This is a genomic window from Geodermatophilus sp. SYSU D00867 (assembly GCF_054050315.1).
This window is the reverse complement of sequence record NZ_JBJGZC010000013.1, coordinates 56,442-159,052: the sequence shown is the minus strand read 5'-3', so window position 1 is coordinate 159,052 and position 102,611 is coordinate 56,442. Positions and strand designations below refer to the sequence as shown.

Below are 102,611 nucleotides of genomic sequence, written 5' to 3'. Positions count from 1 at the left end.
CCCCCCCCCCCCCGCCCCCCCCCCCCCCCCCCCCCCCCCCCCCCCCCCCCCCCCCCCCCCCCCCCCCCCCCCCCCCCCCCCCCCCCCCGCCCCCCCCCCCCCCCCCCCCCCCCCGCCCGCCCCCCCCCCCCCCCCCCCCCCCCCCCCCCCCCCGGCCCGGGCGGCGGAGGTCGCCAGGAGCGCGGGTTAGTGTGCCGGGCACCACACCCGCTCGGAGGGAGCAGACATGCGTGACGCGGTGATCGTCGAGGCGGTGCGCACGCCCGTGGGCAAGCGCAACGGCGGGCTGTCCGGGGTGCACCCGGTCGACCTGTCCGCGCACGTCCTCACCTCGCTGGCCGAGCGGGCCGGCGTCGACCCGGCCGAGATCGAGGACGTCATCTGGGGCTGCGTGTCCCAGGTCGGCGAGCAGACCTTCGACATCGCCCGGACGGCGGCGCTCGCCGCGGGCTGGCCGGAGACGGTCACCGGCGTGACCGTCGACCGGCAGTGCGGCTCCTCGCAGCAGTCGGTGCACTTCGCCGCCGCGGGCCTGGTGTCGGGTCAGTACGACGTCGTCGTGGCCGGCGGCGTCGAGTCCATGTCGCGGGTGCCGATGGGCAGCGCGCGGCAGGACGCCGACCCGTTCGGGACGAGGTTCTCCGAGCGCTACGGCGGCGCGAAGATCAACCAGGGCCTGGGTGCGGAGACGATCGCCGAGCGGTGGGGCCTGTCGCGCCAGCGCTGCGACGAGTTCTCCGTCGCCTCCCACGAGAAGGCCGCCGCCGCCCGCGCCGAGGGCCGCTTCGACGCCCAGATCGCGCCGGTGACCACCCCCGACGGCACCGTCGTCGGCCAGGACGAGGGCATCCGCGAGTCGACGGTGGAGAAGCTCGCCGGCCTGAGGACGGCGTTCAGGGAGGACGGCGTCATCACCGCCGGCAACTCCTCGCAGATCTCCGACGGCTCGGCCGCGCTGCTCATGACCACCAGCGAGAAGGCCGCCGAGCTCGGTCTGCGGCCGATCGCCCGGGTGCACACCGCGGTGCTGGCCGGCGCCGACCCGGTGGTCATGCTCACCGCGCCGATCCCGGCCACGCAGAAGGCGCTGGCGCGGTCGGGGCTGTCGATCGACGAGATCGGCGTGTTCGAGGTCAACGAGGCCTTCGCGCCGGTGCCGCTGGCCTGGCTGGCCGACCTCGGCGCCGACGAGAAGTCGCTCAACCCCAACGGCGGCGCCATCGCCCTGGGCCACCCGCTCGGCGGCTCGGGCGCGCGGATCATGACGACGCTGGTGCACCACATGCGCGACAACGGCATCCGCTACGGCCTGCAGACGATGTGCGAGGGCGGCGGCCAGGCCAACGCCACCATCCTCGAGCTGCTGTAACCGCACTGCTCCCTCGGGCCCGGGGCCGCCTCGCACGGCGGCTCCGGGCCCGGTTAGTTTCGCCGGTCGTGACCACGACCGCGGGAGAGCCGACCCTGCTCGACGTCCTGACGCTCGAGGAGATCGACCGGGACCTCTACCGCAGCGCGCTGGTGTTCACCGACCCGTTCCCGCTCTACGGCGGGCAGGTCGCGGCGCAGGCGCTGCTCGCCGCCGGCCGCACGGTGGCGTCCGACCGGCTGCCGCACTCGCTGCACGGCTACTTCCTCCGCAGCGGCGACGCCGCCCGGCCGACCGTCTTCCGCGTCGACCGCGACCGCGACGGCGGGTCGTTCTCCGCGCGCCGGGTGGTCGCGGTGCAGGGCGGCGAGGTGGTGCTGTCGATGTCGGCGTCGTTCCAGGCGCCCACCGCCGGGCCCGACGTCCAGGTGGCCGCGGCGCCGGCGGCCGAGGACCCCGCGGAGTGCGAGCCGTTCGCGCTGCCCCGGCTGTTCACCATGGACGGCCGCCGGCCCTCCCAGCCGCACCCGGCCGCCTCCTGGCCGACCCGGTTCTGGTCGCGGTCCACCGTGGCGCTGCCCGACGACCCACTGGTGCACGCCTGCGCGCTCACCTACCTGTCCGACATCGGCACCGGGCTGTCCGCGCTGCCCGAGGACGAGGCGGCGCCCGGCCCGACGCTGGACCACGCGGTGTGGTTCCACCGGACGGCCCGGCTCGACGACTGGGTGCTCGTGGACCTGGTCCCGCACACCGTGTCCGGCGGGCGCGGCTGGTACACCGGCTCGGTGACCACCCGCGACGGCGTCCTGGCCGCGAGCCTGACCCAGGAGACGCTGTTCCGGCCGGGCCGCAACCCGTTCCGCCCGGGTCGCTGAGGCCGTCCGCCGCCCGTTCCCGGAGCCCGGCGGTGGCACCGTCGGCGGGATCGGCGAGGATGGTGTGTCAGCGAGGGGGAAGGACGGGACACGTGGCGAAGCACCGGGCAGCAGAGAGCGACCCCACCGACTTCGACGCGGCGACGGCCGCGCTGGCCGACGTCACGGGCGACTACACCATCGACGTGGCGCACACCCGGATCGGCATCCGGGCACGGCACGCGATGGTGACGACCGTCCGCGGCGCGTTCACCGACTTCGCCGGCGAGGCGCACCTCGACGTGCAGAAGCCCGGGGCCAGCAGCGTGACGATCCGGATCAGGACCGCGAGCATCGACACCGGCCAGGCCGACCGGGACGCGCACCTGCGCTCGCCGGACTTCCTCGACGTCGAGCGTTTCCCGGAGATGGTGTTCACCTCCACCGACGTCGAGCAGACCGACGACGACACCTACCAGGTGACCGGCGACCTCACCATCCGCGACGTCACCCGCCCGGTGACCGTGGAGTTCGCGATGACCGGCTCGGCGAAGGACCCGTTCGGCAACACCCGGGTCGGCTTCGAGGGGGCGCTGGCGATCAAGCGCAGCGAGTGGGGCCTGACCTGGAACACCGCACTGGAGACGGGCGGGTGGCTCGTCAGCGACCGCATCCAGGTCGAGTTCGACGTCTCGGTGATCCGCGCCGCCTGACCCTCCCGTCGACCCGTCGGCAGGTCGCCACGTCGCCGGATCGGCACGGAGGCATGTCGGCACGGAGGCTTGTCGGCACGGAGGCATGTCGGCACGGAGGCTTGTCGCCGCGTCGAGGTGTCGACACGGGATCGCGGTCCTGGCCGGAGCGGCGTACCCCGGCGGCCCGATCCGCCCCCTCGGACCGGCCGCCCGGGTGCGGCGCTCAGCCGGGACGGACGACGTCGTACCGCACGACGACGAACTCGCCGTTCTGCGCGACCTCCCGGGTGACCAGCTCGACGTGCGCCGGCAGCAGCGGCATCCCGGCGCCCAGCGTGACCGGCGCGATGGAGACGACCACCTCGTCCAGCAGTCCCGCCCGGGCGAACTGCGCGGCCACCGGGCCGCCGCCGACGATCCACACGTCCAGGTCGCCGGCCGCCGCGGTCATCTCCGCGTGCAGCGCGCGCAGGTCGTCGGGGGTGTCCGCGCTGGTGAAGCGGACGTCCGCGCCCTCGTACGGCGTCAGCTGCCGGTGGGTGAGCACCCAGGCGGGCTGGTCGTAGCTCCAGGTGTCCGCGCCGCCGTGCTCGCGCACCCACTCGTACGTGGAGGCGCCCATGACCAGCGAGCCGACGGTCTTCTCGAACGCCTGGTAGCCCATCGCCCCCTCGGCGTCGGCCTCGCGGGTGAGCAGCCAGTCCAGCGAGTGGCCGGGGCCGGCGATGAAGCCGTCGAGGGTCGTGGCGGTGTAGTAGACGGTGCGGGTCATCGGTCCCTCCTGGAGAGCCACTCGATGGGGTCGCCGGCGTCGACCGCGACGCCGGCGTCGCGCAGCCAGTGCCGGGCGAGCAGCCGGCGGTGCGCGGAGAAGGTGAGGACGTGCGCGACGACGCTGCCGAGGACGAAGCTCTCCGGCGGCTCGCACAGCGCGTCGACCAGCCGGTCGCCCCAGGCGCCGCGGCGGGCGATCTCGCGGACGGCGGCGAGCCAGCGCGGCGCGACGGCGTCGTGCCGGTCGATCAGCGCGGCCGGGTCGTCGGCGCCGCGGACGGGGTGCTCCCCGCCCTCGATCGAGGCGACCCACACCTCGAGCGACCAGACGAGGGCGTCGAGGACGGCCGCGAGCGTCTCCTCGGCGCCGTCCCAGGCGAGGACCGTCAGGCCCGGCGCCCGCACCCGCCGGTACTCCTCCTCGGGCAGGCCCTTGGCCAGCTCCAGCAGGGCGCGGGTGTCCTCGACGCCGTGGTGCACCAGCAGCGCGGTCACCTGGTCGCCGCCGCGGCGCGCGGGCTCGTCGGCGACCCACAGCGACGCCGGCGGGTGGAAGTGGATGCCGTTGGGCGCGGGCAGCCAGTGCCCGTCCCGCGCGGCGCTGCCGGTGTCGGCCGAGCCCGGGCTGCGGCCGTAGGCCCGCGCGAACGCCCGGCTGAAGCCCTCGACCGACTCGTAGCCCGCGGCGAACGCGGCGTCGGTGACGCTCGCGCCCTGCCGCAGCTGCCAGGCCGCCCGCTCGAGCACCACCCGGCGGCGCAGCGCGACCGGTGACTCCCCGGCGCCGCCGGACACCTGCCGGCTGAAGTGGAACGGCGAGGCGTACGCGTCGCCGGCCATGTCCGAGAGCGTGCGGTTGTCCTCGTCGAGCACGGCGTCGAGCAGTTCGCGGAGGCGGTCGCGGCCGGGCGGGGTCACGCGTCGAGTCTGGCGACCCGGGCCGCCGTGTGGCCCGACCGTTCTTGCGCTGTCAGCCGGCGGACCAGGCGCGCCGCACCGAGGCCCGGCAGCGGGCGGGGTCGTCGCCAGCGGCGGTGAGCAGGGCGACGGCGGTCTCGACGGCCTGCGGCTCCAGGACCCCGGCGGGCAGCACGCCCTGCACGACCAGCGACACCAGGCCGTGCCCGGCGGCCCAGTACCGCGTGGCCAGGGCGAGCGGGTCGGTGCCCGGGGCCAGCCGGCCGTCGTCGCGGGCGCGGGCGGCGGCGTCCACCAGGCGCTGGAAGGTCGCGTCGGCGGCCCGTGCGTCGGCGAGGTCGGCGCGGGCGTCGAACATCGCCCGGTACAGCTCCGGGGCGTCCAGCGCGTTGCGTGCGTAGGCGACGCCGAGCGCGGCGAGGTCGTGGACCGGGTCGGCGGTGCGGGCGACGGCGTCCAGCCGGGCCGCGAGCCGGGTGAAGCCCTCCTGCCGCACCGCCCTCCACAGCCCCGGCATGCCGCCGAAGTGCGTGTACACGGCCATCGTCGAGGCGCCGGTGCCCTCGACCAGCGCGCGCAGGGTCACCGGCTCCCGGCCGGCGAGCATCCGCGCCGCCCGCTCGACCAGCAGCCGGCGGACGGCGGGGTCGGGACGTCGCGGCATCCCGGAACTGTCGCATAGCACCTTTATGTTCTGGCCCCCACCACCCCCGAGGAGGAGCCGTGACCGTCCGGCTGATCGACCCGCCCGGCCTGCCCGTCCCCGGCGTCTACCGCCAGGTGGCGGTCGCCACCGGCAGCCGCACCGTGTACCTGGCCGGCCAGGTCGCCCGCACCGCCGAGGGGGAGCCCGTCGGCCCCGGCGACCTCGCCGCGCAGACCGAGCAGGCGTTCCTCAACGTGGCCACCGCGCTGGAGGCCGCCGGCGGCACCTTCGACGACGTCGCCAAGCTCGTCCTCTACGTCGTCGGCTGGTCCCCGGAGGCGCTGCCGGCGCTGGGCGAGGGCGTGGCCCGGGCGTCGGCCCGGCTCGGCCGCGACCTGACCCGGCCGGTCACCCTGCTCCCCGTGGCCGCGCTCGCCGAGCCGGACCTGCTGGTCGAGGTGGACGCCACCGCCGTCCTCGACTGACCGTGCCCCACCGGCACCCCCGGGTGTCGGTGGGGCACGACCGGGTAGGGCAGCACGGCGCGGCCGGCCGGACGGCGGCCGCGCCTCCCGCTGCACCACCGGAAGAGGCCTCCCCGTGCCGCCACGCGCATCCACCGACGCCCCGTCGCAGGCCGTCGCCGGGGAGGAGGGGTACCGCCCGGACCCGAAGCGGTGGACCGCGCTGTCGGTGACCCTCGTCGTCGGGTTCATGAGCCTGCTCGACGTCAGCATCGTGTCGGTGGCGCTGCCCTCGCTGCAGTCCGACCTCGGGGCGACGCCCGCGACCGTGCAGTGGGTGGTGTCCGGCTACGCGCTGACCTTCGGGCTGATGCTGGTCCCCGCCGGCCGGCTGGGCGACGCGTTCGGCCGCCGGCGGCTGTTCCTGCTCGGGCTGGCCGGGTTCGTGCTCTCCAGCGCCGCGGCCGGGGCGGCGCCGTCGGTGGGCTGGCTGGTCGCCGCCCGGCTGGTGCAGGGGCTGGCGGCCGGGTGCCTGGCGCCGCAGAACTCCGCGCTCATCCAGCAGCTGTTCCGCGGCGCCGAGCGCGGGCGGGCCTTCGGCCTGTTCGGCGCCACGGTCGGGATCTCGACCGCCGTCGGCCCGGTCGTCGGCGGCGCGATCCTCGGCCTGGCCGACGGGCCCGGCGGCTGGCGCTGGCTGTTCTACGTCAACGTGCCGATCGGCGTCGTCGCGTTCGCGCTCGCCCTGCGGCTGCTGCCCCGCGGCGGCGGCGGCGGCGGGCGCGGGCGGATCGACGTCGTCGGGGTGCTGCTGCTCGGCGCCGGGGCGCTCGCCGTGCTGTTCCCGCTGGTGCAGGCCGAGTCCGGCGGGCTCGCGCGGCTGTGGTGGCTGTTCCTCGTCGGGGCGGCGCTGCTCGCGGTCTTCGTCGCGTGGGAGCGGCGGGTGGTGGCCCGCGACGGGCAGCCGGTGTTCGACCCCCGTCTGGTCACCCGGACCCGCGGCTACGGCATCGGCGCGGCGCTGGGCACCGTCTACTTCGTCGGGTTCAGCGGCATCTGGCTGGTGTTCGCGCTCTTCTTCCAGACCGGGCTGGACTACACGCCGCTGCAGTCGGGGCTCGCGGTGACGCCGTTCGCGCTCGGGTCGGCGTCGGCGGCGGTCGTGGCCGGGCGGCTGGTGGAGCGGCACGGCCGGAGGCTGACGGTGTTCGGGCTGTCGGGCGTCATGGTCGGCCTCGCGGCGGCCGCGGTGGTCCTGCTGCTGGTCCCGCCGTCGGCGGCCGGGTGGGCGATCGCGCCGGCGCTGCTGGTCGGCGGCATCGGCGGCGGGTTCGTCATCTCGCCCAACATCACGATGACCCTGCGCGACGTCCCGGTGTCCATGGCCGGGTCGGCCGGCGGGGGTCTGCAGACGGCGCAGCGCTTCGGCGCGGCCGTCGGCACCGCGGCGCTGCCGGGCCTGTTCTACCTCGTGCTGTCGGCGTCCGGGGACTACCCGACGGCGGCCGCGGCCGGGCTGGCCGTGTCCGTCCTCGGCGCCGCCGCCGCGCTCGCGCTCGGCGTGGTCGACCTCCGGCGCAACCGCGGCCGCGACGACGACGGGGCCGGCCGGGCCGCGGACGACGGCGGCCCGGTGCCCGACGAGCGGCACGGTCCCGACGGCGTGCACAGCCACGGCCACGCCTGGCACGGATAGGGCACGGCCACGCCCGGCGAGGAGGACCGCACGACGGACGTGGAGCGGGTGCCGATCCCGGTCACCGACGTCGACCGGGCGGAGGAGGTCCGCGTCGTGTGCACGCAGCGCGGGCGGGGGGCGGGTCCGGGCGCGCTGCGTGCACACGGGGCCGGGGCTGCGGGGCCGGGGCTGCGGGGCCGGGCCGCCGGCCGCAGGATCGGCTGCATGGCGCGACCGACGGTGGCGGTGCTCGGCACCGGGACGATGGGCGCGGGGATGGTCACCTCGCTGCGGCGGGCCGGGCTGCCCGTCCGCACCTGGAACCGGGACCCCGCCAAGGCGCAGGCGCTCACCGGCACCGGCGCGGAGGCGTTCGACTCCCCGGCGGAGGCGGCCGACGGCGCCGACGTCGTCCTGACGATGCTGCTGGACGCCGACGCGGTGCTCGACGTCGTCCGGCGGGCCGCCCCCGCCGCCGGGACCACGTGGCTGCAGTGCTCCACGGTCGGTGTCGAGGGCGCCGACCGCACCGTCGAGGCGGCCCGGGAACTCGACCTCGTGCTCGTCGACTGCCCGGTGCTCGGCACGAAGGAGCCGGCCGCGAAGGGCGCGCTGACCCTGCTGGCCAGCGGCCCGGAGGAGGCGCGCGAGCGGCTGGCGCCGGTGTTCGACGCGCTGGGCTCGAAGACGGTGTGGCTGGGGGAGGCGGGCGCGGGCAGCCGGCTCAAGCTGGCGTGCAACTCGTGGCTGTTCATGCTCACCGCCGGCACCGCGCAGGCGGTCGCGCTGACCCGCGCCCTCGGCCAGGACCCGCAGCGGTTCCTCGACGCCATCGAGGGCGGGCCGGTCGACTCCGCCTACGCCCACGTCAAGGGCGCGCTGATGATGGCCGGCGACTACCCGCCGAGCTTCGGCCTGACCGGCGCGGCCAAGGACGCCCGGCTCATCCGCGCGGCGCTGCGGGCCGGCGGGGTCTCCGACCGGCTCACCGCCGCGGTGCTCGAGACGATGGAGGCCGCCGCCGGCCGGCTCGGCGACCCGGGCGCGGTGGACATGGCCGCGGTCGTCGAGGGCCTCACCCCGGCCGACCGCGGCTGAGCCGGGCCACCCGGCGGGCCGCGCGCAGCGGCTCGGGCGTGCGGACGCCGGCCGTCGTCGCCAGGACGACGGCGGCCGCGGTCGCCGGGCCGGTGCGCCAGCCGGCCGAGGCCACCACCGGGCGCGCGCCGGGCACCACGCGCACCGCCCGCGCCACCTCCTCGCCGCCGAGCAGCAGGGGAGCGGTGTCCCCGCGCGCCGGCCCGGGCGGGTCGCCGCGGGCGGCCAGCGGCCGGTCGGTGACGCCGACGCTCGGCAGGTCCAGCACGGCGCCGAGGTGCAGCGCGAGCCCGGCCCGCCGCGGGTGGTCCCGTCCGGCCGCCGCGACCAGCAGGACGTCCGGCCGGGCGGGCAGCGCGGCCACCGCGGCGGCCAGCAGCGGCCCCTCGCGCAGCGCCAGCAGCGCCGGTGCGTAGGGGCCCGCCGCCGGTCCCCGCACGACGGCGGCCGCGTTCCCCAGCACCGCGGCCGCGACCAGCCCTCCGGCGTCCTCGACCGCGGCCACCGCGCCGGCGAGCGGCCGCACGTCCGGCCCGGCGGGCGGGGACCACGGCGGCGGGCGCAGTGCGGCCAGCCGGTCCTGCTCGGCGGCCAGCGCCGCGGCGTCGCCCGGCCAGGCCGCCGCGGCTACCGCTTCGAGCTCTCGGCCAGCCGGCGCAGCCCGGCGTCGGCGTCCCGGTCGCCGGGGCCGGCGCTGGTGGCGTCGTCGGGCAGCGCGGACCCGCCGTGGTCGTCGAGCATGCGGGCCTCGTCGAAGGGCGAGGCACCCGACAGCGCCGCCTCGAGCCGCTCGCGGTCCAGCTGCCGGGTCCAGGTGGCCACCAGCACGGTGGCGACCGCGTTGCCGGCGAAGTTGGTCAGCGCGCGGGCCTCGGACATGAACCGGTCGATGCCGACGATCAGCCCCACGCCGTCGAGCAGCTCGGGCCGGTGCGCCGACAGGCCGCCGGCGAGGGTGGCCAGCCCGGCCCCGGTGACCCCGGCGGCGCCCTTCGACGCGATGATCATGAACAGCAGCAGGCCGATCTGCTCGCCGATCGACAGCGGGTCGCCGAGCGCCTCGGCGATGAACAGCGAGGCCATCGTCAGGTAGATGGCGGTGCCGTCGAGGTTGAACGAGTAGCCGGTCGGCACGACGATGCCGGCCACCGGCTGGCTGACCCCGGCGTGCTCCATCTTCGCGATCAGCCGCGGCAGCGCCGTCTCCGACGACGACGTCGACAGGATGAGCAGGAACTCCCGGCCCAGGTACCTCAGCAGCCGGAACACGTTGAGCCCCGCCACCAGCCGCAGGAGCAGCCCGAGGACGACGAAGACGAACACCGCGCAGGTGGCGTAGAAGCCCAGCATGATCACGGCGAGGCTCTTGAGCGCGTCGACGCCGGTCTCGCCGACCACCGCCGCGATCGCGCCGAACGCGCCGACCGGGGCCAGCCACATGACCATCGCCAGGATCCGGAAGACCAGCTTCTGCAGGTGCCCGATGCCGCGCAGCAGCGGCTCCCCGGACGCGCCCATCGCCTGGATGGCGAACCCGACGAGCAGCGCGACCAGCAGCGCCTGCAGCACCGACCCGTCGGTGAGCGAGGAGAGCAGCGTCGTCGGGATCAGGCCGAGCAGGAAGTCGACGGTGCCGCCGCTCTCCTCGGCGGTCTCGGCGAGCTCCGAGCCGCGGCCGCGCAGCTCCTCGGACAGCGCGAGCCCGTCGCCGGGGTGCAGCAGGTTGCCGACGACGAGCCCGATCGCCAGCGCGACCGTGGACATCAGCAGGAAGTAGCCCAGCGCCAGGCCGCCGATCCGGCCCACCGCGGCGGCCTTCCGGATCGCGCCGATGCCCAGCACGATCGTGCAGAAGATGACCGGCGCGATGAGCATCTTGATCAGCCCGACGAACGCCGTCCCCAGCCACTCCAGCGAGGTGGCGAAGCCGGGGAGGACCAGCCCGACGACGATCCCGAGGACCACCGCCGCGATCACCGCGATGTAGAGCCAGTGCGTGCGGTCGCGTCGCTGTCGAGGGGTCGGGCGGTCGCCGTCGGCCGGGGCGGCACCCGGGTCCTTCGACAGGGAGGCCATGGCAGCTCCTGGGCTGGGGAGGGGCGGTCGACCCACGGTGGGCTGCCGGGTCGGGGCCCGCAACACGGACGGCGTGCACCGGAACCGGAGGGGGTGGGCACCCGCGGTGGCAGACACCCAGGACGGCCCCTCGCTGCACCCGGTCACCCGTGAGCCCGCGGAGGGCCCCAACTACGCGGCGATCAGCACGCTGCTGCCGAGCGGGCGCCTCCAGACGCAGTACATCTGGGTCGGCACCGACGGGGAGCGGCTGTTCGTCAACACCGAGACCGGACGGCGCAAGTTCGAGAACCTGCAGCGCGACGCCCGGGTGACGCTGGCCATCCGCGACGAGTCGGACCCCTACCGCTTCGCCGAGGTGCGCGGGCGGGTGGCCGAGACGACGACCGGTCCGGAGGCGCGGGCGCACATCGACGAGCTCTCGCAGAAGTACGACGGCCGGCCCCGCCCGCCGGAGAACATCACGACCGAGCGGGTCACCGTCTGGATCGAGCCGGAGCGGCAGGTCGTCTCCGGCTGATCAGGTCGCGTACCGCGCGGCGAACTCGCCCGGCGTCATCCCGGTGACCCGGGCGAAGTCGCGGGTCAGGTGCGGCTGGTCGGCGTAGCCCAGGTCGGCGGCGACCCCGGCGAGCGTCGCCGTCCGGTCGCGCAGCCGGCCGGCGGCCTCCTGCAGCCGCCGCCGCTGCACCAGCCACTTGGGCGTCAGCCCCAGCCGGCGGGACACCAGCCGTTGCAGCGCCCGCTCGGACAGCCCCGTCTCGGCACACAGCTGGTCGACGCGGGTGAGGTCCGGCCGCGACTCGACCAGCGCCACCAGCCGGTCGACCAGCGCGCCCTCCTCGTCGACCGGCAGGAACCGGCGCAGCGCGTCGTCGTAGGCGGCCCGCGCCTCCGCGTGCGCCGCGGGGGAGTGCGGGTCGGCCGCCATCGCCGCGCGCACCCGCGCGGCCAGCCGGGCGCCGTCGTCGCCGAGCACCCCGCCGACGTCGACGTGCCGGTCGGTGTACGCCGCCACCGGCCCGCCGGCCACCAGCGCGCCGGCGGCCGGGGTGAGCATGACGCCGACCGCCCAGCCGTCACCGGTGAGCGTCGTCGTCGACAGCCCCGACACGACGCCGTAGAAGCGGGCGTAGCCGGGCGCGACGACGACCAGGCAGACCGGGTACTGCAGCACCCGCTGCACCGCCTCCTCGCCGGGCGGCACCGACCACACCGGGATCCAGAACCGCTGCACCAGCGCCGCCAGGGGGCCGGTGACCTCGTAGCGGTACATGACGTGCGAGGCGTCGCGCGGGTCGCGCAGGTGCGCCCGCTCGACGGCGTCGCGAGGGTGGACGGCGGCGCTGTCGGGTTCCATCAAGACGCAGGCTGCCGCACGCGGCCAGGCTCGGGCCATGGACACGACGACCACCACCCCGATCGCCGCCGACTACGCCGCCGTCCTCGAGCCGCTGCTCGCCGTCGCCGTCGCCGTGCCCGCCGCCGGGTGGGACGCCGCCTCGCCGTGCGAGGACTGGACCGCCCGCGACCTGGTGGCGCACCTCGTCGACACCCAGCGCGAGTTCCTCACCGGCCGCGGGGTCGACCTCGGTCCCGCGCCCGACGTCGCCGCCGACCCCGCCGCGGCGCTGCGCGAGCACGCCGCCCGGGTGCTCGCCGTCGTGGCCGACCCGGCCGTCGCCGACGCCGGCTACGACGGCTTCTTCGGCCCGACGACGGTGGGGGAGACCCTGGCGCAGTTCTACGTGTGGGACATGGTCGTCCACCGCTGGGACCTCGCCCGGGCCAGCGGCCAGGACGCGACGCTGACCGCCGCCGAGCTCGACCGGGTCGAGTCCGGCGCCCGCGGCTGGGGCGACGCCCTCTACACGGACGGCATCTGCCGGCGGGTGGACGCACCGGAGGGCGCCGACCGGCAGGCGCGGGTCCTGGCGCTGCTCGGCCGCCGCGCCTGACCCGCCCGCCGGCCGGGTAGCCCCCGGGCATGCACCCCGGGAGCACCGACCTCGCCGACGGGCCCCGCGAGGGCCGGCTGCAGCTGCGCGACGGCCGCACGATGGCCTACGCCGAGTGGGGCGACCCCGACGGCCGGCCGGTGCTCGGCTGCCACGGCTCGCCCAGCTCCCGTCTCGAGCGGCACGTCGAGGACCCCGCCGCCTACCGCCGGTGGGGCGTGCGGTTCGTCGTCCCCGACCGGCCCGGCTTCGGCGCCTCCGACCCGCAGCCGGGCCGGCGGGTGACCGACTGGCCGGGCGACGTCGTCCAGCTGCTCGACGCCCTCGGCATCGACCGGTTCGCCGCCCTCTCGCTGTCCGGCGGCGCCGCGTACGCGCTGGCCTGCGCGCACGCCCTGCCCGACCGGGTGGACGCCGTCGGGATCCTCGGCGGCGCCCCGCCGCCGGACGTCCCGTGGCCGTGGCCGGGCTGGCTGCCGACGTCGGTCCGCGCGGCCGCGCACCGCCCGTCCCCGGCGACGGCGGCGCTGCTGCGGCCGGTGTTCGCGCCGCTGACCGTCCGCCCGCAGCTGCTGCCCCGCTACCTGCAGCTGCGGCTCAACCCGGCCGACCGGCGGGTGATCGGCCGGCCGGCGGTGCGGCGGGTGCTGGCGCGCACGTTCACCGAGGGGCTGCGCCAGGGCGCCGGGGTGCTGGCCGAGGACCGGGCGCTGCTGTTCCGGCCCTGGGGCTTCCCGGTGGGGGAGGTCCGCCAGCACGTCCACCTCTGGCACGGCACCCAGGACTGGCAGGTGCCGGTCGCGCTGGGCCGGGTGCTGGCCGGGATGCTGCCGTCGGTCACCGCGCACTGGCACGCCGGCGAGGGGCACTTCCTCGTCTTCGACCACGCCCGTGACGTCTACGGTGCGCTCGCCCGCGGAGTGGGTAGCCGCCCGGCATGACCGCCCCGCACGGGAGCCGCACCGTGCCTCCCACCTACGTCGACGCCAACCGCCTGTGGGTCGACTCCCGCCTCCGCTACGAGATCGGCCTGCGGGTCGAGGGGCGCATCCTGCGCCGCCTGGGCGCCCGCGGCGAGCGCGTCGTCGAGATCGGCACCGGCCGCCGCGGCCTGGGCGCGCGGGTCGCCGTCGAGCGGCTCGGCGCCACGCAGGTGACCGCGTTCGACCTCCACCCGGCCACCGTCGGGCGCGCCCGGATCGCCTGCGCCGACCTCGCCGACCGGGTCACCTTCCGCGTCGGGGACGCCACCGCGCTGCCGGTCGACGACGCGAGCACCGACCTCGTCGTCGACTTCCACGCCCTGCACCACATCGCCGACTGGCGGGCCGCCGTCGCGGAGGTCGCGCGGGTGCTGCGCCCGGGCGGCCAGCTGGCGCTGACCGAGATGACCGCGCGCTTCGTCGACGCGCCGTGGCTGCGCGCGGTCTCCCGCCACCCGGCCGACCGGTTCTCTCCCGAGCAGCTGCTGGCGGAGCTCCGCGCGCACGGGCTGGAGGTGCCGCCGGGGCGGCTGCGGCGGGCGGCCGGCGACCGCTGGGTCCAGGCCGTCGCGACGAGGGCATGACGACGGCAGGCGTGAGCGCCGCCGCGGTCGTCCGGGAGGCCCTGGCGCTGCTGCGCCGGCACGCCGGGCGGGTCTACGCCCTCTCGCTCGCGGTCACGCTGGTCAACACCGTCCCCGACGTGCTGCGCCAGCTGCTCGTGTACCGGGACCCGAGCGTCGGGCACGCGCTGCTGGTCGACGTCGTCGGCTTCACCACCGGCCTGCTCGCCCAGCTGTGGCTGACCGGCGCGCTCACCGGCCTGCCCGGTGACGGCCGGCTGCGGCCCGGCGGCGCGCTCGGGCGGGGGACGGCGACCGCGCTGCGGGCGGTGCGCACCTCGCCGGCCGCGGTGCTCGCCGGGGTGGTGCTCGGCGGCGCGGTGTCGGCGCTGCTGACCGTGCCCGCGTCGGTGGCCGCGCTCGGCCTCGAGCGCGTGGTCGGCCCGCTGGACGCCCCGCCGGCGGCGGCGTTCACCGTGGCGACGGTCAGCGACGTGGTGGCCAGCTGGGCGACGCTGCCGTTCCTCGCCGTCGTGCTCGTGCTCACCGCCGGTTCGAGCAGGGCGTCCGCGGGCAAGGGCCGCTCGTGAGCAGCCACGACTGGGACGTCACCCGCAGGGCCGTCGGGTCGCTGTCGGTGTGGATCGGGACGGTGGCGCTGTTCGCGCCCCGGTGGACCGCCCGGACGCTCGGGGTGCGGACCGACGCCGCGCAGGGCGACGTCGCGCTGCCGCTGCTGGTGCGCCTGGGCGCGGCCCGCAACATCGCGATGGGCGCCGCGCTGCTGGTCACCCCGGCGCCGCAGGCGCGGCGCACCACCGAGGTGACGCTGCTGCTCACCGCGCTGGACGCCGCCGCGGTGTGGACCTCCCGCGCCGAGGGCGACGTGGCCCGGCGCAGCGCCGTCCTGTCGGGGGTCGTGCTGGGGCTCGCCTCCTACGGCGCCGCCCGCTGGCACCGCCGCTGACGCCGGGCCCCTGCACGGCTAGCGCCAGGCGAAGACCGGCTGCTCGAGGTGCGCGACGCGGGTGTGCAGCCCGCGGCACACCACCTGGCAGAACTGGTACACGACCGCGGCGGTCGGGGCGTGCACCCAGCCGCCGAGCAGCGGCAGCCGGATGACCGGCGCGTCGGACTCGGGGATCGACAGCAGCACCGGCTCGACGTCGAGGTCGGCCAGCGGCACCTGGTACGCCGCGGCCACCTCGGCCTCGGCCGGGCGCAGCTCCCCGGCGTCGCCGGCCCACACGACCACCGGCGTCATGACGTAGCCGGAGCGGGTCACGTAGTCGTCGAGCAGGCCGAGGACGTCGTCCTCCCCGCGGACCAGCCCGACCTCCTCCTCCAGCTCGCGCAGCGCGGCCCGCACCGGGGTCTCACCCGGGTCCAGCCGGCCGCCGGGCAGCGCCCACTGCCCGGCGTGCGCCCGCAGCCCGGCCGCGCGGCGGGTGACCAGCAGGGCGGGGACGTCGCCGGTGCAGGTGACGCAGACGGCGACGGCGGCCTGGCGCAGGTCGGGGCGGCCGGCCGCGCGCCGCGGGAGGTCCCGCAGGCGCGCGGCCGCCCCGTCCCGTGTCAGGGCCCGGTCCGGGGTGCTCAGAGCCAGCCGCGCCGGGCGCCGAGCTGCCGGACGGCGGCGTCGAGCTGCGCGGCCACCGCGGAGACGTCGGTGTCGGAGTGGCCGAACCGCAGCCGGCCGCCGACGTCGCGGCCCTCGGTGAGCAGCCCGCCGCGCCGGTCCACCTCGAGCACGACCTCGACGCCGTGCGGGCCGGCGAGGAAGGTCACCTCGAGCTCGTTGACGCGCCCGCGCAGCGACGACGGCGGCGCGAACTCGACCTCCTGGTAGAAGGGCAGGTCGCTGCCGGCCAGCCGGCCCTTCTCGACGTCGGCGCCGCGGAAGCGGAAGCCGAGGCCGGTGAGCGCCTGGACGACGGTGCGCTGCACGGGCAGCGGCTCGACGGCGACCGCGTCGAGGTCGCCGGGGTCGACGGCGCCGGGGATGTCCACCTTGGTGCGCAGGCCGATCTTCACGCCGCGCAGCGTCCAGCCGTCGAGCGTCGTGAAGGGGCACTGCCAGGGCACCGGGAAGCTGAACGGGATCGCCGCCTTCGCGCCCGCCTCGATCCGGCCGGCGCCGGCGATCGGCGCGGTGCCGAAGGTGACGTTCTCCCGCCACTCGTTGTCGCCGCTCTCCACCTCCACGGTGGCCTGCAGCGACACCCGGATCTCGTTGATCTCCTGGGCGACCTGCCCGCCGGTGAGGTGCACGGTGCCGGTCACGGTGCCGCCGGGGGTGGTCACCGGGCGGTCGAGGACGGCGTCGACGCTCGCGTTGCCGGCGCCGAGCTTCGCCATCAGGTTGCGGAAGGCCATGGGGGTGCTGCTCCGTTCGGTTCGGGGACGGCGGGCACCCTGACACGACGGCCGGGACCTGACGAGGGGTTCCCGCGCGTGCCGCTCAGCCTCCCACCGGGGCACCGCCGCCGGGCCGGTCCGCGACGCCCCGTACGGACACGCCGAGATGGTTGGACGTCCTACTAAATCGGGCCTACCGTGCAGCCATGGCGTCTGCGGAGCTGCACGTGCCCGTCCACCCCGTCCGCTTCGTCACCGCGGCCAGCCTGTTCGACGGGCACGACGCGGCGATCAACGTGATGCGGCGGCTGCTGCAGAGCCAGGGCGCGGAGGTGGTGCACCTCGGCCACGACCGCGGCGTCGACGAGGTGGTGCGCGCCGCCGTCGAGGAGGACGTGCAGGGCGTCGCGATCTCCAGCTACCAGGGCGGGCACGTCGAGTACTTCAGCTACCTCAAGGAGCGGCTGGCCGCCGCCGGGGCGGGACACGTGCAGGTGTTCGGCGGCGGCGGGGGCGTGATCGTGCCGCACGAGATCGCGCTGCTCGCCGAACGCGGGGTGCGGGTGTTCAGCCCCGAGGACGGCGCCCGCCTGGGCCTGCCCGGGATGGTCAACGAGCTGGTCCGCGCCTGCGACGTCGACCTCACCGCCGAGGGCCCCGACGTCGACGCGCTGCTGACCGGCGACCCGCGGGCGCTGGCGCGGGCGATCAGCGTGCTGGAGGCCGGCGCCGACGAGGCGCTCGCCGCCCGCGTGCGCGAGGCCGCCGCGGCCCGCACCGTGCCGGTGCTGGGCATCACCGGCACCGGTGGGTCGGGCAAGTCCTCGCTCACCGACGAGCTGCTGCGCCGGCTGCGCCGCGACCAGGAGGACAAGCTGCGGGTCGCCGTCGTCGCGGTCGACCCGACCCGCCGCCGCGGCGGCGGCGCGCTGCTCGGCGACCGGATCCGGATGAACGCCCTGGAGTCCGGCGACGGGTCGCACACCTTCTTCCGCTCGATGGCCACCCGCGCCGCCGGTGCGCAGGTGCCCGAGCACCTCGACGACGTCCTCGCGGCGGTGAAGGCCGCCGGGTTCGACCTGGTGATCGTGGAGACGCCGGGCATCGGGCAGGGCGACGCGGCGATCGTGCCGTTCAGCGACGTCTCGCTCTACGTCATGACGCCGGAGTTCGGCGCCGCGTCGCAGCTCGAGAAGATCGACATGCTCGACCTCGCCGACGTCGTCGCGATCAACAAGTTCGAGCGCCGCGGCGCCGAGGACGCCCGCCGCGACGTCGCCCGGCAGATGGTGCGCAACCGCGAGGCGTTCGGCGTCCCGTGGGAGCAGATGCCGGTGTTCGGCACCAGCGCCGCCCGCTTCGACGACGACGGCGTCACCGCGCTCTACCAGCACCTGCTCGGCCTGCTGGTGGAGAAGGGCCTGCCCGCGGGCGCCGGCGTGCTGCCGCGGGTGGACGTGCGCGCCTCGACGGGGCTGGCCAGCGTGGTGCCGTCGTCGCGGTCGCGGTACCTGGCCGAGGTGGCCGAGGCGGTGCGGGCGCACCACCGGGTGACCGGGGAGCAGGCCGCGGTCGTCCGGCGGCGCGAGCACCTGACCACCGCGGCCGAGGTGCTGGACGGCGCCGCGGCGCAGGCCGCGCGCGAGGCCGCGGAGGCCGCCGACCGGGAGCTGCTGCCCGAGGTGCGCACGCTGCTGGAGGAGTGGCCGGCGCGGGTGGAGCAGTACTCCGGCGACGAGTTCGTCTACACGGTGCGCGGCAGGGAGGTCCGCACGCCGCTGACCAGGGAGACGCTGTCCGGGACGAGGGTGCCGCGGGTGGCGCTGCCCCGGACCTCCGACGCCGCCGGGCTGCTGCGCTTCCTGCGGCGGGAGAACCTGCCCGGCTCCTTCCCGTACACGGCCGGCGTCTTCCCGTTCAAGCGCTCCGGGGAGGCCCCGGCGCGGATGTTCGCCGGCGAGGGCGACGCGTTCCGCACCAACCGGCGGTTCCGGGTGCTGTCGGCCGGCAACGAGGCCACCCGGCTGTCCACGGCGTTCGACTCGGTGACCCTCTACGGCCGCGACCCGCAGCCGCGGCCCGACGTCTACGGCAAGGTCGGCACCTCCGGCGTCTCGATCGCCACGCTCGACGACATGCGCGTGCTCTACGACGGGTTCGACCTGTGCGCGCCCACGACGTCGGTGTCGATGACGATCAACGGTCCCGCGCCGGCGATCCTCGCGATGTTCATGAACACCGCGATCGAGCAGCGGCTGGACCGGTTCCGCGAGGAGGAGGGCCGCGAGCCCGACGCCGCCGAGACCGAGGAGATCCGCGCCTGGGTGCTGGCGAACGTCCGCGGCACGGTGCAGGCCGACATCCTCAAGGAGGACCAGGGCCAGAACACCTGCATCTTCTCGACCGAGTTCGCGCTGCGCTGCATGGCCGACATCCAGGAGTGGTTCATCCAGCACCGGGTGCGCAACTTCTACTCGGTCTCGATCTCCGGCTACCACATCGCCGAGGCCGGGGCGAACCCCATCAGCCAGCTCGCCTTCACCCTCGCCAACGGCTTCACCTACGTCGAGGCCTACCTCGCCCGCGGCATGGCGATCGACGACTTCGCGCCCAACCTGAGCTTCTTCTTCTCCAACGGGATGGACGCCGAGTACACGGTGATCGGCCGGGTGGCGCGGCGGATCTGGGCGGTCGCGATGCGGGACCGCTACGGCGCCGGCGCGCGGTCCCAGCAGCTCAAGTACCACGTGCAGACGTCGGGCCGGTCGCTGCACGCGCAGGAGATGGACTTCAACGACATCCGCACGACCCTGCAGGCGCTGTGCGCGATCTACGACAACGCCAACTCGCTGCACACCAACGCCTACGACGAGGCGGTCACGACGCCGTCGGAGCACTCGGTCCGCCGGGCGCTGGCCATCCAGATGATCATCGACAAGGAGTGGGGACTGGCTGGCAACGAGAACCCGCTGCAGGGGTCGGCGATCGTCGAGGAGCTCACCGACCTCGTCGAGGAGGCGGTGCTGGCCGAGTTCGACCGCATCGCCGAGCGCGGCGGCGTGCTGGGCGCGATGGAGACCGGCTACCAGCGCGGCAGGATCCAGGACGAGTCGATGCTCTACGAGCACCGCAAGCACGACGGCTCGCTGCCGATCGTCGGCGTCAACACCTTCCTCGACCCGCACCGGGACGAGGCCCCGCCGGAGGAGCTGGAGCTGGCCCGGGCCACCGAGGCGGAGAAGCGGTCGCAGCTGGACCGGCTGGCCGACTTCCACGCCCGGCACGCCGAGGAGGCGCCGGCCGCGCTCGCCCGGCTGCAGGAGGCGGCGACGTCGGGCGGCAACGTCTTCGACGCGCTGATGGACGCCGTCCGGGTGTGCTCTCTCGGCCAGATCTCCGATGCGTTCTTCGAGGTGGGCGGCCAGTACCGGCGCAGTGTGTGAGGACGACCTCGGTGCGCCGGTCCCGCTGGTGGGGCCGGCGCGCCGGGTCGTGTCACTGGTGCCCTCGCTGACCGAGGCGCTGGCGGTCACCGTCCCCGACCGGCTGGTGGGCGCCACCGACTGGTGCACCCACCCGGCCGGCCTCGACGTCGCGCGGGTGCGGGGCACGAAGAACCCCGACCGGGCGGCGATCGCGGCGCTGGCGCCCGACCTCGTCGTCTGCAACCGGGAGGAGAACCGGCGCCTGGACGTCGACCGGCTGCGGGCGGCGGGCATCGCGGTGTGGGTGACCGTGATCGAGTCGGTGGACGAGGCGCTGACCTCGATGCGGCGGCTGTTCGCCGAGGCGCTGGAGGTCCCCGAGCCGCCGTGGCTGACGGACGCGGCGCGCGCGTGGGCGGAGCCGGCGCCGGAGCCGCCGCTGCGCTGCGCCGTCCCGGTCTGGCGGGACCCGTGGATGGTGGTCGGCCCGCGCACCTTCACCGGCGACGTGCTGGCCCGCCTCGGCCTGGTCAACGTCTTCGGGGAGGGGGAGGACCGCTACCCGCACGTGTCGGTCGACGACGTCCTCGCCGCGCGGCCCGACGTCGTCCTGCTGCCCGACGAGCCGTACCCGTTCACCGCCGGCGACGGCCCCGAGGCGTTCCCGCAGGTCCGGTCGGTGCTGGTGTCCGGGCGGGCGCTGACGTGGTACGGCCCGTCGCTGGCCGGCGCCCGCGCCGGCCTGCGGACCGCGATCCGGCGCTGACGGACTCCCGCTCCCGGGCGTCCTCCGATACGGTCCGGTACCTCGGTGTGACCCCCGTCACCTGCCCGGATGCCCGCAAGGAGCCGTCGTGAAGACCCGTAGTGCCGTCCTCCACACCCAGCCCGGCCGGTACGAGGTCACCGAGGTCGACCTCGACGAGCCGCGCGAGGGCGAGTTGCTCGTGCGGATGGCCGCCGTCGGGCTGTGCCACACCGACGACCACGACGTCCCGCCCGGGAGCGCCCCACCCCTGCGGCTGCCCCTCGCCGGTGGCCACGAGGGCGCCGGCGTCGTCGTGGGTGTCGGCCCCCACACCCCGGGGTGGGCCGAGGGGGACCACGTGGTGCTCAGCTTCGTCGCGGTCTGCGGACGGTGCCGGATGTGCTCGACCGGCCGGCAGAACCTCTGCGACCTCGGCGCCCGGCTGTTCAGCGGCGCCCGGATCGAGGACCCCACCAGCTTCCGGATGTCCTACCGGGGCAAGCCGGTGGGTCAGGCCTACGGCCTCGCCGCGCTGAGCGAGCACACCGTCGTCGACGCCCGGTCGGCGGTGAAGATCGACCCCGACGTGCCGCTGGACAAGGCCGCGCTCGTCGGCTGCGGCGTCCCCACCGGATGGGGGTCGGTCACCAACCTGTCCGACGCCCGGGACGGCGACGTGGTCATCGTCATGGGCGTCGGCGGGATCGGGATCAACAGCGTGCAGGCCGCCCGGGCCATCGGCGCCCGGGCGGTCATCGCCGTCGACCCGGTCGAGTTCAAGCGCGAGACCGCCAAGCAGCTCGGCGCGACGCACACGGCCGAGACCATGGCCGAGGCCACCGAGCTCGCCCGGTCCATGACGAACGGCCAGGGCGCCGACGCGACCGTCGTGGCGGTCGGTGTCGTCACCGGCGACCACATCGCCGAGGCGGTGGCCTCCATCCGCAAGGCCGGCACGGTCGTCCTCACCGGCACCGGGAGCATGCGCCAGGCGGGCGGCATCCCGATCAACCACACGATGTTCACGGTGTTCCAGAAGCGGCTGCAGGGCGCGCTCTTCGGCGGTTGCAACCCCCGGTGGGACATCCCCAGCCTGCTGGCCCAGTACGTGGCCGGGACGCTGAAGCTCGACGAGCTCGTCACCCGGACCTACTCGCTGGAGCAGGTCGCCGAGGGGTTCGACGACATGAAGGCCGGCAAGAACATCCGCGGACTCGTGCTCTTCGACTGAGCGGCCGGCCGCCCTCGGCCGCGCCGACGGTGCTCAGCCGCGGGGGGCCACCGCGTCCCGCAACAGCGCCAGGACCGGGGCGTACAGGCGGGACTTGATGGTCCCCAGGGTCGGGCCGGCCTTCCCGGTGTGCGCGGCGGCGATCTCGACGGCGGCCGGGCGGACGTCCTCCTCGGCGACGGCGCGGTCGACGATCGCCGCGGCGAGGGCGTCGGTGCCGCCGTAGCGGCGGCCGGTGGTCATCGCCACGTGCGCCGTCTGCGGGGTCAGCCGCGCCTGGACCAGGGCGGACATGCCGGGGCTGAACGGGAGGTCGATGTCTATCTCCGGCAGGCACCAGAAGCCGCGGTCGGCGCGCATGACCCGCTGGTCGTGCGCGAGGGCGAGCATCGCCCCCGCGGCGAAGGCGTGACCCTGCACCGCCGCCACGGTCACGACCGGCAGTGCCAGCACGCGGGCGAACAGCCGCTGGACCCTGGCGACGTAGGCGTCGCGCTGGTCGGCGTGGTCGGCCAGCCACGCGAGGTCCAGGCCGTTGGAGAAGAACCTGCCCGTGGCCGTGGTGACCAGGGCGCGGGGCCCGGAGGCGCCCTCGACCTCGTCCAGGGCGGCGTCGACGGCGGTGAGCCAGTCGGGGGAGAAGCGGTTCTCGTCGGCGCCGAGGTCGAGCACGAGGACGTCGTCGTGGCGGTCGAGCGTGGGCACGGGAGGCTCCTGGTCCGTGGTCGGGAGGTGGGGGTGGGCGGCTCAGGCCGGCGGGCCGCAGTCGACGACCGCGCCGACGGCGGCGGCGAGCTGCGCGCGGGTGTGCGGGTGCACCCGTCCGGCGCGGATGCCGGGGAACAGCAGCGCGGCGGGCAGGCGCACGACGCAGGTGGTGACGACCCCGACGGCGGCCGCGTCGTCGCGGTCCCAGAGCGAGCGGGCGAGCCGGCGCAGCGTGTCGAGCAGCGCGGCGTCCAGGGCGCGCAGGTCGTCGGCGACGTCCGGGGCGACGGCGTCGGTGAGCACGTCGTCGCGCTGCAGCCCGACCAGCAGCCGCGCCGCCCGCAGGTCCTGCTCGGCGAGCCGGGCCGGGGCGTCGGCGGCGGCCTGCACCGCCCGGCGGGCGTCCCCGCCGGCCTGCGCGACGACGGCCCGCTGCAGGTCGAGGAACTGCCGCGCGCGGCGCAGCCAGGCGGCCCCGACGACGGTCTCCAGCGAGCCGAAGGCGTGGTAGATGCTGCCGTTCGAGGCCCCCGACCGGGCGGCCAGCGCGCGGACGGTCAGCCGTGCGCGGCCGCGGTCGACGAGCAGCTCCTCGGCGGCGTCGAGGACCGCGTCGGGCGCGTGGACCCGGGGCCGGGGCATCGGTGCCTCCTCCGTGGACGGACGAGGCCACCCTAGTAGAGCACCCGCTCCAGTACCAGGCCGGGCGCGTCAGCCCGAGGTACGAGCCTGCTCGGCGGGCTCCGTCCTCGGGGTGGGAGCCACCCCGGTGACCACCGCCCGCAGGTCCGGGTCGCGGCCGGTCACCACCTCCCCGAGGCGCAGGAACAGCGACGGGGACAGGCGCATCAGGCGCCACGCGACGCGGGCCCTCCTGGGCACGACGATGACCGCCCGGTCGCGGTCCACCCCGCGGAGCACGTCGGCGGCCAGGGCCTCGGCGCTGTACAGACGGCCACCGTTCAGCGTGGTGATCACCCTGCGCGGGTCGATCGCCTCCACGGTGGGCACCCGCGGGAGACCGGGCGGGATGCCCTTGTCCAGCATGGGGGTGTCCACGCCGCCGGGACAGACGACGCTGACCCGCACGCCCCGGGGCGCGGCCTCGCCGCGCAGGGACAGCGAGAGCCCCACCACCGCCCACTTCGTCGCGGCGTAGGGCGTGAACCCGGGGTTGGGCAGCAACCCGGCGAGGGATGCGGTGTTCACGATGTGCCCGGAGCCCTGGCGCACCATCAGCGGGTAGGCGGCCTGCACGCCGTGCACCACTCCGCGCAGGTTCACGTCGATGGCCCGGTCCCAGTGGGCGAGGGACAGCTCCTCGACGGGGCCGCCCATGCCCACCCCCGCGTTGTTGACGAGCAGGTCCAGCCGGCCGTACCGCCCGGTGGTCCCCGTCACCAGGGCCTCGACCGCTGCCGCGTCCCGGACGTCCACGGCCGCCCCCGTGGCCGTTCCGGGCCCGTCCGCGGTGAGCCGCTCCGCGGCCTGCACCGCGGCCGCGCCGTCGGGACCCGCGAGGACGACCTGGTCACCCCGGCGGACCAGGGCCGCACCCAGCGCCCGTCCGATCCCCGAGGCGCCTCCCGTCACGATCGCCACCCTGGTCATGCCCACCCCTGACAGCCGAGTGCGTGGCCCCTGCTCGGATCGAGACTCGCGGCCCCGTCACCGCTGGACCACGCCTCTCGCGACGTCGTCGGCGTGGGCCGCCCGCTCGTCGACGGGCCGTGACGACCGGTGACGTCCCGGCTCAGGGGAGGGCGCGGCGCACGAGGACGCGGGGGAAGCCGCCGGCGACGGCGTCGGTGTCGGCGGCCTTGGTGAACCCCGCCTCCTCGAACATCCGCCGCGTGCCGACGTAGGCCATCGTCGTGTCGACCCGCTCGTCCCCGCTGTCGGCGGGATAGCCCTCGACGGCGGGGGCGCCGTTCGCCGCCGCGTACGCGACCGCCCCCTGGATGAGCGCGAGCGCGATGCCCTTCCCGCGGTGGCCCGGGCGCACGCGCACGCACCACAGCGACCACACGGGCAGGTCGTCGACGTGCGGGATCCGCCGCGACCGTTCGAAGGGCAGCTCGGCCCGGGGCGCGACCGCGGCCCAGCCGGCGACCTCGCCGTCGTCGTAGGCGAGCACCCCCGGCGCGACCGGGCGACCGGTGAGCTCGCGGACGTACTCGCGTCGCGCGGGCCCGACGAGCTCGCGGTTGGTCCGCGAGTCGAGCCGGTGGCTCAGGCACCAGCAGACGTTCGCGTCCGGGTTCCGCGGGCCGAGCACCGTCGCGACGTCGTCGAACCGCTCCCGCGTCGCCGGCTGGACCTCGATGGCCATCGCGCCACGCTAGTGACGGCGGCGGCGTCCGGCCACACCCGGATGCCGCCTCCTCGGGTCAGCGTCCCGGCTGCGCACCCGCCAGGAACCGCTCGGCGATCCCCGTCCACCGCGTGCGGGCCGCCTCGTTGGCCTCGGGCGTGGGCAGGCCCATCTGCGTCGCCACGAGCGACGCCGTCCCGTTCCTCTTCGGCTCGCTGGTGACGACGACGGAGGTGCCGTCGGCCGCCCTCGTCCGCCAGGTGATGCGCCGGTCGGTGCCGCTGACCCGCACGTCGGACCCGGCGACGATCTCCTGCACGGCCGCGTCGCCGTCGGCAAACGACCGCCAGCGCTCCATCAGCTCGGTCATGCCGAGCGGCGTGGCCCGGCTCACGCTGGTCTGGAAGGTGCCGTCGGAGCGCTGGCCCGGGACGCGGCGGCCGATGTGGTGCTCGTAGGCGACCGTCACCGACTGGGTCCACCAGCCGCGCTGCTCGAAGCCGTCGCCGAGCTCCTCGTGGACGTGCAGCGCGATCGCCTGGTGGTCCAGGTCCTTCGCGCCGACGGAGTCCAGGAAGCGGAGCCACTCGTCCCACGACCGCTTCGTGGTCCGCTCGATCGGCCCGATCCGGGGGTTGTCCGCCATGGCCGCGATCCTGCCGGACCGGCGTCAGCCGCGGGGCGGCCCGCCCACGCAGCGGCGGTGTGGCCGACGCCGGCACTGTCGCGCGTCCGCGCCGACCCCCCGGTCACGGCGGTCACGGACGCGCCGGATGTCGACCTGCTGCGGTCTCGGGCCGCCGGAGACCGCAGCAGGTCGACATCCGGCGGTGCGGTCAGGCGGCGGTCTGCAGGAACTCCAGGGGGTCGCGTGGACCAGCCGGAAGCCGGGAGGCCGCCCGGGTGTCGGGCGTGGTGACGCCGAGGACGAGCCCCCCGGCACGCCCTGGCGAGCACCGCGCATCCCCCTCCCACCGGCGCAGACCGTGGAGCAGGCGGACGCGGCGGGCACCTCGACGACAGCGGGCCGCCGTGTCGGGTCCGGAGGTGCCGCCAGTCAGGGCGACCGCGTCACGAGGGTCGTCGAGAGGTCACCCGCCGGCCGGACGGCGTTCACGCACCCACGTCTCGGAGGTGATGGCCCACAGGTCGTGCGGCCGGCGCCGCCCCCCGACGTCGAGATAGCTCTCCATCGTCCCCTCCCGGCGCATGCCGAGGCTCGACACGGCGAGCGCGGCCGCGACGTTGTCCACGCACACGGGAGCGGTGACCCGACACAGGCCCATCCGGCCGAAGGCGTGCTCCGCCATGAGCTCGCCCACGGCACGGATCACGCAGTGGCCGGCCAGCGTCGAGTCGAGCCAGGCGCCGATCTCCGCGCTCTGCGCGCACCTGTCGATGCCCTCGAGCTTGAACTGGCCGGCGAACCGTCCGTCGACCTCGATGACGAGCGACAGTCCTCGGCCCGTACGGGCGTTCCTCCGGGCGTGGAGGACCTCCTCGACCCAGGCCAGCTCGGTGTGGCGCTCCTCCCAGGACCGTGCGGACGACAGCCAGAAGGGCTCGATCCGGTCCCGGTCGCGCAGCCGCAGGGACCGCCACTCGGGCGCGTCCGCGAACCTCGGCGGACGGAGGAGCACCTGGTGTCTGCCCTGCGTCACCGGACCGAGGAACACGCCCCGGGTGCCGTGGGCACGGCGGTGACGGAACCCCACCCGTCGGCGCAGCGGCCCGGCGTAGAACCTCGCGGCAGCGAGGAGGACGGGGAGCGACGGGCGGAGGCCGATGGCGCTGCCGCGCTGCGCCGAAGCCGTCCCGGTGCCGGGGAGTCGTGGCCGCTGCGGTGGGGGCACCGCGGGGCCACCGTCCGGCCGATCGGCGGTGTGGTCGAACGTCACCCCGCCCTCCGGCCGGTCGGGCATGCGCGTCCCGCCGCGGGGGACCGTGGGCCGCCCGTCATGGCCGGTCCACGGGACCGGCACTGAGACGTCCGACCGTCGTCACCACGACGACCACCTCCGTCACGGCGGGATCCGGAGGTTACAACGCACCGTGTGCACTGTGGGCAGGATGGCGGCATGCCGCGGCTGCTCGTCGTCCACCACACGCCCTCGCCCAACCTGCAGGCGGTGCTCGAGGCGGCCCGCGAGGGCGTGGCGATGGTCGAGGAGACCGAGCTGGTCGAGCGGCCGGCGCTGTCGGCCGGGCCCGCGGACCTGCTCGCCGCCGACGGCGTCCTGCTCGGCACCCCGGCCAACATCGGCTACATGAGCGGGGCGCTCAAGCACTTCTTCGACACCGTCTACTACCCGTGCCTGGACGCCACCGTCGGCCTGCCCTTCGGCGTCTGGGTGCACGGCGGCGACGACACCGCCGGCGCGCTCAGGGCGATCGGCACGATCACCGGCGCGCTCCGGTGGAAGCAGGTCGCGGCACCCCTGTCGCTCACCGGCGCCCCCACGAAGGACGACCTCGAGGCGGTCCGCGAACTCGCCGCCACCGTCGCGGTGAGCCTGGAGGGCCGCTGAGTCCTAGCCTGCCGGGGTGAGCACCCGTCGTCTCGTCGTCATCGGAGGGGACGCCGCCGGCGGCAGCGCGGCGTCCCAGGCCCGGAAGCGGCAGCCCGACCTCGAGGTCGTGATGTTCGAGCGCGGCCGCGCGACCTCCTACTCCGCCTGCGGCATCCCGTACTGGATCTCCGGCACCGTCGACAGCGAGGCCCGGCTGGTCGCCCGCACGCCCGAGCAGCACCGGGCGGCCGGCATCGACGTCCGCATGCGCACGGAGGTCGTCGGCATCGACACCGACAAGGGCGTCGTCCACTGGCGCGACCTCGACGCCGGCACCGAGGGCACCGAGCCCTACGACGACCTCGTTTACGCCACCGGCAGCGTGCCGATGCGCCCGCCGGTCGAGGGCATCGACGCCGAGGGCGTCTACGGCGTCCAGGTCCTCGACGACGGCGTCGCGCTGCGCGCCGAGCTCGACAGCGGCCGCGTGCGGAAGGTGGTCGTCGTCGGCGGCGGCTACATCGGCCTGGAGATCGCCGAGGCGTGCCGGATGCGCGGGCTCGAGGTCACCGTCGTCGACAAGTCGGCCACCCCGGTGGGCACCTTCGACCCCGACGTCGGCCGGTTCATCGCCGACGGCGTCCGCAGCGAGGGCGTCGAGCTGGTCCTGTGCGACGGCGTCGCGGGCATCGACGTCGACCGCGGCGGGCGGGCGCGCGCGGTGGTCACCGAGAGCGGCCGCGAGCTGCCCGCCGACCTCGTCGTCCTCGGCCTCGGGGTGCGGCCGAACGTGCGGCTGGCGAAGGAGGCGGGCATCCCGCTCGGCACCTCCGGCGGCGTCGCCGTCGACCAGCGGATGCGGACCCAGGTGCCCGGCGTGTGGGCGGCCGGCGACTGCGTGGAGTCGGTGCACCGGCTGTCGAAACAGCGGGTCGTCGTCGCGCTCGGCACGCACGCCAACAAGCAGGGCCGGGTGGCCGGGATCAACGTCGGCGGCGGCTACGCCACCTTCCCCGGCGTCATCGGGACGGCGATCACCAAGATCTGCACGGTGGAGGCCGCGCGCACCGGGCTGTCGGAGAGGGAGGCCGAGGACGCCGGCTACTCCTTCGTCACCGCCGCCGTCGACTCCACCACCACCGCCGGCTACATGCCCAACGCGTCCCCGATCCGGGTCAAGATGATCGCCGAGCGGCGCAGCGGCCGGCTGCTCGGCGCCCAGGTGGTCGGCGAGGAGGGCGCGGCCAAGCGGGTCGACGCGCTGGCCATCTGCATCTGGAACGAGATGACCGTCGACGAGGTCCTGTCGCTGGACCTGTCCTACGCGCCGCCGTTCGCGCCGGTGTGGGACCCGGTGCTCATCGCCGCCCGCAAGGCGTTCGAGGCCGTGGAGGCCGACACCCGCGGCTGACCGGTCAGCGCAGCACGCCCGCCATCCGCTCGACGATCGCGGTGAGCACCGGCTCGGGCGTGGCCAGGTTCAGCCGCACCGCGCCGCGGCCGGCCTCGCCGCAGCGGGCGCCGTCGACCACCGCCACCCCGGCCCGCTCGAGCAGCAGGTCGCCCGGGGCGTCGGCCGGGAGGCCCTCCAGCCAGGCCAGGTAGGTGCCCTCCGGCGGGCGGTACCGGACCCCGGGCAGGTGCGAGGCGACCAGGTCGGCGAGCAGCCGGCGGTGCCGGTCGAGGACGGCGATCGTCTCCTCCAGCCAGCCGACGCCGTCCCGGTAGGCGGCGGTGTTGGCGACCGCGCCGAGCGTCGAGCAGCCGTGCTCCACCCCGTGCCCGACCCGCGCCCACAGCTCGGCGTCGGCGTCGTTCGAGAGCAGCAGCTGCGCGCACTTGAGGCCGGCGAGGTCCCACGCCTTGGACGCGCTGGTGGCGGTGAGGGTGTGCGCGGCGGTGGTGTCCGACAGCGACGCGTAGGGCACGTGCCGGGAGCCGGGGAAGACCAGCGGCGCGTGCACCTCGTCGGAGAACACCCGGCCGCCGTGCCGGTCGACCACCTCGGCGACGGCGAGCATCTCCGCGGGCTCGAGCACCCGGCCGATCGGGTTGTGCGGGTTGCACAGCACCAGTAGGTGCCCGCCGGCGCGGAAGGCGGCGTCGAGCGCGTCGAGGTCGTAGACGAACCGGTCGCCGTCGCGGGCCATCGGCACCTCGAGCACCTCCCGGCCCAGCGCCGGCGGCACCTCCAGGAAGGGCATGTAGGCCGGGGTGGGCAGGACCACCGGCGAGCCGGGCCGGGACAGGTGGGTGATGGCCGCGGACAGCCCGGCCAGGACGTCGGCCATCGGCCGGACCCGCTCCGGCGGCACCTCCCAGCCGTGCCGGTCGCGCAGGAAGCCGGCGGTCGCCCGCGCCACGTCGTCGGCGAGCCAGTCGGGCAGGTAGCCGAACAGGCCGCGGGCGACGGCGTCCTGCAGCGCGGCGGTCACCGCGGGCGCGGTGCCCAGGTCGGACTCGGCCACCCAGGCGCCGAGCGCGTCGGGGTAGCGGGTCCACTTCAGACTGCCGCGCGAGCGCAGGCCCGCGACCACGGCGTCGGCGTCACTCGTCACGGTGCCGATCCTGCCCGCGGGCGGCCGGGGCGCGCGCGGGCTGGGAGGGTGCTCCCCGTGCGGCTGCTGCTGGTGGTGAACGGATCGGCCGGGAGCGCCGACGCGCTGGACCCGGCGCTGGAGGTGCTGCGCGCCGGCGCCGACGTGGAGGTCGCGGCGACCGCGGACGCGGGCGACCTCGACCGGGTGCTCGCCGGGCGGGACGGGCGCCGGCTGGTCGTCGCCGGCGGCGACGGCTCGGTGCACGCGGTCGTCGCCGCGCTGGACCGCGCCGGCGCCCTCGATCCCGCCGACCCGCTCGGCGTCGTGCCACTCGGCACCGGCAACGACCTGGCCGGCGCGCTCGGGCTGCCCGACGACCCGGCCGCCGCCGCCCACTGCGTCCTCGACGGCGCCCCGCGCCCGCTGGACCTGCTGCGCGACGACGCCGGGGGCGTGGTCGTCAACGCGGTGCACGCCGGGATCGGCGTCCGCGCCGCGGACGAGGCCGCAGGGCTCAAGGACCGGCTCGGCGCGCTCGCCTACCCCGTCGGCGCGGCCGTGGCCGGGATCGCCGGCGCGGAGCACCGGCTGCGGGTGACCGTCGACGGCGCCGTCGTCACCGCGCCTGCCGGGTGGGCGGCCGACGGGGGGACGCCGCTGCTCGTGGTCGGCGTGTGCAACGGGCCCACCATCGGCGGCGGGACGGCGCTCGCGCCGGGCGCCGACCCCGGCGACGGCCTGGCCGACGTCGTGGCCAGCGCGGCCACCGGTCCCGCCGCGCGGGCCGCGTTCGCCGTCGCGCTGCTCGCCGGGCGGCACCCCGCCCGCGACGACGTCGTCCTCGTCCGCGGGCGGGAGGTCACCGTGACCGGCGGGCCGGCCGGGCTGGACGCCGACGGCGACCTGCTGCCGCCGGTGGGCGCGCGCACCTGGCGGGTGGTCCCGGCCGCGTGGTCGGTGTCCGTGCCGCGCTGACCGCTCAGGCCGCCGGGGACCAGCCGAGCAGCGGGCCGAGGCGCTCGGCGGTGTCGGTGAGGATCTGCTCGTAGTCGGCCTCGGCGAAGCTGAACGGCAGCGCGAACACCACCTCGGTGACCTCGCGGAAGCCGGCGTGCGCGTACAGGGCCTCGGCGATCTGCTCCGAGGTGCCGAGCAGGTCGCGGGCGAACAGCAGCCTCCCCGGGCCCTGGGGGACCCCCACCCGCGGGCTGCGGGCCTCGACGTAGGCGGCGTACCGCTCCCGCTGCTCGGCCGTGGCACCGTCGGTCGGGATGACGACCAGCCCCTGCGACACCCGCCCGGCCGGGTTCGCCTCGCGGAAGGCACGCACCTGGTCCGCCTGGATCTGCGCGAAGTCGGTGGAGCCGCCCTCGGCGCGGACCACGCTGCTGGTCAGGAAGTGCACGCCCGCCTGCCCGGCCCACTGCGCCGAGCGGGTGCTCGCCCCGCCGTACCAGAGCCGGTCGCGCAGGCCGGGGGAGTGCGGCTGCACCCGGTCCGACCACTCCTCGACGACGCCCTCGCGGCCCGCGAACGACGCCGCGGGCTCCCCGGCGACCAGCCGCAGCAGCCGCTCCACCCGGGTGTAGGAGAAGTCCTCGACGTCGGCGGTGTCGGGGTAGAGCGCAGCCCTGACGTCGTCCCAGTGCATCGGCGGGCCGACGCTGACCCCGGGGTTGAGCCGGCCGCCGGAGAGGACGTCGACGGTGGCGAGGTCCTCGGCCAGCCGCAGCGGGTTCTCCCAGCCGAGCGGGGTGACCGCGGTGCCGAGCTCGATCCGCGACGTCCGCTGCGTGGCCGCGGCGAGGACGGCGACCGGCGAGGAGATGCCGTACTGCAGGTGCCGGTGGCGCAGCCAGGCGCTGTCGAAGCCCAGCCGCTCGCCGAGCTCGACCGTCCGCAGCGTCGTCTCGTGACCCGCGGCAGGGTCGGCGGGGTCGAACAGGCCGATGGTGAGGAAGCCGAGCCGTGCGAGGGGGGTACCGGGGGTGGGCACGGCGTCGATCCTGCCCGCCCCGGTCGGGCCGGTCCGGCGCGGGCCCGCCGGCGTTCCGGTCACCCGGCGGCACGGCGGGGTCGCGGACGCCCGTCCGCGGTCACCGCACGCGGACGGCGAGCAGCGCGACGTCGTCGTCGGTGGAGCCCCGGACGCCCTCCAGCAGCCGGTCGAGCAGGTCGTCCAGCGAGCCGGCGCCGTCCGCCGCGACGGCGGCGGTGAGCTGGGCGATGCCGTCGTCGAGGTCGGTGCGGCGGCGCTCGACCAGGCCGTCGGTGTAGAGCAGCACCGTGCTGCCCGGCTCCAGGGCGATGCGGTGGGTGCCCCGCGCCCGGGTGGCGTCCAGGCCCACGAGCAGGTCGGGGGGAGAGGCGAGCACCTCGACGCGGCCGTCGGCGTGCCGCAGCAGCGGCGGCGGGTGCCCGGCGTTGCTCCAGGACAGCACCCGGCCGCCGTCGTCGCCGAGGTCGACCCGGCTGACCAGCGCGGTGGCCAGGGCGCCGGTGCGCAGGCCGGCGACGGCGGCGTCGAGCCGGTCCAGCGCCCGGGCCGGCGGCTCGCCGCCCTCGAAGGCGAAGCCGCGCAGCATCGCCCGCAGCTGGCCCATGGTGGCCGCGGCGGCGACGTCGTGGCCGTTGACGTCGCCGATGACCAGCACCGTGGCGCCGTCGGAGTCGTCGAAGGCGTCCCACCAGTCCCCGCCGACCTGCGCGCCGGCGCTGCTGGGCAGGTAGCGGGCGGCCAGCTCCAGCCCGTCCGGGGCGGGCAGCTCGCCGAGCAGCGCGCGCTGCAGCGTGGTGGCCACCGACTCCTGCCGGGCGAGCAGCACCGCGCGGCCGACGGCCTGGGCGGTGTACTGGGCGAGGGCGAGGACCAGGCCCTGCTCGACCGGGCCGAACGCGTGCGGCTCGTCCCAGGCCAGGCTCAGCGTGCCGGGCAGCGCGCCGGCGACCGGCAGCGGCAGGTGCGCCGACGCCCCGGCCGGCCGCGGGGGCCGCGCGTGCGGGAAGCGTTCGGCGGTGGTGGCGGGGTCGGGGAGGAACACCGCGCGCCCGGTGGCCAGCGCGACCGCCGGCGGGACCTCGGCGCCCAGCGCGACGGAGGCGGAGTCGTCCTCGGGGGAGCCGTCCGCGGAGCCGGGCACCGGCCGCAGCCGGCGGGTCGCGGGGTCGACGAGCGCCAGGCAGGTCCGCGAGGTGCCCAGCGCCTCGGCGGCGGCGCCGGTCACGGCCGCGGCGACGTCGTCGAGGGTGACCGCGTCGGCCAGCGTCTCGGCGAACCGCAGCAGCAGCCGGGTCTGCTCGCTGATCCGCTCCGCGGCGCGCCGGGCGGTCTCGGCGTCGCGGGTCAGCGCGCGCAGCCGCAGTTCGGAGGCGGCCAGCCCCGCGACCTGGGTGAGCACCGCGACGTCGGTGTCGGTCCAGTCGCGGGGGCGGGAGTCGATGGCGCAGACCGCGCCCACGACGTCGCCGTCCGGGCCGACCAGCGGCACCCCGCAGTAGGCGACCACCCCGAGGTCGTCGATCGCCCGGTTGCCGGCCAGGACCTCCACCTCGCGGGCGTCGCGGACCACCAGCGGCTGTGCGGTGACCCGCACGTACTGGCAGAACGAGTGGCTCAGCGGGGTGCTGCGGCGGGCCTGCCACTCGGGCGGGAGGCCGACCGCGCCGGGGAACACCTGGCGGTCGGGCTCCACGAGGGTCACCAGCGCGGTGGGGACGTCGAGCAGCGTGCGGACCAGGACGACCAGCCGGTCGAAGTCGGCGTCGGCGATGCCCGACGGGTCGTCGGTCCCGCTGTCCGCGCTGGTCACGGGCCCACGGTAGTCGGCCCGCGCGCGGTCACCGGGGGAGCCGGCCCATGAGGTGGAACTCGGGGTTGGGCGGGATCGCGGCGAAGTGCGCGAGCCGGTTGGACAGCGCGAAGAAGGCGGTGATCGCGCCCACGTCCCAGACGTCGTCCTCGGTCAGGCCGTGCGCGCGCAGCCGGTCGAGGTCGGCGGCGGTGACGGCGGCGGGGTCGGTGGCCAGCCGGACGGCGACGTCGAGGACGGCGCGCACCCGGTCGTCGAGCGGGGCCTTGCGCCAGTCGACGGCGACCAGGTCGGCCAGGTACGGGTCGCGGGTGCGGATGCGCGCGATCGCGCCGTGCGCCACCACGCAGTACGCGCAGTCGTTGGCCGCGCTGGTGGCGACCACGACCAGCTCGCGCTCGCCGGTCGACAGGCCCGGGGTGTCCTTGTCCATCAGCGCGTCGTGCATGGCGAGGAACGCCCGCTCCTCGGCCGGCCGCCAGGCCAGCGCCGCGAAGACGTTGGGCAGGAACCCCGACTTCTCCGCCACCTCCGCGTGGCGCCCGGCCAGGTCCGGCGGCAGGTCGGCGGGGTCGGCGACGGGGAAGCGGCTGATCGGCGTCGGGTCGGTCGTCACCCCGTCAGCGTGCCCCGCGGCCGGTCCGGCGTCGACCGTGTGCGCCGGCGCCGCGACACGGGCGCCGGAGTGCGGCGTGGGGCGCACACCGTCCCGCGGATCCGCCCGGGCGTCAGTCGCCGACGACGACGCGGTCGCGGCCCTCGCGCTTGGCGCGGTAGAGGCGGGCGTCGGCGCGGCCGAGCAGCTGCGCGGGCGTCCGGTCGGGCACCTCGCTGGTGCTGGCGGCGCCGATGCTCACGGTCACCGGCAGGTCCCCGGTGAGCGGGCCCCACGCGTGGGCGGCCACGGCGCTGCGGACGTCCTCCAGGTACCGGGCCGCGGCCGCGGCGTCGGCGCCCGCGAGGACGACGAGGAACTCCTCGCCGCCCAGGCGGGCGACCAGCGAGGCGGTGCCCGGGGCCGGGAGGTCCTGCACGATGCCCGCGACGGTGCGCAGCACCTCGTCGCCGACGGCGTGCGAGCAGGTGTCGTTGACCCGCTTGAAGTGGTCCAGGTCCAGCAGCGCCACCCACACCAGCGCGCCGTCGGCCAGCATCCGCGGCAGCTCGTCGTCGACGTGCCGGCGGTTGTGCAGGCCGGTGAGCGGGTCGCGCAGGGACAGCTCGCGCCAGCGGCGGCTCTGCCGGCGGGCCTCGGTGGTCTCGTACATGGCCTGCAGCGCGCGGGCGCGGGACTCGCGCTGGGCGGACTGCTGCTCCATCAGCTCGGCGCAGTAGCGCTTGTGCTCCTCGAAGGCGGCGCGGTGGTCGCCGGCGGCCGCGTGCAGCTCGGCCTGCTCGGCCCGGGCACGCACCCGGATGGAGGTCAGCCCGTGCTGCCGGCAGCGGCGCACGCACTCGTCGAGGGTGCGCTGGGCGGCGTCGACGGCGCCGCGGCGGCGCTGCACCTCGGCGAGGGTGAGCAGGTAGTCGGCCCCCGCGTCGCCGTCGTGGGAGCTGTCGAGCACCTCCGGCGCCAGGCCCGGCAGCAGCGCCTCCTCGGCCTCGTCCAGCCGGTCCAGGCCCATGAGGGCGCGGGCGACGGTGTCCAGGCGGCCGACGTCGAGCGGGACGCCGTGCGCGGCGGCCAGCTCCTGCAGCCGGCTGCTGAACCGCAGCGCGTCGGCGAACCGGCCGGCGAGGGTGTCGGTGTAGGCGCGGTTGTTGAGGATGCGCAGTTGGCGGTCGACGTCGCCGAGGTCCTCGGCCAGCCGGAGGACGGTGGCGTAGCGCTCGGGCGCGGCGGGGTCGCGGGACAGGCCCAGGACGTCGGCCAGCCGGACCAGGTGGTCGATGCGCAGGGCCGGGAGCGCGTCGTCGTCGAGCAGGTCGACGCCCTGCACGGCGTGCTCGAGCGCGCCGGCGAGGTCGCCGAGCTCCTGGAACACCGCGGTGAGGACGAAGGAGCTGCGGGCGAGCAGGTGCCGGGACCGGGCCTCGGTGGCCCAGCGGTGCACCTCCTGCGCGATCCGCCCGCCCTCGGCCACCGAGCCGCGCCGCCGCAGCAGGTCGGCGGCCACCAGCCGCGCCCGCTGCTCGAGGTCGGGGCGGCCGAGCTCGCGGGCGGTCCCCGCGGCGGCGCCGGCGCGCTCCGCGGCGGCCTCGGAGTCGAAGCGGGCGAGGGTCTCCAGCTCGTCGAGCGTCGTGAGCAGGACCGCGAGCGGGTCCGGCGGCCGCGGGGAGCCACCGGGCACGGCGCCGGCGTCCGGACGGACGGCGAGACTGGTCACGACTCCCCATCGGCAGCGGGGCCCCGCCGCGACAGGGCGGACACGGGATCCCCACCCGGTCGGGTGAGCGCGGGGGCGCTCGCCGGGCAGCCGGCCATCGGCACCTCCGCGGGGCGTGCGAACCGCTGTGCCACCCATCACAGCAGATGCCACCCCGGGACGGGGGGACGCGCGCCCGGGCGCCTGCCGCTGGGGGCCGCTCAGGCCCGGCGGCGGCGGAGCACGCCCTCCTGGACGACGGTGAGCACCAGCCGCCCCTCGCGGTCGAACACCCGCCCGGAGCAGAGCGCCCGGCCGCCCGCGGACCAGGCGCTCTCCTGCTCGAAGCACAGCCAGGTGTCGGCGCGGGCCGGGCCGTGGAACCAGACGGCGTGGTCGAGGCTCGCCGTCACGAGGCCGGGGTCGCCGATGACCGCCGCGTGCGGGGCGACCGCGACGGCGAGCAGCAGCATGTCGGTGGCGTAGGCGAGCGCGCAGGCGTGCAGCCGCGGGTCGTCCGGGAGCGCCTCGCGGGAGCGGAACCAGAAGCGCTGCCGCGGCGACGCGGGCTCGCCCCGGCCCGCGGCGATCCGGGGCGGCCCGCCGTCGAACCGGAAGTCGAACGGGTGCCGCGCGTCCAGCCAGGCCAGCCAGGCGAGGACGGAGGCGGGGGCGCCGGCCGCCGCGTCGGCCGGCGCGGCCAGGGACTCCGGCGGCGGGGCGTCCAGGGTGGGCACCTGGTGCTCGGGGCCGGTCTCGGGCCGGGCGAAGGACGCCGTCAGCACCAGGACCGTCTCCCCGTGCTGGACGGCGGCGACCTCCCGGGTGGTGTAGCTGCCGCCGTCGCGCACCCGGGTGACCTGCAGGTCGGTGGGCGCGGCCGGGTCGCCGGCGCGGACGAAGTAGGCGTGCAGCGAGTGCACCGCCCGGTCGTCCGGGACGGTCGCCGTGGCCGCGAGCAGCGCCTGGGCGACCACCGCGCCGCCGAACGCCCGGTCGGCCGGCACGCCGCGCGCCGCGCCGCGGAACCGGCCGGGTGCGGCCTCCGCGACGTCGAGCAGGGCGACCAGCCCACCGGGGACCGGACCCCCGCCGACCGGCTGTGCCACGCCCGCCCCCGTTCCGCCCGCCCGACCGACCGCGAGCAGTGAACCACCCGGGCGGGAGCGGGCTCAGCCGCCGGCGAGCAGGGCGCGCACCGCGTCGAGGTCGTCGGCCTGGCCCGGGGTCTTGTCCGGCCGGTAGCGGAGCACCCGGGCGAAGCGCAGCGCCAGCCCGCCGGGGTAGCGCGGGCTGCGCTGGGCGCCGTCGAGCGCGACCTCGACGACGAGCTCGGGCCGCAGCTCCACGCCCCACGGGTGCTCGGCGCGGGCGAGCGCGGGGAAGGTGCGGGTCTGCCAGTCCAGCAGCTCGTCGGTCATGCCCTTGAACGTCTTGCCGACCATCACCGGCTCACCGCCGTCGGGGTCGCGGGCGCCGAGCCAGATGTTGGACAGCGTGCCGGTGCGCCGGCCGTACCCCCACTCGGCGGCGAGGACGACGAGGTCGAGGGTGTGCACCGGCTTGACCTTCTGCCACGCGCGGCCACGCCGGCCGGCGGCGTACGGGGCGTCCAGCGCCTTGACCACCACGCCCTCGTGCCCGGCGGACAGCGCGTCGTCGAGCACCGCGGCCGCCTGCTCCGGTGTCGGCCGGCGGACCCCGGGCATGCGCAGCGGGGCGTGCGCGTCGTCGGCGAGCAGGCCGGCCAGCGCGTCGAGGCGGACGTCGAGCGGCTCGTCGAGCAGGTCGCGGCCGTCGAGGTGCAGCACGTCGAACAGGAACGGGCTCAGCAGCACGGCTGCGTCCTCGGAGGTGTCGACGCCGTCGCTGCCGAAGCGGCTCATCGTGTCCTGGAAGGCGCGCGGGCGGCCGTCGTCGTCGAGGGCGAGGGTCTCGCCGTCGAGGACGGCGGTGCGGCAGGGCAGCGCGCGGACCCGCTCGACCAGCTCCGGCACGCCGCCGGTGACCTCGCGCAGCGTGCGGGTCCACACCCGGACGTCGTCGCCGTCGCGGTGCACCTGGATGCGGGCGCCGTCGAGCTTGTGCTCCACGGTGACCGCGGGGCCGAGGTCGGCGAGCGCGGCGTCGAGGGAGGAGCCGGGGCTGGCCAGCATCGGCCGCACCGGGCGGCCCACCCGCAGCCCGACCGCGGCGAGGGCGTCCTCCCCGCCGCCGAGGGCGAGGACGGCGGTCTCGTCGAGCCGGCCGGCCAGCATCATCGCCCGCCGGACCGCCGGTGCCGGGACGCCGGCCGCGGCGGCGATCGCGTCCAGCACCACGCCCTCCAGCGCGCCCTGCCGCAGCTCGCCGGCCAGCAGCCGGACGAGGAGGTGCTGCTCGTCGGCGGTGGCGGCGGTGAGCAGCTCGGTCAGCAGCGCCTCGCGGCGGGCGGCCGAGCCGCTGCCGGCCGTGCCGGCCAGCGCGGTGAGCGCGCGGTCGACCGCCGCGACGGTCAGCGACGGCGCGGCCGCGGCCGGCGGGGCGGTCCGCGCCAGCGTGCGCCAGCCGACGCCGACCCGGCCCTGCGGCAGCTCGCCGGCCAGCCACGCGGCCACCGGCCCGGCCTCGTCCGGCCCGGCCGCGCGCAGCGCCCCGGCGATGGCCTGCGCCTTGGCGGTGCGCGAGCGGGTGGCGGCCACGGCCGCGGAGGCGGCGACGACGTCGGCGAGCAGCACGCGGCGATGGTGACAGTGCGGTACGACTCCGGGAGGTGCGCGTGCCGTGATCCCGTTAGCGTCGTCCGCGCGCCGAGAGGAGGTGCTCCCGCGTGAACCTCGAGAAGGTCGTCTTCGGGTTCTTCGTGCTGCTCGCCGCCACGCTCAACTTCGGGTTCTTCCTGGGCGACATCGACGACCCGGCGGTGCACAACGTCTACGAGCTGTTCGCCGCGCTCGTGGTCAGCCTCGTCGCCACGGTGCTCAAGTTCGGCGACCGCACCCAGATCGGCGCGGTGCACCTGGCCACCAGCCTGGTCGCCGACCTGCAGCTGGTCGCGGCGACGATCACCTGGGCCTGGGCGGTGCACGTCTCCGCCGAGGGGCTGACCGACGTGACGACGGCCAGCATGGTGTCGCTGTCGGGCGGGGCGCTGCTGGCCAACGTGGTCTCGGTGGTGCTGCTCGTCGTCGAGACCGTGTCCTTCCAGCGGCACTGAGGCGGGCCGCCGTGGAGACCGCGCCGCCGCCCCCCGTCACCACCCGCGGACGGCGCATCCGCCGCCGGGCGCCGGTGGTGCCGCGCGCGGAGGGCTCGGCGACGGTGTTCACCGTCCTCCGGCGGATGCGCGCGCCGCTGATCACGCTGATCGTCATCTTCGCCGTCAGCGTGCTCGGGCTGTCGCTGGTCCCGGGCGTGGACGCGGACGGGCAGCCGGCCCGGCTGAGCCCGTTCGACGCCTTCTACGTCATGAGCTACACCGCGACCACGATCGGCTTCGGGGAGATCCCGTACGCGTTCAGCTACGCGCAGCGCATGTGGGTGACCGGCGCGATCTACCTGACCGTGGTCGGCTGGGCGTACGCGATCGGCTCGCTGCTGGCGCTGCTGCAGGACCGCGCGTTCCGCCAGGCGATGGCGCTGCGGCACGTGTCGCGCAAGGTGACCCGGCTGCGCGAGCCGTTCCTGCTCATCTGCGGCTACGGGCAGGCCGGGGAGACGCTCGGGCTGTCGCTGGACGCGCTCGGCCGCCGGTTCACCGTCGTCGACATCGCCGAGAGCCGCATCGACGCCCTCGAGATCGCGCCGCACCGGGGCGACGTCCCCGGCGTGGTGGGCGACGCGCGCGACCCGCACGTGCTCGGCGTCGCCGGCCTCGGCCACCCGTGGTGCGAGGGGGTGCTGGCCGTGACCGGCGACGACGAGGCCAACCTCGCCGTCGCCATGGCCGCCGCCCTGCTGCGCCCGGAGCTCACGGTGGTCACCCGCACGACGTCGGCCGCGGTCGCCGAGCGGATGAGCCGGTTCGGCTCGCCGACGGTCATCAACCCCTTCGACCGGTTCGGCGACCACCTGCGGCTGGCGCTGCGGACGCCCGCGTCCTACCAGCTCACGACCTGGCTGGAGAGCGGGCCGGGCGCCGAGCTGCCGCCGCGGGGCACGGCGCCCGCGCCGGGCCGGTGGGTGGTGTGCGGCTACGGCCGGTTCGGCCGGCACTTCGCCGCCGACCTGGGCGCCGAGGGCCTGGAGGTCACCGTCGTCGACACGACGCCCGGCGACGGCGTCGTGGAGGGCGACGCCGCCGATCCCGACGTCATCCGGCGGACGGACCTGGCCACGGCGGTCGGGCTGGTGGCCGGCACCGACAACGACACCACCAACCTCTCGCTGGTGGCCGAGGCGCGGCGGGTCAACCCCTCGCTGTTCGTCGCCGCCCGCCAGAACCAGCCCGCCGACGCCGCCCTGTTCGCCGCCATGGAGGTCGACGCGCTGCTCGTGCCCACCGAGGTGGTCGCGCACGACGCCTACGCCCGGCTGAGCACGCCGCTGCTGTGGCGGTTCCTGCGCGAGCTGCCCGGGCAGAGCGACGAGTGGTCGGCGGGCGTCGTCGAGCGGCTGCTGGACGCGTGCGGTGCGCACCTGGAGGCGCTGTGGAAGGTGCGCCTGACCCCGGAGGACGCGCCGGCGCTGCACCCGCGGCTGGCCGGAGGGTGCTTCCGGCTCGGCGACCTGCTGCGCGACCCGGCCGACCGGGACCAGACCCTGCTGGCCGTGCCGCTGCTCCTGCTGCGCGGCGAGGAGGCGGTGCTGACCCCCGACCCCGGGACGGTGCTCGAGCCCGGCGACGAACTGCTGTTCGCCGGCCGGGCCGCGGTGCACCGGGAGGTGGAGGCGACCCTGTTCATCGACGGGGTCGCCGACTACCTGGTCACCGGCCAGCGGGTGCCGCAGAGCTGGATCTGGCGCAAGCTGAGCCGGTCGGCGCCGGTCGAGGACGCGGCCCCCGCGCCCTGACCCCGTCGGGGGGACACGTGCCCGACCAGGCCCCGGCCCGCCGGCTGCTCGGCGCCCTCACCGGCCGGGACGCCGTCCGGCCGCCGTCGCTGCGCACGGACGACGACCGGTCCGCCTCGCGGCTGGAGCTGTTCTTCGACCTGGCCTTCGTCCTGGTCGTCGCCGAGCTCGCGATCGCGCTGCGCGAGGACGTGACCCTGCACGGGTTCCTCGTCTTCGCCGGCCTGTTCACGACCGTCTGGTGGTCCTGGGTCAGCTCGACCCTCTACGCCAACCGCTTCGACCACGACGACGTCGTCTACCGCCTGTACAAGCTCGGGAGCATGGCCGCCGTCGTCGGGCTGGCGGCCTCGGCGTCGGAGGCGACCGGCGAGCGGTTCGCCGTCTTCGTCGTCTGCCAGCTCCTGCTGCGCGCGATGCTGCTCCTGCAGTACCACCGCGCCCACCGGCACGTGCCGGACGCGCGGCCGATCACCCGGCTCTACCTGGCCGGGACCGCCGCGGGCGCCGTGCTCTGGGCGGTGTCGCTCGCGGTGCCCCGCCCGGCCGCGTTCGCCCTGTGGGCCGCCGCGGTGCTGGCCGAGGCGCTGGTCCCGCTGCTGGCGACGCGGTCCTCGGCCGACCTGCCGCTGCACGTCGAGCACCTGCCCGAGCGGTTCGCGCTGTTCGTCATCCTCGTGCTCGGCGAGCCGGTCGCCGCGGTCGCGCACGGCCTGTACGACGCCGGCTGGTCGGGCTCGGCGCTGCCGGTGGCGGTGCTGGCCTTCGTCCTCGCCGCGGCGCTGTGGTGGAGCTACTTCGACCTCGCCGGCGCCCGCGCCAAGCGGCTGCTGGGCGAGGCGGGGGAGCACAACGGCGCCCACGCCCACGACGCGTACGTCTTCGGGCACCTGCCCCTGACGCTCGCGCTGGCCACGGTCGGCGCGGGTCTCGAGCTCGCGGTCGTGGAGGCCGCCGCCGGCGAGGTGCCGGCGGGGACCCGGTCGCTGGTGGCCGGCGGGGTGGCGGTCTACCTGGTCGCCGCGAGCGTCACCGCCTCGGCGATGACGGGGAAGGCCCGGCGCGGCTGGTGGTGGCCGCTGCTCGCCGCGGCCGTCGCCCTGCTCGACGCGCTGCTGGAGTTCCCGGCGTCCGTGGTCGTCGGCGCCCTGGCCGCGCTGGTCGTGACGGTCGTCGTGGTGGGCTGGGCGCAGCGCGCGGCGGGGGACCTGGAGACCGAGGAGGTCTGACCTCGGGAGGTCCGGGGCCGGCCGCCGGCCGGGACCTCCGACCGGGACCTCCGGCCGGGACCTCCGGCCGGGACCTCCGACCCTGCCGCCCGGCCGCGGTGCGGCGTGTCATGGGTGCGCGCCGGTTTCCGGTGACCGGCGTGGAGGGGGTCTGTGCCGTGACCTCGGGAGCCGTGCCCGGCGGCGTCGTCGTCGGTGTGGACGGCTCGGCGTGCGCCCGGGCCGCCCTCGCCTGGGCGGGCCGGATGGCCGCCCGCACCGGCATGCCGCTGACCGCGGTGCGCGCGTGGAGCGTGCCGACCGCACCCCGCCCGGACACCTGGGAGCCGGCCTACGTGCCGCCGCTGGCCGACTGGGAGCGGGCGGTGGAGCAGGCGCTCGCCGACGACGTCGCCGCGGCCGGCGTGCCCTCCGCCGTCGCGGTGACCTGCCGCGCGGTGCACCGGGCGCCGGTCGACGCGCTGCTGGCCGCGGCCGAGGGCGCGGAGCTGGTGGTGCTCGGCGCGCGGGGGAGGGGCGGCGCCCGCGGGCGGCTGCTCGGCTCGGTGGCGTCCTCGGTGCTGCGCGCGGCGCCCTGCCCGGTGACCGTCGTGCGGCCCGACGCGGTGCGCCCCGGCCGGGCCGAGGCCGTGGGGTCCGCCGTCGCGCGGCCCTGACGACGTGCGTCCCCCGGGACGGCCCCGGGGGTGGAGAGGGGGAGCCATGGACCCGTCGGCGCCGGAGCGCCGCGAGATGTCGCTCGAGGAGAAGCTCATCGCGCAGTGGGAGGCGCAGCACGACGTCGCCGCGCGCGGCCACCGCTGCGACCCGCTCGGCCTGCAGCACCAGCTCAGCCGCGAGCGGCTGGCCGACAGCACCCGGCCGCCCACCCCGCGCCGGCCCTCCGCCGCCGGCGCGGCCGCGGAGCCCGCCGGTCCGCCGCCGGGCGCCGCGCCGCACCCCGAGCCCCCGACGGCCCGCCGGCACCCGTGGCGGCGGTTCCACCACCACGCCTCCGAGAGCTGACCCCGCGCCGGCCGGGCAGCGCCGGACCGCGGCGTCCCACCGGGGACGGGAACGGGCCGCCCGGGTCCACCGGTCCGGACCGTGGGAGTGGTGTGGGGGCGCTGTGGGTGGGACGCGCGCAGCGGCGCCGACAGGCTCGCCGTCATGACGAACACCGCCTCCACCGCACCCGGCCGCACCGCCGTCCCGATGGCCGACGTCCGCGACATGTACGTCGTCCACCGCGCCTTCCGTCGCGAGTTCGGACTGCTCCCCGGGCTCGTGCGCGCGGTCGAGCCGGGCGACACCGCCCGCGCCGCCGTCCTCGCCCGGCACGCCCGGATGGTGCTGCTCGGCCTCCACCTGCACCACACCGCCGAGGACGACCTGCTGTGGCCGAGGCTGCTCGAGCGCTGCCCGCCCGACGCCGCCGTCGTCCACCGCATGGAGGCCCAGCACTCCGAGGTGGAGCGGCTGATCGGCGCCCTCGGCCCGGCGCTGGACCGCTGGGAGGTGGAGGCCCGGCCGGCGGTGGCCGAGGAGGTGGCGTCCACCGTCGAGGCGCTGGGCGCCGTCCTGGCCGAGCACCTGGCCGAGGAGGAGCGCGAGATCCTGCCGCTGGCGCAGCGGCACGTCACGCAGGCGGAGTGGGCGCAGCTCGGCGAGCACGGCAAGGGCGAGATGTCGGTGCGGGACCTGCCGCTGCTGTTCGGCGCGCTGCTGGAGGAGTGCGACCCCGACGAGCGGGCGATGATGCTGCAGGTCGTCCCGTTCCCGGTCCGGGTGCTGCTGCGCACGGTCTTCGCGCGCCGGTACCGCCGCTACGTCAGCGCGGTCCGCGGGCCCGCCTGATCGCCCCCACCAGGGCCGGGACGTCCTCCGGGCGCAGCAGCCGGCCGGCGTCCCAGGCCCGGGCGAACGCCTCCTCGCCGAGCGCCGCCCGCACCGCCGGCAGCTCCTGGGCGGCCAGCGCGACGTCGGGCGGGAACGCCACCGCCACCGCCGCCGCCTCCGCCGTCGCCGACCCCGCCGCGAACAGCTGCGCCGCGAGCTCGGGCAGCCCGCGGGAGGCGGCGACGGCGGCCAGCCCGGGCAGCGTGTAGGCCAGCGTCCACGAGGTGCGGACCTCCGCGGCGAGGCCGGCCGCCTCCGCCCACCGGTCGAGGGCGCCGTCCTCGTCGCCGGCGAGCGCGGCCAGGGAGGCCTGCACGTTGAGCAGCGTCGCCAGGCTGAACGGGCTGCCGAGCCCGCGGGCCAGCCGCTCGGCGTCGGCCAGCGTCGCCGTCCCGGCGGTGAGGTCGCCCGCCTGGAGCAGCAGCTGCCCCTGCGCGACGACGGCGTGCACCCGCGCCCACGCCTCCCCGGTCTCCCCAGCCAGCCGCAGCGCCTCGGCCAGGTCGCGCCCGGCGGCGGCGAGGTCGCCGCGGAACACCGCGGCCGAGCCGGTGAGCACCAGCGCCAGGGCGCGCAGGTCCCCGGCGCCGGCGGCCGCGGCGGCCGCCGCCGCCCCGGCCGCCGCCTCCGCCGTGCCGGGGACGTCACCGGCCGCGTGGCGCAGCGCGGCGAGGGCGAGCAGCAGCCGGGCGTCGTCGACCGGGTCCAGACCGGTGCGGTCGACCCGGGCGACCCAGCCCAGGCCCTCGGCGACGTCGCCGCGCACCGCCCAGTACAGCCAGGTCGCCCGCAGGAGCCGGGCGGCGTCGGCGGACCGCCCGGCGGCCACCAGCCGGCCGAGCGCCGCGCTCAGGTTGCCGTGGTCGCGCTCCAGCCGGTCCAGCCAGGCGCCCTGCTCGGGCCCGGTCAGCCCGGCCTCCGCGCCGGCGGCGAGGTCGAGGACGGCGGCCGTCGCGCGGTCGGCGGCCGGCTCGGTCTCCCCGGCGTCGGCCAGCCGTGCGGCGGCGTACTGCCGCACCGGCTCCAGCAGCCGGTAGCGGGCCTCGGGCCCGTCCTCGGCGACGACGAGGGACTGCTCGACCAGGCCGCCCAGGGCGGGCAGCACGTCGGGGACGCCGGCCACCGCCTGGGCGGCGTCGAGGGAGAAACCGCCGGCGAGGACCGCCAGCCGGCGCAGGAGCTGCTGCTCGGCGGCGGTCAGCAGGTCGTGGCTCCAGTCCAGCGCGGCCCGCATCGTGCGCTGCCGCTCGGGCAGGTCCCGGGCGCCGCCGGACCCGAGTGCCTCGTCCAGCCGGCCGAGCAGCGCGGCCGGCGGGAGGTAGCGCGCGTGCGCGGCGGCCAGCTCCAGGGCCAGGGGCAGCCCGTCGAGGCGCCGGCAGATCGCGGCGACGTCGGCGGCCGTGGCGCCGGTGAGGACGACCGGGCGCCCGGCGGCCGCTGCCCGGTCGAGGAACACCTGGGCGGCGGGGGAGGCGGCCACGGCCGCCGCGCCGCTGCCCGCCGGCAGCGGGAGGGGGGCGAGCGGGCGCTCCCGCTCCGCCCGCACCCGCAGCGGCGCCCGGCTGGTGGCCAGCACCGCCAGGCCCGGGCAGCGCCCGAGCATGCCGGCGACCTCCGGCGCGGCGTCGAGCACGTGCTCGACGTTGTCGAGGACGACGAGGTGGCGCCGGTCCCCGATCCGGGCGGCCACCGCGTCAGCGACCGGCCCGGCCAGCTGACGGCCGCCGAGCGCGCGGGCCAGCGTGGGCAGCACCAGCCGCGCCTCGCGCACCGGGGCGAGCTCGACGACCGTCACCCCGTCGGGGAACGCGGCCGCCACCTCCCGGGCCACCGCCAGCGCCAGCGTCGTCTTGCCCACCCCGCCGGGCCCGGTGAGCGTGACCAGCCGGGCGGTGCCCGACCGCAGCAGCCCGGCGACCTCGGCGACGTCGCCCTCGCGGCCGAACACTGGCGCCGCGGGCGGCGGGAGGGAGTCCGCCGTGGGCCCGCCGCCGGCCGGGCGGGCGGCGGCGGTCAGGGCGGCGCGGCCGGCGTCGTCGAGGCCGAGGGCGTCGGCGAGCGCGCGCACGGTGTGCGGGTGGGGGCGGCGCCGCTCGCCCCGCTCCAGGGCGCTGACCGCCTTGGCGGTGAGCCCCGACCGGGCGGCGAGCTCCTCCTGGGTGAGGGCGGCCGCCGTCCGCCAGCGGCGCAGCAGCGCCGCCACGGGGCCGGGGTCGGACGGAGGGGCGCTCACCGGCCGGGAGGGTAGCGGCGGCCGGGACCTCCGGCCCTACGGAACGCGCGCGTCCGCCCGGCACGCTGCCCCGGTGACCACCCCGAGCGCGCTGTGGCGGCGCTGGCTGCTCGTCGTCACCGCCGGCGAGGCGCTCGGGTTCCTGGTGCCGGTGACGGCGGTGCTGCTGGGCGCCGGCGACCTGCCCGGCCCGGCCGCCCTCGTGGTGCTCCTGGCCGCCGGAGCCGCTGAGGGCGCGCTGCTCGGCGCGGCGCAGGCCGCCGTGCTCGCCGGCGTGCTGCCCGGCCTGTCCCGGCGCGACTGGACGCTGCGCACCGCCGCGGCCGCCGTCGTGGCGTGGTCCCTCGGGATGGCGCCGAGCACCTGGGCCGCCGCGGTCCCCGGCGGGCCGCTCGCCGTGCGGGTGCCCCTGGCGCTGCTCGCGGCGGCGCTGCTGCTCACGGTCGTCGGCGCCGCCCAGTGGACGGTGCTGCGCCGGCACGTGCCCCGCGCCGGCCGCTGGATCGCCTGCACCGCGCTGGCCTGGCTCGCCGGCCTGCTCGTGATCACCGCCGTCACCACGCCGCTGTGGCGGCCGGGGCAGGCCCCGGTGCCGGTCGCCGCGATCGGCGTCCTCGGCGGCCTCGCGATGGCCCTGACGATGGCGGCGGTCACCGGCCGCGGCGTCGTCGTCCTCCTCGCCGGGCGGCTCCGGCGGGCTCCCGCGGTTGGCGCGGTGTGACCTGCGGGGACGGGGTAGGCAGGTCCTGCACGGGACGCACGGACGACGGGAGGACGACGGTGGACCAGCAGGAGTGGACGCGTGTGGTGGAGGCCGCCACCCGGGCCCCGTCGATCCACAACACGCAGCCGTGGCGGTTCACCGCGTCCGGCGACCGGCTGGCGGTCCGCACCGATCCCGGTCGGGCGCTGCAGGCCCTCGACCCCAGCGGCCGGCAGCGGGTGGTCAGCTGCGGCGTCGCCGTCGAGTTCGCCGTCGTCGCGCTCGCGGCCGCCGGGTACGACACCGCCGTCGAGGAGCTGCCCGACCCGGCCGACCCCGACCTGCTGGCGGTCCTCACCGTCACCGGCGGCCGCACCCCGGACGACGCCGACCGGGCCCTGGCCGACGCCATCGGCGCCCGGCACACCGAGCGGGCGCCGTTCCTGCCGCAGGCCGTCCCGGCCGAGGTCGTCGACCGGCTGCAGGCCACCGCAGGGGGGTTCCGCGTCTGGGTGAAGCGGATCAGCGGGGAGGACGAGGAGGTCACCACGACCTTCCTGCTGTCCCGCGCCGAGGAGGTCGAGCAGCGCGAGCCCGAGTACCTCGCCGAGCTGCAGCGGTGGATGCGCACCGACCCGGCCGCACCCGACGGCATCCCGGTCGGGGCGGTGCCGGGGGAGGACCCGGCGACCCGGCCGTCGAACTGGCTGGTCCGCGACTTCGTGGTGGGCTCGCGCACCGGTGAGCGGCCCCGCGACCTCGACCCCGACGCGCCGCCGCCGGACGTCGAGCGCCCCACCGTGCTGCTCCTGGGCACCGACGGCGACGACCGGCAGGCCTGGCTCACCGCCGGGCGGGCGCTCGGCCGGGTGCTGCTCGAGGTGACCGCGGCCGGGCTCGCGGCCTCCCCGCTGACCCAGGCGCTGGACTGGCCGGCCACCCGCGCGCAGCTGCGCTCGCGGCTGTCGCTGGTCGGCCACCCGCAGATGCTGATGCGGCTGGGGTACCCGTCCGGGGACCGCAGCCCGTCCACCAACCGCCGGCCGGTCGCGGAGGTGCTCACCTTCGGCGGATGACCTCCCGGGTCGCCGGGGACCCCGCCGTCGGCCACAGTGGGGCCGCCCGCCCGCACCTCCCACCCGGAAGGCCCCCCGTGCGCCCCACCGACGACGGCGAACCCCAGCTCGCGGAGTTCGGCTACCGGCAGCACCTGGACCGCAGCATCGGCCGGTTCTCCAGCTTCGCCGCCGGCGTCAGCTACATCTCGATCCTCACCGGGACGTTCCAGCTCTTCTACTTCGGTTTCGGCGCCGGCGGCCCGGCCTACGTGTGGTCGTGGCCGATGGTGTTCGCCGGGCAGCTCATGGTGGCGCTGTGCTTCGCCGAGCTCGCCGCCCGCTACCCGGTGGCCGGGTCGCTCTACAACTGGACCAAGCGCCTCGGCAGCGCGACGACGTCGTGGCTGGCCGGCTGGGTGATGCTCACCGCCTCGGTCGTGACCCTCGCCGCGACCGCGCTGGCCTACCAGATCACGCTGCCCCAGCTGTGGTCGGGCTTCCAGCTGGTCGGCGACGGCACCGGCACCTACGACGTCGCCGTCAACGCCGTCGTGCTGGGCGGCCTGCTGATCACGTTCACCACGTTGGTCAACGCGTTCGGCGTGCGGCTGATGGCCCGCATCAACAGCGCCGGGGTGTTCATCGAGCTGGTGGCCGCGGTGCTGATCGTCGTCGTCCTGGCCGTCGCGCTCACCCGCGGGCCGCAGGACGTGCTGTTCGACACCGGCGGCCGGGGCGAGGGCCAGTCGCTGGGCTACCTCGGCGCGTTCCTCGTCGCGGCGCTCGCGTCGGGCTACGTCATGTACGGCTTCGACACCGCCAGCTCGCTCGGCGAGGAGACGGTCGACCCGGGCCGCACCGCGCCGCGGGCGATCCTGCGGGCGATCACCGCGTCCTTCGTGCTCGGCGGGCTGATCCTGCTGTTCGGGCTGATGGCCGCCCCCGACCTCACCGACCCGCAGCTGGCCTCCAGCAGCGGGGGCCTGCAGTACGTCCTGCTGTCGGTGGCCGGCACCGGCCTCGGGAAGGCGTTCCTCGTCTGCATCGTCGTCGCGGTCACCGTCTGCTGCCTCGCGGTGCACACCGCGGCCATCCGGATGACCTTCGCCATGGCCCGCGACAACGCGCTGCCGGCCTCCGCCCGGCTCGCGCACGTCGACCCGCGGCGGCGCACGCCCGTGGTGCCCGCGGTCCTGGTCGGCCTGCTCGCCGTCGGCGTGCTGCTGCTCAACGTGCGCCAGCCGCAGGTGTTCACCGCGCTCACCAGCATCGCCGTGGTGATGATCTACCTGGCCTACCTGCTGGTGACCGGCCCCATGCTGGTCGCCCGGCTGCGCGGGCGCTGGCCCCGGCCGGCGCCGGGCCGGTTCTCCCTGGGCCGCCTCGGCCTGCCGGTCAACGTGCTGGCGGTGCTGTGGGGCGCCGGGATGGCGGTCAACCTGGCCTGGCCGCGGCGGGAGGTCTACAACGCCACCGGCGAGCCGCACTGGTACCTGCAGTGGGCCGCGCCGGTGTTCATCGGGGCGATCGTCGCCGTCGGCCTGGCGTGGTACCTGCTGCGCCAGCGGCGGCGCACCGGCGTGCTGCCCGAGCACGCCGCCGTCATCGACCCGACGCCGCCACCCACCCCCGCCTGAGACCGCGGGCCGAGCCGGCGGCCACCCCGCGCAGCAGCCGCACCCGCTGCGGCCCGGGCAGCGCGGCGAACACCCGGGCCATCGCCGCGGCGACGGCGGCCGGCGAGGAGCCGACGTCCAGGTAGGCCGCCCAGGCCCGCTCGGGCAGCGCGAAGAACGCGGCGAAGAAGGCGTCGGTGGCGCGGGTGTCCAGCGGCAGCAGCACCTCCAGGCCCAGGCCCAGCAGCGCCGCCGTCGTCCGGGGCCGGGCCCGCCGCACCACCGCGCGCGCGTCCCCGCCGGCCGCGAGCGCGGCCGCCACCCGCGGGCCCAGCCGCAGCGAGGACGCGACGCTGTAGCCGGTGGCCGGGTGCACCAGCCCCGCGGACGCGCCGAGCGGGATCCCCGGGCCGGCGGCCCGCGGCCGGGCGTCCAAGGGGATCGCCACCCGCTCGGGCTCGCCGGCCGGGCGCAGGCCGCGGGCGGCGAGGAACCGGTCCAGCCGCGCCCGCAGGTCCGGCAGCGGCACCGGCGGGCGGGCGGCCAGCGAGGTCGCCTCCAGCAGCACGGTGCCGTCGTCGAGGGTCAGGCCGTAGAGGAACGCCGGCAGCGCGGCGGGGTCGGCCAGGGCCGTCCAGTCCATGAGCAGCGCCCCGCCGGGCGGGACGACGTCGTCCACGGGGCCGCTCACCACCTCGCCCCAGGCGCGCTGCTGTGCCGTCCCCGGGCCGCCGCCGCGCGCGTCGAGGACCGTGCGGGCGGCCAGCCGGCGCCCGTCGGCGAGGACGGCGACCTCCCCGGCTCCGGCCTCCCCGGCTCCGGCCGCCCCGGCCTCCACCGCCGCCACCCGGCCGGTCACCACCTCGCCGCCGCCGGCGCGCAGCCGGTCGAGCAGAGCGGCGGTGACGACGTCGTTGCGCAGCCGCGCGTAGCCGCGGGCCAGCCGCCGCTCGCCGCCGGCCGCGGTGCGCACGACGGTGGGGGAGTACCCGGCCGCGACGGCGGCCGGGTCGAGCCCGAGCGGGGCGGCCGCGGCCGCCAGCTCGTCGGCCCACAGGCAGTAGGTGGCCGGCCACGGGCGGGCCGCCGGGGCCACCAGCACCGTCCGCAGCCCCGCGGCGGCGCAGGCGGCGGCCGCCGACAGCCCGGCCGGCCCGGCCCCGGCGACGACGACGTCGGCAGCGGGCGGGGGCACCGCGGCAGACCACCACACCGGCCCGCTCCCCGCCACACCCGGCCGGGACCCGCGCGTCGGCCCGGTCCCCGCCGGGTACCCGGGAGCCGAGCGTCCGGGGAGGGACGGCCATGCCTGCTGGGGTGCCCGGTGAGGTCCTCGTCGAGGTGCCGGCACCCGGGGCGGCGCTGGCCGGTGACCTCGCCGTGCCGCCCGCCGCCCGGGGCGTGGTGCTGTTCGCCCACGGCAGCGGCAGCAGCCGGCACAGCCCGCGCAACCGGCAGGTGGCCGCCGCGCTGCAGCGGGCGGGGTGGGCCACCCTGCTGCTGGACCTGCTCACGCCCGCGGAGGAGGAGGTCGACACCCGCACCCGCGAGCTGCGCTTCGACGTCGGGCTGCTGGCCGGCCGGCTGACCGCGGCCGCCGACCTGCTCGACCGCGCGGAGGCGACCGCCGGCCTGCCCCTGGCCCTGTTCGGCGCGAGCACGGGGGCGGCCGCGGCCCTCCTCACCGCCGCCGACCGGCCCGGCCGGGTGGGAGCGGTGGTGTCGCGCGGCGGCCGGCCGGACCTGGCCGGGGCGGCGCTGGCCCGGGTGCGGGCGCCGACGCTGCTCGTCGTCGGCGGTGCCGACGAGCGGGTGCTCGCGCTCAACCGGGACGCCGCCGCCCGGCTGGGCGGGCCGTCCGGGCTGGCCGTCGTCCCCGGGGCGACCCACCTGTTCCCCGAGCCCGGCGCGCTGGAGCAGGTCGTCGACCGCACCCTCGGCTGGCTGGACCGCTGGTTGCCGGGGTCTCAGGCGGGGTCGCCGTCCACGTAGAGCCAGCGGCCGCCGACGCGGCGGAACCGGCTGTGCTCGGCCTGCACGTGCTCCCGCCCGCCGGCGCGCGAGTGCGCGCGGAAGGTCACCGTGCCCTCGGCGTCGAACAGGCCGCCGCCGGTGGTGGCCAGCACCTCCAGCCCGGTCCAGCGCACCGCCGGGTCCAGGGTCAGCGACCGCGGCCGGGTGGCCGGGTCCCACGTCTCCTGCAGGTGGGCGGCGTCCCCGACGGCGAAGGCGCTGTAGCGCGAGCGCATCAGCTGCTCGGCGGTGGCCGCGGCCGCCGTCCCGTCGTGGAGGCGGCCGCAGCACTCCGCGTAGGCCAGGCCGGTGCCGCAGGGGCAGCGCTCCGGGCTCACGCCCTCAGTCCTCAGCGATCCAGACGGCCGTGTCCGGCGGCAGCGCCACCGACCGGGCGGACGTGTGCACGCCCGGACCGGACTCGAGCAGCACCCGGCCGCGCGAGCGGACCAGCGCGGTGTCGGCGCCCATGTTGACCACGCAGCGGACGGTGCGCCCGCCGCCGGTGCAGCGCACGGTGAGGACGTCGCCGCGGGTGCTCACGGTGGCCTCGCCGGTGCCCAGCGCCGGGTGCTGGGCGCGGACGGCCAGCGCCTGCCGGTAGAGGTGCAGCACCGAGCCGGACTCGCGGGTCTGCCGGGAGACGGCGTGCCGCTTCCACTCCGCGGGCACCGGCAGCCACGGCTTCGCGGAGCGGTCGCGGGAGAAGCCGACGCCGGTGGTGGCGTTCCACGGCATCGGGACGCGGCAGCCGTCGCGGCCGGCGCGCTCGCCGCCGCTGCGGAAGAAGATCGGGTCCTGCTTGGCCTCGTCGGGGACGTGCGCCTGCGGCAGGCCGAGCTCGTCGCCGGCGTAGACGTAGGCCGAGCCGGGCAGGGACAGCAGCAGCAGCGCCGCGGCGCGCGCCCGGGCCAGGCCCGTCCCGCCGCCGCCGAAGCGGGTGACCATGCGGTCCTTGTCGTGGTTGCCGAGGACCCACGACACCGGCGCGCCCACCCGCCCGAAGGCCTCGAGCGCGCTGCCGATCGCCTCGGCGAAGGCCGGGGTGTCCCACGCCGACTTCAGCAGCCGGAACGACAGCGACTGGTGCAGCTCGTCGGCCCGCGAGTAGAGGGCGACCTCGTCGAGGTCGGCCAGGCAGACCTCACCGACCAGCATGGTGTCCGGGTACTCGTCGCAGACCGCCCGCCAGCGGCGCCACACGTCGTGCACCTCGGGCTGGTTCCACGTCATGGCCTGCTCGGGGCCGTGGCCGAACAGGGTGGGGGAGTACTCGCCGGGGTTGTCGCGCAGGCCGGCGTCCTTGTACAGCCCGTAGGCGACGTCGACGCGGAAGCCGCTCACCCCGCGGTCGAGCCAGAAGCGCAGGGTCCGCTCGAAGTCCTCGGCCACGACCGGGTCGCGCCAGTTGAGGTCGGGCTGCTCGGGGGCGAACAGGTGCAGGTACCAGCGGCCGTCCGGGGTGCGCGACCAGGCCGGCCCGCCGAACAGCGAGCGCCAGTTGTTCGGCGGCTCCTCCGACGGCGGCGCGAAGTGGTAGCGGGAGGCCTCGGGGCAGTCGGGGTCGGCCAGCGCCGCCTGGAACCAGGGGTGCCGGTCGGAGGTGTGGTTGGGGACGACGTCGAGCACGACGCGCAGGCCCAGCCGGCGCGCGTCGGCGACCAGCGCCTCGACGTCGGACACGTCGCCGTACTCGGGGTCCACCGCCCGGTAGTCGACGACGTCGTAGCCGCCGTCGGCGCCGCCCGAGGGGTAGTGCGGGTTGATCCACAGCGCGTCGACGCCGAGCCACGACAGGTAGGGCAGGCGGGCGCGCAGGCCGGCGAGGTCGCCGATGCCGTCCCCGTTGCCGTCGGCGAACGAGCGCAGGTAGACCTGGTAGACGACGGCCGAGCGCCACCAGGGCTGCTCCTGGGTCGCCGGCGGGGCAACGGGCCGGGACCACGGCTGCTGCGCGGCGGCGGTGCCGGCAGCGACGAGTCGAGCGGACATGCGCCCAGGATCGGCACTCCCCGTGGCCGGGTCACAGACGCTGGACACCAAAGAGTGCGGTCGTGATCGTCACGTTCCGCCGAACGCGCAGGTACGGGGCACGCAGGGTGTCCTCGCGCACAGCCCGGATGGGGGACCCCCTCCCGGGTGTTGCACCACCCGTCCCACGAGTCACGAGCCGCCGTCAGACCGGCGGCAGGGAGTACCCGCACCATGTCCAGCACCCCGGCTGACCGAGCCGCCTGCTTCCGCCACCCCCGGCACGTCTGGATCGCCAGCTGCCCCGACTGCACCGCCTGGCACCTCGCCGGCCTCCGCGCCGGCGCCGAGGACCGCCCTGCGGCGCCCCGCCCCCGCGCCACGCGCGACGGCCGGGCGACCACCGCCGCCTAGACCCGTGCACGACAGCGCCCCTCCGGCCACGAGGCCGGAGGGGCGCTGTCGTCCACGGGCTCCGCTAGACCTGCCCCTCGTTGTGCGGTTCGATGCTCGCCGACGGGTCCACGCCCTCGTCGGCCGCGGGCTGCACCGGGCCCTCGCCCGGCTCCGACCCGCTGCCCGCCGCGGTGTTGCGCGAGGCCCGGTCCGGGTCCTCCACGTCGGTCGCCGTCGGCGCCTGGCCGATCCGCTTGGCGGCGTCGCCGGTCCCGGTCTCCTCGAGGCCCTGACCCTGGGTGTCTGACTCCGACACGGTCCCTCCATCACTCGGGTGTGCGGTACGGGCCGTGCGGTACCCCCTGTGTCGGGCGGCACGCGCCGGGGGGCTGGTTCACTGCTCGTTGAGCGCTTGACGACCGACCGCTCGACGAGAGGGGCGCCCGCCCCGGGAGGAGGACCGCCGTGCACCTCGGCGTCGACAGCTTCGTGGCGGCGGTGACCGACCCGCGGACGGGCCGGCTCATCGGTCCCGAGGAGCGGATGGCCCACCTGCTCGAGGAGATCGAGCTGGCCGACCGGTCCGGGCTGTACTCCTTCGGCATCGGGGAGCACCACCGCCCCGAGTACTACGACTCCGCGCCGCCGGTCATCCTGGCCGCGGCCGCCGCCCGCACCGAGCGGATCCGGCTGGGCAGCGCCGTCGCGGTGCTGTCGGCCGCCGACCCGGTCCGGGTGTTCCAGCAGTTCGCCACCCTCGACCTCATCAGCCGCGGGCGGACCGACCTGGTCGTCGGCCGCGGGTCGTTCACCGAGGCGTTCCCGCTCTTCGGCCTGTCGCTGGCCGACTACGACGAGCTGTTCGACGAGAAGCTGGACCTGCTGCTGCGCATCCGCGAGTCCGAGCACGTCACCTGGTCCGGCCGGCACCGCCCGGCGCTCACCGGCCAGGGCGTCTACCCGCGCCCGCTGCAGGACCCGCTGCCGATCTGGGTGGGCGTGGGCGGCACCCCGACGTCGTTCGTCCGCGCCGGGCTCCTCGGCCTGCCGCTCATGGTCGCGGTCATCGGGGGCGAGCCCCGGCAGTTCGCGCCGCTGGTCGACCTCTACCGGCAGGCCGGCGCGCAGGCCGGGCACGCCCCCGAGCAGCTGCAGGTGGGCCTGCACGTGTTCGGCTACGTCGCCGACAGCACCCGGGCCGCCGCGGACACGATCTACCCCGGCTGGCACGAGATGTTCACGAAGGTCTCCCGCGAGCGCGGCTTCCGGGCGCCCACCCGCGCCCAGTTCGACGCCACCAGCGGGCCCGACGGCGCCTTCTTCACGGGCGACCCCGACACCGTGGCCGAGAAGCTGCTGCGGATCTCCGCCCAGCTCGGCGGGGTGGACCGGGTCTCCATCCAGATGACCAACCCGCGGCTGGCCCACGAGGACCTGCTGCGCGGCATCGAGCTGCTGGGCACCGAGGTCGCCCCGAAGGTCGCCGCGGGCTGACCAGGGTCGGGTCCGGGTGCGCTCTCCGGGCCTTCCCCGATGTGCCGCGGGGCCCGGCGGCGGGAGCCTGGTGCCATGACGATCCCGACCTCGTACACCGGCAACCGGCCGCCGCTGCGACGCAGCTCCACCGAGCGCATGCTCGGCGGCGTCTGCGGCGGGCTGGCCGCCTACACCGGCGTCGACGCGGTGCTGTGGCGCGCCGCCGCCGTCGCCCTGACCCTCGCCGGCGGTGCCGGCCTGGTGCTCTACGCCGTGCTGTGGGTGCTCACCCCCGCCGAGCCCCTGCCGCCCGGCGAGCAGCCGCGCCCGGTCGACCGGTTCGTCGACCGGCTGGCCGGCCGCCTCGACCGGGCGGGCTGACCCGCCCTCAGCCCGCGGGCGGGAACAGCGCCGCCAGCCCGACGCGCGAGCGCAGCCCGCGCTTGCGGTAGACGCTGCTCAGGTGGTGCTCGACGGTCTTCGGGCTGAGGAACAGCGCCGCGGCGACCTCCGCGTTCGAGGCGCCCCGCGCCGCCAGGACGGCGATCCGCGTCTCCTGCGCGGTGAGGGGCTCCTCGGGCAGCGGCCGGCGCGGGCGCGCGGTCCGCCCGGTGGCGCGCAGCTCGCCCTCGGCGCGCTGCGCCCAGGCCGTGAGGTCCAGCGCGGCGAAGGCGTCGGCCGCCGCGGCGAGCTCCGCCCGCGCCCGCGTCCGCTGACCCGAGCGGCGCAGTCTCGCTCCGAACAGCAGCCGCGTGTGCGGGGTCTCGAAGGGGTCCGGCGCGAGCGCGTGGGCGGCGAGCGCCCCCTCGAACAGCGCCGTCGCGGCGTCGTCGTCCGGGCAGGTCAGCGCCCGGCAGCGGGCCACCAGCGCGGCGGTCGGCGGCAGCGGCGACCGCGACACCCGCTCGTACTCCCCGGCGAGCTCCGCGGCCTCGGCGGCCCGGCCCAGCCCCGTCCACGCCTCGACCAGCAGCGGCGCCACGCCCAGCGGCTCGCCCAGCGCGCCGACCCCGCCGTCGGCGGCCAGCCGCCCCTCCAGCAGCCGGGCCACCGCGGCGAGGTCGCCGCGGCACAGCGCGCAGAACGCCTCGGAGAGGGTCAGGTGCGCCGCGACGGCGGCCGTGCCGGCCCGGGCGACCAGCGCCCGGGCGCGGTCCAGGTGCGCCGCCGCCTCCCCGTGCCGCCCGCGCGCCGCGGCCTCCTCCGCCAGCAGCTCCAGGGCCGGCGCGGCGTCGGCGACGTAGCCCAGCTCCTCGGCGAGCTCGACCGCCTCGCCGGCGTCGGCGTAGGCGCCCGGGTGGTCGCCCAGCAGCTCCGCCCGGCCGTGGGCGGTCATCGACAGGACGGCGACCAGCACCCCCAGGGCCCCGAGCTCCCGGGCCTCGCGCAGGCGGCGCTCCACCACGGGGACGGCGGCCGGCGGGTCGGGCAGCCAGCCCACCGCGAGGACGAGCAGCGGCAGCAGCCGGGGCTCGGCGCGCAGCCCCGGCTCGCCCTCCGCCGTCTCCAGTGCCCGGTGCAGGAGCCGCCGTCCGCGGTCGGGGTCGCCGGCGTGCAGGGCGGCGACCCCGGTGACCCACGCCGCGAGCACCCGCTGCAGGGGGTCGCCGGCGTCCGCGGCGGCCGCGATCCGCCGCGCCGTCGCCCGCATGCCCGTCACGTCACCGAGCCGGTGCTGGACGACGGCGAGGTCGGTGAGCACCCAGGCGGCGGTGCGGCCGGTGGCGAGGTCGGCGGCCGCGCGCAGCAGGTCGCCCGCGGCCGGCACCGAGCCGGTGTCCTGCTCGACCCGGCCCAGGACGTGCAGCACCTCCGCCCGTGCGGCCGCCGGCGCCGCGCCGCGCAGGACGGCGCCGGCCAGCGCCCGCGCACGGACGGCGTCCCCGCCGACGGCGGCGTCCCGGACGGCGGCCGCGAGCAGCTCCGCGGCGCGGGCGGCGTCCCCGGTCAGCGCGGCCGCGCGCTCCAGCGCCGCCGACGACGCCGCGTACCCGCGCCGCGCCCGGGCCCGGCCGGCGGCCGCGGCCAGCTCGCCGGCCAGCGCGTCGTCGGGACCGGCGGCCGCCAGCGCGCGGTGCCACACCGCGGCGAGGTCGTCGCCGGTCCGGGCGGTCCCGGCCAGCAGGCGGTGCGCCCGCCGGCGCTCGGCGGGCGTCGCCCGGCGCCACACCAGGCTGCGCAGCAGCGGGTGCCGGAACGCCAGGGCGTCCCCGTCGCGCACGACGACGCCCCGCTCCTCCGCGGCGTCCAGGGCCGCGGCCGGGTCGGTGCCCGACCGGGCCAGCGCCGCGGCGACGGCGGCGGCGCTGCCGTCGTGGGCCGCGGCCAGCAGCAGCACCGCCTCCCGCGCCCCGGCCGGCAGCCCGGCCAGCTCCGGCTCGAACGCCCCGGACAGCGCCGGGCCGACCGGCAGGTCCGCGGGCAGCGGCTCGGTGCCCGCCCGCTGCGCCGGCGACAGGGCCGCGGCCACCTCCAGCAGCGCGAGCGGGACCCCGCCGACCCGGCCGGCCAGCCGGCGCGCCACAGCGGGTGCGACGGTCCCGGCCAGCAGCGTGCGGGCGTCGTCGGCGGGCAGGGCGGTCACCGGGAGCACCTCGGCGCCGGGCAGCGGGCCGGCCCCCGGCCGCCGCGCCACCAGCACCGCGACCCGGTCCCCGTGCACCCGGCGTGCGGCGAACAGCAGCGCGGCCGCGGACTCCGCGTCGGCCCACTGCAGGTCGTCGACCAGGACGAGCACCGGCGCGGCCGCCGCGGCAGCGGCCAGCAGCGAGAGGGTCCCGGCCGCGACCAGGTGCCGCTCGCCCGGGACGTCGGCCGGCCCCCAGCCCAGCGCCGCGGCGAGCGCGGCCGCCTGGCCCGGCGGGACCTCCGGCAGCAGGGGGCGCAGCGGGCCGAGCAGCTCCAGCAGGACGGCCTGCGGCAGCGTCGCCTCGGACTCGATCCCGCGGGCGCGCAGCACCGTGCACCCGGCGGCCCGCGCAGCTGCGGCCTCCAGCAGGGCGGTCTTGCCGATGCCGGCCTCGCCCTCGACGACGAGCAGGCCCGGCCGGCCCGCGCGGGCGTCGTCGAGGAGCCGGTCGACGCGCGCGAGCTCCGCCGCCCGGCCCACCAGGTCGCGGGTTTCCCCCGACGCGAGGGCGCCGCCGCCGGCCGGAGGCTCGTCCGGCAGCCGCTCCGAGGGAGGACGCCATGACCCCGACCCCGACCCCGACCCCGACCCCGACCCCGACCCCGACCCCGACCCCGACCCCGGCCCCGAGTCCGGCCCGTCGGCCGTCGCCGACCGGCGCCCGGCTGCGGTGGATGGCCTGCTGGTTCGGGGCGCCGCTGGACCCCCGGCTGCTGCCCTGGCGGACACCGCGCTGACCCCCCCCGCTCAGCCGGCCGGCACGGCGGGGGCGGGCAGGATGCCCCGGCGCTGCGCCTCGAGGACCGCGGTCAGCCGGTCGTGGACACCGAGCTTCCGGTACAGCCGCGCGGCGTGCGTGGTGACCGTGCGGGTCGAGCAGCCCAGCCGGTGCGCCGTCGCGGTCGCCGTCAGCCCCTCGGCCAGGCACAGCAGGACCGCCGTCTCCCGGCACGTGAGGCCCGCCGCGCGGGCGTGCGCGCCGCCGTCCCCGTCGCCGTCCTGCCAGGCCCGCACCGTCCGCACGTGCCGGTCCAGCGCCCGCAGCACCGGCGCGACGCCGTCGAGCAGCTCGAGGTCGGCCGCGGTGAAGTCGCGGCGGGGCCGGCCGAAGGCGAAGCCGCAGACCTCGGCCGGCCCGCCCCGCAGGGGCAGGCTGACCAGCTGGTCCCAGCCGCACACCGAGGCGATGACGCCCCGGGCGGGGGACCGGCGCCAGCTCTGCCAGCCGCCGGCCGCCTCCTGCGCCGTCGCGGGCGTGAGGTCCCCGGCCGCGACGGCGGTCAGCAGGGGGTGCGCCGAGCGCATGCGGTGCGTGGCGTCGACCAGCAGCTCGAGCTGGTCACCGGCGAGGCCGGTGGCGGTGATCTCCGTGGCGCCGGTGCGCCAGTCGGTGCGCTGCAGCACCGCGGCGGGCGCCTCCAGGCGGGGGCACAGGACGGCGAACACGGGGCCGGCGGGCAGCTGCGGGCCGACCATGCCGTCGAGCAGGCCCACCACCAGGTCGGTGAGCTCCCGGACCACAGGCTCCATCGCCGGCCTCCGACGATCCCGCGGGCCCCCGCCGGTCCCGCGTCGGTCGCGTGTGCAGCCCTCTGTGCAGGACGAGCGTGGCCGCTCCCGCGGGTCGGCGTCAACGGAGATCCCCGCGCCGTCAAGGGGGCGCCGCACCCCGGCGCATACGCACAAGTGCGTACAGACGGTGCCGATCGGCCGTCCCTAGCGTCCGTGCCGCACCTACGGACCGAATACCAGGGGGAACCGTGTCTCTCCTCGTGCTGCACCTGCGGTGGAACGACGTCGAGCCGGCGCAGTACGAGGTGCTGCGCCGCGCCCTGCCGGAGGACGTCGACCGGCCGCCGCACTGCCTGTCCCGCCGGCACGTCCGGCAGCCCCGGTCGGTGATGGTCTACGAGGTGTGGGAGGACGCCCGGGCCGCCGAGGACGAGCTGGCCCGCATCCGCGCCCTGGTCGACGCCGGCCCCGAGCAGCCGCAGCGCGTCGTGTTCGTGCTGCCGGACGTGTTCGCCGCGGGCTTCCCCCGCCGGCCCGCCCGCCCGGCGGCCGCGCCGGAGGCCGTCGGCGCGCCGGTCGTCCCGGCGCCGCGGCAGCCGGACTCCCCCGTCACGGTGCCGACGGCCTGAGCGCCGGGACCTCCGCCGGGGGCCGCCCCCGCAGGTGCTCGGCGAACCAGGCGTCGGTCCGGGCCCAGGCGTCGGCCGCGGCGGCGGGGTCCGGCCGGATCCGCAGCGCGTCCCGCAGCAGGGGGCGCAGCACCCGCGGGCCGACCGGGGCGTCGTGCAGGAAGCCGTGGCCGGCGCCCGGGTACTCGCGGACGTCGTGCCGGACGCCGACCCGGGTCAGCACCGTCGCGAGCTCCGCGGCGGTGCCGCGCAGGCCCGGGTCGCGGCCGCCGTAGCCGGCCACCACGGGGCAGGCGCCGAGCAGCGCGGTGTGCGGGTCCCGCGGCAGCCGCGCGTAGAACACCGCCGCGGCGTCGAAGCCGCGGGCCGCCAGGTGCAGCGCCAGCCCGCCGCCGACGCTGGACCCCAGCACGCCGACCCGGCCGGTGCAGTCCGGTCGCGCGGCCAGGTGGGCGCGGGCCGCCTCGGCGTCGGCGAACGGGCGCCCCCCGCCGGCGTCCACCGCGCGGAACGTCGGGACCAGGGCCCGCCGCGCGCCGCCGTCGGTGAACAGGTCCGGCACGAGCGTCAGGCAGCCGGCGGCGGCCATCCGCTGCGCCTGCCGCCGCACCACGCCGTCGACGCCGAAGGCCTCGTGCAGCAGCACCACACCGGGCCACGGCCCCGGGCCGTCGGGCACGGCGAGCAGCCCGCGCAGCCCCGGCGTCCCGCCCGGACCCGGGGGGATCGCGACGCCGGTCAGGGTGATCCGCTGGGCGTCGGTCACGGGCGGCCTCCCCCGGTGCTGCGGTCGGTGCCCGCCGATGCTGGCAGACGGGAGGACGGCAGGGGCTTGGCGCGCGCCGCCGGGTGTGAGGCAATCCCGGGCATGACGCGCGCGATCGTGGTCGGCGGCGGGGTCGCGGGGCCGGTGACGGCCATGGCGCTGCAGCGGGTGGGGATCGAGGCGACGGTGCACGAGGCCCACCCGGCTCCCGAGGGGGACGTGGGGACCTGGCTCGGCGTGCAGGTCAACGGGCTGGACGCGCTGCGCGCCGTCGGCGCCGAGGACGCCGTCCGGGCGGCGGGGTTCCCCACGCACACCATCGAGTTCCGCAGCGGGACCGGCCGGGTCCTGGGCTCGTCCACCACCGGGGACACGGAGGGACGGCGCGACGCGGGCATCTCGGTGAAGCGCTCGGACCTCTACCGGACCCTGCACGCGGAGGCGCTCCGGCGGGGCGTGGAGATCCGCTACCGCTCCTGCCTGACCGGGGCGGAGGACACCGCCGCCGGGGTCACCGCGGAGTTCGCCGACGGCCGCACGGAGACCGCGGACCTGCTCGTCGGCGCGGACGGCGTGCGGTCGGCGGTGCGGCCGCTGGTCGCCCCGGACGCCCCGCCGCCCCGGTTCGTGCCCGTGCTGGTCACCGCCGGGTACTCCTCGCACGTGCCGGCCGACGCCGAGGTGGGCCGGCTGACCATGGTCTTCGGCCGCCGCTGCTTCGCCGGGTACCTCGCCGCGCCGGACGGCGGCACGTGGTGGTTCGCCAACCCGCCGCTCACCCGGGAGCCGGCCGACGGCGAGGTCGCCGGCACGCCCGACCCGCGGTGGCGGGCGCTGCTCTACGACCTGCTCCGCGGCGACCGGTCGCCGCTGGTGGACCTGGTGGAGGCCACCCCCGGGCCGCTGCGCGGATGGACGACGCACGACGTGCCCACCGTGCCCCGCTGGTCCCGCGGCCGCACCGTGCTGGTCGGCGACGCCGCGCACGCGACCTCGCCGGCCTCGGGCCAGGGCTCGTCGCTGGCCATGGAGGACGCCGTCGTCCTCGCCGCGTGCCTGCGCGACCTGCCGCTCGACGACGCCCTGCGCGCCTTCGAGGAGCGGCGGCGGGCGCGCGCGGAGCGGGTGGTCGCCCAGGGCTTCCGCCGGAGCAGCGCGAAGCCGCCGCCGGCCGTGGGCCGCGCCGTCCGCGACGCCGTCCTGCCGCTGGTGCTGCGCCGCCACGACCCGGCGGCGTGGGTGCGGACCCACCGGGTCGAGCCGCTCGTCGGGACCGGGTGACCGCCGTCACCCGCTCGGGCCGGCGTCGTTGAGCCCGGCGACCTGCCCCCGGCCCCGATGGAGTGGTCCGTGCGCCGACTGCTGACCGTCCTGCTCGCCGCGCTCGCCGGCGTCCTGCTCGTCGTCCCCCCGGCCTCGGCCGCGCCCCCGGGGCCGCTGCGCTACGTCGCGCTCGGCGACTCCTACAGCGCGGCCTCCGGCGTGCTGCCCCCGGACCCCACCGCCGCGCCGCAGTGCCTGCGCTCCACCCGCAACTACCCGCACCTGATCGCGCAGGCGACCGGCGCGCAGCTGACCGACGTCACCTGCGGCGGCGCGGACACCTCGGACCTCACCACCGCGCAGCACCCCGGCGTGCCGCCCCAGCTCCAGGCGCTGTCCCCGGACACCCAGCTGGTCACCATGACCATCGGCGGCAACGACAGCGGTGTGTTCATCGAGTCGATCCTGCGCTGCGGCACCGCCGGGCTGCTGACGCTGGGCCGCGGCAGCCCGTGCCGCGACACCTACGGCACCTCGTTCGAGGACACCGTCCGCACCACCACCTACCCGGCGCTGGTGCAGGCGCTGTCGGCGGTGCGCGAGGCCGCGCCGCGGGCCCGGGTCGCGATCCTCGGTTACCCCGCCATCCTCCCACCGACCGGCGGCTGCTTCGACCGGATGCCGATCGCCGAGGGCGACGTCCCCTACCTGCACTCCCTGCAGACCACGCTCGACGACGCCGTCCGGCGCGCGGCCGCGGCCACGGGTGTCACCTACGTCGACCTGTCCCGCGCCTCGGCCGGGCACGACGCCTGTCAGCCGATCGGCGTCCGCTGGGTCGAGCCGGTGCTGCAGGGCACCAACGCGGTGGTCGTGCACCCGAACGCGCTCGGCGAGGCGGAGATGGCCGCCCGGGTGATGTCGGTGCTGCGCCTGGGCTGACCCGGCTCCCGCACCCCGCCGGCGGCGTGGCGCGCCGCCGGCGGGGTACGGGCGGGACACCACCAGACCGGAGGAGGACCGATGAGCGAGACCGACCCGACCCCGCAGGCCGGCCCGGAGGACGAGGGCTCGCACGCGAGCGTCGGCCCGGACGTCGCCCACGCCGGCGGCGGTCGCACCGAGGGCGAGACCTCGGTCGACGACGCGATGGGCGCGGAGGCCGACCCGCCGCGCTGAGCCGCCCGCGGTGGGTCGGGCGCCGACGGAGGGGCCCGTCCACCGGGCGGGCCGGGGCGGGGACGGGGACGGGGACGTGGACGTGCGCAGGCTGGTGATGGGCGACTGGACGCCCGTGCTGAGGGACGGCATCGACGTCCTGCGGCTGGTGCTGCTCGTGGGCGGGCTCGCCTACGCGGCGGCGGGGCGGGCGGGGGACGCGGCGGTCCTGCTGTTCCTGGGGGCGGTCACGGTCCTGGCGCGGCTGGTCGACCTGCCGCGGGTGTACGACCTCGCGCTGACCCTGGGGATGGTCCTGCAGGGGTTCGGCGAGACGCTGGGCCTCTACGACCGGTTCGTCCGCTTCGACGACCTGGTGCACGTCACGCTGCCGATGCTGACCGCGCCCGTCGTCTACATCGCGCTCGCCCGCCTCGACGTCGTCCCCGACCCCCGCGACGAGACCCACCTGCGCCACTACGTCGGGATCGCGGTCGTCACGACGGCCCTCGGCGTCACGATCGGGGCGCTGTGGGAGGTGTACGAGTGGCGGTCCGACGCGTGGTTCGGCACGCGTCTGTCGGAGGGCAACGACGACACCAACGGCGACCTCGTCCGCGACACCCTCGGCTCCCTGGTCGGTGCGGCGCTGCTGGTGGCGTGGGCCCGCTTCGGCTGGGGGTCGGTCCGCCGGATCCCGGGGGTGAACACCCACGAGGAGGTCAGTGCCTGAGCGGCACCCGTGCACCGTGCTCACCCGCCGGCGGCTGCTCCTGGCGGCGGGCCGGGTCGCCGGGGCGGCCCTCCTGACCGGCTGCGCGGTCCGGCTCCCCGGCGCACCCGGCGTACCCGGCGCCGAGGGGGCCGCTGTCCTGACCGCACGCCCGACCGCGCCACCGGACCTCCCGCCGCCGCCACCGGGCACCTCCGCGCTGGGCCTGGAGGAGGCGCGCGACCCCCTGCTGCACGTCCCGGCCGCCGGGGTCCCCGGCCCGGCGCCGCTCGTCGTCGTCCTGCACGGCGCGGGGGGTGACGCCGCCGCCGGGCTCGGGCTGCTGCAGTCCCTCGCCGACGAGCGCGGCCTGGTGCTGCTCGCCCCGGCCTCCCGGGGCTCGACCTGGGACGCCGTCCTGCGCGGCTACGGGCCCGACGTCGCCGGGATCGACCGTGCGCTGACCGCCGTCCTCCGGCGGGTGCCGGTCGACGCCGGCCGGGTGGCCGTCGCCGGCTTCTCCGACGGCGCGTCCTACGCGCTCGGGCTGGGGCTGGCCAACGGCCTGCTGTTCCGGCGGGTCGTCGCCTTCTCACCGGGGTTCGTGCCCCCGGCGGCGCGCACCGGGCGGCCGCCGGTCTTCGTGTCCCACGGGACCGCCGACGACGTCCTGCCGGTCGAGCGGACCAGCCGCGAGATCGTCCCCGCGCTCCGCGACGACGGGTACGACGTCACCTACCGCGAGTTCGCCGGCGGTCACGTCGTCCCGCCCGAGGTCGCCCGGGAGGCGGTCGACCGGCTCGGCGGGACCGGCGACTGACCGGCCGTCAGCCGACCTCCCCGGCGAGCCGGCGGAGCGGGCCGGACCAGGCCCCGGGGTGGGTCCAGACGAAGCTGTGCGCCCCCGGCACGGACGCGAACCGGCCGTCCCGGGCCAGCCGGCACAGCGCGCGGGCCCACTCCGCGGTGCACAGCAGGTCGTCCGCGCCGTGCAGCACGAGCACCGGGACGGCCAGCCGGGGGACGACGTCCTCGAGCCGGTCGGCCAGGTGGGCCCGGACGGCGTGCAGGACCCGGCGCGTGCCGGCCCGCTGCCGTTCCGGCCGGTGGGCCTCGTCGAGGTCCGGCGGCTCCCGCCGGTGGTTGCGGTACCAGGCCCGCAGCACCCCGCCGAGGCTGCGGAACGCCGGGTCGACCGTCGGACTGGCCAGGACCAGGCCCCGCACGCCGGCCGGGCGGTGGAGCGCGGCCCGTGCCGCGACCTGGGTGCCGCCGGAGTGTCCGACCAGCACCACGCGGTCCAGTCCCGCGCCGGCGAGCCAGGCCACCAGCGCGTCCCCGAACTCGGCGACGTCCAGCTCGTGCGGCGGCTCCCCGCTGCCCGAGAAGCCCGGCAGCTCCACCAGGTGCGCCCGCGTCCACGCCCCGAGCGCGCGCAGGGCGGGGACGAGGTAGTCGCTCACGCCGATGCCCTGCACCAGCACCACCTCGGCGACGCCGTCGCGCGGCGTGCCCGCCGAGCGGCTGTGCATCCGCCCGAGCGGGGTCTCCCGGTCGGCCGGGAGGAGGTCGGTCGACAGCTGGCACCCCCGGTGGCCGGACGGCGTGCGCGAGGACTCGGCGCGGTCGCGGACCAGTGTGACCGCGCCCCCTCCCGCGTGCGCGACGTGCGGGCGGCTGGTTGGCTCGCGGCAGGCGGCCCAGCAGGCCGGCCGCCGGGGTCGGGGAGTGGAGACCACCGTGGCCAGGACCATCGCAGGGATGTCCAAGCAGACGGCGGCGCGGGCGCTCGGCGGCGCCGGCATGGCGTTCGGGGCGGTCAGCGTCCTCGCCCCGCGGGCGGTCGCCGCGGGGTACGGCGTCCCCCCGACGCCGCAGGGGCTGCAGCTGCAGCGGCTGTTCGGCAGCCGCGCGCTGGCCCTCTCGGTGGCGGGGTTGACGGCGCGGACCCAGGAGGAGGTGGACCGGGGGCTGCTGCTGGTCGCCACGGCGAACCTCCTCGACGTCCTCACCGCGCTGGTCGCGGCCCGCGGCTCGGGCCGGTCGACCACGGTGCGGGCGGTGGCCAGCTCGGTCGTCTACGGCGGGGCCGCGCTGGCGGTGCGGGCGATGGAGCCCTGACCGGGGGAGCGGGCAAGCCGCTGCCCGACGTCGTCGCCCCTGGCCTCGACGTCCTGTTCTGCGGGATTAACCCGTCGCTGCTGTCGGCCGAGCGCGGCCACCACTTCGCCCGCCCGGGCAACCGGTTCTGGCCCGCACTGCACCTGGCCGGGCTCACGCCCCGTCGGCTGACGCCGGAGGAGGACCGCGAGCTGCCCCGCTACGGGCTGGGGGTGACCAACCTCGTCGACCGGCCCACGCGGACGGCGGCCGAGCTCACCCCGGAGGAGCTGCGGGCGGGCGCGGCGGCGCTGGCCGGCCTGGTCGCGCGCTGCCGGCCGCGGGTGCTGGCGGTCCTCGGGCTCACGGCCTGGCGGCTCGCCACCGGCGCGCCCCGCGCGGGCTGGGGCCGCCAGCCGGTGTCGGTCGGTGGCGCCGAGACCTGGGTGCTGCCCAACCCGAGCGGGCTGAACGCGCACTTCCAGCTGCCCGACCTCGCCCGCCTGTACGCCGGGCTGCGGCCGCCCGGCGGCTAGGCGACCGGGTCGGCGGTGCGGGTCTCCGCGGCGAGCCTGCCCACCATGGCCACCGCCTCGCCGCGGTCGAGGACCGCGCCCTCGGCCAGCGCGGTGTCGTACTCGACCTCGTCGAGGGCCTCGCGGGTGGCGGTGACGTAGCGCTGCCCGTCGACCGGGTCCATCCGCAGCGGGTCGTAGCCGACCTGTCGGGCGACGGCCTGCACCGCGCCGAGCAGCACCGCGGCGGTGCGGGGCCGGCCCGACGCGGTGACCGCGCCGACGGCGGCCAGCAGCCCGGCGAGGGTGCCGGTGGCGTCGCCCTCGCGGTGGGTCAGCTCGACCATCGCCCACAGGTCGGCCAGCGCCTCCGCGGCCCGGCCGACGTCGGTGAGCGCCTTCGCCCGGATCCACAGCACCGACGAGTGCGCCCACGAGTGGCCCAGCCGCAGCGCGAGCCGCTCGGCGCGGCCGAGGTGCTCCAGCGCGCCGTCGAGGTCGCCGGCGGCCCGCGAGAACTGGCCGAGGGTCATGGCGATCTCGACCTGCACCCACTCGATGCCCGACGCCTGCGCCAGCGCCAGGCCGCGGGCGATGTCCGCCCCGACCTCGCCGTCGGGGTCGGGCTGGCCGAGCAGCGCCCGCACGAAGCCGCGCAGCACCAGGGCGAGGGGCAGCACCGGGTCGGCGTCGTCGGCGGTCCCGGCGATCTCGCTGGTCCGCGCCCACAGCGAGGGCACGTCGCCGGACAGGTAGGCCAGCAGCGCGTCGGCGAGCAGCGCGCCACTGCGGACGCCGGCCGGCGCGCCGGGGGTGGCGTCCAGCGCGGCGGCCAGCCAGCGGCGGCCCTCCTGCACGTGGCCGCGGCGGTACCAGTACCAGCCCAGTGCCCCGCCGATCCGCAGCGCCGCCTCGCCCTGCCCGGTGGCCAGCGCGTGCCCGAGCGCCGCCCGCAGCGCCGGCTGCTCGGCGTCGAGCCGGCGGGCGCTCCCGGTCCACAGCGGGCTGCGCAGCGTCGGCTCCAGCCGCTCGGTGAGCGCGACGGCGAAGCCGGTCAGCCGGTCGCGCAGCCGCCGGGACGCCGGCTCGTCCAGCGCCTGCTCGGCGTACTGCCGCAGCGTCTCGAGCATCCGGTAGCGCCCGGCCGCGTGGTCGAGCTCGACCAGCGACTTGGCCACCAGCACCCGCAGCAGCTCCAGTGCCCGGCCGTCGACCTCCGGTCCGGCCACCGCCTCGACCAGGTCCGGGCCGAAGGTGCCGGGCAGCACCGAGACGGCCTGGAAGACGGCCAGCTCGGCGGGGGTGAGCAGGTCGACGCTCCACTGGACGGTGGCCGCGAGCGTGCGCTGGTGCGGCACGGCGGTGCGCCAGCCGCCCGACAGCAGGGCGAACCGGTCGTCGACCCGGCCGGCGACCTCGGCCAGCGGGAGGGTGGTGAGGCAGGCGGCGGCCAGCTCCACGGCCAGCGGCAGGCCGTCGAGGGCGGCCACCAGCTCCCGGACGTGGGCCAGGTCCTCCGCGGAGGGGTCGGCCAGGTGCGGGGCGGCCAGCCGGGCGCGGTCGAGGAACAGCCGCTCGGCGTCGCTGCCGGGAGCGTCGGCGGGCATCGGGCCGCAGGGCAGCACCGCCTCACCCGGCAGCCCGAGCGGCTCGCGGGAGGTGGCCAGCACCCGCAGCTCGGGGCAGCGGGGGAGCAGGGCGGCGCACACCGCGGCTGCGGCGTCGACGACGTGCTCGCAGTTGTCCAGGACCAGCAGCAGCGGGCGGTCCTCCAGGGCGGTGGCGACGGCGCCCAGCGGGTCCCCGCCCGCCAGCGTCACGCCCAGCACGGTGGCCACCTGCCCGGCGACCAGCTCGGGGTCCTCGACGCCGGCCAGCTCGACCAGCGCGGCCGGCGGCGACCCGGCCGGCCGGCGGCGCGCGGCCTCCAGCGCCAGCCGCGTCTTGCCGCTGCCGCCGGGCCCGACCAGGGTGACCAGCCGCTGCCCGGACAGCGCGGCGGCCAGCCGGGCGAGCTCGGCGCCGCGGCCGACGAAGGCGGTGAGCGGGACCGGCAGGGGGCCCGGGGCGCGCACCGCCGGCGCCGGGGGAGCCGGCGCGGGCTCCGGCACGGGGGCGGGCGCCGCGGCGGGCACCGGGACGGGCCCGGCCAGCGCCGGGTCCTGGCGCAGGATCTGCTCGTACAGCGACTGCAGCGGCCGGCCCGGGTCGACGCCCAGCCCGTCGGCGAGCAGCCGGCGGCCCTCGTCGTAGACCTCCAGCGCCTCGGCCTGCCGGCCGCTGCGGTACAGCGCCAGCATCAGCGAGGCGCGCAGGCCCTCGCGCAGCGGCTCGGCGCGGAGCAGCTCCCGGACGTCGTCGACGATCTCGGCGTGCCGGCCCAGCCGCAGGTCGAGCTCGGCGGCCAGTTCCCGGGCGGCCAGCCGCAGCTGCTCGAGCCGCTCGGACTCCTCGGCGGCGAAGGTGGCCGCGACGTCGGCGTAGGCCGGGCCGCGCCACAGCGCCAGCCCCTCGGCCACCGTCGCCCGGGCGCCCTCGGCGTCCCCGCGGGCGGCGAGGTCGCGGGCGGTGCGCAGCAGCTGGACGAACCGGACGGCGTCGACGTCCTCGGGGGCGACCTCGAGCCGGTAGCCGGGCTCCCGGGTGACCAGCAGCGTCCAGCGGCCGCCGGTGACGTCGGGCTCCAGCTCCCGGCGCAGCCGGGACACGATCGACTGCAGGGTGGCCGACACGGCGGTGGGCGGCTGGCCGCTCCACACGCGGTCGACGAGCAGGTCGACGGGGACGGTGCGCCCGGCGTCGACCAGCAGCGCGGCCAGGACGGCGCGGTGGCGCGGGGACTGCGGGGCGAGGAGCTGCCCGTCGCGCCAGACCTCCACGGGTCCGAGCACGCGGTACGAGGTGGCGGTCATCGCCGGGCAGGGTAGGGGCCCGGACACGCCCGCGGGGGCGCCCGCGACGCCGCGTGACCTGCCGGTGACCTCCCGGTCGCGGCCGTGACCTGCTGCCCAAGCGGCCGCCAAGGGCGCACCAAGGACCGCCGACGACCCTCCGGGTGCACCGACCCCCGCACCTGGAGAAGCCCCGTGAGCACCCTGTCCGTCCCCTCCACGCCCGCGGCCCGCGCCGCGGACCCGCGGCCGGCCGTCCTGCCGCCCGACCTGACCGCCGCCCTGCGTGCCCGCCTCTCGGCGGCGGCCGTGCTGGCCGACGGGGCGGTGGTGCGGGCGGCGGAGGACGCCGACGTCGTGGCCGCGCTGCGGCTGGCCGGCCGGCACGGGGTGGCCGTGGCCGTCCGTGGGCCCGGCCGCACCGGCGCCGGCGCCCGCGCGCTGCAGGTGGACCCCGCGGGGCTCGCGGGGGTGCGCGTGTCGCCCGCCGGCTGGGCGCGGGTCGGCGCCGGCGTGCGCTGGCGGGACCTGGCCGCGGTGGCCGCCCGGCACGGGCTGACCCCGATCACCGGGTCCTCGGCCGCCGAGCGGGTCGCGGACACGGTCACCGGCGGCGGCGTCGGCCCGCTGGCCCGGACCTACGGCCTGGCCGGGGACCGGGTGCGGGCGATGGAGGTGGTCACCGGCGACGGCGTGCTGCGCCGGGTCACCCCCGCCGACGGCGCCGACCTGTACTGGGGCGTCCGCGGCGGCGGCGAGGCGCTCGGCGTCGTCACCGCCGTGGAGCTGGAGCTGCTGGCCGCCGGGCCGCGCTACGGCGGCGAGCTGCGCTGGCCCGCGGCCGACGGCGCGCGGGTGGCGGAGGCGTGGCGGGCCTGGTCGGTGGCGCTGCCGCCGCAGGCGGGCACCTCGCTGGTGCTCACCCGGCCGGCGCGGGGCGAGGGGACGGTGGCCGTCCGGTTCGCCTGGACCGGCGAGGCCGACGACGGCGACGGGCTGCTGGACGTCCTGCGCGCGGCCGCACCGCCCGGGGCCGCCGACCTGGCGCCGCGCGGACCGGCGGGCCTGGCCACGCCCGCGCTCGGGGCGGGGGTGGAGTCCTCGCTGCTGCTCGACCGCCTCTCCGACGGCGCGGTCGCGGAGCTGGTGCGCGCGGCCGGCGGGAGCCGGCCGCGCACGGTCGAGGTGCGGCTGCTCGGCGGCGCGCTCGGCTGGGTGCCGCAGCGGCCCAGCGCCGTCTGCCACCGGGACGCGCGGCTGGCGGTGCGGGTCGTCGGCGGCGCCGGCGCCGAGGACCGGGCGGCCACCCGTGCCTGCGCCGAGGAGCTGGCCGCCGCGCTCGGCGGCGACCTCGGCGGCCGCGCGCCCGCGCACGGCTGGGGGGCGGCGCCCGACGTGCTGGCCCGCACCCCGACGCCCGCCGTCCGGGACCGGCTGGCGGCGCTGGCCGCGGCGACCGACCCGCACCGCATCCTCGAGGGCGCGGCGGGCCAGCGAGCGTGACCGGCGGGGCGGGGAGGCCGGGCCTCCCCGCCCCGGTCGGTCAGCGGGTCCCGGGCCGCGCGGGCGTCCCGGCGTTGAACACCTGCAGCGTGTAGGCGTCGAAGCGCCGCAGCCAGCTGCGGAGGGTGCGGCGGGGGGTCGTGCTCGTGCTCGTGGTCGTGCTCGTGGTCGTGCTCATGGCGTCTCCTCGAGGTGGGTCCGGGGGGACGTCGTCGTCCGTCGGCCGCGGGTGCGGCCGTCTCCCACGGTCCCCGCCGCGCGTGAAGCCCAGGTGAACGCGGGCCGTGACGCTCGTCGCGTCAGGCCGGCCGCCCGGACAGCGACCGCCGCACCGGCTCCGACGGGCGCAGCACGACCTCGAGACCGCGCCACGCCGCCGCCTCGAGGACGTCGGCGACGAGCTCGCGGCCGGAGGCCGACAGGGCGGTCACCGAGCGGGCGTCGACGACGTCGACGCGCACCGGCTCCGGGCCGTAGCAGCGCCAGAACGCCTCGACGGCGTCCGCGTCGACGACCCCGGCCAGGCAGAGGACCCGCCCGGCGGAGGAGTTGAGCAGGCGGACCACCCCGCGGCGGGCGGCTGCGGTCGGGGGCACCCGCCCAGTGTGCCGCCCGGGACGGCTACCGGCCCGCGCCCGCCGGCTCCGCCGTCGCGCCCGGCGCCGGCTCGGAGGTGAAGTCGGCCTGCCACAGGTCGGGGCCGAAGACCTCGTACTGGACGTCGCGGGCGGGCACGCCGCGGTCGATCAGGCTGCTGCGGACCGCGCGCATGAACGGCAGGGGCCCGCAGAGGTAGTACGCGGCGCCCTCGGGCAGGTCGACCTCGTCGAGGTCCATCGTCCCGTCGTGCACGCCGTCGACGGGCAGCGAGGTCTGCGCGCCCCGCTCGAACCAGACGTGCGCCGTGGCGTCCGGCAGCGTGCGGAGGTCCTCGAGGACCTGGTGACGCAGCGCGAAGGACTCCTCGTCCAGGTCGGCGTGCAGCAGCGTGACGGGCAGCGAGGAGCCCGCCGCGGCCAGGTGGGACAGCATCCCGGCCATCGGGGTGATCCCGATGCCGGCGCTGGCGAAGACGACCGGGCGGCCGGAGTCGTCGAGGACGACGTCGCCGAAGGGCGCCGACAGCGTCAGCCGGTCACCGACCTGCACCCGGTCGCACAGGTGGTTGGAGACCTCGCCGTCGGGCTTGTCCCCGCCGCGCACCCGCTTGACCGAGAACTGGCGGTGCTCGCCGTCGTCGGCGCGGGTGAGGCTGTACTGGCGCGGCTGGCGCACGCCGTCGGGGAGCGGCACCTGGACGGTGACGTACTGGCCGGGCAGCGACGTCTTGACCAGCCGGTGGTCGATCCGCCGCACCCGGAACGTGACGACGTCGGGGGTCTCCTCGACCTTCTCGGCGACCTCCCAGTCCCGCCACACCGTCTCCGGGCGCACCCCCCGGGCGCTGTAGAGACCGCGCTCCTGGTGGATCAGCGCGTAGGCCATCAGCCAGTAGACCTCGTCCCAGGCCGCGGCCACCTCGGGGGTGACCGCGTCGCCGAGCACGTCGACGATCGCCCAGAACAGGTGCTCGTGGACGACGTCGTACTGGGCGGGGGTGATCCCGAGCGAGACGTGCTTGTGCGCGATGCGCGACAGCAGCTGCTCGGGGAGCTGCTCCGGCGTCTTCACCAGAGTGCTGGCGAACACGGCGACGGAGCCGGCCAGCGCGACCTGCTGTTCCCCGGTGGCCTGGTTGCCGCGGTTGAAGACCCCGTCGAACAGCTCGGGGTGGGCGCCGAACAAGTGCCCGTAGAAGCGCCGGGCGATCTCCTGGATGTGGTCGGCGACCACGGGCAGGGTCGCCTCGATCACGGGACGGGAGCGGTCAGACAGCATGCGGTCCTCCTCGGCCGGCCGACGGGCGCGGTGACCTGCTGGGTCCCCGTGTCCGTGCCCGCCCGTCGTCGCCGTCCGCGGGGCAGGGGTGCCCCCACCGGCGCCCCTGCGACCGACCCTGCCAGGAGCGGGTCCGGAAATCGACCGGAGCGGTGCCGCGGAGGGCTAGCCGCCGTCCGGAGGGCTCGCTAGTGTGCGCCAGGTCACACGGCCGAGCGGACGGCCCACGGGGGGCGACTGTGGACATTCCTGCGATGCGCGCGAACTTCGCCAAGGCCGCGGCTGCCGGCGACGAGGCGCCGCTGTGGTTCTACTCCCACCTGTTCCTCGCCCATCCCGAGACCCGGCAGATGTTCCCGGTCTCGATGGCGCACCAGCGCGACCGGCTCTTCGCCGCGCTCGGCGAGGTGGTGGGGCGGGTCGACGACCTCGACTCCCTCGTGCCGATCCTGCAGCAGCTGGGGCGCGACCACCGCAAGTTCGGGACGGTGGCCGAGCACTACCCCGCGGTGGGAGCGAGCCTGCTCGCCACGCTGCAGCACTTCGACGAGAACTGGAACGACGCGCTGGCCGCGGACTGGGCGGCGGCCTACGAGCTGGTCGCCTCGGTGATGGTCGCGGCCGCCGACGAGATGGCCGACGAGCCGCCGTGGTGGGACGCCGAGGTCGTGGCGCACGAGCGGCGCACCGTCGACACCGCCGTGCTGCGGCTGCGGACGAAGATCCCGCTGTCCTACCGTCCCGGGGAGTCGATCTCGCTGGAGACCGAGCTGCGGCCGCGGCTGTGGCGCTACTACTCGCCGGCCAACGCCTGCCGGCCCGACGGCGAGATGGAGATCCACGCGCGGGCCCAGGCCGGCGGGCCGGTCAGCACCGCCCTCGTGCGGCAGGTCGACGTCGGGGACGTGCTGCGGCTCGGGCCCCCGGTGGACCACCTGCGCTTCGATGCCGACTCCGACCGCGACCTGCTGCTGGTGGCGGGGGGCACGGGGCTGGCGCCGCTCAAGGCGATCGTCGACCACGTCGCCCGGAACGGCACGCCCCGGCGGGTGGACCTGTTCGTCGGCGTCCGCGCCGAGAGCGACCTGTACGACCGGGCGGACCTGGAGCGGCTCGAGCGGGAGAACCCCTGGCTCACCGTGACCGTCGCCGTCTCCGAGGACGGGAACTCGCAGTGGGCGCACGGCGACGTCGGCGAGGTGGTGGCGCGCTCCGGGCCGTGGGGCAGTCGCGAGGCCTACGTCGCCGGTCCCCGGGCGATGGTCGACGACACCGTCGAGCGGTTGCTGCGGCACGGCCTGCCCCGGGACCGCATCCGCACCGAGGTGTTCGCCCCCAGCCGTCCCGGACCCGATGTCGATGGAGAGGTGACGTCATGACGACCGAGCAGGTGGCCTCCAACGGCCGGCGGCTGACGCCCGCGGACGTGCGCGAGGTGCGGTTCGCCCGGTCGTCGATGCTGCACCCCGGCTACAGCGACGCCGAGGTCGACCGGTTCCTGGACCGGGTGGGCGAGGAGCTGGCCCGCCTGCACGCGGAGAAGGCCGAGTTGCGCGGCCGGGTGCAGGAGCTGCAGGCCCAGGTGGGCGAGGAGAAGCCCCGGGAGGAGCCGACGGCGCAGGCGGTGAGCCTGCTCGCGGTCGCCCAGCAGACCGCCGACCAGTACGTGGCGGAGGCGGAGACGTTCAGCCGGGTGATGGTCAGCGAGGCGCAGCAGCAGTACGACGAGCAGCTGCAGTCCGCGCGCGAGAAGGTCGGCGCGATGATCCAGGCCGCCCACGAGGCCGCGGCCCGGATCGTCGCCGAGGGCGGCGCACCGGCCGCCGCGGGGGACGCCCGCACCGCCGAGGAGCTGCAGGAGCAGGTCGCCTACCTGCAGGCGTTCGGCCAGGCGTGCCGGACGCAGCTGCGGTCCTACCTGGAGGCGCTGATCGGCGAGGTGGAGCGGGCCTGGGGCCACGCCGACCCGACGGCCGTGCCGGTGCTGGACTCCAGGGCCCCGGTGACCCGGCCGGCCCCGCCACCCAGGGCCCCGGCGGCCGGGGCCGGGCCCGCCCCGGCCCAGGAACCACCCACGGTCGAGGCCGCCGCGGTGCTGCTCGGCGAGCAGTCGCTGGGGCCCGGGTCCGCCGACGGCGCACCCGCCCAGGTGGCCGCGGAGGGTGCCGGCGACCGGTCCTGACCCCCGCGCGGTCCGCGGGACCGTCGGCCCGGTCGGGGAGACTGCGGCGGTGGACCGGGTCCTGCTGCGCCGCCGCGGGGACGCGGTGGCGGTGCACGAGGCCGACGGCGCCGTCGCCGAGGTCCCCGCGGACGGGCTCGCGGCGCTGGTGCGGGAGCGCGAGCGGGCCGGCGTCCGGTGGGTCTGGGACGACACCACCCGCTGGTACCCGGCGCTGCTGGCCGCCGGTGTCCGCGTGGCGCGCTGCGCCGACCTGCGGCTGTGCGCCGCCGTGCTGCGCGGCTCCCCGCACGCCGGTCCCGGGCCGGCGGCGGACCCGGGCTGGGCGGCGCTGGAGCCGGTGACCGCGGACGACCCGGCGCTGTTCCACCTGGCCGACCCCGCCGACGCGCTCGACCCGGTCGCCGAGGACCGCCGCCAGCAGGCCGTGCTCGCCGCCTCCCCGCAGCGCGCGCGACTGGGCCTGCTGCTGGCCGCCGAGTCCTCGGGCGCGCTGGCCGCCTCGGAGATGACGCACGCCGGGATGCCGTGGCGGGCCGACGCCCACGACGCGCTGCTCACCGGGCTGCTCGGCCCGCGCCCGCCCGCGGGCCTGCGGCCGGCGGTGCTGGAGGCGCTGGCGGGGGAGGTCCGCGCCGCGCTCGGCGCCCCCGAGCTCAACCCGGACTCCCCGGCGGCGCTGCTGCAAGCGCTGCAGGTCGCGGGGCTGCCGGTCGAGGACACCCGGTCGTGGACGCTGGAGCGGGTCGAGCACCCGGTCGTCGCGCCGCTGCTGGAGTACAAGCGGCTGGCCCGGCTGCTGGCGGCCAACGGCTGGAGCTGGCTGGACGCCTGGGTGCGCGGCGGGCGGTTCCGGCCGGTCTACCTCCCCGGTGGGGTGGTCACCGGGCGGTGGGCGTCGTCGGGCGGGGGCGCGCTGTCGGTGCCGGTGCAGGTGCGCCCGGCCGCGGTCGCCGACGACGGGTGGGTCCTGGTGGTCGCCGACGTCGCCCAGCTCGAGCCGCGGGTGCTCGCCGGCCTGAGCGCCGACACCGCGCTGGCCGCCGCGGCCCGCTCGCGGGACCTGTACGCCGGGATGGTCGACGCCGGGGTGGTGGCCACCCGCGCCGAGGCCAAGGTCGGGGTGCTGGGGGCGCTCTACGGCGGGACCCGCGGCGAGAGCGGGCGGATGGTGCCGCGGCTGGCCCGCCGCTACCCGCGGGCGATCGGGCTGGTGGAGGAGGCGGCGCGGGCGGGGGAGCGCGGCGCGGTCGTGTCCACACTGCTCGGCCGGGGCTCCCCGCCGCCGGGCGCCGCGTGGGCCGAGCGCGACGCCGACCTCGGCGAGGCGCCCGAGCCCCGCGGCCGCGACTCCGACCGCGCCCGCCGCGCGTGGGGGCGGTTCACCCGCAACTTCGTCGTGCAGGGCACCGGCGCGGAGTGGGCGCTGTGCTGGCTGGCCGACCTGCGCAACCGGCTCTGGCAGCTGGGGGAGGGGCGGCTGGAGGAGCGGCCGCACCTGGCGTTCTTCCTGCACGACGAGGTCGTCGTCCACGCCCCGGCCGACCTCGCCGACGACGTCGTCGCAGAGGTCCGGGCCGCCGCGGCCACGGCCGGGCGGCTGCTGTTCGGGGAGTTCCCGCTCGACTTCCCGCTCGACGTCGCGGTCGTGCGGTCCTGGGCCGACGCGGGCTGAGCCGGCCGCGTGACGGGGCGCGCGGCGGGCAGGGGTCCGGGGTCGTCGTCCCCAGAGGTCCCGTGTCCGACGGGGGCCGAGCGTCAGGCGGGGGCGGAGGTCTCGAGCAGGCGCCGCAGCGCCTCCTCGAAGTACTCCTCGTAGAGGTCGCGCACGAGGTCGGTGCGGTCCTCGGCGACGGCGGCGTTCACCCGCCGGACGTAGTGCTCGTGCAGCGTGGTCATCGTGGTGTCCACGGCGGTCTCCCTGGAGGTCGGCTGCCTCCAGTGTCCGCCGGTCCGGGCGGCGGGGTCGCAGGCCGGACTGCTCGTTCGGTCACACGCGCGGCCCTCCCGCCCCGCCCGCCGCGGTGGCAGGGTGGGTCCGCCCCGGACAGCGCCGTCCGCCCCGCCCGCACCCGAGGAGCCCCACCGTGGACCGCGACCTCTACGGCACCGACGGCACCGACCCCGAGGAGGCCACCGGCCTGCTCGAGGTCGAGGACACCCTCGAGGACCCCCGCCGCCCGCGCGACCTGGACACCGGCTGGTCGCCGCCGGAGCGGCCCTGGGGGGTGGCCGACTGGGGCACCACCGAGCGGGAGGAGGCCACCGGCGAGAGCCTCGCCGGGCGGCTCGCCCGGGAGCTGCCGGACCGGTCCTGGGACGACGCCGACGGCGACGGCCTCGGTGACCTCACCGGCGGCGACGGCGAGCTGCTCGACGACGAGGTCGGCGACGCCCGCGCGGGCCGGCTGGCCGAGGTCGGCGACGACGGCGTCGTCGACAGGGAGGACGAGCTGCTGGGCGAGGACCTCGGCATCGACGGCGGGGCGGCGTCGGCCGAGGAGGCGGCGGTGCACCTGGTGCGCCGCGGCGACGACTAGTCCCGGACCCGGGGGTCGAGGCGGGCCGCCAGGACCTCCTCGGGCAGGACCGCCTGCTCGGTGGAGCCGCGGCCGAGCTCCCGGCCGCTCGCGTCGACGGCCCGGCACGCGCAGGTCAGCCGGTTGCCGCGGACCGCGGTGCAGCGGGCGGTCACCCGGACGCGGTCGCCCACCCACGCCGGCGCCCGGTGCTCGACCGACACCGCGGTGCCCACGCCGGCCTCGCCCGGCTCGAGGTGGCCGAGCAGCAGCTTCCGCCCCGCCTCCTCGAAGTGCTTGGCCATCGCGTAGGTGGCGTAGACCGGGTGCACCGGGCCGAGCTCGTCGAAGTGCACGGTCATCGCCGCGGTGACGACGACGTCGAGGACCGCGGTCTCGCCGACGGCGACCGGGCGCACGGCCGTCAGGCGTCGAAGTCGACGGTGACGGCGTCCGACCGTGGCAGCGACTGGCAGGTCAGGACGTAGCCGGCGTCGACCTCGGCGGGCTCGAGCGCGTAGTTGCGGCGCATCTCGACCTCGCCGTCGGTCACCCGCGCCCGGCAGGTGCCGCACACGCCGCCCTTGCAGGCGAACGGCAGGTCCGAGCGCACCCGCTGGGCGGAGTCCAGGACGGGGACGTCGCGGGGCAGCGCCAGCGTCGTCGAGCGGCCGTCCAGCACCACGGTGACCTGGGCGCTCGGGCCCGCGACCGTCTCCTCGTCGCCGCGCACCGGCTCGGGCGGGACGTCGTCGACGTAGAACAGCTCCTGGTGCACCTTCTCGGCGGGGACGCCGAGCTCGGCCAGCAGCGCCCGGGCGTCGCTGACCATCCCGTGCGGGCCGCACAGCCACCAGTGGTCCACGTGCGGGGCGTCGACGAGGGCGCCGACCAGCGTGCGCAGCCGGTCCCGGTCGAGCCGGCCGCTGGTGAGCTCGGTGTCGCGCGGCTCGCGGGACAGCACGTGCACCAGCTGCAGCCGGGGACCGAACCGGTCCTTCAGGTCGGCGAGCTCGTCGGCGAACATCACCGTGTTCGTGCGCCGGTTGCCGTAGAACACGGTGACGGTGGACTCGCCGTCGCGCAGCACGGTGCTCGCCAGGCTCAACGCCGGGGTGATCCCGGAGCCGGCGACGACGAACACGTGGTCGGCCGGCTGCGACAGGTCGGCGGTGAACGTGCCCGACGGCGGCAGCACCTCGATCGTGTCGCCGGGCCGCACCTCGTGCACCAGCCAGGAGGAGAAGAAGCCGCCGGGCACCTCGCGGACGCCGACGCGCGGAACGGCGCCCACCGGCGCGCAGATCGAGTAGGAGCGGCGCTCGTCGCGGTCGCCGTCGACCCGCCGCAGGGTGAGCGCCTGACCGGGGCGGAACGCGTAGTCCTCGGCCAGGTCCTCGGGGACGTCGAAGGTGACCGCCACCGCGTCGTCGGTGAGCCGCTCGACGCCGGCGACCCGCAGCGGGTGGAACCGCGGACGCCGGCGGGCCGGTGCGCTCACTCAGACCTCCTTCACGTGCTCGAACGGCTCGCCGCAGTCCCGGCAGCGGCGCAGCGCCTTGCACGCCGTCGCGCCGAACTCGCTGATCTCGACGGTGTCGGGGGAGCCGCACAGCGGGCAGGACGCGGTCCGGCGGGTCGGGCCCAGCTGCAGCGGGATCGGCCCGGCCGTGCGCTCGGGCGCCCTGCCCGGTGGCGCGATGCCGGCCGCGGCGAGCTTGCGGCGGCCCTCCTCGGTGATCCAGTCGGTGGACCAGGCGGGGGAGAGCACGGTGCGCACCTCGACGTCGTCGAACCCGGCGGCGTGCAGGGCGTGCAGCAGGTCCGCGCGCATGACGCCCATCGCGGGACAGCCGGAGTAGGTCGGGGTGATGTCGACGACGACGGTGTCCTCGTGCACGCGGACGTCGCGCAGCACGCCGAGGTCGGCGAGCGTGAGCGTGGGCAGCTCCGGGTCGGTCACGGTCTCGGCGACCGCCCGGGGGTCCACGTGCGCGGTGGCGGCCATCCCCGTCACCAGGTCGCCGCCGGGTGCCGGCGGGCGAGGCCCTGGAGGCCGGCGAGCAGGTCGGTCAGCTCGGGGCCGTGCTCGCCGACCCGGCCGCGCGGTGGCGCGTCGGCCGGCCAGTCCGGGACCGTCAGGGTCGCCCGCTGCAGCACGGTGGTGAGCACGTCGCGCACCTCGTCGCGGACGGCGGCCGGGTCGACGGCCACCCCGGCGGCGACCAGCCGGGTCTCGACGTCGGTCGCGGTGGACAGGTCCGCGAGGTGCGGCCACACGGCGTCGACGCCGGCCTGCGCGCGGCGGTGCGACTCGGCCGTGCCGTCGCCCAGGCGCAGGACCCAGCGGGCGGCGTGGTCGCGGTGGTAGGTCAGCTCGTGCACGCCCTTGGCGGCGATCGCGGCGAGCACCGGGTCGCGGGAGTCCCGCAGCCGGGCGAACACCGCCAGCCGGACGGTGGACGCCGCGAGCAGCCGGACCATGGTCCGTGCGAAGTCGCCGTTCCCGGCCGCGACCAGGCCGGTGCAGCGGAACTCGTCGGGGTCGCGGAAGTAGGCGAGCGCGTCCTCGTCGGGGATCGACGCGCCGGCCCGCTCGCGGGACCGGCCGAGGACGCCGGCCGACCCGGCGCGGGCCAGCAGCAGCCGGGCCTGGCCGAGCAGGTCCAGGCCGACGTTGCCGAACGCGACCTCCTCCTCGAGCTCGGGTGCCGCGGTGATCCACTGGGTCAGCCGCTGGGCGAGCACCAGCGCGTCGTCGCCGAGCATCAGGCAGTAGGCGCCCAGGTCGGCGGGGTCGACGCCGTCGGGGACGGTGGTGTCCACCCCGGCCAGCGGGTCGTCGAACCCGGTGCCGAACGCCCAGTGCCCGGCGTCGTCGTGCGCGTTGGTCAACGCGTCGTACACCGTCTCCTCGTGCCCCATGCCGACGGAACCCCTCCCTGAGTTCGTGCGCAGCGGTCGGCCCCCGCCCTGGTGGGGGTCCTTCCTACATGTGCGGGACGTCCTCCGGGATCTCGTAGAACGTCGGGTGGCGGTAGACCTTGTCGCCGCTCGGGGCGAACATCGGGTCCTTCTCGTCGGGGCTGGACGCGGTGATGTCGGCGGCCCTGACCACCCAGATGCTCACGCCCTCGTTGCGCCGGGTGTAGAGGTCGCGGGCGGCGTGCACGGCCATCTCGTCGTCGGGCGCGTGCAGCGAGCCGACGTGCACGTGGTTGAGGCCGCGCTTGCCGCGCACGAACACCTCGTACAGCGGCCAGTCGCGGCGGCTGACCGACGGCGCCGGCGTCGTCGGCACCTCCGGCCCGGTCGGGACCGCGCCGTGCCCGCCCTCGGCGGTCAGGTCGGTGCTCACGCGTGCTCCCCGGCCGGTCGCCCGCCGCTGTGCTTGCGTGCGTAGGCGGTGGCCGCCTCGACCACCCACGCGTTGTCGTCGCGGGCGGCGCGGCGGCGGGCGATCCGGACGGCGTTCATCGGCCCGTCCCCGCTGATCACCCGCTTGAGCTCCGACCAGTCGATCGGGCCGTACCGCCAGTGCCCGGTCTCCTCGTCGAGCGCCAGGTCGGGGTCGGGCAGCGTGACGCCGAGGACCTGCGCCTGCGGCACGGTCATGTCCACGAACCGCTGGCGCAGCTCGTCGTTGGTGTGCCGCTTGATGCCCCACGCCATCGACTGCGCGGTGTTCGGGCTGTCGTCGTCGGGCGGGCCGAACATCATCAGCGACGGCCACCACCACCGGTCGACGGCGTCCTGCACCATCGCCCGCTGCTCGGGCGTGCCGCCCATCATCGTCATCAGCAGCTCGTAGCCCTGCCGCTGGTGGAACGACTCCTCCTTGCAGATGCGGATCATCGCCCGGGCGTAGGGCCCGTAGGAGGAGCGGCACAGCGGCACCTGGTTGCAGATCGCCGCGCCGTCGACCAGCCACCCGATCACACCGACGTCGGCGTAGGTGAGCGTCGGGTAGTTGAAGATCGAGCTGTACTTCTGCTTCCGCTCGATCAGCTTGTCGGTGAGGTCGGCGCGGTCGGCGCCGAGCGTCTCGGCCGCCGAGTAGAGGTACATGCCGTGGCCGGCCTCGTCCTGCACCTTGGCCAGCAGGATCGCCTTGCGGCGCAGGCTCGGGGCGGCGAGCAGCCAGTCGCCCTCGGGCTGCATCCCGATGATCTCCGAGTGCGCGTGCTGGGCGATCTGGCGCACCAGCGTCCTGCGGTAGCCCTCGGGCATCCAGTCGCGCGGCTCGATCCGCCGGTCGGCGGCGACCGTCGCGTCGAACTGCTGCTGCAGCGCGGTCTCGTCGACGGCGGCGCGGTCCACGACGGGTGCGGCCATGGCCTTCCTCCCATTTACTGACCGAGCGGTCAGGAATAGTGTGACCCAGGACACCGGGAGAGTTCAAGCGCGGGACGAGGACGGCGGTCATGACGGCGACCAGGACGACCACGACGGCGCAGCGGCTGGGCGAGGCCCCCGACCCCGCGACCCTCGACCCCGCCGAGCGGATGGGCGCCGACGAGCTGCGGGCGCTGCAGCTCGAGCGGCTGCGCTGGTCGCTGCGGCACGCGTACGACAACGTGCCGCACTACCGCCGCGCCTTCGACGCCGCCGGCGTGCACCCCGACGACTGCCGGGAGCTGGCCGACCTGGCCCGCTTCCCGACGACGAGCAAGGCCGACCTGCGCGAGAACTACCCGTTCGGCATGTTCGCCGTCCCGCGCGAGCAGGTGCGCCGCGTGCACGCCTCGTCGGGCACCACCGGCAAGCCGACCGTCGTCGGCTACACCGAGCGCGACCTCGCGACCTGGGCCGCGGTCATGGCCCGCTCCATCCGCGCCGCCGGCGGCCGGCCCGGCGACGTGCTGCACAACGCCTACGGCTACGGCCTGTTCACCGGCGGCCTCGGCGCCCACCACGGCGCCGAGGCGCTGGGCTGCACCGTCGTCCCCGTCTCCGGCGGCATGACGCCGCGCCAGGTGCAGCTGATCACCGACTTCGCGCCCCGGGTGATCATGGTGACCCCGAGCTACATGCTCACCGTGCTCGACGAGTTCGAGAAGCAGGGGCTGGACCCGCGGGCCTCGAGCCTGGAGATCGGCGTCTTCGGCGCCGAGCCGTGGACCGAGCAGATGCGCCGCGAGATGGAGGAGCGCGCGGGCATCCACGCCGTCGACATCTACGGGCTGTCCGAGGTGATGGGCCCCGGCGTCGCCCAGGAGTGCGTGGAGACCAAGGACGGCCTGCACGTCTGGGAGGACCACTTCTACCCGGAGGTCATCGACCCGGTCACCGGCGAGGTGCTGCCCGAGGGCGAGGAGGGCGAGCTGGTGTTCACCTCGCTCACCAAGGAGGCCATGCCCGTCGTCCGCTACCGCACCCGCGACCTCACCCGGTTGCTGCCCGGGACGGCGCGGCCGGGCGTGCGGCGGATGCAGAAGGTCACCGGCCGCACCGACGACATGATCATCCTGCGCGGCGTGAACCTGTTCCCCACGCAGATCGAGGAGGTCGTGCTGCGGACGCCGGGCCTGTCGCCGCACTTCGCCCTCGAGCTGGTCACCCGCGGCCGGATGGACCACCTGGTCTGCCGCGTCGAGGCGCGCCCGGACTGCCCGCCGGAGCGCCGGGAGCCCGCGGCCGCGGAGGTGGCGACCGGCGTCAAGGACACCGTGGGCTGCACCGTCGAGGTCCTCGTCGTCGACCCGGAGACGCTGCCGCGCTCGATGGGCAAACTGCAGCGCATGACCGACAACCGCGACCGTCCGTGACGGAACTCGCGAGGGCCCGCCGAGGGCGCCCCGGGCACTCGCTGGACTCGCTGCTGGACGTCGCCGTCGCGGTGTTCAACGAGCGTGGCTACGACGCCACCAGCATGGACGAGCTGGCCGGCCGGCTCGGCGTCACCAAGTCGGCGATCTACCACCACGTGCCCGGCAAGGTCGAGCTGCTGCGGCTGGCGCTGGACCGGGCGCTGGACGCGCTGTTCGCCGTCACCCGGGAGCCCGGCGCGCGCACCGGCCGGGCGATCGACCGGCTGGAGCACGTCGTCCGCGGGTCGGTGCGGGTGCTGGCCGCCGAGCTGCCGTTCGTCACCCTGCTGCTGCGGGTGCGCGGCAACTCCCCGGTCGAGCAGGCCGCACTGCAGCGCCGGCGGGAGTTCGACCGGATCGTCACCGAACTGGTGCGCGCCGCGGAGGAGGAGGGCGACGTGCGCCCCGACGTCGACCCCGCCGTCACCAGCCGGCTGCTGTTCGGCACGGTCAACTCGCTGACCGAGTGGTACCGCCCCGGCGGCAGCCTGTCGCCGGACGCGCTGGCCGACGCGCTGGTCCGGACGGCGTTCGAGGGCCTGCGCGCCCGTCCCTGAGGCGCGCGGGCCTCAGCCCTCGCCGCCCAGCTCGGCGTACTCCAGGTCCGTCAGCCGGCGCCGGTCCTCCTCGAGGTCGGCGACCTCCTCCGCGATCGGCCCGACGACGTCGGTCGTCCCCCGGGGGACGGGGACGGTGGGTTCCGGGTACTGCCACTGGTCGCTCATGGCGGGGTCCCTCGGTCGCCGCCCGGCGAGGCCGCCGGGACGGGGGGTGGGGCCGGGTGCTCGGCCGGGGGAGCGGAGCTGGGGCGCGGCCTCCCGACGGCGACACCCGCCCGCGCGGCTCCGTGCCCCGGGAGGCTACGCGCCGCCGGGTCCCCGCGCGCCGGTCCGAGGTCCCTGGTCCGGAGCGTCCCCGCCCGGCCGGCCGGCCGGGCGGGCGCGCAGCGCCTCCACCTCGGCGGTGAGCGCGCCGACCTGCTCCGCGGCCCGCCGCGCTGCGGTCTCGGCCTCGGCGGCGCGGCGGGTGGCGTCCTCCGCCCGCTCCGCGCTCCGCGCCGCCCCGGTCAGCGCCTCGCGTAGGCCCTGCTCGGCCGCGGTCGCGCGGTCGGCCGCCTCCCGCGCCAGGGTCCGGGCGTCCTGCTCGGCGCGCCGGGCGGCGTCGCGGTCCCGCTCGGCGTCGCGGACCTGCTCCCGGGCGGCGGCGGTGGCGGCGCGCGCCTCGTCCCGGGCGGCCGCCGCCTCGTCGCGCTCCCGCGTCCGCGTCTCCAGGTCCGCGGTGAGCGTGCGTTCGGTGACGTCCCACCGCGCGCGGGCCGCCACGAGCGCGTCGTGCTCGCGGGTGGCGTCCGCCCGGGCACGCCGCCCGTCCTCCCGCGCCGCCGCGGCGTCCCGCTCGGCCGCCCGCCGCCGGTCCGCGGCCTCCGCGGCCTCCCGCCGGGCGACGTCGCGTTCCCCACCGGCCCGGTCGCGCGCCGCCTCCGCCTCCTCCCGCGCGGTCTCGGCGGCCCGGCGGGCCCCGTCGGCCTCCCGGACCCGGCGCGCGGCCTCCGCCTCGGCAGCGGCGATCCTGTCCTCGGCGTCGGCGCGGGCGGCCGCGGCCTCCCGCTCGGCCGCCTGCCGCGCCTCTTCGGCGTCGGCGCGCTGCGCCTCGGCGGCGCGGGCGCGCTCCTCGGCGTCGAGGCGGGCGGCGTGCGCGGCGTCGACGTCGGCCGAGGCGCGGGCCAGCCGGGCCTCCACGGACGACTCGTCGCGGTACTGCTCCAGCGCCTCGCTCGCGGCGGCGAGGAGCGCGGCCTGGGTCTCGGCCGTCCGGGCGGCCTCCCGGGTGGCGTCGGCCCAGCGGCCCACCAGCTGCCGGACCCGGCCCTCGGGCGGCAGGTCCTGGACCAGGGCGGCGGTGGTGGCCGCCAGCCGGGCGGCCGCCGTTCCGGCCGCCCGGGCGCGCGCCTGCCGGGCGGACTCGGGGTTGTGGTCGGGCCGCTCGCAGAACCGGGGGGAGGGGCCGCTGCGTCCGGGCGTGCGCGGCCGCGGTGGTGACGGACACCCCGGATAGGCGCACGTGGAGGTGGTCGTCCCGCCGGGTGCCTCCGTCATGCGGTGACGATAGATGGACGGCGCCCATCCATGTATCCGGATCGACGAGGCGGAGGATGACGTCACTTCCGAGAAGCCCCTACTCTGCGAAGTGAAATCCGACGGCGGACGGAGGGGCCCGGCATGGCCGTACCGGCCGGTCCCCACCCCGGAGAGAGGGGGGTCGTCCCGGCGACGGACATGACGGCGGTCGGCACCTACCTCGCCGCGTCCCTCGCCGGCAGCACCCGGGCGGCCTACGCGCGCGACCTCGCCGCCTGGGCCGACTGGTGCCGCAGCCGGTCGCTGCCGTCCGCGCTGCCGGCCGACCCGCTCACCGTCGCCGCCTGGCTCGCCGCGATGGCCGACGCCGGGCACAGCCCGCGCTACGTCGCCCGCCGGCTGTCCGCGCTCAACGACGCCTCCCGCACCGCCGGGCACCCCGCGCCCGGCGACAGCGAGGGGGTGCGCCGCACGCTCAGCGGCATCCGCCGCACCGCCGCCCGCGCCGGCGTCCGCCCGCGCCGGGCCCGCGCGCTGGACACCGCGACCGTCCGGGCGCTGGTCGAGGACCTCCCGGACTCCCTCGCCGGCGTGCGCGACCGGGCCCTGATCCTGCTCGGGTACGCCCTCGGCCTGCGCGCCTCCGACCTGGTCGGGTTGCGGGTCGAGGACCTCGTCCCGGCCGGGCACGGCGGCCTCGACGTCCTCCTCCGGTTCTCCAAGACCGACCAGGAGGGCGCGGGGGAGACGCTGGCCCTGGCGCCGGGCGTGCGCGCGGCCACCTGCCCGGTGCGCGCCGCGCAGGCCTGGCTGGCCGCGCTGGCCGACCGGGGCGTCACCTCCGGCCCGCTGTTCCGGTCGCTGGGCAAGGGCCGCGCCCCGCGGCTGGGCGCGACCGCGCTGACCACCCGCAGCGTCGACCTGGTCCTGGAGCGCGCCGCCGAGCGGGCCGGCGTCCCCACCGAGGGCCTGTCCCCGCACTCGCTGCGCCGCGGCTTCGCCACCACGGCCTACGCCCGCGGCGTGCCGGAGAAGGAGATCAGCCGCACCGGCCGGTGGCGGTCGCTCGTCGTCCGCACCTACGACGACTCCAGCCGCTGGGCCGACCCCGCCTCGGGCGCGCTCGGCCTCTGAGGGCTACACGTAGTGCTCCCGGCGGAGCCAGGCGAAGGCCGCCCAGCCGGGCAGGACCGGCAGCCAGAAGGTGGCGATCCGGTAGAGGAACACGGCGGGGACGGCGACCGTGTGGTCCATCCCGACGCCGACCAGCCCGGCGATGAGGGCGGCCTCGAGCGCGCCCAGACCGCCGGGCGTCGGCGCGGCCGCGGCGACCGCGGCGCCGAGGAGGTAGACCGCGCCCACGGCGACCGGGCCGACGTCGCCGCCCAGCGCCCGCGTGGACAGGTAGAGGCAGGACAGGTAGCCGAGCGTGGTCAGCGCCGAACCGCCCAGCAGCAGCACCACCCGGCCGGGACTGCGCAGCGCGCCGGCCAGGCCGTGGGCCGAGCGGCGCAGCGGCGGCACCAGCCGCGCGGCCGCGAACCGCCGCACGGCCGGGACCGCCGCGGCGGCGAGGGTGACGGCGAGCACCGCGAGGGCGCCCCACACGAGGGCCGGTGACTCCACCGGCCGGGCCAGGTCGGGCAGCGACCGGCCGGCCCAGATCCCGAACACCAGCAGCAGCACCACGTGGACGACGGTCCCGGCCGCGTAGCTGAGCCCGACGCCGGACGTGGCGACCGCGACGTCGAGGCCGCACCGCTGCAGGTAGCGCACGTTCAGCGCCATCCCGCCCAGCCCGGCGGGCACCAGCCGGCCGGCGAACGAGGAGGCGAGCTGGGCGACGAAGGTCGGCACCGGCCGCAGCCGCACGGCCACCGCCCCCGCGAGGCTCGCCGCGGCGCCCACGTAGGTCAGCAGCGAGGCCACGAGGACCGGCGGCACCCACGCCCAGTCGGCGTCCCGCACGCGCTCGGCCATCCCGGCGACGTCGCCGAGCTGGGGGACGAGCAGGTAGGTGGCGAGGGCGAGCACGCCGACGACGAGCAGCGTCCGGGGCCGGACGCGCTCCAGGTCCGCCAGCGGGGGCTCCGGGACGCCGCACCGCTCGCTGACCGCGGCGCGCAGCCGGGCCGCCAGGTGCCGGTCGCGCCGGAGCGCGTCGCGCGTGGCGCCGCTGAGCGAGTCCGGTTGCAGCCGGGGCAGCGCCGCGGCCACCGCGTCGGACCCCAGCACGGCGACCGCGGTGTCGACGGCCGGTCCCACCCCGGCCTGCAGCGTGAGGGCGACGAGCAGCTGGGCCACGTCCGCGTCGAGCAGCGCGGGGTCCGCGGCGACCTCGCTGAAGCCCCAGTCGATCAGCCACGGCGTGCCCGACGGGTCGAGCAGCACGTTGGCCCGGCGCAGGTCGCGGTGGGCCACCCCGTGCCGGCGCAGCACGGCCACCTGCTCCCAGATGCCGCGCAGCACCCGCTCGGTCACGGCCGCGTCGGGCACCCGGTCCAGGGTCGCGCCGTCGACGAGGTCGTAGGACAGCAGCCACGAGTCGCGGCCGACGGGGGCGATCGTGCGGAGGCGGGGGGTCCGGCCGCCGGCGTCGCGGACCAGCAGCGACACCATCGCCTCGTGCTCCACGGTGCGGCGCAGCGAGGAGAACGGGCGCTCGTCGCCGACGTCCTTCAGCCGGAGGAACCGGTAGGCGCGGAACAGCAGGTCCGCCGCCCGGTTCTCCGCACCCATCACCTTGGCGAACACGCGGTCCCCGTCGCGCAACCGGGCGGTCCAGGGCACCGAGCCGCGGGCGTCGACCACCGCCGGTGCCACCTCCACCGGGTCCAGCCCGCTGCCGGCCAGGGCCGCGGCCACGGCGCCCCGCGTCGGCCGGGCGACGGGCCGGCCGAAGGCCAGCAGGGTCGCGGAGCCGACCGCGGCGCCGAGCACCAGCGACACGGCGAGGGTGGCCGGGAACGCGCGGGGCCCGAGCAGCTGCAGCAGGACGGTGAGCGCGAGGACCAGGGCCCCGGCCCGCCGCCACCGCCGGGACACGAACGGCGCCAGCACCACGAACGACGCCGCGGTCACCGCCGGCCCGTGCACGCCGAGCGCGCCGCGCAGGTCCCCCGGCTCCCCGCCCAGGGCCTCCGCCGCCGCGCGGGTCAGGAGGACCGCGGCGGCGGCGCCGGTGAGCAGGTAGCCGAACAGCCGGGGACGGCGGAGCAGCAGCGGGGCGGTCGCCGCCGCGGCCAGCGAGACCGCCACGAGCACGGTCACCGCCCCGGTCAGGGAACGCTCCAGGGCCGGGGCGGCCGAGGTCAGCCGCGCCACCAGGTCGGCGTCGAGCGCGGCCGCCGCCTCGCGCGACCACGCCGCGACCAGGCCCAGCAGCAGCGTGACCGTCGTCAGGACGGCGGTGCGCAGCACGTCGCTGGGGGACCGCTCGTAGCCGGTGACCTCCTCCTCGGAGGGGTCCGCGCCCCGGACGGCGGGCGGCCCGGCGGCCGGCCCCGGGGGAGGCGCCTCCGCCACCGGCGCCGACGGGCCGCCCGTCCGGGGTGTTCCGGGACCGGGCATCGCTGGCTCCTCCGCACGTCGGGGCAGGGCTCACGGCGGGCCACAGTCTGGCCCGCCGGGCGCGCTCGGGGACCGGACGGCGACGTCCCTCGGACGGGCGCGGGCGTACTACCGTTTCCCGCACCGGCACCACGTCGGGATGCAGGACCGCCCCGGTGCCGGAGTGCAGTGCCGGGTGATGGCGATGAGGGCTCCAGTCGCAGTTCCCCTGACCGTGCTCCTCCTGGCAGCCGCCTGCGGCGGCTCCGGGGAGGGCGACGTGGAGGCGGCGGACCGCACGGTCGCCGGCGCACCGACGCTGCAGGGCAGCGTCGGGACCGAGGACTCGCCGGACGCCTTCGAGATCGCCCTGGTCGACGAGGACGGCGCGCCGGTGACCGAGCTGCCCGCCGGGCAGTACAACGTCGTCGTCACCGACCACAGCGACGTCCACGGCTTCCACCTCGGTGGCGGGGACGGCGCGGTCGACGAGAAGACGAGCGTCCTCGAGACCGGCGAGACCACCTGGGTGGTCGACCTCCGGCCGGGCGAGTACCGCTACCTGTGCGATCCGCACCCGAGCATGCACGGCACGTTCACGGTGACCTGACCGGACGGCCGCGGCGCTGGTCGGTCACCGCCGGTCGCCCTAGACTCCGCGCCCAACGGCCGCCAGCCACTCCACCGGGAGGTGGGCCCGTGGACGCACCGTCCGGCCCGGTCCCCAGCCGCCGCGCGCGCACCCCGGCCCCGCGGGACGAGCCGTGAGCCGGCCCGCGCTGCTCGCCGTCGACGACGACGGCCCGGTGCTGGCCGCCGTCGAGCGCGACCTGCGGGAGCGCTACGGCGAGCAGTACCAGGTGTACACGGCGTCCTCCGGGGACCAGGCGCTGGACCTGCTGCGCCGGCTGCGGCTGCGCGAGGAGCCGGTGGCGCTGCTGCTGGTCGACCAGCGGATGCCCGGGATGAGCGGCGTCGAGCTGCTGGCCGCCAGCCGGCGGCTGTACCCGGACGCCCGGCGGGTGCTGCTCACCGCCTACGCCGACACCGACGCCGCGATCAAGGCGATCAACGACGCCGACGTCCAGCACTACCTGCTCAAGCCCTGGGACCCGCCGGAGGACCGGCTCTACCCGGTGCTCGACGACCTGCTGCAGACCTGGCGCCGGCCCCCGCCGGTGGCCAACCTGCGCCTGGTCGGCGACCGCTGGTCGCAGGCCAGCCACGCGGTGCGCGAGTTCCTCACCCGCAACCTGGTGCCCTACCGCTGGCTCGACGTCGAGGCCGACCCGCAGGCGCGGGAGCTGCTCGAGGTGGCGGGCGTCGACGCCGGGTCGCTGCCGGCCCTCGTGCTCGACGACGGCGAGGTGCTCGTGCAGCCGGACCTGCACGAGGTCGGCGCGCGGATCGGGCTGCGGGCACGGGCCGAGCGCGCGGCCTACGACCTCGTGGTGGTGGGCGCCGGGCCGGCCGGGCTGGCCGCCGCGGTGTACGGCGCCTCCGAGGGCCTGGCCACGCTGGTCCTGGAGTGCAGCGCGCCCGGCGGGCAGGCCGGCACGAGCAGCCGGATCGAGAACTACCTGGGCTTCCCGGTCGGGCTCTCCGGCGCCGACCTCACGCTGCGGGCCCGCGAGCAGGCCGTCCGCTTCGGCGCGGAGATCCTGGTGCCGGCGGAGGTGGTGGGCGTGCGCCGGGCCGACCCGTACACGGTGGTGCGCCTGGACGACGGCGGGGAGGTCAGCGCCGGCACGCTGATCATCGCCACCGGCGTCGAGTACCGCACCCTCGACGTCCCGGGCGCCGCGGGGCTCACCGGCGTCGGCGTCTACTACGGCGCCGGGCGGGCCGAGGGGGTGGACCACGCGGGCGGCCACGTGTTCGTCGTCGGCGCCGGCAACTCGGCCGGGCAGGCCGCGCTGTTCCTCGCCACGTTCGCCGCGTCGGTGACGCTGCTGGTCCGGGGCGGGGACCTCGCCGCCTCCATGTCCCGCTACCTGGTCGACCGGCTGATCGCCTCGGAGAAGGTCGCGGTCGAGTACCACACGCAGGTGGCCGGCGCGCTGGGCACGCGGCGGCTGGAGGGCCTGCGGCTGCGGACCGGGACCGAGGAGCGCGAGGTCGCCGCGGACGCCCTGTTCGTCTTCATCGGGCAGGCACCGCGCACCGGGTGGCTGGACGGCCTGGTCCGCCGCGACGACGGCGGGTTCGTGCTCACCGGCGTGGACCTCGGGCCGACGCCGGAGTGGCCGTTGGAGGTCCCGCCGCTGCCCCTGGAGACGTCCGTGCCGGGGGTGTTCGCCGCCGGCGACGTGCGGCACGGGTCGGGCAACCGGATCGCCGCGGCCGTGGGGGAGGGCGCGATGGCGGTCCGCTTCGCCCACCAGCGGCTGGGCGCCCGGTGACCCGCACGGCCCCCGACGCCGCGGCCCCCGACGCCGCGGACGCCGACGTCGCCGCGGCGCTGCGCCGCTCGCGGCTGTTCGAGCACCTCCCGGAGGACGACCTCGCGGCCCTGGCCGACGCCAGCCGCGGCGTCGACCTGGCGGCCGGCGAGGTGCTCATGGCGGAGGGCTCGCCGCCGGAGGCCATGTACGTCGTGCTGGAGGGCGACCTCGAGGTGAGCCGGGAGGTGGGCGGCTCGGAGGTGCTGCTCAACGTGTGCGGCGCCGGTGACCTCGTCGGCGAGCTGGGCCTGGCCCACCGCCGGCCCCGCTCGGCCACCGTGCGGGCGCGGACGCCCAGCCGCGTCCAGCGGATCGGCGCCGACGCGCTGGACCGGCTGCTCACCCACCCCGCGTCGGCCCGGGCGATGCTGCTGGCCGCCACCCGGCGGCTGGACCGCGAGGAGGGCCTGGTCCGCCAGCACGAGCGGATGGCCGCGCTCGGCGCCCTGTCCGCGGGCCTGCTGCACGAGCTCAACAACCCGGCGGCCGCCGTCCAGCGCGGCGTCGCCCGGCTGCGGACCCTGCTGTCCGGCGACGACGACCCCGACGCCCCGCTGCGCGCGCTCGCCGGCGCGGTGCCCGTCCCGGACGACCCGCTGGCGCGCGGGGACGCCGAGCGGGCGCTCGCCGACGTCCTCGCCGCGGCGGGCGTCGACCGCGGCTGGGCGGTCGCCCCCGACCTGGTGCGGCTGGGCGTCGACCCGGCGGGCCTGGCCGCCGGGCTGGCCGCGCTGCCGGCCGCCGGGCGCGGCCGGGCGGTGCGCGGGCTGGCCCGCTCGGCCGAGGTCGCCGCGCTGCTGGAGGAGGTCGCGGCCGGCGCCGACCAGCTGTCCCGGATCGTCTCCGGGGTGCGCCCGCTGGCCTACTCCTCCGACCAGTCGCTGGCCGACGTCGACGTGCACGCGAGCCTGCAGCAGGCGCTGGTGCTGCTGCGCCACAAGGTGCCCCCCGGCGTTCGGGTGGTCGTGGACCTCGACCCGCGGCCCCAGACGGTGCAGGGCTGGGCCGCGGACCTGGCGCTGGTGTGGACCAACCTGCTGGACAACGCCCTCGCCGCGGTGGACCCGGACGGCACGGTCACGGTGCGGACCCGCGGGGAGGACGACGCCGTGGTGGTCGACGTGGAGGACACCGGGCCGCCGGTGCCCCCGGAGGTGCTCGCGCGCGCCTTCGACCCGTTCTTCACCACCAAGCCGGTCGGCCAGGGCACGGGGCTGGGCCTGGCGACGTCGCTGGCGGTGGTCGCCCAGAAGCACCGCGGCCGGCTGACGCTGACCTCGGAGGACGGCGTGACCCGGGCGCGGGTGGTGCTGCCGCGCCGCCGCTGAGCGCCGGTCAGCCGGCCAGCAGCTCGTCGGCCGCGGCCGTCTCGGGGGTCGCCGTCGTGGCCGGCAGGTCCGCGCGCGCCTCCGCGACGAAGGTGCGCCAGTCCTGCGGCCGGACGTCCGCGGGCAGCCGGGCGAGGTCGAGGGCGGCGCGCAGCCGGGACAGCCGGGCACCCTGCGCCGTCGCGATCCACAGCGCCTCGGTCAGGTCGGCCGCGGCGTCGGCGGGGTCCCCGGCGCGGGCCAGCGTGGCGTGCGCGCGCTGACGGAACAGCTCGGGCAGGTGGATCTCCTCACCGCTCTCCCGGGCGGCGGCGAACGCCTCGGCCAGGTGCTCGTCGGCCCGGTCCGGGTCCCCGGCCGCCGCGTCCAGTCTGGCGAGGTGGGCCAGGTGGAAGGCGAGAAAGGACCGGAACCCCATGAGCTCCAGGGCCGCGAGGGTCCGCTCGAGGACCGCCCGGTCCGGCGCGCCGCCGGGCGTGTCCGTGGCGGCGTAGGCGGCGCCGTACGCCGACCAGAGGGCGAGCCCGTGCTCGTTGCCGATGGCGGCGGCCGCCTCCCCGGCCCGGGCGCCCCCGGCGTCGTCCCCGAGGAAGTGCCGCATCCACGAGACGTAGACGTGGAGGAAGGCGAGGCTGGACGGGGCGCGCGGGGAGCCGACCTCCTCGGCCCGCCGCCGGGCCTCCCGCTCCCGTCGCCCGGCCTCCTCGAGCTCGCCGCGCGCGGTGCTCACGAGGGCGTACGCGGCCAGCACACCGGCGAGCGGGTCGTTGGGCAGTGGCCACAGCGGCGTGACCCGTTCCCCGGCCGGCCGGGCGCAGAAGCCGGCCACCGACCGCTCCAGGTGCTCCTGCGCGGACACGAGGTGGCCGCGGGCGAACTCGTGGATCCCGGTCACCGCCGCCACCTCCGGCCCGAAGGCGGCGAAGGCGGGCTCCCGGGCCATCGCGGTGAGCTGGTCCAGCACGCCACGGGCCGTGGTCAGCCGTCCGCTGGCGTACCAGTAGGCCCAGATCGCCAGCAGTGCGGGCAGCACCTCCGGGCGCCCCAGCCGGCTGGCGAGCTCCTGCGCCCGCCGGTGGTCGGCCTCGACCTCCGGTGCGGCGTAGCCGCGCATCGCGCTGGTGGACAGGCCGCGCAGCATCCGGGCGCCGAGCTCGGCCACGTCGCGCTCCTCGGCCGGGGGCAGGGGCTCCACCAGCTCCAGCGCCCGGGTGAGCAGCCGCGCGGCCTCGGCGTGCGCGCCGCGGTCCTGCTCGGCCTGCGCCGCCTCGACGTACCGGGCCACCGCGGGCAGCGTCGCGCTCGCCAGGTCCAGGTGCTGCGCCACCAGTGCCGGCTCGGCCCCCTGCGCCGCCAGCGCCTCGGCCACGGCGGCGTGGGTGCGGCGGCGCACGTCGAGCACCTGGGTCTCGTAGGCGGCGTCGCGCATGAGCGCGTGCCGGAACCGGTAGGCGCCCGTCGCCAGCCCCGCCCGCTCGATGACGCCGAGGTCCGAGAGCACGCGGACCTGTTCGTCCACGGCGTCCGGGTCACCGACCGCCGCGGCGACGGTCGCCGGGTCGAAGGTGGGCCCGATCGTGGCGGCGGTCTGGACCACCCGCAGGTCGACCCCGGGCGCCTTCAGCCGCCAGGTCAGCAGCTCCTGCAGCCGCAGCGGGATCGGCTCGGCGCGCCGCGCCTCGAGGCCGGAGCGGGTCAGCTCCTCGACGAACAGCGGGATCCCCTCGGCGTGCTCGACGATGGCCGACCGCACCGCGTCGTCGAGGTCGCGGCCGGCCGTGAGGTTGCCGACCAGCCGGTCGGCGGCCCGGTCGTCGAGCCGCCCGAGCGGGACCACGCGGGCCGCGCCCCGCCACGGGACCGCGGTCTCGTCACGGCTGGTGGCCAGCAGCAGCAGGCCGGGCGGGCGGCGCGCGGCGACGCGGCCCAGCAGGTCGACGGTGGAGGGGTCGGCCCAGTGCAGGTCCTCGGCCACGAGCAGGTGCGGCCGCCGGACGGCGGCCGCGGCCATCCACTCGACGAGCCGGTCGAGGGTCTCGTCGAGGAGGGCGCCCGGGTCCAGCTCGGGTGCCGGGAACTCCGGCGTCGGGGGCAGCCCGGCCAGCGGGCCGATCAGCGGCACGACGACCGCCGGGTCCAGCCCGAGGGACTCCAGGTGGGTGACCAGCGGGCGCAGCCGGTCCCCGCCCTCGCCCGCCCGGCTCACCAGGCGCTCGATCATCCGCGCGATCGGCCAGAGCGAGACGTTGGCGTGGTAGGGCAGGCAGGCGGCGCCGACCACCCGGCCGCCGCTGGCCTCCACCCGGTCGAGGACCTCCGCCGCCAGCCGCGACTTGCCGATGCCCGGCTCGCCGACGACGAGGAACGCGGCGCCGGTGTCGCCCCGCCGCACGGCGTCCCACGCCGCCAGCAGGCGGGCGCGGGGCTCGTCCCGCCCGACGAGGCCTGCCTTGCGGTACCGCTCGGACTGGAAGCGGGCCGCGGCGTAGCGGGGCCGGTCGACGCGGAACACCTCGACCGGCCGGCTGATCCCCTTGAGCGCGCGCTCGCCCAGCGACTGCAGGTAGAAGTCGGCGTCGACCAGCTGCTGGGTGACGTCGCTGATCACCACCGTGCCCGGGTCGGCGGTCTGCTGCACCCGCGCGGCGAGGTTGGGCACCAGGCCGACGACGGAGTCCCGCTCGGCGACGGCGCCGTCGTCGACCAGGTCGGTGACCACCACCCGGCCGGTGTGGATCCCGACCCGGACGTCCAGGGCCACGCCGAACCGGTCGGTCAGCCGCTCCCGGGCGTCGTGCAGCGCCACCACCAGGTCCAGGCCCGCGAGCACCGCCCGCCGGGCGTCGTCCTCGTGCGGGACCGGGTGGCCGAAGCCGGCGAGGATGCCGTCGCCGGAGTAGTGCATGAGGGTGCCGCCGTACCGGTCGACGGCCTCGCGGGCGGCCGCCCGGTAGAAGGCGAACAGGTCCCGCAGCTGCTCGGGCTCCACCTGCTCGGACAGCAGCGTGGACCCGACCAGGTCGGAGAACAGCAGGGTCATGAGGGCCCGCTCGCCGGCCGGGCCGACCTGGCGGCTCGCCACCCGCTGCAGGACGAGCGCGGCGCGCCGGTTGTCCGGGTCGACGGCGCGGACCTCCTCGGCCGTGGTCCGCGCGGGCTCCAGGTCCCCGGCGGCCAGCGACGCCTCGGCGGCGGTGAGCAGCCGCTCGAGCAGGCGCGCGAGCCGGGTCTCGGCCGAGAGCGCCACCCCGGCGGTCACGCCCGGCCGCCCGGGGGACCGGGGAGCGGTGGGGTCATGGGAACCCGCCTCGCTGCACGCGTCGAGCACTGCCGGGTCGAGCATCCGCAGCACGGGCCGCCGTGCCGTAGAGGCATAGGTCCCGAGGGCGGTACCGGGCGGGGACGGAAGTCCGGTGACAGTCCCCGGCGCCGGTGCTCCAATGGGCCCGCACGGGGCGGAGGAACCACGGAGGTCCGCGGTGGACCCTGTCCCCACGGCCGTGCGGCCCGCGACCGGGCGGCGCGAGCTGCTGCCGGCCATGCGGGTCCTGCTGCTCGCCTTCAGCGTCCTCACCGCGCTCGGCTTCGTCGCGCTGTTCGTCCTGTCGACGCGGACGAGCGAGAGCTTCGCCTGGACCATCCAGCCGCCGGCGACCGCGGCCTTCCTCGGCGCGGGCTACGCGGCCGGCTTCACCCTCGTGGTCCTGTCGCTGCGCGACCCGGTGTGGGCGCACAGCCGGGTGCCGGTGCTCACCATCCTGGTGTTCACCGTGCTCACGCTGGTCGCCACGCTGGTGCACGTCGACCGGTTCCACTTCCAGGACGAGTTCGCCGCGGCGCCGCTGCTCGCCCGCGGGGCCGCCTGGTTCTGGACCGCCGTCTACGTCGTCATCCCGCTGGCGATGCTCGTCGTCCTGCCGGTCCAGGAGCGGGCGCCGGGCACCGACCCGCCGCGGACACGGCCGGTGCCGGTCGTCCTGCGGACGGCGCTGGCGGTGGAGTCGCTGGTCCTGCTGGCCGTGGGCGCCGCGATCTCGGTCGCGCCGTCGTCGGCGACGACGCTGTGGCCCTGGCCGCTGACCCCGCTGACCGCCCGGGTGGTGGGAGCCTGGCTGGTCGCCTTCGGTGTCGCCACCGCCCTGGCGGCGCTGGCCGGGGACCTCGAGCGGCTGCGCACCGCGGCGATCGCCTACACGGTGTTCGGCGTCCTGGAGCTCGTGGTCGTCCTGCTGCACCGCGGCGACGTCGCGTGGGACGGGCCGCCCGCCTGGCTGTACGTCGCCGTCGCGGCCGCGATCGCGCTCACCGGCGCGGCGGGCTGGCGCCTGGCCCCGCAGCCGGCGGGGCTGCACCGGGCCTGAGCCCCGGCCGCCGGGCGGCGGCCGGGCCCCGGGCCTCAGGCGCGGCCGAACAGCTTGCGGTCGTACCAGGCCGACAGCACCGGGTAGCGGGCGGGCAGCAGCCGGACCAGCCGGTCGACCAGGACGGCGTCCTTGCCGACGCGCACGCGCGGCTTCCCGGCCTCGACGCCGTCGACGACGATCCGCGCCGCCTGCTCGGCGGGCATCGTCAGCAGCTTCTCGTTGTAGACGCGGTTGCGGGCCAGCTCCGCGGGGGAGAGCTCGAGGCCCTGCGCCCGGGCCTCGGCCACGGTCGCCGACGCGATGTTGGTCTTCACCCCGCCCGGGTGGACGACGGTGACCTGCACCGGGTGGCCGCCGGCGATCATCTCGGTGCGCAGCACCTCGGTGAACCCGCGGACGGCGAACTTGCTCGCGCAGTACGCCGACAGCGTCGGCTGGGCCATGAACCCGTTGAGGCTGGACACGTTGACCACGTGCCCGTCGCCGGAGGCGATCAGGTGCGGCAGGAACGCCTTGGTGCCGTTGATGACGCCGTGCAGGTTGACCCCGAGCGTGCGGTCGTAGGTCTCCCAGTCGGTGTCGAGCACCGAGCGGCCGCCGCCGGAGATCCCGGCGTTGTTGTAGACCTGGTGCACCACGCCGAAGTGGGCCGCGACCGCGTCGGCGTACGCGACGACGGCCGCCCGGTCGCCGACGTCGAGGCGGGCGGTGTGCACCTCGGCGCCCAGCGCCTTCGCCCGGTCGGCGGTCTGGCCCAGGCCCAGCTCGTCGACGTCGGACAGCGCCAGCCGCGCCCCCCGCTTCGCCAGCTCGAAGGCCAGCTGCCGGCCGATGCCGGACCCGGCGCCGGTGACGACGGCGACCTTGCCGCGCACGCTGCTCATCGGTTCCCCCCTGGGAGGTCGGCGCCCGCGGAGCGGGCGGTGTCGTCGCGGCCCGCTCCGCGGGCGAGGTCGGTGGTGAGCTCGACGAGCCGGTCGACGACGCCGGGCGCGAGGTGGTGGCCCATGCCGGGGATCTCCACGTGCCGGGCGCCGGTGATCGCGTCCGCGGTGGCGCGCCCGCCGCTGGGGTGGACCATCCGGTCGACGTCGCCGTGGACGACCAGCGTGGGCGCGGTGATCCGCGCGAGGTCGGCGGTGCGGTCGCCGGAGGCCTGGATGGCGCCGATCTGGCGGGCCACCTCCCGCGACCGGTCGCCGCCGCCGCGCTCCCACACCGCGGCCGCCCAGGCGCGCTCGAGGTCGTCGTCGGGCGGGAAGCCGGGGCCGCCGATGTGGCCCAGCATCGCCAGGTGGCGCTCGACCGACTCCTCGACGGTGCGCGGCGCGGCCCGCGCCAGCCGCAGGATCGTGGAGCGGGCCGGCTGCCCGACCCGGCGCGACCCGGTGGTGGAGAAGATCGAGGTCAGGCTGGCCACCCGGTGCGGGTGCCGGGCCGCGACGACCTGCGCGATCATGCCGCCCATCGACATGCCGACCAGGTGCACCCGGCCGAGGCCGAGGGCGTCGAGCAGGCCGACGGTGTCGGCGGCCATGTCGGTGAGGTCGTAGGCGTCCGGCCGGGGCCGGGCCAGCAGCTGCCGCGCGCGGCCCGGCGGCGGGGTGGCGATCCGGCCCGACCGGCCGGCGTCGCGGTTGTCCATCCGCACCACGCGGAAGCCGCGGCCGGTGAACCCGTCGACCATCCGCTGCGGCCACGAGGTGAGGTCCAGCCCGAGGCCCGCGACGAGCACCAGCGGCTCGCCGTCGTCCGGGCCGTCGACGCGGTGGCAGATCCGCGGGCCGGCCGGCAGGTCGGCGAAGCGGTCCTCCGCCGCGACGCGGGCCGGCGCCTCGGCCGCGGTCACGCGGGCACCGCCGCGGCGGTCACGCGGTCGGCCGCCCGGGTGAGCCGGAGCTCGGGGTCGACGACGCTGTCGGCCCGGAGCAGCTTGACGTCGGAGTGGTAGTCCATCGAGGTCAGCCACGGCATCCGGTCGCCCTGCCGCGGCAGCCGGCCGACGGCGCGCTGGATGTAGCCGGCGGCGAAGTCGAGGAAGGGCCGGGTGGGCATGTCCGGGTCGGCGAGCACCGGCCGCGCGGTGTCCAGGCCCCGCTCGTCCATGTGCCTGAGCAGCCGGACGAAGTGCTCGCAGAGCAGGCCGACCTTCAGCGTCCAGGACGAGTTGGTGTAGCCGATCGCGTAGGCGAGGTTCGGCACCCCGGACAGCATCATGCCCTTGTAGGAGACCGTCTCCGACAGGGTCACCGGCGCGCCGTCGACGGTGATCGCGACGCCCCCGAAGGCCTGCACGTTCAGCCCGGTCGCGGTCACGACCACGTCGGCGTCCAGGTGCCGCCCGGAGGCCAGCAGGATGCCGGTCTCGTCGAAGGTGACGATCCGGTCGGTGACGACGTCGGCCTTCCCCTCGCGGATGGCGCGGAACAGGTCGCCGTTCGGGACGGCGCACAGCCGCTGGTCCCACGGGTCGTACGGCGGGTTGAAGTGCGTGTCGACGTCGAAGCCCTCGGGCAGCTGCTTGGTGTTGACCCAGCGGATGACCCTGCGGGCGGCCTTCGGGTGCTTCTGGCAGAAGCTCCAGATCGCCCGCTGCTGGGCGATGTTCTTGCGGCGGGTCAGCGCGTAGCCGCGCTCGTCGCCGAACCACCTCCGCAGCAGCGCGGCGACCTTGTCCTCGCGGGGCACCGGCAGCACGTAGGTGGGGGTGCGCTGCAGCATCGTCACCGACGCGGCGGTGCCGGCGATGGCCGGCACGATCGTCACGGCGGTGGCACCGGAGCCGACGACGACGACCCGCTTGCCGGTGAGGTCGAGGTCCTCGGGCCAGGACTGCGGGTGGACGATCTCGCCGCGGAAGCGGTCGCGCCCCTCGAAGACGGGGGTGAAGCCCTCGTCGTAGCGGTAGTAGCCGCCGGCGCAGAACACCCAGCCGGCGGTCAGCTGCAGCCGCTCGCCGGTGTCGGTGCGCTCGACGTCGACCGTCCAGCGGGCGTCCTCGCCGGACCACGCCACCGCCAGCACCCGGTGGTGGTAGCGGATCCTCTCGTCGAGGCCGTTCTCGGTGGCGGTCTCGCGCAGGTAGGCCAGGATCTTCGGCGCGTCGGCGATCGACTGGCGGTCCCGCCACGGCTTGAACTCGTAGCCGAAGGTCGACAGGTCGGAGTCCGAGCGGATGCCGGGGTAGCGGAACAGGTCCCACGTGCCGCCGGAGGCGCCGCGCGCCTCGAGGATCGCGAAGCTCTTCTGCGGCAGCTCGGTGGTCAGGTACCGGCCGGCGCCGATGCCGGAGATCCCGGCGCCGACGATCAGCACGTCGAGGTGCTCGACCGGCGTCTGCGTGGTGGTCAATGCGGTGCTCCGTCCTCGGGACACGGGTGCAGCGGCCTACGAGACTGCGTGGTCCCGGTCACCCGGTGCAACGGCGAAGTGCACCATCCCGATACTGGCGCGGTGCAGACTGCAGCAGAGGGTGCGGACTGGCCGGCCGTCTCCCCTCGGATCCGGGAGCTGTTCCGCCGGGGCGCGGAGGTGGCCCTCGACCCCCGCGCCGACTGGATCGAGGAGCTGCACCGGGCGTCGCTGGGCACCGAGCGGATGCGCCCGGTCGCCGAGGACCCGGTGCTCGCCGCCGCCACCCGGCGGGCCAACCTGGCCAACCTGCTGCACTGGGCGGCGGCCAACGTGCAGCACCCGGGCCGGCGGGTGCCGGCCAACACCGGCGGGGAGGTGCTGGACGCCGCCCGCGACCTGGTCCGGCGCGGGCTGGACCAGAGCGGGCTGGACGCCTACCGGACGGCGCAGGGCGTGGCCTGGCGGCGGTGGATGGAGATCTGCTTCGAGCTGACCGGCGACCCGGCCGAGCTGCGCGAGCTGCTCGACGTGTCGGCGCTGTCGATCACCACGTTCATCGACGACACGGTCGCGGCGCTGTCCGAGCGGATGGCCGCCGAGCGGGCCGAGCTCACCCGCGGCGCGCACGCCGAGCGCCGGGCCACGGTCACGCTGCTGCTGGAGGGCGCGCCGATCGGCCGGGCCCGCGCGGAGGCGCAGCTGGGCTACGGGCTGACCGGTCCGCACACCGCCGCCGTCGTGTGGACCGGGTCCGGCAGCGCGGCGCCCGGCCAGCTGGAGGCCGCCGCGGAGGCGGTCATGCGGGCGGCCGGCGCGACCCGGCGGCTGACCGTCGTCGCCAGCGCGGCCGCGCTGTGGGTGTGGCTGCCGGTGGGCACCGCGCCGCGGGCGGCGGAGCTGGCCGGGCCGCTGGCCGCGCACCCCGACGTCCGGGTGGCGGTGGGCCGGCCGGGCCGCGACGTCGACGGCTTCCGCCGCAGCCACCTGGACGCCGCGACGGCGCAGCGGATGCTGGCGCGGCTGACCTCCCCGCAGCAGGTGGCCCGCTACGAGGACGTGCAGCTGGTGGCGCTGCTGACCACCGAGCCGACCCAGCTCGAGGAGTTCCTCGCCGGCACCCTGGGCCGGCTGGCCACCGCCGACCCCGACACCCGCGAGGCGGTGCTGACCTACGTGCGGGAGCTCGGCAACGCCTCCCGCACCGCCGAGCGGCTGTACACCCACCGCAACACCGTGCTGCGCCGGCTGGCCCGCGCCGACGAGCTGCTGCCCCGGCCGCTGGCCGAGAACGTCCTCGGCGTGGCCGCGGCGTTGGAGGTGCTGCGCTGGCGCGGCGCGGCGGACTGACGCCCGGCCGGAGCGGACCGACGCGTACCGGTCCGGGGTCGTGACGTCCGTCACTCCGAGGTGGACGATGGGCGGACAGCAGGTGTCGCGCAGGGGGGAGCCCCGGGATGAGCGTCCTCCACCGAGCCGCCACCGCCCGGCGCGCCCTGGCCGCCACGGCGCGCCTCGCGGTGACCGGCGCGCAGGTCGCCGCCGCGCCGGCCGTGCTCACCGCCGGCCTGCTCGGCGTCTCCACCCGCGCCGCGGTGCGCACGGCGGAGGACCTGACCAGCCGGGTCACCGGCCGGCCGGTCGACCTCACCGAGGCCGCCGTCTCCGGCGTCCGGGCCGCCGGCACGCTGCTCACCGGCGCCGACCCGCTGCCCACCGGCCGGCTGCGGGAGCTCGCGCGGGTCGCCGCCGGCATGTTCGAGCCCGACGGCGGGCGGCACACGCCGCGGGTGTGGGCCGACGGGGACCTGGTGCAGGTCGAGCTGCCCGAGTGCGC

100 protein-coding genes (1 of these 100 only partly in view) are annotated in these 102,611 nt (G+C 77.4%); 52 read left to right on the top strand and 48 right to left on the bottom strand.

Translation table 11 applies throughout. The annotated features are described in order from the left end of the window. Positions 1-226 precede the first annotated feature (226 nt). The 3 genes from ACI8AK_RS14350 (at position 227) to ACI8AK_RS14340 (ending at position 2,939) form a co-directional block, all read left to right on the top strand. The gene (locus tag ACI8AK_RS14350; RefSeq protein ID WP_456956784.1) at positions 227-1,369 is read left to right on the top strand and encodes a thiolase family protein; all 1,143 of its coding nucleotides are present in this window, start codon (positions 227-229) and stop codon (positions 1,367-1,369) included. A 68-nt stretch (positions 1,370-1,437) separates the two neighbouring features. After that, a complete protein-coding gene (locus ACI8AK_RS14345; RefSeq protein ID WP_387993197.1) occupies positions 1,438-2,247 on the top strand; it encodes an acyl-CoA thioesterase in 810 nt (269 codons plus the stop codon). Positions 2,248-2,339: 92 nt separating this feature from the next. Next, positions 2,340-2,939 carry a YceI family protein gene (locus ACI8AK_RS14340; protein ID WP_387993194.1) on the top strand — a complete coding sequence of 200 codons (600 nt, stop codon included), beginning with the start codon at positions 2,340-2,342 and terminating at the stop codon, positions 2,937-2,939. Positions 2,940-3,144: 205 nt separating this feature from the next. Here the strand turns inward: ACI8AK_RS14340 and ACI8AK_RS14335 are convergent, their stop codons facing one another. From ACI8AK_RS14335 to ACI8AK_RS14325, 3 genes are read right to left on the bottom strand one after another with little or no spacing between them, the layout of a single operon-like run. After that, positions 3,145-3,693, bottom strand: coding sequence for a dihydrofolate reductase family protein (locus ACI8AK_RS14335; RefSeq protein WP_456956782.1), 549 nt, complete (start codon positions 3,691-3,693; stop codon positions 3,145-3,147). After that, the gene (locus tag ACI8AK_RS14330) at positions 3,690-4,613 is read right to left on the bottom strand and encodes a helix-turn-helix domain-containing protein (protein ID WP_387993188.1); all 924 of its coding nucleotides are present in this window, start codon (positions 4,611-4,613) and stop codon (positions 3,690-3,692) included. The genes ACI8AK_RS14335 and ACI8AK_RS14330 overlap by 4 nt, the downstream gene beginning before the upstream one ends. 52 nt (positions 4,614-4,665) lie before the next feature. Continuing rightward, positions 4,666-5,277 carry a TetR/AcrR family transcriptional regulator gene (locus tag ACI8AK_RS14325; RefSeq protein ID WP_456902140.1) on the bottom strand — a complete coding sequence of 204 codons (612 nt, stop codon included), beginning with the start codon at positions 5,275-5,277 and terminating at the stop codon, positions 4,666-4,668. 59 nt (positions 5,278-5,336) lie between these two features. Between ACI8AK_RS14325 and ACI8AK_RS14320 the strand changes: the two genes are divergently transcribed. The 3 genes from ACI8AK_RS14320 to ACI8AK_RS14310 all read left to right on the top strand — a co-directional run bounded on the left by ACI8AK_RS14320 (position 5,337) and on the right by ACI8AK_RS14310 (position 8,499). Then, a complete protein-coding gene (locus ACI8AK_RS14320) occupies positions 5,337-5,744 on the top strand; it encodes a RidA family protein (RefSeq protein WP_387993182.1) in 408 nt (135 codons plus the stop codon). Between the two features lie 115 nt (positions 5,745-5,859). Beyond that, positions 5,860-7,419 (top strand): MFS transporter, encoded by a 1,560-nt coding sequence (locus ACI8AK_RS14315; protein WP_456956780.1) that lies wholly within the window; start codon positions 5,860-5,862, stop codon positions 7,417-7,419. A gap of 207 nt (positions 7,420-7,626) precedes the next feature. Then, entirely contained in the window at positions 7,627-8,499 is an 873-nt protein-coding gene (locus tag ACI8AK_RS14310) for an NAD(P)-dependent oxidoreductase (RefSeq protein ID WP_456902143.1), read from the top strand. Here the strand turns inward: ACI8AK_RS14310 and ACI8AK_RS14305 are convergent. Both ACI8AK_RS14305 and ACI8AK_RS14300 read right to left on the bottom strand, forming a co-directional pair. After that, positions 8,477-9,025, bottom strand: coding sequence for an endonuclease V (locus ACI8AK_RS14305; protein ID WP_456902144.1), 549 nt, complete (start codon positions 9,023-9,025; stop codon positions 8,477-8,479). The genes ACI8AK_RS14310 and ACI8AK_RS14305 overlap by 23 nt on opposite strands. Positions 9,026-9,126: 101 nt before the next feature. After that, on the bottom strand, positions 9,127-10,575 hold the full coding sequence (locus tag ACI8AK_RS14300; RefSeq protein WP_456956778.1) for a cation:dicarboxylate symporter family transporter: 1,449 nt from the start codon (positions 10,573-10,575) through the stop codon (positions 9,127-9,129). A gap of 106 nt (positions 10,576-10,681) precedes the next feature. On the opposite strand from ACI8AK_RS14300, the gene ACI8AK_RS14295 reads away from it, so the two are divergent. Continuing rightward, positions 10,682-11,095: a TIGR03618 family F420-dependent PPOX class oxidoreductase gene (locus tag ACI8AK_RS14295; protein WP_456956776.1), complete on the top strand. Its 414-nt coding sequence runs from the start codon at positions 10,682-10,684 to the stop codon at positions 11,093-11,095. On the opposite strand, the gene ACI8AK_RS14290 is transcribed toward ACI8AK_RS14295, so the two are convergent. Further along, positions 11,096-11,935: a helix-turn-helix domain-containing protein gene (locus ACI8AK_RS14290; RefSeq protein ID WP_456949729.1), complete on the bottom strand. Its 840-nt coding sequence runs from the start codon at positions 11,933-11,935 to the stop codon at positions 11,096-11,098. It lies immediately after the preceding gene. Between the two features lie 37 nt (positions 11,936-11,972). Between ACI8AK_RS14290 and ACI8AK_RS14285 the strand changes: the two genes are divergently transcribed. Genes ACI8AK_RS14285 through ACI8AK_RS14265 form a run of 5 tightly spaced genes read left to right on the top strand, consistent with a single transcriptional unit; the run spans position 11,973 to position 15,046 of the window. Beyond that, positions 11,973-12,533: a TIGR03086 family metal-binding protein gene (locus tag ACI8AK_RS14285; RefSeq protein WP_456956774.1), complete on the top strand. Its 561-nt coding sequence runs from the start codon at positions 11,973-11,975 to the stop codon at positions 12,531-12,533. A gap of 29 nt (positions 12,534-12,562) precedes the next feature. Further along, entirely contained in the window at positions 12,563-13,474 is a 912-nt protein-coding gene (locus ACI8AK_RS14280; protein WP_456956772.1) for an alpha/beta fold hydrolase, read from the top strand. Then, positions 13,471-14,100, top strand: a complete 630-nt coding sequence (locus ACI8AK_RS14275) for a class I SAM-dependent methyltransferase (protein ID WP_456949732.1) — start codon at positions 13,471-13,473, stop codon at positions 14,098-14,100. The genes ACI8AK_RS14280 and ACI8AK_RS14275 overlap by 4 nt, the downstream gene beginning before the upstream one ends. An 11-nt stretch (positions 14,101-14,111) precedes the next feature. Beyond that, entirely contained in the window at positions 14,112-14,669 is a 558-nt protein-coding gene (locus ACI8AK_RS14270; RefSeq protein WP_456956770.1) for a hypothetical protein, read from the top strand. Then, positions 14,666-15,046: a DUF4267 domain-containing protein gene (locus ACI8AK_RS14265; RefSeq protein WP_387993152.1), complete on the top strand. Its 381-nt coding sequence runs from the start codon at positions 14,666-14,668 to the stop codon at positions 15,044-15,046. Before ACI8AK_RS14270 ends, ACI8AK_RS14265 begins: the two co-directional genes overlap by 4 nt. Before the next feature lie 18 nt (positions 15,047-15,064). Here the strand turns inward: ACI8AK_RS14265 and ACI8AK_RS14260 are convergent, their stop codons facing one another. After that, positions 15,065-15,592, bottom strand: coding sequence for an NUDIX hydrolase (locus ACI8AK_RS14260; RefSeq protein WP_387993205.1), 528 nt, complete (start codon positions 15,590-15,592; stop codon positions 15,065-15,067). An 83-nt stretch (positions 15,593-15,675) separates the two neighbouring features. Continuing rightward, positions 15,676-16,455 carry a sporulation protein gene (locus ACI8AK_RS14255; RefSeq protein ID WP_456956768.1) on the bottom strand — a complete coding sequence of 260 codons (780 nt, stop codon included), beginning with the start codon at positions 16,453-16,455 and terminating at the stop codon, positions 15,676-15,678. A 188-nt stretch (positions 16,456-16,643) separates the two neighbouring features. On the opposite strand from ACI8AK_RS14255, the gene icmF reads away from it, so the two are divergent. From icmF to ACI8AK_RS14240, 3 genes are all read left to right on the top strand, one after another. Continuing rightward, positions 16,644-19,880, top strand: a complete 3,237-nt coding sequence (icmF, locus tag ACI8AK_RS14250; protein WP_456956765.1) for a fused isobutyryl-CoA mutase/GTPase IcmF — start codon at positions 16,644-16,646, stop codon at positions 19,878-19,880. After that, entirely contained in the window at positions 19,873-20,628 is a 756-nt protein-coding gene (locus ACI8AK_RS14245; protein ID WP_456956763.1) for a helical backbone metal receptor, read from the top strand. Before icmF ends, ACI8AK_RS14245 begins: the two co-directional genes overlap by 8 nt. An 88-nt stretch (positions 20,629-20,716) precedes the next feature. Further along, on the top strand, positions 20,717-21,841 hold the full coding sequence (locus ACI8AK_RS14240) for an NDMA-dependent alcohol dehydrogenase (protein ID WP_387993140.1): 1,125 nt from the start codon (positions 20,717-20,719) through the stop codon (positions 21,839-21,841). Between the two features lie 33 nt (positions 21,842-21,874). On the opposite strand, the gene ACI8AK_RS14235 is transcribed toward ACI8AK_RS14240, so the two are convergent. The 6 genes from ACI8AK_RS14235 to ACI8AK_RS14210 form a co-directional block, all read right to left on the bottom strand. Beyond that, a complete protein-coding gene (locus ACI8AK_RS14235) occupies positions 21,875-22,546 on the bottom strand; it encodes an enoyl-CoA hydratase-related protein (RefSeq protein ID WP_456956761.1) in 672 nt (223 codons plus the stop codon). Between the two features lie 42 nt (positions 22,547-22,588). Further along, positions 22,589-23,191 carry a helix-turn-helix domain-containing protein gene (locus ACI8AK_RS14230; RefSeq protein ID WP_456956759.1) on the bottom strand — a complete coding sequence of 201 codons (603 nt, stop codon included), beginning with the start codon at positions 23,189-23,191 and terminating at the stop codon, positions 22,589-22,591. A 69-nt stretch (positions 23,192-23,260) separates the two neighbouring features. Then, positions 23,261-24,160, bottom strand: a complete 900-nt coding sequence (locus ACI8AK_RS14225; RefSeq protein ID WP_456956757.1) for an SDR family NAD(P)-dependent oxidoreductase — start codon at positions 24,158-24,160, stop codon at positions 23,261-23,263. 142 nt (positions 24,161-24,302) lie between these two features. Beyond that, positions 24,303-24,881 carry a GNAT family N-acetyltransferase gene (locus tag ACI8AK_RS14220; RefSeq protein ID WP_387993129.1) on the bottom strand — a complete coding sequence of 193 codons (579 nt, stop codon included), beginning with the start codon at positions 24,879-24,881 and terminating at the stop codon, positions 24,303-24,305. Between the two features lie 58 nt (positions 24,882-24,939). Beyond that, positions 24,940-25,509, bottom strand: coding sequence for a hypothetical protein (locus ACI8AK_RS14215; protein WP_387993126.1), 570 nt, complete (start codon positions 25,507-25,509; stop codon positions 24,940-24,942). A gap of 445 nt (positions 25,510-25,954) precedes the next feature. Next, on the bottom strand, positions 25,955-26,524 hold the full coding sequence (locus ACI8AK_RS14210) for a GNAT family N-acetyltransferase (RefSeq protein WP_456956755.1): 570 nt from the start codon (positions 26,522-26,524) through the stop codon (positions 25,955-25,957). 417 nt (positions 26,525-26,941) lie between these two features. Between ACI8AK_RS14210 and ACI8AK_RS14205 the strand changes: the two genes are divergently transcribed. Next, on the top strand, positions 26,942-27,391 hold the full coding sequence (locus ACI8AK_RS14205; protein ID WP_456956753.1) for a flavodoxin family protein: 450 nt from the start codon (positions 26,942-26,944) through the stop codon (positions 27,389-27,391). A gap of 16 nt (positions 27,392-27,407) precedes the next feature. Continuing rightward, the gene (locus ACI8AK_RS14200; protein ID WP_456956751.1) at positions 27,408-28,784 is read left to right on the top strand and encodes an FAD-dependent oxidoreductase; all 1,377 of its coding nucleotides are present in this window, start codon (positions 27,408-27,410) and stop codon (positions 28,782-28,784) included. 4 nt (positions 28,785-28,788) lie between these two features. Here the strand turns inward: ACI8AK_RS14200 and ACI8AK_RS14195 are convergent, their stop codons facing one another. Continuing rightward, positions 28,789-29,931 (bottom strand): MalY/PatB family protein, encoded by a 1,143-nt coding sequence (locus ACI8AK_RS14195; RefSeq protein ID WP_387993117.1) that lies wholly within the window; start codon positions 29,929-29,931, stop codon positions 28,789-28,791. A 57-nt stretch (positions 29,932-29,988) separates the two neighbouring features. On the opposite strand from ACI8AK_RS14195, the gene ACI8AK_RS14190 reads away from it, so the two are divergent. Then, complete coding sequence (locus tag ACI8AK_RS14190) at positions 29,989-30,888, top strand: diacylglycerol/lipid kinase family protein (protein WP_456956749.1); 900 nt, start codon at positions 29,989-29,991, stop codon at positions 30,886-30,888. A gap of 4 nt (positions 30,889-30,892) precedes the next feature. On the opposite strand, the gene ACI8AK_RS14185 is transcribed toward ACI8AK_RS14190, so the two are convergent. The 6 genes from ACI8AK_RS14185 to ACI8AK_RS14160 form a co-directional block, all read right to left on the bottom strand. After that, positions 30,893-31,909 (bottom strand): LLM class flavin-dependent oxidoreductase, encoded by a 1,017-nt coding sequence (locus ACI8AK_RS14185; protein ID WP_387993111.1) that lies wholly within the window; start codon positions 31,907-31,909, stop codon positions 30,893-30,895. A gap of 100 nt (positions 31,910-32,009) precedes the next feature. After that, positions 32,010-33,722, bottom strand: a complete 1,713-nt coding sequence (locus tag ACI8AK_RS14180; RefSeq protein ID WP_456956747.1) for a GAF domain-containing SpoIIE family protein phosphatase — start codon at positions 33,720-33,722, stop codon at positions 32,010-32,012. A 28-nt stretch (positions 33,723-33,750) separates the two neighbouring features. Continuing rightward, positions 33,751-34,338 (bottom strand): peroxidase-related enzyme, encoded by a 588-nt coding sequence (locus tag ACI8AK_RS14175; protein WP_456902160.1) that lies wholly within the window; start codon positions 34,336-34,338, stop codon positions 33,751-33,753. A 112-nt stretch (positions 34,339-34,450) separates the two neighbouring features. Continuing rightward, on the bottom strand, positions 34,451-36,049 hold the full coding sequence (locus ACI8AK_RS14170) for a diguanylate cyclase (protein ID WP_456956745.1): 1,599 nt from the start codon (positions 36,047-36,049) through the stop codon (positions 34,451-34,453). A 200-nt stretch (positions 36,050-36,249) separates the two neighbouring features. Then, a complete protein-coding gene (locus ACI8AK_RS14165; protein ID WP_456956743.1) occupies positions 36,250-37,137 on the bottom strand; it encodes an acyl-CoA thioesterase in 888 nt (295 codons plus the stop codon). A gap of 63 nt (positions 37,138-37,200) precedes the next feature. Beyond that, positions 37,201-38,745: an ATP-dependent DNA ligase gene (locus tag ACI8AK_RS14160; protein ID WP_456956741.1), complete on the bottom strand. Its 1,545-nt coding sequence runs from the start codon at positions 38,743-38,745 to the stop codon at positions 37,201-37,203. 92 nt (positions 38,746-38,837) lie between these two features. Here ACI8AK_RS14160 and ACI8AK_RS14155 point away from each other — a divergent pair, with 92 nt between their 5' ends. From ACI8AK_RS14155 to ACI8AK_RS14130, 6 genes are all read left to right on the top strand, one after another. After that, entirely contained in the window at positions 38,838-39,224 is a 387-nt protein-coding gene (locus ACI8AK_RS14155; RefSeq protein WP_387993095.1) for a DUF6394 family protein, read from the top strand. Positions 39,225-39,235: 11 nt separating this feature from the next. Next, on the top strand, positions 39,236-41,020 hold the full coding sequence (locus ACI8AK_RS14150) for an NAD-binding protein (protein ID WP_387993092.1): 1,785 nt from the start codon (positions 39,236-39,238) through the stop codon (positions 41,018-41,020). Positions 41,021-41,037: 17 nt separating this feature from the next. Next, positions 41,038-42,249 (top strand): low temperature requirement protein A, encoded by a 1,212-nt coding sequence (locus tag ACI8AK_RS14145; protein WP_456956739.1) that lies wholly within the window; start codon positions 41,038-41,040, stop codon positions 42,247-42,249. Between the two features lie 158 nt (positions 42,250-42,407). Then, entirely contained in the window at positions 42,408-42,905 is a 498-nt protein-coding gene (locus ACI8AK_RS14140) for a universal stress protein (protein WP_456902166.1), read from the top strand. A 46-nt stretch (positions 42,906-42,951) separates the two neighbouring features. After that, positions 42,952-43,254, top strand: a complete 303-nt coding sequence (locus tag ACI8AK_RS14135; RefSeq protein ID WP_387993083.1) for a hypothetical protein — start codon at positions 42,952-42,954, stop codon at positions 43,252-43,254. 144 nt (positions 43,255-43,398) lie between these two features. Then, positions 43,399-44,085, top strand: coding sequence for a hemerythrin domain-containing protein (locus tag ACI8AK_RS14130; protein WP_456902167.1), 687 nt, complete (start codon positions 43,399-43,401; stop codon positions 44,083-44,085). Here the strand turns inward: ACI8AK_RS14130 and ACI8AK_RS14125 are convergent. Next, positions 44,060-46,360, bottom strand: coding sequence for an ATP-binding protein (locus ACI8AK_RS14125; RefSeq protein WP_456956737.1), 2,301 nt, complete (start codon positions 46,358-46,360; stop codon positions 44,060-44,062). The two genes, ACI8AK_RS14130 and ACI8AK_RS14125, sit on opposite strands and share 26 nt — an antisense overlap. Positions 46,361-46,433: 73 nt before the next feature. Here ACI8AK_RS14125 and ACI8AK_RS14120 point away from each other — a divergent pair, with 73 nt between their 5' ends. From ACI8AK_RS14120 to ACI8AK_RS14110, 3 genes are all read left to right on the top strand, one after another. Continuing rightward, positions 46,434-47,081: a hypothetical protein gene (locus ACI8AK_RS14120; protein ID WP_456956735.1), complete on the top strand. Its 648-nt coding sequence runs from the start codon at positions 46,434-46,436 to the stop codon at positions 47,079-47,081. 59 nt (positions 47,082-47,140) lie between these two features. Further along, the gene (locus tag ACI8AK_RS14115; protein WP_456956733.1) at positions 47,141-48,139 is read left to right on the top strand and encodes an Acg family FMN-binding oxidoreductase; all 999 of its coding nucleotides are present in this window, start codon (positions 47,141-47,143) and stop codon (positions 48,137-48,139) included. 77 nt (positions 48,140-48,216) lie between these two features. Continuing rightward, entirely contained in the window at positions 48,217-49,758 is a 1,542-nt protein-coding gene (locus ACI8AK_RS14110) for an APC family permease (RefSeq protein WP_387993069.1), read from the top strand. Here ACI8AK_RS14110 and ACI8AK_RS14105 read toward each other — a convergent pair. Then, positions 49,724-50,932 (bottom strand): lycopene cyclase family protein, encoded by a 1,209-nt coding sequence (locus tag ACI8AK_RS14105; protein ID WP_456956731.1) that lies wholly within the window; start codon positions 50,930-50,932, stop codon positions 49,724-49,726. The genes ACI8AK_RS14110 and ACI8AK_RS14105 overlap by 35 nt on opposite strands. A 110-nt stretch (positions 50,933-51,042) precedes the next feature. On the opposite strand from ACI8AK_RS14105, the gene ACI8AK_RS14100 reads away from it, so the two are divergent. Then, positions 51,043-51,729 carry a dienelactone hydrolase family protein gene (locus ACI8AK_RS14100; RefSeq protein ID WP_456902173.1) on the top strand — a complete coding sequence of 229 codons (687 nt, stop codon included), beginning with the start codon at positions 51,043-51,045 and terminating at the stop codon, positions 51,727-51,729. On the opposite strand, the gene ACI8AK_RS14095 is transcribed toward ACI8AK_RS14100, so the two are convergent. The 3 genes from ACI8AK_RS14095 to ACI8AK_RS14085 all read right to left on the bottom strand — a co-directional run bounded on the left by ACI8AK_RS14095 (position 51,705) and on the right by ACI8AK_RS14085 (position 54,433). Beyond that, a complete protein-coding gene (locus ACI8AK_RS14095) occupies positions 51,705-52,088 on the bottom strand; it encodes a YchJ family protein (RefSeq protein ID WP_387993062.1) in 384 nt (127 codons plus the stop codon). The two genes, ACI8AK_RS14100 and ACI8AK_RS14095, sit on opposite strands and share 25 nt — an antisense overlap. A gap of 4 nt (positions 52,089-52,092) precedes the next feature. Beyond that, entirely contained in the window at positions 52,093-53,742 is a 1,650-nt protein-coding gene (locus ACI8AK_RS14090; RefSeq protein ID WP_456956729.1) for a glycoside hydrolase family 13 protein, read from the bottom strand. Positions 53,743-54,199: 457 nt separating this feature from the next. Then, positions 54,200-54,433, bottom strand: coding sequence for a hypothetical protein (locus ACI8AK_RS14085; RefSeq protein ID WP_387993057.1), 234 nt, complete (start codon positions 54,431-54,433; stop codon positions 54,200-54,202). Positions 54,434-54,582: 149 nt separating this feature from the next. Between ACI8AK_RS14085 and ACI8AK_RS14080 the strand changes: the two genes are divergently transcribed. After that, positions 54,583-55,611: an LLM class flavin-dependent oxidoreductase gene (locus ACI8AK_RS14080; protein WP_387993055.1), complete on the top strand. Its 1,029-nt coding sequence runs from the start codon at positions 54,583-54,585 to the stop codon at positions 55,609-55,611. A 75-nt stretch (positions 55,612-55,686) separates the two neighbouring features. Continuing rightward, positions 55,687-55,974, top strand: a complete 288-nt coding sequence (locus ACI8AK_RS14075) for a PspC domain-containing protein (protein ID WP_387993053.1) — start codon at positions 55,687-55,689, stop codon at positions 55,972-55,974. A 7-nt stretch (positions 55,975-55,981) separates the two neighbouring features. Here the strand turns inward: ACI8AK_RS14075 and ACI8AK_RS14070 are convergent, their stop codons facing one another. Both ACI8AK_RS14070 and ACI8AK_RS14065 read right to left on the bottom strand, forming a co-directional pair. Beyond that, a complete protein-coding gene (locus ACI8AK_RS14070; protein WP_456956727.1) occupies positions 55,982-58,702 on the bottom strand; it encodes an AAA family ATPase in 2,721 nt (906 codons plus the stop codon). A gap of 267 nt (positions 58,703-58,969) precedes the next feature. Then, positions 58,970-59,752, bottom strand: a complete 783-nt coding sequence (locus ACI8AK_RS14065) for a helix-turn-helix transcriptional regulator (protein ID WP_387988853.1) — start codon at positions 59,750-59,752, stop codon at positions 58,970-58,972. 230 nt (positions 59,753-59,982) lie between these two features. On the opposite strand from ACI8AK_RS14065, the gene ACI8AK_RS14060 reads away from it, so the two are divergent. Beyond that, positions 59,983-60,363, top strand: coding sequence for a hypothetical protein (locus ACI8AK_RS14060; RefSeq protein WP_387988854.1), 381 nt, complete (start codon positions 59,983-59,985; stop codon positions 60,361-60,363). Here ACI8AK_RS14060 and ACI8AK_RS14055 read toward each other — a convergent pair. Beyond that, on the bottom strand, positions 60,344-61,129 hold the full coding sequence (locus tag ACI8AK_RS14055; RefSeq protein WP_456902177.1) for a dienelactone hydrolase family protein: 786 nt from the start codon (positions 61,127-61,129) through the stop codon (positions 60,344-60,346). The two genes, ACI8AK_RS14060 and ACI8AK_RS14055, sit on opposite strands and share 20 nt — an antisense overlap. A 102-nt stretch (positions 61,130-61,231) precedes the next feature. Between ACI8AK_RS14055 and ACI8AK_RS14050 the strand changes: the two genes are divergently transcribed. The 5 genes from ACI8AK_RS14050 (at position 61,232) to ACI8AK_RS14030 (ending at position 65,082) form a co-directional block, all read left to right on the top strand. After that, the gene (locus ACI8AK_RS14050; protein WP_456956725.1) at positions 61,232-62,410 is read left to right on the top strand and encodes an FAD-dependent monooxygenase; all 1,179 of its coding nucleotides are present in this window, start codon (positions 61,232-61,234) and stop codon (positions 62,408-62,410) included. Between the two features lie 69 nt (positions 62,411-62,479). Further along, positions 62,480-63,334: an SGNH/GDSL hydrolase family protein gene (locus ACI8AK_RS14045; RefSeq protein WP_387988857.1), complete on the top strand. Its 855-nt coding sequence runs from the start codon at positions 62,480-62,482 to the stop codon at positions 63,332-63,334. An 81-nt stretch (positions 63,335-63,415) separates the two neighbouring features. Next, positions 63,416-63,571 carry a hypothetical protein gene (locus tag ACI8AK_RS14040; protein WP_456902178.1) on the top strand — a complete coding sequence of 52 codons (156 nt, stop codon included), beginning with the start codon at positions 63,416-63,418 and terminating at the stop codon, positions 63,569-63,571. Between the two features lie 76 nt (positions 63,572-63,647). After that, a complete protein-coding gene (locus ACI8AK_RS14035) occupies positions 63,648-64,283 on the top strand; it encodes a hypothetical protein (RefSeq protein WP_456956723.1) in 636 nt (211 codons plus the stop codon). After that, on the top strand, positions 64,276-65,082 hold the full coding sequence (locus ACI8AK_RS14030; protein ID WP_456956721.1) for an alpha/beta hydrolase: 807 nt from the start codon (positions 64,276-64,278) through the stop codon (positions 65,080-65,082). Before ACI8AK_RS14035 ends, ACI8AK_RS14030 begins: the two co-directional genes overlap by 8 nt. 7 nt (positions 65,083-65,089) lie before the next feature. Here the strand turns inward: ACI8AK_RS14030 and ACI8AK_RS14025 are convergent, their stop codons facing one another. Further along, positions 65,090-66,016, bottom strand: a complete 927-nt coding sequence (locus tag ACI8AK_RS14025) for an alpha/beta fold hydrolase (protein ID WP_387988861.1) — start codon at positions 66,014-66,016, stop codon at positions 65,090-65,092. Positions 66,017-66,023: 7 nt separating this feature from the next. Here ACI8AK_RS14025 and ACI8AK_RS14020 point away from each other — a divergent pair, with 7 nt between their 5' ends. Together ACI8AK_RS14020 and mug are read left to right on the top strand one after the other, a co-directional pair. Then, positions 66,024-66,383, top strand: coding sequence for a hypothetical protein (locus ACI8AK_RS14020; protein ID WP_387989016.1), 360 nt, complete (start codon positions 66,024-66,026; stop codon positions 66,381-66,383). Then, entirely contained in the window at positions 66,380-66,898 is a 519-nt protein-coding gene (gene mug, locus ACI8AK_RS14015; protein ID WP_456956786.1) for a G/U mismatch-specific DNA glycosylase, read from the top strand. Before ACI8AK_RS14020 ends, mug begins: the two co-directional genes overlap by 4 nt. On the opposite strand, the gene ACI8AK_RS14010 is transcribed toward mug, so the two are convergent. Beyond that, positions 66,895-69,789 carry a BTAD domain-containing putative transcriptional regulator gene (locus ACI8AK_RS14010; protein WP_387988862.1) on the bottom strand — a complete coding sequence of 965 codons (2,895 nt, stop codon included), beginning with the start codon at positions 69,787-69,789 and terminating at the stop codon, positions 66,895-66,897. The two genes, mug and ACI8AK_RS14010, sit on opposite strands and share 4 nt — an antisense overlap. Positions 69,790-69,963: 174 nt before the next feature. Here ACI8AK_RS14010 and ACI8AK_RS14005 point away from each other — a divergent pair, with 174 nt between their 5' ends. Next, the gene (locus ACI8AK_RS14005; protein WP_456956719.1) at positions 69,964-71,271 is read left to right on the top strand and encodes an FAD-binding oxidoreductase; all 1,308 of its coding nucleotides are present in this window, start codon (positions 69,964-69,966) and stop codon (positions 71,269-71,271) included. Positions 71,272-71,311: 40 nt separating this feature from the next. On the opposite strand, the gene ACI8AK_RS14000 is transcribed toward ACI8AK_RS14005, so the two are convergent. The 3 genes from ACI8AK_RS14000 to ACI8AK_RS13990 form a co-directional block, all read right to left on the bottom strand. Further along, positions 71,312-71,449, bottom strand: coding sequence for a hypothetical protein (locus tag ACI8AK_RS14000; protein ID WP_456956717.1), 138 nt, complete (start codon positions 71,447-71,449; stop codon positions 71,312-71,314). A gap of 121 nt (positions 71,450-71,570) precedes the next feature. Further along, a complete protein-coding gene (locus ACI8AK_RS13995; protein WP_387988865.1) occupies positions 71,571-71,867 on the bottom strand; it encodes a hypothetical protein in 297 nt (98 codons plus the stop codon). 25 nt (positions 71,868-71,892) lie between these two features. After that, positions 71,893-73,149, bottom strand: a complete 1,257-nt coding sequence (locus ACI8AK_RS13990) for an FAD-binding oxidoreductase (RefSeq protein WP_456956715.1) — start codon at positions 73,147-73,149, stop codon at positions 71,893-71,895. 254 nt (positions 73,150-73,403) lie between these two features. Between ACI8AK_RS13990 and ACI8AK_RS13985 the strand changes: the two genes are divergently transcribed. From ACI8AK_RS13985 to ACI8AK_RS13975, 3 genes are read left to right on the top strand one after another with little or no spacing between them, the layout of a single operon-like run. Next, the gene (locus tag ACI8AK_RS13985; protein ID WP_456956713.1) at positions 73,404-74,528 is read left to right on the top strand and encodes a globin domain-containing protein; all 1,125 of its coding nucleotides are present in this window, start codon (positions 73,404-73,406) and stop codon (positions 74,526-74,528) included. After that, entirely contained in the window at positions 74,525-75,331 is an 807-nt protein-coding gene (locus ACI8AK_RS13980; RefSeq protein ID WP_387988868.1) for a DivIVA domain-containing protein, read from the top strand. Before ACI8AK_RS13985 ends, ACI8AK_RS13980 begins: the two co-directional genes overlap by 4 nt. 49 nt (positions 75,332-75,380) lie before the next feature. Next, complete coding sequence (locus ACI8AK_RS13975) at positions 75,381-77,006, top strand: bifunctional 3'-5' exonuclease/DNA polymerase (RefSeq protein ID WP_456956711.1); 1,626 nt, start codon at positions 75,381-75,383, stop codon at positions 77,004-77,006. An 83-nt stretch (positions 77,007-77,089) separates the two neighbouring features. Here ACI8AK_RS13975 and ACI8AK_RS13970 read toward each other — a convergent pair whose 3' ends face one another. Beyond that, positions 77,090-77,242, bottom strand: a complete 153-nt coding sequence (locus tag ACI8AK_RS13970; protein ID WP_387988870.1) for a hypothetical protein — start codon at positions 77,240-77,242, stop codon at positions 77,090-77,092. A 176-nt stretch (positions 77,243-77,418) separates the two neighbouring features. Between ACI8AK_RS13970 and ACI8AK_RS13965 the strand changes: the two genes are divergently transcribed. After that, on the top strand, positions 77,419-77,871 hold the full coding sequence (locus ACI8AK_RS13965) for a DUF5709 domain-containing protein (protein WP_456956709.1): 453 nt from the start codon (positions 77,419-77,421) through the stop codon (positions 77,869-77,871). On the opposite strand, the gene ACI8AK_RS13960 is transcribed toward ACI8AK_RS13965, so the two are convergent. The 6 genes from ACI8AK_RS13960 to paaA form a co-directional block, all read right to left on the bottom strand. Beyond that, a complete protein-coding gene (locus ACI8AK_RS13960) occupies positions 77,868-78,269 on the bottom strand; it encodes a thioesterase family protein (RefSeq protein ID WP_387988872.1) in 402 nt (133 codons plus the stop codon). The genes ACI8AK_RS13965 and ACI8AK_RS13960 overlap by 4 nt on opposite strands. Before the next feature lie 5 nt (positions 78,270-78,274). Beyond that, the gene (gene paaE / locus ACI8AK_RS13955; protein WP_456956707.1) at positions 78,275-79,351 is read right to left on the bottom strand and encodes a 1,2-phenylacetyl-CoA epoxidase subunit PaaE; all 1,077 of its coding nucleotides are present in this window, start codon (positions 79,349-79,351) and stop codon (positions 78,275-78,277) included. Beyond that, entirely contained in the window at positions 79,352-79,858 is a 507-nt protein-coding gene (gene paaD, locus ACI8AK_RS13950) for a 1,2-phenylacetyl-CoA epoxidase subunit PaaD (RefSeq protein ID WP_387988874.1), read from the bottom strand. It lies immediately after the preceding gene. Between the two features lie 5 nt (positions 79,859-79,863). Beyond that, complete coding sequence (paaC, locus tag ACI8AK_RS13945) at positions 79,864-80,757, bottom strand: 1,2-phenylacetyl-CoA epoxidase subunit PaaC (protein WP_387988875.1); 894 nt, start codon at positions 80,755-80,757, stop codon at positions 79,864-79,866. Positions 80,758-80,839: 82 nt separating this feature from the next. After that, on the bottom strand, positions 80,840-81,208 hold the full coding sequence (gene paaB / locus ACI8AK_RS13940) for a 1,2-phenylacetyl-CoA epoxidase subunit PaaB (RefSeq protein ID WP_387988876.1): 369 nt from the start codon (positions 81,206-81,208) through the stop codon (positions 80,840-80,842). Next, on the bottom strand, positions 81,205-82,185 hold the full coding sequence (gene paaA / locus ACI8AK_RS13935; protein ID WP_387988877.1) for a 1,2-phenylacetyl-CoA epoxidase subunit PaaA: 981 nt from the start codon (positions 82,183-82,185) through the stop codon (positions 81,205-81,207). Before paaA ends, paaB begins: the two co-directional genes overlap by 4 nt. A gap of 89 nt (positions 82,186-82,274) precedes the next feature. Here paaA and paaK point away from each other — a divergent pair, with 89 nt between their 5' ends. Together paaK and ACI8AK_RS13925 are read left to right on the top strand one after the other, a co-directional pair. Then, positions 82,275-83,618: a phenylacetate--CoA ligase PaaK gene (gene paaK, locus ACI8AK_RS13930; protein WP_456902188.1), complete on the top strand. Its 1,344-nt coding sequence runs from the start codon at positions 82,275-82,277 to the stop codon at positions 83,616-83,618. Next, positions 83,615-84,217 (top strand): TetR/AcrR family transcriptional regulator, encoded by a 603-nt coding sequence (locus tag ACI8AK_RS13925; RefSeq protein WP_387988879.1) that lies wholly within the window; start codon positions 83,615-83,617, stop codon positions 84,215-84,217. Before paaK ends, ACI8AK_RS13925 begins: the two co-directional genes overlap by 4 nt. 12 nt (positions 84,218-84,229) lie before the next feature. On the opposite strand, the gene ACI8AK_RS13920 is transcribed toward ACI8AK_RS13925, so the two are convergent. Further along, on the bottom strand, positions 84,230-84,385 hold the full coding sequence (locus ACI8AK_RS13920; RefSeq protein ID WP_387988880.1) for a hypothetical protein: 156 nt from the start codon (positions 84,383-84,385) through the stop codon (positions 84,230-84,232). A gap of 135 nt (positions 84,386-84,520) precedes the next feature. Continuing rightward, positions 84,521-85,756, bottom strand: a complete 1,236-nt coding sequence (locus ACI8AK_RS13915) for a hypothetical protein (RefSeq protein WP_456956705.1) — start codon at positions 85,754-85,756, stop codon at positions 84,521-84,523. A 180-nt stretch (positions 85,757-85,936) separates the two neighbouring features. Between ACI8AK_RS13915 and ACI8AK_RS13910 the strand changes: the two genes are divergently transcribed. Beyond that, positions 85,937-86,872, top strand: a complete 936-nt coding sequence (locus tag ACI8AK_RS13910; protein WP_456956703.1) for a site-specific integrase — start codon at positions 85,937-85,939, stop codon at positions 86,870-86,872. A gap of 3 nt (positions 86,873-86,875) precedes the next feature. Here ACI8AK_RS13910 and ACI8AK_RS13905 read toward each other — a convergent pair whose 3' ends face one another. Then, positions 86,876-89,308: a lysylphosphatidylglycerol synthase domain-containing protein gene (locus tag ACI8AK_RS13905; protein WP_456956701.1), complete on the bottom strand. Its 2,433-nt coding sequence runs from the start codon at positions 89,306-89,308 to the stop codon at positions 86,876-86,878. A gap of 214 nt (positions 89,309-89,522) precedes the next feature. Between ACI8AK_RS13905 and ACI8AK_RS13900 the strand changes: the two genes are divergently transcribed. From ACI8AK_RS13900 to ACI8AK_RS13890, 3 genes are all read left to right on the top strand, one after another. Further along, positions 89,523-89,897 carry a cupredoxin domain-containing protein gene (locus ACI8AK_RS13900; protein WP_456902193.1) on the top strand — a complete coding sequence of 125 codons (375 nt, stop codon included), beginning with the start codon at positions 89,523-89,525 and terminating at the stop codon, positions 89,895-89,897. Positions 89,898-90,051: 154 nt separating this feature from the next. After that, complete coding sequence (locus ACI8AK_RS13895) at positions 90,052-91,689, top strand: FAD-dependent oxidoreductase (RefSeq protein ID WP_387988885.1); 1,638 nt, start codon at positions 90,052-90,054, stop codon at positions 91,687-91,689. Then, the gene (locus tag ACI8AK_RS13890) at positions 91,686-93,059 is read left to right on the top strand and encodes a sensor histidine kinase (protein ID WP_456956699.1); all 1,374 of its coding nucleotides are present in this window, start codon (positions 91,686-91,688) and stop codon (positions 93,057-93,059) included. The genes ACI8AK_RS13895 and ACI8AK_RS13890 overlap by 4 nt, the downstream gene beginning before the upstream one ends. A gap of 7 nt (positions 93,060-93,066) precedes the next feature. Here the strand turns inward: ACI8AK_RS13890 and ACI8AK_RS13885 are convergent, their stop codons facing one another. Continuing rightward, positions 93,067-96,318: an ATP-binding protein gene (locus tag ACI8AK_RS13885; protein ID WP_456956697.1), complete on the bottom strand. Its 3,252-nt coding sequence runs from the start codon at positions 96,316-96,318 to the stop codon at positions 93,067-93,069. Positions 96,319-96,538: 220 nt separating this feature from the next. On the opposite strand from ACI8AK_RS13885, the gene ACI8AK_RS13880 reads away from it, so the two are divergent. After that, complete coding sequence (locus ACI8AK_RS13880) at positions 96,539-97,420, top strand: hypothetical protein (RefSeq protein WP_456956695.1); 882 nt, start codon at positions 96,539-96,541, stop codon at positions 97,418-97,420. Between the two features lie 35 nt (positions 97,421-97,455). On the opposite strand, the gene ACI8AK_RS13875 is transcribed toward ACI8AK_RS13880, so the two are convergent. Genes ACI8AK_RS13875 through ACI8AK_RS13865 form a run of 3 tightly spaced genes read right to left on the bottom strand, consistent with a single transcriptional unit; the run spans position 97,456 to position 100,774 of the window. Continuing rightward, positions 97,456-98,307 carry an SDR family NAD(P)-dependent oxidoreductase gene (locus ACI8AK_RS13875; protein ID WP_456956693.1) on the bottom strand — a complete coding sequence of 284 codons (852 nt, stop codon included), beginning with the start codon at positions 98,305-98,307 and terminating at the stop codon, positions 97,456-97,458. Continuing rightward, the gene (locus ACI8AK_RS13870; protein ID WP_456956691.1) at positions 98,304-99,272 is read right to left on the bottom strand and encodes an alpha/beta fold hydrolase; all 969 of its coding nucleotides are present in this window, start codon (positions 99,270-99,272) and stop codon (positions 98,304-98,306) included. The genes ACI8AK_RS13875 and ACI8AK_RS13870 overlap by 4 nt, the downstream gene beginning before the upstream one ends. Continuing rightward, a complete protein-coding gene (locus tag ACI8AK_RS13865; protein ID WP_456956689.1) occupies positions 99,269-100,774 on the bottom strand; it encodes a flavin-containing monooxygenase in 1,506 nt (501 codons plus the stop codon). The genes ACI8AK_RS13870 and ACI8AK_RS13865 overlap by 4 nt, the downstream gene beginning before the upstream one ends. A 102-nt stretch (positions 100,775-100,876) precedes the next feature. Here ACI8AK_RS13865 and ACI8AK_RS13860 point away from each other — a divergent pair, with 102 nt between their 5' ends. Then, positions 100,877-102,124, top strand: coding sequence for a PucR family transcriptional regulator (locus ACI8AK_RS13860; protein ID WP_456956687.1), 1,248 nt, complete (start codon positions 100,877-100,879; stop codon positions 102,122-102,124). A gap of 107 nt (positions 102,125-102,231) precedes the next feature. Next, positions 102,232-102,611 carry the 5' portion of an HAD-IC family P-type ATPase gene (locus ACI8AK_RS13855; protein ID WP_456956685.1) on the top strand. 4,237 nt of this gene lie beyond the right edge of the window, so 380 of the gene's 4,617 nt are visible here — the first part of the coding sequence; the start codon lies at positions 102,232-102,234; the stop codon falls past the right edge of the window.

Excerpts from the sequence above, each read along its gene's own strand:
- ACI8AK_RS14350 (WP_456956784.1), top strand. The coding sequence starts at position 227 with ATGCGTGACGCGGTGATCGTCGAGGCGGTGCGCACGCCCGTGGGCAAG.
- ACI8AK_RS14335 (WP_456956782.1), bottom strand. The coding sequence starts at position 3,693 with ATGACCCGCACCGTCTACTACACCGCCACGACCCTCGACGGCTTCATC.
- ACI8AK_RS14325 (WP_456902140.1), bottom strand. The coding sequence starts at position 5,277 with ATGCCGCGACGTCCCGACCCCGCCGTCCGCCGGCTGCTGGTCGAGCGG.
- ACI8AK_RS14310 (WP_456902143.1), top strand. The coding sequence starts at position 7,627 with ATGGCGCGACCGACGGTGGCGGTGCTCGGCACCGGGACGATGGGCGCG.
- ACI8AK_RS14300 (WP_456956778.1), bottom strand. The coding sequence starts at position 10,575 with ATGGCCTCCCTGTCGAAGGACCCGGGTGCCGCCCCGGCCGACGGCGAC.
- ACI8AK_RS14290 (WP_456949729.1), bottom strand. The coding sequence starts at position 11,935 with ATGGAACCCGACAGCGCCGCCGTCCACCCTCGCGACGCCGTCGAGCGG.
- ACI8AK_RS14285 (WP_456956774.1), top strand. The coding sequence starts at position 11,973 with ATGGACACGACGACCACCACCCCGATCGCCGCCGACTACGCCGCCGTC.
- ACI8AK_RS14280 (WP_456956772.1), top strand. The coding sequence starts at position 12,563 with ATGCACCCCGGGAGCACCGACCTCGCCGACGGGCCCCGCGAGGGCCGG.
- ACI8AK_RS14275 (WP_456949732.1), top strand. The coding sequence starts at position 13,471 with ATGACCGCCCCGCACGGGAGCCGCACCGTGCCTCCCACCTACGTCGAC.
- ACI8AK_RS14255 (WP_456956768.1), bottom strand. The coding sequence starts at position 16,455 with ATGGCCTTCCGCAACCTGATGGCGAAGCTCGGCGCCGGCAACGCGAGC.
- icmF (WP_456956765.1), top strand. The coding sequence starts at position 16,644 with ATGGCGTCTGCGGAGCTGCACGTGCCCGTCCACCCCGTCCGCTTCGTC.
- ACI8AK_RS14230 (WP_456956759.1), bottom strand. The coding sequence starts at position 23,191 with ATGCCCCGGCCCCGGGTCCACGCGCCCGACGCGGTCCTCGACGCCGCC.
- ACI8AK_RS14225 (WP_456956757.1), bottom strand. The coding sequence starts at position 24,160 with ATGACCAGGGTGGCGATCGTGACGGGAGGCGCCTCGGGGATCGGACGG.
- ACI8AK_RS14220 (WP_387993129.1), bottom strand. The coding sequence starts at position 24,881 with ATGGCCATCGAGGTCCAGCCGGCGACGCGGGAGCGGTTCGACGACGTC.
- ACI8AK_RS14215 (WP_387993126.1), bottom strand. The coding sequence starts at position 25,509 with ATGGCGGACAACCCCCGGATCGGGCCGATCGAGCGGACCACGAAGCGG.
- ACI8AK_RS14205 (WP_456956753.1), top strand. The coding sequence starts at position 26,942 with ATGCCGCGGCTGCTCGTCGTCCACCACACGCCCTCGCCCAACCTGCAG.
- ACI8AK_RS14135 (WP_387993083.1), top strand. The coding sequence starts at position 42,952 with ATGGACCCGTCGGCGCCGGAGCGCCGCGAGATGTCGCTCGAGGAGAAG.
- ACI8AK_RS14130 (WP_456902167.1), top strand. The coding sequence starts at position 43,399 with ATGACGAACACCGCCTCCACCGCACCCGGCCGCACCGCCGTCCCGATG.
- ACI8AK_RS14100 (WP_456902173.1), top strand. The coding sequence starts at position 51,043 with ATGCCTGCTGGGGTGCCCGGTGAGGTCCTCGTCGAGGTGCCGGCACCC.
- ACI8AK_RS14090 (WP_456956729.1), bottom strand. The coding sequence starts at position 53,742 with ATGTCCGCTCGACTCGTCGCTGCCGGCACCGCCGCCGCGCAGCAGCCG.
- ACI8AK_RS14075 (WP_387993053.1), top strand. The coding sequence starts at position 55,687 with ATGACGATCCCGACCTCGTACACCGGCAACCGGCCGCCGCTGCGACGC.
- ACI8AK_RS14065 (WP_387988853.1), bottom strand. The coding sequence starts at position 59,752 with ATGGAGCCTGTGGTCCGGGAGCTCACCGACCTGGTGGTGGGCCTGCTC.
- ACI8AK_RS14050 (WP_456956725.1), top strand. The coding sequence starts at position 61,232 with ATGACGCGCGCGATCGTGGTCGGCGGCGGGGTCGCGGGGCCGGTGACG.
- ACI8AK_RS14040 (WP_456902178.1), top strand. The coding sequence starts at position 63,416 with ATGAGCGAGACCGACCCGACCCCGCAGGCCGGCCCGGAGGACGAGGGC.
- ACI8AK_RS14025 (WP_387988861.1), bottom strand. The coding sequence starts at position 66,016 with ATGGTCCTGGCCACGGTGGTCTCCACTCCCCGACCCCGGCGGCCGGCC.
- ACI8AK_RS14020 (WP_387989016.1), top strand. The coding sequence starts at position 66,024 with ATGTCCAAGCAGACGGCGGCGCGGGCGCTCGGCGGCGCCGGCATGGCG.
- ACI8AK_RS14010 (WP_387988862.1), bottom strand. The coding sequence starts at position 69,789 with ATGACCGCCACCTCGTACCGCGTGCTCGGACCCGTGGAGGTCTGGCGC.
- ACI8AK_RS14000 (WP_456956717.1), bottom strand. The coding sequence starts at position 71,449 with ATGAGCACGACCACGAGCACGACCACGAGCACGAGCACGACCCCCCGC.
- ACI8AK_RS13990 (WP_456956715.1), bottom strand. The coding sequence starts at position 73,149 with ATGCTGTCTGACCGCTCCCGTCCCGTGATCGAGGCGACCCTGCCCGTG.
- ACI8AK_RS13985 (WP_456956713.1), top strand. The coding sequence starts at position 73,404 with ATGCGCGCGAACTTCGCCAAGGCCGCGGCTGCCGGCGACGAGGCGCCG.
- ACI8AK_RS13980 (WP_387988868.1), top strand. The coding sequence starts at position 74,525 with ATGACGACCGAGCAGGTGGCCTCCAACGGCCGGCGGCTGACGCCCGCG.
- paaD (WP_387988874.1), bottom strand. The coding sequence starts at position 79,858 with ATGGCCGCCACCGCGCACGTGGACCCCCGGGCGGTCGCCGAGACCGTG.
- paaA (WP_387988877.1), bottom strand. The coding sequence starts at position 82,185 with ATGGCCGCACCCGTCGTGGACCGCGCCGCCGTCGACGAGACCGCGCTG.
- paaK (WP_456902188.1), top strand. The coding sequence starts at position 82,275 with ATGACGGCGACCAGGACGACCACGACGGCGCAGCGGCTGGGCGAGGCC.
- ACI8AK_RS13920 (WP_387988880.1), bottom strand. The coding sequence starts at position 84,385 with ATGAGCGACCAGTGGCAGTACCCGGAACCCACCGTCCCCGTCCCCCGG.
- ACI8AK_RS13915 (WP_456956705.1), bottom strand. The coding sequence starts at position 85,756 with ATGACGGAGGCACCCGGCGGGACGACCACCTCCACGTGCGCCTATCCG.
- ACI8AK_RS13910 (WP_456956703.1), top strand. The coding sequence starts at position 85,937 with ATGACGGCGGTCGGCACCTACCTCGCCGCGTCCCTCGCCGGCAGCACC.
- ACI8AK_RS13905 (WP_456956701.1), bottom strand. The coding sequence starts at position 89,308 with ATGCCCGGTCCCGGAACACCCCGGACGGGCGGCCCGTCGGCGCCGGTG.
- ACI8AK_RS13875 (WP_456956693.1), bottom strand. The coding sequence starts at position 98,307 with ATGAGCAGCGTGCGCGGCAAGGTCGCCGTCGTCACCGGCGCCGGGTCC.